The sequence below is a fragment of the Bacillus sp. URHA0034 genome, from assembly GCF_056280405.1.
In genome coordinates, this window is the sequence record NZ_JBWCDK010000002.1 from 4,377,248 (window position 1) to 4,492,590 (window position 115,343).

Annotated in this window: 104 protein-coding genes, 1 tRNA gene, 1 riboswitch and 4 other annotated features (2 of these 110 running past the window's edge); of the genes, 89 read left to right on the forward strand and 16 right to left on the reverse strand. The window is 40.0% G+C overall.

What is annotated here, in order from left to right:
• On the reverse strand, positions 1-116 hold the 5' portion of the coding sequence (locus tag ACZ9EE_RS22995) for a YtpI family protein (RefSeq protein ID WP_476030876.1). Its footprint begins 196 nt before the window's first position; only the first 116 of its 312 coding nucleotides appear in the window; its start codon is at positions 114-116; its stop codon lies beyond the left edge, outside the window.
• 89 nt (positions 117-205) lie between these two features.
• Here ACZ9EE_RS22995 and ACZ9EE_RS23000 point away from each other — a divergent pair, with 89 nt between their 5' ends.
• Positions 206-1,150 (forward strand): DHH family phosphoesterase, encoded by a 945-nt coding sequence (locus ACZ9EE_RS23000; RefSeq protein WP_476030878.1) that lies wholly within the window; start codon positions 206-208, stop codon positions 1,148-1,150.
• Between the two features lie 78 nt (positions 1,151-1,228).
• Here ACZ9EE_RS23000 and ytrI read toward each other — a convergent pair whose 3' ends face one another.
• Together ytrI and ytrH are read right to left on the reverse strand one after the other, a co-directional pair.
• Positions 1,229-1,729: a sporulation membrane protein YtrI gene (gene ytrI / locus ACZ9EE_RS23005; RefSeq protein ID WP_476030880.1), complete on the reverse strand. Its 501-nt coding sequence runs from the start codon at positions 1,727-1,729 to the stop codon at positions 1,229-1,231.
• Entirely contained in the window at positions 1,726-2,064 is a 339-nt protein-coding gene (gene ytrH, locus ACZ9EE_RS23010) for a sporulation membrane protein YtrH (protein WP_098532796.1), read from the reverse strand. Before ytrH ends, ytrI begins: the two co-directional genes overlap by 4 nt.
• Positions 2,065-2,511: 447 nt before the next feature.
• Here ytrH and dnaE point away from each other — a divergent pair, with 447 nt between their 5' ends.
• The 7 genes from dnaE to pyk all read left to right on the forward strand — a co-directional run bounded on the left by dnaE (position 2,512) and on the right by pyk (position 12,985).
• Entirely contained in the window at positions 2,512-5,874 is a 3,363-nt protein-coding gene (gene dnaE / locus ACZ9EE_RS23015) for a DNA polymerase III subunit alpha (protein ID WP_476030882.1), read from the forward strand.
• 125 nt (positions 5,875-5,999) lie between these two features.
• A complete protein-coding gene (gene ystJ, locus ACZ9EE_RS23020; protein ID WP_476030884.1) occupies positions 6,000-7,238 on the forward strand; it encodes an NADP-dependent malic enzyme in 1,239 nt (412 codons plus the stop codon).
• Between the two features lie 7 nt (positions 7,239-7,245).
• Positions 7,246-7,872, forward strand: coding sequence for a FadR/GntR family transcriptional regulator (locus ACZ9EE_RS23025; protein ID WP_476030886.1), 627 nt, complete (start codon positions 7,246-7,248; stop codon positions 7,870-7,872).
• A 196-nt stretch (positions 7,873-8,068) separates the two neighbouring features.
• Positions 8,069-8,947: an acetyl-CoA carboxylase, carboxyltransferase subunit beta gene (gene accD / locus ACZ9EE_RS23030; protein WP_476030888.1), complete on the forward strand. Its 879-nt coding sequence runs from the start codon at positions 8,069-8,071 to the stop codon at positions 8,945-8,947.
• Positions 8,941-9,918 (forward strand): acetyl-CoA carboxylase carboxyl transferase subunit alpha, encoded by a 978-nt coding sequence (gene accA / locus ACZ9EE_RS23035; protein WP_476030890.1) that lies wholly within the window; start codon positions 8,941-8,943, stop codon positions 9,916-9,918. The genes accD and accA overlap by 7 nt, the downstream gene beginning before the upstream one ends.
• A gap of 302 nt (positions 9,919-10,220) precedes the next feature.
• Positions 10,221-11,180 carry a 6-phosphofructokinase gene (gene pfkA / locus ACZ9EE_RS23040; protein ID WP_476030892.1) on the forward strand — a complete coding sequence of 320 codons (960 nt, stop codon included), beginning with the start codon at positions 10,221-10,223 and terminating at the stop codon, positions 11,178-11,180.
• Positions 11,181-11,221: 41 nt separating this feature from the next.
• Positions 11,222-12,985 (forward strand): pyruvate kinase, encoded by a 1,764-nt coding sequence (gene pyk, locus ACZ9EE_RS23045; RefSeq protein WP_476030894.1) that lies wholly within the window; start codon positions 11,222-11,224, stop codon positions 12,983-12,985.
• A 113-nt stretch (positions 12,986-13,098) separates the two neighbouring features.
• On the opposite strand, the gene ytvI is transcribed toward pyk, so the two are convergent.
• Positions 13,099-14,214: a sporulation integral membrane protein YtvI gene (gene ytvI, locus ACZ9EE_RS23050; RefSeq protein ID WP_476030896.1), complete on the reverse strand. Its 1,116-nt coding sequence runs from the start codon at positions 14,212-14,214 to the stop codon at positions 13,099-13,101.
• 210 nt (positions 14,215-14,424) lie between these two features.
• On the opposite strand from ytvI, the gene ACZ9EE_RS23055 reads away from it, so the two are divergent.
• The 5 genes from ACZ9EE_RS23055 (at position 14,425) to ACZ9EE_RS23075 (ending at position 19,494) form a co-directional block, all read left to right on the forward strand.
• Positions 14,425-14,886: a DUF441 domain-containing protein gene (locus tag ACZ9EE_RS23055; protein ID WP_476030898.1), complete on the forward strand. Its 462-nt coding sequence runs from the start codon at positions 14,425-14,427 to the stop codon at positions 14,884-14,886.
• A 437-nt stretch (positions 14,887-15,323) separates the two neighbouring features.
• Positions 15,324-16,442 (forward strand): citrate synthase, encoded by a 1,119-nt coding sequence (gene citZ / locus ACZ9EE_RS23060; RefSeq protein ID WP_476030900.1) that lies wholly within the window; start codon positions 15,324-15,326, stop codon positions 16,440-16,442.
• Between the two features lie 144 nt (positions 16,443-16,586).
• A complete protein-coding gene (gene icd, locus ACZ9EE_RS23065; protein WP_476030902.1) occupies positions 16,587-17,855 on the forward strand; it encodes an NADP-dependent isocitrate dehydrogenase in 1,269 nt (422 codons plus the stop codon).
• A 142-nt stretch (positions 17,856-17,997) separates the two neighbouring features.
• Positions 17,998-18,936 (forward strand): malate dehydrogenase, encoded by a 939-nt coding sequence (gene mdh / locus ACZ9EE_RS23070; RefSeq protein WP_476030904.1) that lies wholly within the window; start codon positions 17,998-18,000, stop codon positions 18,934-18,936.
• An 81-nt stretch (positions 18,937-19,017) separates the two neighbouring features.
• Entirely contained in the window at positions 19,018-19,494 is a 477-nt protein-coding gene (locus ACZ9EE_RS23075) for a MaoC family dehydratase (RefSeq protein ID WP_476030906.1), read from the forward strand.
• A 967-nt stretch (positions 19,495-20,461) separates the two neighbouring features.
• Here the strand turns inward: ACZ9EE_RS23075 and ACZ9EE_RS23080 are convergent.
• Positions 20,462-21,373 (reverse strand): nuclease-related domain-containing protein, encoded by a 912-nt coding sequence (locus ACZ9EE_RS23080; RefSeq protein WP_476030908.1) that lies wholly within the window; start codon positions 21,371-21,373, stop codon positions 20,462-20,464.
• A gap of 196 nt (positions 21,374-21,569) precedes the next feature.
• Here ACZ9EE_RS23080 and ACZ9EE_RS23085 point away from each other — a divergent pair, with 196 nt between their 5' ends.
• From ACZ9EE_RS23085 to ACZ9EE_RS23170, 18 genes are all read left to right on the forward strand, one after another.
• Entirely contained in the window at positions 21,570-22,286 is a 717-nt protein-coding gene (locus ACZ9EE_RS23085) for a response regulator (protein WP_476030910.1), read from the forward strand.
• Positions 22,283-23,719, forward strand: a complete 1,437-nt coding sequence (gene pnpS / locus ACZ9EE_RS23090) for a two-component system histidine kinase PnpS (RefSeq protein ID WP_476030912.1) — start codon at positions 22,283-22,285, stop codon at positions 23,717-23,719. The genes ACZ9EE_RS23085 and pnpS overlap by 4 nt, the downstream gene beginning before the upstream one ends.
• Positions 23,719-26,355 (forward strand): DNA polymerase I, encoded by a 2,637-nt coding sequence (gene polA, locus ACZ9EE_RS23095; RefSeq protein ID WP_476030914.1) that lies wholly within the window; start codon positions 23,719-23,721, stop codon positions 26,353-26,355. The genes pnpS and polA overlap by 1 nt, the downstream gene beginning before the upstream one ends.
• A 15-nt stretch (positions 26,356-26,370) precedes the next feature.
• The gene (gene mutM, locus ACZ9EE_RS23100) at positions 26,371-27,198 is read left to right on the forward strand and encodes a DNA-formamidopyrimidine glycosylase (RefSeq protein WP_476030916.1); all 828 of its coding nucleotides are present in this window, start codon (positions 26,371-26,373) and stop codon (positions 27,196-27,198) included.
• A gap of 102 nt (positions 27,199-27,300) precedes the next feature.
• Positions 27,301-27,936, forward strand: a complete 636-nt coding sequence (gene ytaF, locus ACZ9EE_RS23105; protein WP_476030918.1) for a sporulation membrane protein YtaF — start codon at positions 27,301-27,303, stop codon at positions 27,934-27,936.
• A 19-nt stretch (positions 27,937-27,955) separates the two neighbouring features.
• On the forward strand, positions 27,956-28,561 hold the full coding sequence (gene coaE, locus ACZ9EE_RS23110; RefSeq protein WP_476030920.1) for a dephospho-CoA kinase: 606 nt from the start codon (positions 27,956-27,958) through the stop codon (positions 28,559-28,561).
• Between the two features lie 685 nt (positions 28,562-29,246).
• Positions 29,247-30,572: a group II intron reverse transcriptase/maturase gene (ltrA, locus tag ACZ9EE_RS23115; RefSeq protein ID WP_476030922.1), complete on the forward strand. Its 1,326-nt coding sequence runs from the start codon at positions 29,247-29,249 to the stop codon at positions 30,570-30,572.
• Positions 30,573-31,093: 521 nt separating this feature from the next.
• Positions 31,094-32,125, forward strand: coding sequence for a glyceraldehyde-3-phosphate dehydrogenase (locus ACZ9EE_RS23120; RefSeq protein WP_476030924.1), 1,032 nt, complete (start codon positions 31,094-31,096; stop codon positions 32,123-32,125).
• A gap of 162 nt (positions 32,126-32,287) precedes the next feature.
• A complete protein-coding gene (locus tag ACZ9EE_RS23125; protein WP_476030926.1) occupies positions 32,288-32,677 on the forward strand; it encodes a hypothetical protein in 390 nt (129 codons plus the stop codon).
• Positions 32,678-32,850: 173 nt separating this feature from the next.
• Positions 32,851-33,312: a transcriptional regulator NrdR gene (gene nrdR / locus ACZ9EE_RS23130; protein ID WP_144564449.1), complete on the forward strand. Its 462-nt coding sequence runs from the start codon at positions 32,851-32,853 to the stop codon at positions 33,310-33,312.
• A 58-nt stretch (positions 33,313-33,370) separates the two neighbouring features.
• Positions 33,371-34,768, forward strand: a complete 1,398-nt coding sequence (locus ACZ9EE_RS23135; RefSeq protein WP_476030928.1) for a replication initiation and membrane attachment family protein — start codon at positions 33,371-33,373, stop codon at positions 34,766-34,768.
• A 10-nt stretch (positions 34,769-34,778) separates the two neighbouring features.
• Positions 34,779-35,705, forward strand: a complete 927-nt coding sequence (gene dnaI, locus ACZ9EE_RS23140) for a primosomal protein DnaI (RefSeq protein ID WP_476030931.1) — start codon at positions 34,779-34,781, stop codon at positions 35,703-35,705.
• 140 nt (positions 35,706-35,845) lie between these two features.
• Entirely contained in the window at positions 35,846-36,727 is an 882-nt protein-coding gene (ytxC, locus tag ACZ9EE_RS23145; RefSeq protein ID WP_476030933.1) for a putative sporulation protein YtxC, read from the forward strand.
• 87 nt (positions 36,728-36,814) lie between these two features.
• Positions 36,815-37,060 (forward strand) — a binding site (T-box leader).
• Between the two features lie 93 nt (positions 37,061-37,153).
• On the forward strand, positions 37,154-39,088 hold the full coding sequence (thrS, locus tag ACZ9EE_RS23150; protein WP_476030935.1) for a threonine--tRNA ligase: 1,935 nt from the start codon (positions 37,154-37,156) through the stop codon (positions 39,086-39,088).
• Positions 39,089-39,269: 181 nt separating this feature from the next.
• Positions 39,270-39,403: a sequence feature (ribosomal protein L20 leader region), on the forward strand.
• Between the two features lie 133 nt (positions 39,404-39,536).
• Positions 39,537-40,055: a translation initiation factor IF-3 gene (infC, locus tag ACZ9EE_RS23155; RefSeq protein ID WP_176541431.1), complete on the forward strand. Its 519-nt coding sequence runs from the start codon at positions 39,537-39,539 to the stop codon at positions 40,053-40,055.
• A 17-nt stretch (positions 40,056-40,072) separates the two neighbouring features.
• A complete protein-coding gene (gene rpmI / locus ACZ9EE_RS23160; RefSeq protein ID WP_215044037.1) occupies positions 40,073-40,273 on the forward strand; it encodes a 50S ribosomal protein L35 in 201 nt (66 codons plus the stop codon).
• A 32-nt stretch (positions 40,274-40,305) separates the two neighbouring features.
• Positions 40,306-40,665: a 50S ribosomal protein L20 gene (rplT, locus tag ACZ9EE_RS23165; RefSeq protein ID WP_215044035.1), complete on the forward strand. Its 360-nt coding sequence runs from the start codon at positions 40,306-40,308 to the stop codon at positions 40,663-40,665.
• A gap of 236 nt (positions 40,666-40,901) precedes the next feature.
• Positions 40,902-41,162 carry a DUF1294 domain-containing protein gene (locus ACZ9EE_RS23170; protein ID WP_476030938.1) on the forward strand — a complete coding sequence of 87 codons (261 nt, stop codon included), beginning with the start codon at positions 40,902-40,904 and terminating at the stop codon, positions 41,160-41,162.
• Between the two features lie 8 nt (positions 41,163-41,170).
• Here the strand turns inward: ACZ9EE_RS23170 and ACZ9EE_RS23175 are convergent, their stop codons facing one another.
• On the reverse strand, positions 41,171-41,557 hold the full coding sequence (locus tag ACZ9EE_RS23175) for a sigma-w pathway protein ysdB (RefSeq protein WP_476030940.1): 387 nt from the start codon (positions 41,555-41,557) through the stop codon (positions 41,171-41,173).
• A gap of 136 nt (positions 41,558-41,693) precedes the next feature.
• Here ACZ9EE_RS23175 and dut point away from each other — a divergent pair, with 136 nt between their 5' ends.
• The 3 genes from dut (at position 41,694) to ACZ9EE_RS23190 (ending at position 44,061) form a co-directional block, all read left to right on the forward strand.
• Positions 41,694-42,140, forward strand: a complete 447-nt coding sequence (gene dut / locus ACZ9EE_RS23180; RefSeq protein WP_476030942.1) for a dUTP diphosphatase — start codon at positions 41,694-41,696, stop codon at positions 42,138-42,140.
• A gap of 66 nt (positions 42,141-42,206) precedes the next feature.
• Complete coding sequence (locus ACZ9EE_RS23185) at positions 42,207-42,800, forward strand: YdeI/OmpD-associated family protein (RefSeq protein ID WP_476030944.1); 594 nt, start codon at positions 42,207-42,209, stop codon at positions 42,798-42,800.
• 175 nt (positions 42,801-42,975) lie between these two features.
• Entirely contained in the window at positions 42,976-44,061 is a 1,086-nt protein-coding gene (locus ACZ9EE_RS23190; protein ID WP_476030946.1) for a M42 family metallopeptidase, read from the forward strand.
• Between the two features lie 78 nt (positions 44,062-44,139).
• On the opposite strand, the gene sspI is transcribed toward ACZ9EE_RS23190, so the two are convergent.
• A complete protein-coding gene (gene sspI, locus ACZ9EE_RS23195) occupies positions 44,140-44,346 on the reverse strand; it encodes a small acid-soluble spore protein SspI (RefSeq protein WP_476030948.1) in 207 nt (68 codons plus the stop codon).
• A gap of 121 nt (positions 44,347-44,467) precedes the next feature.
• Between sspI and ACZ9EE_RS23200 the strand changes: the two genes are divergently transcribed.
• From ACZ9EE_RS23200 to ACZ9EE_RS23215, 4 genes are all read left to right on the forward strand, one after another.
• Entirely contained in the window at positions 44,468-45,229 is a 762-nt protein-coding gene (locus ACZ9EE_RS23200) for a TrmH family RNA methyltransferase (RefSeq protein WP_476030950.1), read from the forward strand.
• Positions 45,230-45,289: 60 nt separating this feature from the next.
• Positions 45,290-45,534 (forward strand) — a binding site (T-box leader).
• 170 nt (positions 45,535-45,704) lie between these two features.
• Complete coding sequence (gene pheS / locus ACZ9EE_RS23205) at positions 45,705-46,742, forward strand: phenylalanine--tRNA ligase subunit alpha (protein ID WP_476030952.1); 1,038 nt, start codon at positions 45,705-45,707, stop codon at positions 46,740-46,742.
• 54 nt (positions 46,743-46,796) lie between these two features.
• On the forward strand, positions 46,797-49,211 hold the full coding sequence (pheT, locus tag ACZ9EE_RS23210) for a phenylalanine--tRNA ligase subunit beta (RefSeq protein ID WP_476030954.1): 2,415 nt from the start codon (positions 46,797-46,799) through the stop codon (positions 49,209-49,211).
• Between the two features lie 264 nt (positions 49,212-49,475).
• Positions 49,476-50,450: a nuclease-related domain-containing protein gene (locus tag ACZ9EE_RS23215; RefSeq protein WP_476030956.1), complete on the forward strand. Its 975-nt coding sequence runs from the start codon at positions 49,476-49,478 to the stop codon at positions 50,448-50,450.
• 164 nt (positions 50,451-50,614) lie between these two features.
• Here ACZ9EE_RS23215 and ACZ9EE_RS23220 read toward each other — a convergent pair whose 3' ends face one another.
• Positions 50,615-50,905, reverse strand: a complete 291-nt coding sequence (locus ACZ9EE_RS23220) for a 4a-hydroxytetrahydrobiopterin dehydratase (RefSeq protein ID WP_476030958.1) — start codon at positions 50,903-50,905, stop codon at positions 50,615-50,617.
• Positions 50,906-50,965: 60 nt separating this feature from the next.
• Positions 50,966-51,919 (reverse strand): ribonuclease HIII, encoded by a 954-nt coding sequence (rnhC, locus tag ACZ9EE_RS23225; protein WP_476030960.1) that lies wholly within the window; start codon positions 51,917-51,919, stop codon positions 50,966-50,968.
• Between the two features lie 131 nt (positions 51,920-52,050).
• Between rnhC and zapA the strand changes: the two genes are divergently transcribed.
• From zapA to ACZ9EE_RS23290, 13 genes are all read left to right on the forward strand, one after another.
• A complete protein-coding gene (zapA, locus tag ACZ9EE_RS23230) occupies positions 52,051-52,311 on the forward strand; it encodes a cell division protein ZapA (protein WP_476030962.1) in 261 nt (86 codons plus the stop codon).
• Positions 52,312-52,316: 5 nt separating this feature from the next.
• Positions 52,317-52,859, forward strand: coding sequence for a CvpA family protein (locus ACZ9EE_RS23235; protein WP_476030964.1), 543 nt, complete (start codon positions 52,317-52,319; stop codon positions 52,857-52,859).
• Between the two features lie 82 nt (positions 52,860-52,941).
• Complete coding sequence (gene polX, locus ACZ9EE_RS23240; RefSeq protein ID WP_476030966.1) at positions 52,942-54,657, forward strand: DNA polymerase/3'-5' exonuclease PolX; 1,716 nt, start codon at positions 52,942-52,944, stop codon at positions 54,655-54,657.
• A gap of 86 nt (positions 54,658-54,743) precedes the next feature.
• Positions 54,744-57,101 carry an endonuclease MutS2 gene (locus tag ACZ9EE_RS23245; protein WP_476030968.1) on the forward strand — a complete coding sequence of 786 codons (2,358 nt, stop codon included), beginning with the start codon at positions 54,744-54,746 and terminating at the stop codon, positions 57,099-57,101.
• Between the two features lie 18 nt (positions 57,102-57,119).
• Positions 57,120-57,527: a DUF350 domain-containing protein gene (locus tag ACZ9EE_RS23250; protein WP_476030970.1), complete on the forward strand. Its 408-nt coding sequence runs from the start codon at positions 57,120-57,122 to the stop codon at positions 57,525-57,527.
• Positions 57,528-57,808: 281 nt separating this feature from the next.
• Positions 57,809-59,515 (forward strand): AMP-binding protein, encoded by a 1,707-nt coding sequence (locus ACZ9EE_RS23255; protein WP_476030972.1) that lies wholly within the window; start codon positions 57,809-57,811, stop codon positions 59,513-59,515.
• 313 nt (positions 59,516-59,828) lie between these two features.
• Positions 59,829-60,413, forward strand: a complete 585-nt coding sequence (locus tag ACZ9EE_RS23260) for a TetR/AcrR family transcriptional regulator (protein WP_476030974.1) — start codon at positions 59,829-59,831, stop codon at positions 60,411-60,413.
• A gap of 22 nt (positions 60,414-60,435) precedes the next feature.
• Positions 60,436-61,209 (forward strand): enoyl-CoA hydratase, encoded by a 774-nt coding sequence (locus tag ACZ9EE_RS23265; protein WP_476030976.1) that lies wholly within the window; start codon positions 60,436-60,438, stop codon positions 61,207-61,209.
• A 110-nt stretch (positions 61,210-61,319) separates the two neighbouring features.
• Complete coding sequence (locus tag ACZ9EE_RS23270) at positions 61,320-62,093, forward strand: electron transfer flavoprotein subunit beta/FixA family protein (protein ID WP_476030978.1); 774 nt, start codon at positions 61,320-61,322, stop codon at positions 62,091-62,093.
• Between the two features lie 40 nt (positions 62,094-62,133).
• The gene (locus ACZ9EE_RS23275; protein WP_476030980.1) at positions 62,134-63,111 is read left to right on the forward strand and encodes an electron transfer flavoprotein subunit alpha/FixB family protein; all 978 of its coding nucleotides are present in this window, start codon (positions 62,134-62,136) and stop codon (positions 63,109-63,111) included.
• A gap of 376 nt (positions 63,112-63,487) precedes the next feature.
• Complete coding sequence (gene trxA, locus ACZ9EE_RS23280; protein ID WP_335469679.1) at positions 63,488-63,802, forward strand: thioredoxin; 315 nt, start codon at positions 63,488-63,490, stop codon at positions 63,800-63,802.
• Positions 63,803-63,936: 134 nt separating this feature from the next.
• A complete protein-coding gene (gene uvrC, locus ACZ9EE_RS23285) occupies positions 63,937-65,709 on the forward strand; it encodes an excinuclease ABC subunit UvrC (protein WP_476030982.1) in 1,773 nt (590 codons plus the stop codon).
• A 66-nt stretch (positions 65,710-65,775) separates the two neighbouring features.
• Positions 65,776-65,953: riboswitch (Lysine riboswitch) on the forward strand.
• Between the two features lie 279 nt (positions 65,954-66,232).
• On the forward strand, positions 66,233-67,453 hold the full coding sequence (locus ACZ9EE_RS23290) for an aspartate kinase (RefSeq protein WP_476030984.1): 1,221 nt from the start codon (positions 66,233-66,235) through the stop codon (positions 67,451-67,453).
• Positions 67,454-67,564: 111 nt separating this feature from the next.
• Here ACZ9EE_RS23290 and ACZ9EE_RS23295 read toward each other — a convergent pair whose 3' ends face one another.
• Positions 67,565-67,990, reverse strand: a complete 426-nt coding sequence (locus tag ACZ9EE_RS23295) for a YslB family protein (RefSeq protein WP_476033061.1) — start codon at positions 67,988-67,990, stop codon at positions 67,565-67,567.
• Between the two features lie 457 nt (positions 67,991-68,447).
• Here ACZ9EE_RS23295 and ACZ9EE_RS23300 point away from each other — a divergent pair, with 457 nt between their 5' ends.
• The 6 genes from ACZ9EE_RS23300 to ACZ9EE_RS23325 all read left to right on the forward strand — a co-directional run bounded on the left by ACZ9EE_RS23300 (position 68,448) and on the right by ACZ9EE_RS23325 (position 74,868).
• A complete protein-coding gene (locus ACZ9EE_RS23300) occupies positions 68,448-69,059 on the forward strand; it encodes a succinate dehydrogenase cytochrome b558 subunit (RefSeq protein WP_476030986.1) in 612 nt (203 codons plus the stop codon).
• Between the two features lie 51 nt (positions 69,060-69,110).
• Complete coding sequence (gene sdhA, locus ACZ9EE_RS23305) at positions 69,111-70,862, forward strand: succinate dehydrogenase flavoprotein subunit (RefSeq protein ID WP_476030988.1); 1,752 nt, start codon at positions 69,111-69,113, stop codon at positions 70,860-70,862.
• Positions 70,863-70,883: 21 nt separating this feature from the next.
• Positions 70,884-71,648: a succinate dehydrogenase iron-sulfur subunit gene (gene sdhB, locus ACZ9EE_RS23310; RefSeq protein ID WP_476030990.1), complete on the forward strand. Its 765-nt coding sequence runs from the start codon at positions 70,884-70,886 to the stop codon at positions 71,646-71,648.
• Positions 71,649-71,786: 138 nt separating this feature from the next.
• Positions 71,787-72,374 (forward strand): class D sortase, encoded by a 588-nt coding sequence (locus ACZ9EE_RS23315; RefSeq protein WP_476030992.1) that lies wholly within the window; start codon positions 71,787-71,789, stop codon positions 72,372-72,374.
• Between the two features lie 155 nt (positions 72,375-72,529).
• Complete coding sequence (gene gerE / locus ACZ9EE_RS23320; RefSeq protein WP_007087335.1) at positions 72,530-72,754, forward strand: spore germination transcription factor GerE; 225 nt, start codon at positions 72,530-72,532, stop codon at positions 72,752-72,754.
• A gap of 257 nt (positions 72,755-73,011) precedes the next feature.
• Complete coding sequence (locus ACZ9EE_RS23325) at positions 73,012-74,868, forward strand: PAS domain-containing sensor histidine kinase (RefSeq protein ID WP_476030995.1); 1,857 nt, start codon at positions 73,012-73,014, stop codon at positions 74,866-74,868.
• Positions 74,869-74,919: 51 nt separating this feature from the next.
• On the opposite strand, the gene ACZ9EE_RS23330 is transcribed toward ACZ9EE_RS23325, so the two are convergent.
• On the reverse strand, positions 74,920-75,216 hold the full coding sequence (locus ACZ9EE_RS23330; protein ID WP_476030997.1) for a HesB/YadR/YfhF family protein: 297 nt from the start codon (positions 75,214-75,216) through the stop codon (positions 74,920-74,922).
• 249 nt (positions 75,217-75,465) lie between these two features.
• On the opposite strand from ACZ9EE_RS23330, the gene ACZ9EE_RS23335 reads away from it, so the two are divergent.
• The 13 genes from ACZ9EE_RS23335 (at position 75,466) to yihA (ending at position 89,923) form a co-directional block, all read left to right on the forward strand.
• The gene (locus ACZ9EE_RS23335) at positions 75,466-75,915 is read left to right on the forward strand and encodes a MarR family winged helix-turn-helix transcriptional regulator (protein ID WP_476030999.1); all 450 of its coding nucleotides are present in this window, start codon (positions 75,466-75,468) and stop codon (positions 75,913-75,915) included.
• A 15-nt stretch (positions 75,916-75,930) separates the two neighbouring features.
• Positions 75,931-76,725 (forward strand): glutamate racemase, encoded by a 795-nt coding sequence (racE, locus tag ACZ9EE_RS23340; RefSeq protein WP_476031001.1) that lies wholly within the window; start codon positions 75,931-75,933, stop codon positions 76,723-76,725.
• Between the two features lie 120 nt (positions 76,726-76,845).
• On the forward strand, positions 76,846-77,901 hold the full coding sequence (locus tag ACZ9EE_RS23345; RefSeq protein WP_476031003.1) for a GerMN domain-containing protein: 1,056 nt from the start codon (positions 76,846-76,848) through the stop codon (positions 77,899-77,901).
• A 165-nt stretch (positions 77,902-78,066) separates the two neighbouring features.
• Positions 78,067-78,822 carry a ribonuclease PH gene (rph, locus tag ACZ9EE_RS23350; RefSeq protein ID WP_476031005.1) on the forward strand — a complete coding sequence of 252 codons (756 nt, stop codon included), beginning with the start codon at positions 78,067-78,069 and terminating at the stop codon, positions 78,820-78,822.
• Between the two features lie 323 nt (positions 78,823-79,145).
• Positions 79,146-79,757: an XTP/dITP diphosphatase gene (locus ACZ9EE_RS23355; protein WP_476031007.1), complete on the forward strand. Its 612-nt coding sequence runs from the start codon at positions 79,146-79,148 to the stop codon at positions 79,755-79,757.
• On the forward strand, positions 79,754-80,266 hold the full coding sequence (locus ACZ9EE_RS23360) for a metallophosphoesterase (RefSeq protein WP_476031009.1): 513 nt from the start codon (positions 79,754-79,756) through the stop codon (positions 80,264-80,266). The genes ACZ9EE_RS23355 and ACZ9EE_RS23360 overlap by 4 nt, the downstream gene beginning before the upstream one ends.
• A 104-nt stretch (positions 80,267-80,370) precedes the next feature.
• Positions 80,371-80,447, forward strand: a tRNA-Arg gene (locus tag ACZ9EE_RS23365).
• A gap of 117 nt (positions 80,448-80,564) precedes the next feature.
• The gene (locus ACZ9EE_RS23370; RefSeq protein WP_476031011.1) at positions 80,565-81,590 is read left to right on the forward strand and encodes a tetratricopeptide repeat protein; all 1,026 of its coding nucleotides are present in this window, start codon (positions 80,565-80,567) and stop codon (positions 81,588-81,590) included.
• 175 nt (positions 81,591-81,765) lie between these two features.
• A complete protein-coding gene (tig, locus tag ACZ9EE_RS23375; RefSeq protein WP_476031013.1) occupies positions 81,766-83,043 on the forward strand; it encodes a trigger factor in 1,278 nt (425 codons plus the stop codon).
• A 544-nt stretch (positions 83,044-83,587) separates the two neighbouring features.
• Complete coding sequence (gene clpX / locus ACZ9EE_RS23380) at positions 83,588-84,847, forward strand: ATP-dependent protease ATP-binding subunit ClpX (protein ID WP_235740615.1); 1,260 nt, start codon at positions 83,588-83,590, stop codon at positions 84,845-84,847.
• A gap of 289 nt (positions 84,848-85,136) precedes the next feature.
• Positions 85,137-86,804: an ATP-dependent protease LonB gene (gene lonB, locus ACZ9EE_RS23385; protein ID WP_476031015.1), complete on the forward strand. Its 1,668-nt coding sequence runs from the start codon at positions 85,137-85,139 to the stop codon at positions 86,802-86,804.
• Positions 86,805-87,017: 213 nt separating this feature from the next.
• On the forward strand, positions 87,018-89,345 hold the full coding sequence (gene lon, locus ACZ9EE_RS23390) for an endopeptidase La (protein ID WP_476031017.1): 2,328 nt from the start codon (positions 87,018-87,020) through the stop codon (positions 89,343-89,345).
• Positions 89,342-89,923, forward strand: coding sequence for a ribosome biogenesis GTP-binding protein YihA/YsxC (gene yihA, locus ACZ9EE_RS23395; protein WP_476031019.1), 582 nt, complete (start codon positions 89,342-89,344; stop codon positions 89,921-89,923). The genes lon and yihA overlap by 4 nt, the downstream gene beginning before the upstream one ends.
• A gap of 43 nt (positions 89,924-89,966) precedes the next feature.
• Here the strand turns inward: yihA and ACZ9EE_RS23400 are convergent, their stop codons facing one another.
• Positions 89,967-90,455, reverse strand: coding sequence for a LiaI-LiaF-like domain-containing protein (locus ACZ9EE_RS23400; protein WP_476031021.1), 489 nt, complete (start codon positions 90,453-90,455; stop codon positions 89,967-89,969).
• A 289-nt stretch (positions 90,456-90,744) separates the two neighbouring features.
• Between ACZ9EE_RS23400 and hemA the strand changes: the two genes are divergently transcribed.
• From hemA to ysxE, 8 genes are all read left to right on the forward strand, one after another.
• Positions 90,745-92,088 carry a glutamyl-tRNA reductase gene (gene hemA / locus ACZ9EE_RS23405; protein ID WP_476031023.1) on the forward strand — a complete coding sequence of 448 codons (1,344 nt, stop codon included), beginning with the start codon at positions 90,745-90,747 and terminating at the stop codon, positions 92,086-92,088.
• A gap of 12 nt (positions 92,089-92,100) precedes the next feature.
• Positions 92,101-92,934, forward strand: a complete 834-nt coding sequence (locus ACZ9EE_RS23410) for a cytochrome C assembly family protein (RefSeq protein WP_215043946.1) — start codon at positions 92,101-92,103, stop codon at positions 92,932-92,934.
• Positions 92,935-92,948: 14 nt separating this feature from the next.
• Entirely contained in the window at positions 92,949-93,887 is a 939-nt protein-coding gene (hemC, locus tag ACZ9EE_RS23415; protein WP_476031025.1) for a hydroxymethylbilane synthase, read from the forward strand.
• On the forward strand, positions 93,880-94,656 hold the full coding sequence (locus ACZ9EE_RS23420; protein WP_476031027.1) for a uroporphyrinogen-III synthase: 777 nt from the start codon (positions 93,880-93,882) through the stop codon (positions 94,654-94,656). The genes hemC and ACZ9EE_RS23420 overlap by 8 nt, the downstream gene beginning before the upstream one ends.
• Before the next feature lie 235 nt (positions 94,657-94,891).
• Positions 94,892-95,872, forward strand: coding sequence for a porphobilinogen synthase (gene hemB / locus ACZ9EE_RS23425; RefSeq protein WP_476031029.1), 981 nt, complete (start codon positions 94,892-94,894; stop codon positions 95,870-95,872).
• A 24-nt stretch (positions 95,873-95,896) separates the two neighbouring features.
• The gene (hemL, locus tag ACZ9EE_RS23430; protein ID WP_476031031.1) at positions 95,897-97,183 is read left to right on the forward strand and encodes a glutamate-1-semialdehyde 2,1-aminomutase; all 1,287 of its coding nucleotides are present in this window, start codon (positions 95,897-95,899) and stop codon (positions 97,181-97,183) included.
• A 176-nt stretch (positions 97,184-97,359) separates the two neighbouring features.
• Positions 97,360-98,424 (forward strand): stage VI sporulation protein D, encoded by a 1,065-nt coding sequence (spoVID, locus tag ACZ9EE_RS23435; RefSeq protein ID WP_476033063.1) that lies wholly within the window; start codon positions 97,360-97,362, stop codon positions 98,422-98,424.
• A gap of 101 nt (positions 98,425-98,525) precedes the next feature.
• Positions 98,526-99,566: a spore coat protein YsxE gene (gene ysxE, locus ACZ9EE_RS23440; RefSeq protein ID WP_476031033.1), complete on the forward strand. Its 1,041-nt coding sequence runs from the start codon at positions 98,526-98,528 to the stop codon at positions 99,564-99,566.
• Positions 99,567-99,583: 17 nt separating this feature from the next.
• Here the strand turns inward: ysxE and ACZ9EE_RS23445 are convergent, their stop codons facing one another.
• Positions 99,584-99,778 (reverse strand): hypothetical protein, encoded by a 195-nt coding sequence (locus ACZ9EE_RS23445; RefSeq protein ID WP_476031035.1) that lies wholly within the window; start codon positions 99,776-99,778, stop codon positions 99,584-99,586.
• A gap of 155 nt (positions 99,779-99,933) precedes the next feature.
• Positions 99,934-100,166, forward strand: a binding site (T-box leader).
• A gap of 51 nt (positions 100,167-100,217) precedes the next feature.
• On the opposite strand from ACZ9EE_RS23445, the gene ACZ9EE_RS23450 reads away from it, so the two are divergent.
• Both ACZ9EE_RS23450 and ACZ9EE_RS23455 read left to right on the forward strand, forming a co-directional pair.
• Positions 100,218-102,860, forward strand: a complete 2,643-nt coding sequence (locus ACZ9EE_RS23450) for a valine--tRNA ligase (protein ID WP_476031037.1) — start codon at positions 100,218-100,220, stop codon at positions 102,858-102,860.
• Between the two features lie 63 nt (positions 102,861-102,923).
• Positions 102,924-104,222: a bifunctional folylpolyglutamate synthase/dihydrofolate synthase gene (locus tag ACZ9EE_RS23455; protein WP_476031039.1), complete on the forward strand. Its 1,299-nt coding sequence runs from the start codon at positions 102,924-102,926 to the stop codon at positions 104,220-104,222.
• Between the two features lie 36 nt (positions 104,223-104,258).
• On the opposite strand, the gene ACZ9EE_RS23460 is transcribed toward ACZ9EE_RS23455, so the two are convergent.
• From ACZ9EE_RS23460 to ACZ9EE_RS23470, 3 genes are read right to left on the reverse strand one after another with little or no spacing between them, the layout of a single operon-like run.
• Entirely contained in the window at positions 104,259-105,551 is a 1,293-nt protein-coding gene (locus ACZ9EE_RS23460) for a pilus assembly PilX N-terminal domain-containing protein (RefSeq protein ID WP_476031041.1), read from the reverse strand.
• 16 nt (positions 105,552-105,567) lie between these two features.
• On the reverse strand, positions 105,568-106,038 hold the full coding sequence (locus tag ACZ9EE_RS23465) for a PilW family protein (RefSeq protein WP_476031043.1): 471 nt from the start codon (positions 106,036-106,038) through the stop codon (positions 105,568-105,570).
• Positions 106,039-106,057: 19 nt separating this feature from the next.
• Positions 106,058-106,669, reverse strand: coding sequence for a prepilin-type N-terminal cleavage/methylation domain-containing protein (locus ACZ9EE_RS23470; RefSeq protein ID WP_476031045.1), 612 nt, complete (start codon positions 106,667-106,669; stop codon positions 106,058-106,060).
• Positions 106,670-106,783: 114 nt separating this feature from the next.
• Between ACZ9EE_RS23470 and ACZ9EE_RS23475 the strand changes: the two genes are divergently transcribed.
• The 9 genes from ACZ9EE_RS23475 to ACZ9EE_RS23515 all read left to right on the forward strand — a co-directional run.
• Positions 106,784-107,590 carry a hypothetical protein gene (locus tag ACZ9EE_RS23475; RefSeq protein WP_476031047.1) on the forward strand — a complete coding sequence of 269 codons (807 nt, stop codon included), beginning with the start codon at positions 106,784-106,786 and terminating at the stop codon, positions 107,588-107,590.
• A gap of 23 nt (positions 107,591-107,613) precedes the next feature.
• Positions 107,614-108,954, forward strand: a complete 1,341-nt coding sequence (locus tag ACZ9EE_RS23480) for a G5 domain-containing protein (protein WP_476031049.1) — start codon at positions 107,614-107,616, stop codon at positions 108,952-108,954.
• Positions 108,938-110,629, forward strand: a complete 1,692-nt coding sequence (locus ACZ9EE_RS23485; RefSeq protein ID WP_476031051.1) for a GspE/PulE family protein — start codon at positions 108,938-108,940, stop codon at positions 110,627-110,629. The genes ACZ9EE_RS23480 and ACZ9EE_RS23485 overlap by 17 nt, the downstream gene beginning before the upstream one ends.
• Before the next feature lie 11 nt (positions 110,630-110,640).
• Complete coding sequence (locus ACZ9EE_RS23490) at positions 110,641-111,690, forward strand: type IV pilus twitching motility protein PilT (protein WP_476031053.1); 1,050 nt, start codon at positions 110,641-110,643, stop codon at positions 111,688-111,690.
• Positions 111,683-112,888: a type II secretion system F family protein gene (locus ACZ9EE_RS23495; RefSeq protein ID WP_476031055.1), complete on the forward strand. Its 1,206-nt coding sequence runs from the start codon at positions 111,683-111,685 to the stop codon at positions 112,886-112,888. Before ACZ9EE_RS23490 ends, ACZ9EE_RS23495 begins: the two co-directional genes overlap by 8 nt.
• Positions 112,889-113,041: 153 nt before the next feature.
• On the forward strand, positions 113,042-113,518 hold the full coding sequence (locus ACZ9EE_RS23500) for a type II secretion system protein (protein WP_476031057.1): 477 nt from the start codon (positions 113,042-113,044) through the stop codon (positions 113,516-113,518).
• Positions 113,515-114,261, forward strand: a complete 747-nt coding sequence (locus ACZ9EE_RS23505) for a prepilin peptidase (protein WP_476031059.1) — start codon at positions 113,515-113,517, stop codon at positions 114,259-114,261. The genes ACZ9EE_RS23500 and ACZ9EE_RS23505 overlap by 4 nt, the downstream gene beginning before the upstream one ends.
• Positions 114,262-114,288: 27 nt before the next feature.
• Positions 114,289-115,287, forward strand: coding sequence for a type IV pilus biogenesis protein PilM (pilM, locus tag ACZ9EE_RS23510; RefSeq protein WP_476031061.1), 999 nt, complete (start codon positions 114,289-114,291; stop codon positions 115,285-115,287).
• A protein-coding gene (locus ACZ9EE_RS23515; protein ID WP_476031063.1) for a PilN domain-containing protein crosses the window boundary here: on the forward strand, positions 115,287-115,343 show its 5' end (the start). Its footprint extends 594 nt past the window's final position; the window shows 57 of its 651 coding nt (coding positions 1-57); the start codon lies at positions 115,287-115,289; its stop codon lies beyond the right edge, outside the window. The genes pilM and ACZ9EE_RS23515 overlap by 1 nt, the downstream gene beginning before the upstream one ends.

A 115,343-nucleotide genomic window follows, 5' to 3' on the forward strand; every position in this document is an offset into this window, starting at 1 on the left:
TTTGATTTTGCGGAAAGCCATTTCTTTTCTACTAGACGGTTGCTTCTAAAGTATTTTGTTTTATAAAATAAGTAGAAAGCAAATAAAACGACAATCAATACAACGAGTACAAACATTATTCAATCCCCCAAATTTCTTGAAATCATCTACTATTTTATCGTGGATTGAAAAAAAAAGCCATAATTGGTACATAAGGAGCAGTGTCATGATTGAGCAAATTTTAACAGCGATTAAACAATATGAAACGATTATTGTTCACCGTCATATTCGTCCGGATCCGGATGCATACGGTTCACAAGGTGGATTAACCGCCATATTAAAGGAATCTTTTCCTGAGAAAAAAATCTTTGCCGTAGGTCAAGAGGAACCAACGCTGAATTTCCTGCGCAGGCTTGATGTGATCGAAGATGAGGTTTATAAAGGGGCACTAGTGATTGTTTGTGATACAGCCAATCAGGAAAGAATCGATGATCATCGCTATACATTAGGTGATAAATTGATTAAAATTGACCACCATCCCAACATGGAACCGTATGGGGACTTATTATGGGTCGACACCACTGCAAGTTCCTGCAGTGAAATGATTTATGAATTTTATTTAAAGGGTAAAGAATCGGGCTTGAAAATGAATGATGAAGCGGCAAGACTATTGTTTGCCGGTATTGTTGGCGACACGGGTAGATTTTTGTTCCCTAGTTCAACGGAAAAAACATTTGCTTATGCGGGTGAATTAATTCATTACGATTTTTCACGGACTGAACTTTTTGACAAAATGTACGAGTTAGATCCTAAGATTATTAAATTACAAGGTTATATCCTTCAGAATTTTGTACTTCAGCCAAATGGTGTGGCTTCTGTTATGATTACCAAAGATTTATTAAAAGAGTATGATGCGAGACCAGCTGAAGCATCTTTACTAGTTGGGACACTTGGGGATGTAAAAGGGATAAAAGCGTGGGTCTTTTTCATTGAGGAAGACAACCAAATCCGGGTGAGACTCCGTTCAAAGGGACCTGTTATCAATGTGGTCGCACGGAAATTTAACGGCGGTGGACATCCGCTTGCTTCAGGTGCGACGATCTATTCATGGGATGAAGTGGACGAGGTCGTTAACGAATTGGGGAAGGTCTGCAAAGCGTATTCCAAATAGTCTCAGGAAAGAAGACGGCCCTGTTTTCAGGGCCGTATGTGCAGCTGAAAGCGCCTGTCTAGGCGCTTCAGTATTTTCTTATTCAAAATGAATTTCTAATTGGATGGTCAAGTTTGTATAAATAACCATTTCCTTCACTTTTAACTTGTACCTTTTATCATTAATTTTGACTTGTTTATTTTCAATTATTTTTTTGAGTAAGTCTTTACTTTTATAGACTGTGTCGATATCTTTGGCGAGCATCATACTAATATCATCGTGAACGGAATCTTCTGTTTCTAGGACACTCAACGAGTCTAGCTTATATTTTTCTGCGTTTGTGATTTTAATATTTATCTTCTGGACCGTAAGCTGTTCAATATTGCGCCGATTAATTTCCTTATACTCATCCTGCCAAATCTTTTTCTCATTATTTAAGTCAACAATTTCCTGCTGCTGTTTATGGATTAACTCCGTGTTCTCTTCCTGCCAGACCCCGTTAATATATAAAAAAATACACCAGCTAATCGCTCCGCCAACAGCGGTTCCTGCAAAAAAACGCTGCCAGCCGGGTTTACGATATAATTGCGGTACTCTCATGACGAGATATGCTCCTGGGTTAACCAATTAATAATGAGTGCACCTGTTTGGGCCCCGCCTAAGGCCGACAGAATGAGCAAGAGTTGTTTAAAAAGATCCTTTGTATCCGCGTTAAATAAGCCTCTTTCAAATGTGTAAACTGCATCAAACGTTCCCCCAATCGCAGAAACGATCGCCCAGATCCTAAGTGCGGAGGATAATCGGTAGACGGTCGTAAGCGGTGGTTGTCCAGTTAAGAATGAAGCAATTCCTCCAATTAAGGAACCGCCAAGCACGACTCCTAGCGCGATAAAGTAGCCCTCAATAAAGGCTGGAAAAAAACCAATCTCTTTCATGCGCAAACCGCCCTTACAAATTGTTATATTCATTTATATGGACAAAGGTCCAGGAATATGAGTTAGTTCAATGAAATAAAGCAGTGTCTAGCCCTATCGCCCTTAGGAAAAAATAAACTGATTTTTCCTGATCAAGGCGCTTCCGCTTTTCGTATTGTCTAGCTGCAGCGCCCTAGCGGCTAGTGTCCTTCGCTCTCCGCCCTACGATAAGTCAACATCGAATCGCTAACGCTCTTCGTGTTTCCTTTATATCAGTTGGAGTGCTCCACAAGGAAGGCTTCGGCAGCATAAGCACCGCACGAGGAAAAGCGATAGCTTTTTCGAGGAGGCCATACGCCGCTGACCAGGGCGCTTCCGCTTTTCTATAAATAAGAACATATTTTCCTTTTTTCCTATTAAGCTCTATAATTAAATTAATGAAATTTTTTTAAGGAACGGTGTGACATTATGTCTTTTATTCACCTTCATGTGTATAGTGCCTATAGCTTGTTGACAAGCATGGCATCTGTCCCGGATTTAATTGAAAATGCCAAAAGAAAAGGGTTTAAAGCCCTTGCTCTGACGGACCGAAATGTAATGTACGGAACGATCGAATTTTATAAACTCTGTAAGAAAAATAACCTTAAACCAATCATCGGTTTAACGGTAGATGTTGAAAGTGAACGGACAGAAAATGAAGCCTATCCGCTTGTTTTACTTGCCGAAACAGAAGAAGGATTTAAAAATCTCTTAAAAATATCAAGTGCGGTGCAAACAAAGTCTAAAAATGGCCTTCCATTTAAATGGCTTAAATCATATTCAAGTGGACTAATCGCCATTTCTCCAGGTTTAGAAGGTGAAATTGAACAGTCAATTATAAATGGGGATGAGGAATATGCACGAAGGTTAATCCTTAAACTGGACCAGATCTTCGGGAACGGCAACTTTTTCTTATCTCTGCAGCAGCATCAGCTAGAAGCTGAAAAAAGGATTTACAAACAGTTTCTTGAGATTGCTAAGAGAGAAAACATTCCGCTTGTAGCGACAAACAGAGTCCATTATTTAGAAAAAGAAGATACGTTTGCACACGAATGTTTATTAGCGATTAAAAATGGCGATAAACTTCAGGATGAGCATAGAGAAAAACTGGATAGCGACCAGTTTTATTTAAAAAGTGCCGAAGAAATGGTGGATTGCTATTCAGAATATCCTATAGCCTTAGAAAATTCCTTGAAAATCGCGGCACGTTGCACAGTAAATATCGAACTTAATAAAACCTATTTACCGGCATTCCCAACCGAGCAGGGTGTTCCCGCTGAAGAGTTTCTTGATCATTTATGCGAAAAGGGTTTGTATGAACGGTTCACTAACCCGGATAAGGAATATTTAGACCGTTTGTCCTATGAACTTGCCGTGATTAAGCGAATGAAGTTTAGTAACTACTTTTTAATTGTTTGGGATTTTATGAGATATGCACGCGAGCATGATATTTTAACCGGACCAGGACGAGGCTCAGCGGCAGGTTCGCTTGTTGCTTATGTTCTTTATATCACAGACGTAGATCCGCTTAAGCATGAGCTATTATTTGAGCGGTTTTTAAATCCTGAACGAATCTCAATGCCCGATATTGATATCGACTTCCCTGATCATCGCCGGGACGAAGTAATCGATTATGTTGCGAAAAAATATGGGGAAATGCATGTGGCCCAAATTGTTACGTTTGGAACACTTGCTGCAAAGGCGGCTTTACGAGATGTGGGCAGAGCGTTTGGTTTAAATACAAAAGAATTGGAGTATTTATCCAGATTGGTTCCGTCCCGTTTAGGTATTGATTTGAAAGCGGCATATAATGAATCAGCACCTTTAAGAAAGTTCGTAAAGGATACGCCGCTGAACCAAAGGCTTTTTGACACGGCTCTCAAGCTTGAAGGTCTGCCGCGCCATACTTCCACACATGCTGCCGGCGTGGTCATTAGTGAGAAGCAGCTGGTGGAGTTAGTCCCGATCCAACGAGGGTCCGGGAATGTTTTTTTAACCCAATACTCAATGGAGTATCTCGAGGAGATTGGCTTACTAAAAATGGATTTTCTCGGTCTCCGGAACCTTTCACTAATTGAAACGATTTTATCTTCAATTTATCGGGATACGGGTAAGAGGGTGGACGTAAGGCAGGTACCGCTGCAAGATGTCAACACCTTTGACTTACTGGCCAGGGGTGAAACCACAGGAATATTTCAGCTTGAATCAGAGGGAATGAGGAAGGTTCTGATTCGCTTAAAGCCGTCTCGTTTTGAGGATATTGTCGCAGTAAATGCCTTATATCGTCCAGGTCCAATGGAGAACATTCCACTCTACATCGACCGGAAACATGGCAGGGCGGCGGTAGACTATCCACACCATGATTTAGAGTCCATCTTAGAGAATACATATGGAGTCATTGTTTACCAAGAGCAAATCATGCAGATTGCTTCCAAAATGGCGGGATTTTCACTTGGTGAAGCCGACCTGTTACGGCGCGCGGTAGGGAAAAAACAAAAAGAAGTATTGGACAAAGAGCGCTATCACTTCGTTCAAGGGGCGTTAAAGAAAGGATATACAGAAGGGCTTGCAAATGACATATATGATTTAATTGTCCGATTTGCAAACTATGGGTTTAACAGGAGTCATGCGGTTGCCTATAGTATGATTGCCTATCAACTTGCATTTTTAAAAGCTAATTTTCCGGTTCATTTTATGGCAGGTCTCCTTACTTCTGCAATTGGAAATGATACAAAAGTTGCTCAATATATCATGGAAACGAGGCAAAAGGAGATCAACGTCCTCCCCCCATCGATTAATCGAAGCAAATACTCCTTTCAGGTAGAAAAAAACGGAATCCGCTATAGCCTGGCAGCGATAAAAAATGTTGGCGCGGCAGCCCTTAAAGAAATATTCCAGGTCAGAAAACGGAAGAGGTTTGATGACTTATTTGACTTTTGTATTAGAGTTTCTTCTAAAGCAGTAAACCGAAAAACACTTGAATCTCTTGTTCATTCCGGTGCTTTTGATGAATTTGGCGAAGATCGTGCTGTTCTTTTAGCTAGTTTGGACGTGGCGATTGAACATGCCCAAATCTTTAAACCGGATGACGCTGATCAGTTTGCCTTATTTGAGGATGACATGATACCAAAGCCAAAATACGTCCAAGTAGACTCGATTAGTCTCGAAAATAAATTGGCCTTTGAAAAAGAGGCGCTAGGCTTCTACCTATCTGACCATCCGATCTCCATTTATGAAAAAAGGCTTAAACTTAGCGGTGCCTCTCTGTTATATCAATTAGGTCCGGAAGTAAAGAGGGCTGTTTCGGGTGTTTATATTTCAGCGATGAAATCGATTCGTACAAAAAAAGGAGACTCGATGGCCTTCTTAACCATAAGTGATTCGAGCGGTGAAATGGAGGCCGTGGTATTCCCAAATGTATATAAAAGGTTTCAGGTAATATTGAAACAAGGAAGCCTTGTACTTCTCGAGGGGAAAATGGAGGAAAGAGAAGGACAGCTGCAATTTATTATTCAGCAAGTGTTTGATATAGAAGATTGGCTGCAAAACAATTCCAAGAAGCAAGCTGTTCTATATTTAAAAGTATCCTCTGGTTTGAGGGATGAAACATCCCTAACAAAGATAAATCAATTATTAAAAGAAAATAAAGGGAACGCCCCTGTTATTCTCCACTATGAAGATAGCCGTAAAACGATTAGGTTAGGTGACGAGTACAGAGTGAAACCTGAACAGGATTTACTGCAGAAACTGAGAAACATTCTTGGTTCAAAAAACGTGGTCCTAAAGGAATAATTCTTTACAACTTCCCTAGATATGTTATAGTGGTAAAGAGACAAGTGTGGTCTGACCACTATAGCTGACAATAAGTGAATGGGTATTATTATTTTTATATATAATTTTTTTAGGGGTGACAGTTCTTGACTTTACGTGAAGAAGCATTACATATGCATCGAATTCATAAGGGAAAGTTAGAGTCAAAATCCAAGGTTCCAGTTCGAAATGCACATGATTTAAGTTTAGCCTATTCACCAGGTGTGGCAGAGCCATGTAAAGACATCTATGAAAAACCGGAAACAGTTTATGATTATACCATGAAAGGAAATATGGTTGCCGTTGTTTCCGATGGTACAGCTGTTTTAGGGTTAGGTAACATTGGACCAGAAGCCGCTCTTCCAGTGATGGAGGGCAAAGCTGTTCTTTTTAAAAGCTTTGCCGGAGTGGATGCCTTTCCCATTTGTTTAAACACAACAGATGTTGATAAAATCGTTGAAACGGTTAAGTTGCTCGAGCCAACCTTTGGGGGAGTAAATCTCGAAGATATTGCTGCTCCTAACTGTTTTGTGATTGAGGAAAGATTGAAAAGGGAAGCCAATATTCCTATTTTTCATGATGACCAACATGGAACTGCGATTGTTACTGTAGCAGGACTTGTCAATGCCCTTAAAATTATTGGAAAGAAAATGACTGAAATAAAGGTAGTTGCTAGTGGAGCAGGTGCTGCTGGGATTGCCATTATCAAGTTGTTATATAGCTACGGAGTCAGAGATATCATCATGTGTGATACAAAAGGCGCGATTTATGAAGGCCGGCCGCAGGGGATGAATTCAGTCAAAGCGGAAGTAGCGAAATTTACGAACCGGGATAATCAACAAGGAAGTCTCGCCGATGTGATTAAAGGTGCCGATGTCTTTATCGGAGTATCGGTTGCAGGAGCATTAACCAAGGATATGGTTGCGTCCATGAATCCAGACTCGATCATTTTTGCCATGGCGAATCCTGATCCAGAGATTATGCCGGAAGAAGCAAAAGCTGCAGGGGCAAAAGTCGTTGGAACTGGTCGTTCTGACTTTCCTAACCAAGTTAACAATGTCCTTGCCTTTCCGGGGATTTTCCGCGGAGCCCTTGATGTTCGGGCAACGCATATTAATGAAAAAATGAAAGTGGCAGCAGTGGAGGCCATTGCCGGATTAATTAGCGTGGATGAACTGCATGCTGACTATGTTATCCCAGCACCTTTTGACCCAAGAGTAGCACCAAATGTTGCTGCTGCAGTGGCCAAGGCCGCTATGGAAACAGGTGTAGCCCGTCTAAAAGTTGATCCAGAGGATGTTAAGGAAAGAACACAAAGGCTCGCAATCATTGGTAAAAGTGAGTGATTCGTAAGTGACGAATACCAAAGTTTATTTAGAGATTGTGAAGCAATTAAGAGAAATGATTACAATTGACGGTCTCAAGACCGGCGATAAAATCCCATCTGAACGTGAATTGTCGGAGCGCCTGAATTTCGGGCGCTCTTCGGTTCGCGAAGCACTTAGAGCGTTAGAATTACTTGGTTTAATTGAGACAAGAAGAGGCGAAGGAACCTATATAAGAGATTTTCGCGGTCATCAGCTTGTCCAACTTCTTAGCACTTTTATTTTGCAGGATCAAAAAGCTAAGCATGATGTATTTGAAACCAAAAACTATATCGAAATGGATTGCTTGCATTTAGTACTCCAAAAAGCAGATAATCAGGAAATAAATAAGATTAAGGATTGGTTTGAAATCACGGAACATTTCTCTGATGATGAATTTTTCCAGAGATTTATGGAGCTGTCCGATAACCACTTATTCTTGCGATTATGGTCCATTTTAAAAGAGTATTATCATTCACTTGAAGAAAATCATCTAATCTATAAGCGGGAACACTATCTAAAATTATTAAACGCTATAGCTGAAAAGGATCTTGAAAAAACACTATCTGCGTATAAAAAACTTCGAAATTTGTCAAACTTTACCGACAAATACTAACAGATTTTGAACTATGTTTATTTTATAGTGAAAGTTATACAAGCCTGTTAGGAGGGCTATTTTTTAGTCAATTTCCCGTCTGACCACGTTGGAATGCAATAGGTATGAAGTGGAGGCAGGATAGAAAGACTTCTATATAGCAATAATTGGAGAATCTTGCCATAGGCAGGTCGCGTTACACAAGGGAGGTTTTAATTTGGCGCTTAAAGATCTTTTTACAAAAAATCAACCAAAAAAGAAGAAATATGCAACAATAACAAAAGAAACGGCAAAGAATGACGTGCCGGAAGGAATTATGTCTAAATGTCCTTCATGTAAGAAAATTATGTATACAAAAGAATTAGTGAAAAACGCAAAGGTATGCCTGCATTGCGGCTTTCATTTCCAAATGACGGCAAAAGAACGAATCGATAGTTTTATCGATGAAGGAAGTTTTGTGGAATTAAATGAGGAAATGGTATCGGTTAATCCACTTGATTTTCCCGATTATCTGGAGAAGCTTGAAAAAGACCGGCAAAAAAGCAATCTAAACGAAGCCGTAGTAACCGGCATGGGGACGGTTAACGGTCATAAGATTGTCTTGGCCATTATGGACGCTTCATTCCGAATGGGAAGTATGGGTTCAGTTGTTGGTGAAAAGATAACGAGGGCCATTGAAAAAGCAGATGAATTGTCGCTTCCATTTATTATTTTTACAGCATCAGGCGGGGCAAGAATGCAAGAGGGGGCCCTAAGTTTGATGCAAATGGCCAAGACTAGTGTTGCTTTAAAGAGATTTAGTAATAATGGCGGCCTTATTATCTCAATGATGACCCACCCAACAACAGGCGGAGTCTCTGCAAGCTTTGCTTCCCTGGGTGATTATAACTTTGCTGAACCTGGAGCATTAATTGCCTTTGCCGGCCGCAGAGTTATTGAACAATCGATTCGTGAGGAATTGCCGGAGGATTTCCAAACGGCAGAGTTCCTGTTAAAACATGGCCAGCTTGATGCCATTATTTCCCGCCAAGACTTAGTGGAACAAATTACAAATATATTAGAAATTCATCAACCTGGAGGTGAACTCGAATGGTAGGAGAATTAGAATTCGAACGCCCAATTGTGGAGTTAAGAAAGAAAATTACTGAACTAAAAGAGTTCACTAAGACAGCAGATGTTGATTTAAGTTCAGAAATTAAAAAGTTAGAGGCTCGACTTGAGAAACTAGAGCAAGACATATATGAAAATATTAAGCCGTGGGACAGGGTTCAAATTGCTCGACTTTCCAGCAGGCCGACCACTCTGGATTATATTTCTTATCTTTTCGATGGTTTTTTTGAGTGCCATGGTGATCGCACCTTTGCTGATGATGAAGCCATTGTTGGCGGTGTAGCCAAGTTTAAAGGATTACCGGTTACAGTTATTGGTCATCAACGGGGGAAAGATACGAAAGAAAATATCCGCAGGAACTTTGGAATGCCTCATCCTGAAGGCTACAGAAAAGCTTTGCGATTAATGAAGCAGGCTGATAAATTTAACCGACCTATTATTTGCTTCATTGATACTAAGGGGGCATATCCAGGGAAAGCTGCTGAAGAACGAGGTCAGAGCGAAGCCATTGCTCGAAATTTATTTGAAATGGCTGGCCTGCGGGTCCCAGTTATTTGCGTTGTAATTGGAGAGGGCGGCAGCGGCGGTGCGCTAGCACTCGGTGTTGGTAACCGTATTTATATGCTCGAAAATTCAACTTACTCTGTTATTTCACCTGAAGGAGCAGCCGCAATTTTGTGGAAGGACGCATCTCTAGCAAAAAATGCAGCGGAAACAATGAGAATTACTGCTCCAGACCTAAAAGATTTGGGTATTATTGATGATATTATTCCAGAGATTAAAGGCGGAGCTCAAAAAGATGTTAAAAGACAGGCAGAGGAAATTGAGAAGGTATTAAAAGCATCACTAGTAGACTTATTAAAACGGTCTGAAGAAGAATTAATAGCAGACCGGTATAACCGGTTTAGAACCATTGGCGAATACACAGTTGCGGAAAATTACATTAGTGTAAATTAACGAATCGTGCTCTCAATGGGCACGATTTTTTTTTCAAAGTTCACATTTTATTCACGAAAAATCCCTGAAAATGTTAAAGATAACGATTACATTTTAATATAAAGCGTTACCAATTTACTAATTATTTCGTCTATTACAATTACTAATATGAATCGGTTGTTAACGCGTTTTGTTCATGTTATTTTATAAATATTCGAGGATTTTATGTTAATAATAATAAAGTGCTATGAAGTTTAGGCTTAATTAATTCATTTACTAACGATGTGTACATACGGTTCAAATTGATTATTGGGGTGATAGACATGAAAAAAATAGGCGTTCTTACAAGTGGTGGGGACTCTCCGGGGATGAATCCAGCCATTCGTGCTGTTGTTCGTAAAGCAATTTTTCATAATGTAGAGGTTTATGGTATTTATGGTGGCTATGCAGGATTAGTCAGCGGAAATATAAAAAAACTTGAGCTAGGTTCTGTGGGTGATATCATTCATCGTGGTGGTACTATGCTTCAGTCTGCCCGACTTCCTGAATTTGCAAATCCAGAAGTCCAACAAAAAGGAATTGAGCAGCTGCGTGTACATGGTATTGAAGGACTAGTTGTTATCGGCGGTGACGGTTCCTACCGCGGTGCGAGAGCTTTAACGCAGAAAGGATATCCATGCGTTGGTGTACCTGGGACAATTGATAATGATATTCCTGGAACAGAATTGACAATTGGCTTCGATACGGCCCTTAATACAGTAATCGATGCGATTGATAAAATTCGTGATACGGCAACCTCCCATGAAAGAACCTTTGTTATTGAAGTAATGGGACGTAATGCTGGAGATATTGCATTATGGGCTGGACTAGCAGGCGGTGCGGAAACGATCTTAATCCCAGAAGAAAATTATGATATGAAAGAAGTGGCTGAAAGACTGCGTAGTGGTCATGAGCGCGGTAAAAAGCATAGTATCATTGTTGTCGCTGAAGGGGTATGCAGTGGCTATGAATTTGCCCGCCAGCTTAAAGAAACCACTGAATTTGATACTAGAGTATCGGTATTGGGACATATCCAGCGAGGTGGCTCGCCGACCGTAGCGGATAGGGTGCTAGCAAGCAGACTTGGAGCCCGTGCGGTTGAATTGCTAATTGAAGGAAAAGGCGGACGTGCCGTAGGAATTGAAAATAATAAGCTTGTTGACTACGATATTATTGAAGCCTTAGAGAAAAAACATACGCTCGACCTTGACTTATTCAAATTATCTAAGGAATTATCAATATAGGAATTGGAGTTTGTCTTGTCTAAAAATAGGAGGAAAACAGCATGCTACGAAAAACAAAAATTGTTTGTACGATTGGACCAGCAAGTGAATCTGTTGAAAAATTAACTCAATTAATTAATTCGGGGATGAATGTTGCCCGATTAAATTTTTCTCATGGTGATTTTGAAGAACATGGGGCAAGAATTAAAAATATTCGGGAAGCTTCTGCGCAAACTGGAAAGACTGTAGCTATCCTGCTCGATACGAAGGGCCCTGAAATTCGTACAAATAACATGCAAAACGGGGCAATTGACCTTGAAGCAGGCAAGAATATTATTGTTTCCATGACTGAAGTAGAAGGAACCACAGATAAATTTTCAGTTACATATTCTGGATTAATTGAAGATGTTCATGTAGGCTCTAAAATTCTTTTAGATGATGGATTAATTGGTCTTGAGGTTACTGACATCAATCAATCCGAAAAAGAGATCCATACTAAAATTTTAAACAGCGGTACATTAAAAAATAAAAAAGGTGTAAACGTTCCGGGTGTCTCAGTAAATTTACCAGGGATTACAGAAAAAGATACCCAAGATATTTTATTTGGGATCGAACAAGGCGTTGATTTTATCGCAGCATCGTTTGTCCGCCGTGCGAAGGATGTACTAGAAATTCGTCAGCTTTTGGAAGAAAATAATGGAGCACACATTCAAATTATTCCAAAAATTGAAAATCAAGAGGGCGTCGATAACATCGATGAAATTCTTGAAATTTCTGATGGATTAATGGTTGCTCGTGGAGACCTTGGTGTAGAAATTCCAGCTGAAGAAGTACCACTTGTACAAAAAATGCTGATCAAGAAGTGTAATGCGCAAGGAAAGCCTGTTATCACGGCTACCCAAATGCTTGATTCCATGCAGCGTAACCCTAGACCAACTCGTGCGGAAGCTAGTGACGTTGCTAATGCTATTTTCGATGGTACGGATGCAATTATGCTATCCGGCGAAACAGCTGCAGGACAATACCCTGTAGAAGCTGTACAAACTATGCATAATATTGCTTCAAGAGCAGAGCAAGCTTTGGATCATAAAGAAATCTTATCCAGCCGCAGCAAGGACACAGAGCACAATCTTACAGATGCAATCGGTCAATCTGTAGCACATACCGCTTTAAATCTCGAGGTTAAATCGATTATTACACCAACTGAGAGCGGCCACACAGCTAGAATGATTTCTAAATATCGTCCAAAAGCAGCTATTGTTGCTGTGACAGCTAATGAAACCACAGTTCGTCGTTTGCAGTTAGTTTGGGGTGTTTATCCACAACTTGGCAGAACTTCAACAACCACTGACGAAATGCTCGATGCAGCAGTTGAGGAAAGCTTAAATAGCGGCATTGTTAAACATGGTGATTTAGTTGTCATCACCGCTGGTGTACCAGTTGGGGAAGCAGGCACAACGAACATGATGAAGATTCATGTAGTGGGCGATTTTATTACAAAGGCACAGGGAATCGGACGCCGTTCTGCATTCGGTAAAGTAGTGGTTGCCCATGATGCAAAGGAAGCATTAGAAAAAGTAAAGACAGGTTCCATACTTGTAACAATTGGTACTGACCGTGATATGATGCCAGCTATTGAAAAGTGTGCGGCAATCATTACGCAAGAAGGTGGTTTAACCAGCCATGCAGCGGTAGTTGGTCTTAACTTAAGCATTCCGGTTATTGTTGGTGTTGACCGTGCCCTTGAGCTCTTTAGAGATGGTCAAGAAATCACTGTTGATGCAACCAGAGGAATTGTCTATAACGGTCATGCAAGTGTACTATAATCGTTAAGCCTTCTTAATGAACAGAATGAAAATGAAATAGAAAATATGAAAAAACGTCAGCACCCTTTGGTACTGACGTTTTTTATATCATTTACTTTGATTTCTAGGTCAACTTATGCTTCTCGGCCCTTAATAAACGCCCAGACATCATGGAAAACATTTGCTCTTTTTAGGGTGGTAATAATCACGAGGGTCACTGGACCAACAATTAAGCCAAGAAATCCTATTAATTTAAAGCCTGCGAATAAGGCTATAAGGGTGGCTAACGGATCAAGACCGATACTAGATGAGAGAATCTTCGGCTCCATGATTTGACGCTGGACAAGGACAATTATATATAGAACACCTAATCCAATTGCCAGTCCCATATCACCGCTAATAGAGGCATAAATAATCCATGGCACAAAGACAGCACCTGTACCCAAATAAGGGATAATATCCACAATTCCTGTTGCTAGTGCAATCGTTATTGCATAATCTACTCTAAGAATGAGCAAACCAATGAGAATAATGACAGTGGTAATTGATATTAGGGTCAGCTGTGCTTTGATAAAGCCAAATAATGCCTTCTTTAAGTCTACAAAAACCGTTTTTCCACTAGTTTTCGCTTTTTGCGGCAGTATTCTACCGCCCATTGCAGACAAGTGATACCAATCCTTGCTGATAAAGAAGGTGGCTAATAAAGAGAAAATGAGAACAGTGGCAGCATTGGGAAACCATGAAAGGATATTCGGTATATTACCAAAAAGATTCTTAATAAATGTCCCAACTGTAGAGCCGACCTTAGCCCCTACATTTTGAATATTGCCAATGATTGTGTCCTGTTGACCCGCATCCAGCTTATTAAACACACTTGTTAATTGGTTGTATAAGGGAATAATTTGGGCTGTAAAATAATCCTCTAGGTAATTAATCAGTGTATCAAGATGTTCCGGTACGACTGTAGCCAAATAGGCGGCACCAGAAACAATTTCAGCGACTAACAGCGTAATTAAACCGGCACATAAAGCAAATATCACGATTAAGGCAATGAGAACGGCAAGTACGCGAGGCATTTTTGCCTTTTTCTGAAGGAAATCGACAAAAGGATTAATCAGAAAGGCAATGATTAAACCTATTAAAAACGGATAGGTGACTTTTGACAAAAAGTAAAATAAATACAACGCCAAAAACACACCGCCTGCGACAAGTAAAAATCGTATGGTCCGGTATATATATTTAAGCTCCAAAAGCAGCCCTCCTTTAGACTAAATTTAATATCAGTTTAACATTTTATGATGGAAACTGCATAATTTTCCAGGAAAATTTATTCTCTAAAAATATTACGAACCAATACAAAAAAAGTTTCACTCAGGTAAAAAAAGAAAAAATGAAAAATAATTAAATCTGTCTATAAATAAATAGTATGGTACGATAATTTGGAAAGGATTGGTGAAACCATGTTGAGCGAATCATTATTATTCCTCCTGCTTTTACTCGTAATCGGGTTAATCGCGAAAAATAGTTCTTTAATGATCGCTATTGCTGTCCTGCTTTTATTGAAGGCGGGAGGTTTAGAGGCAAAATCTTTTTCTTTTATACAGTCAAAGGGGATTAACTGGGGGGTAACGCTGATTACCATTGCAGTGCTCGCACCCATTGCCAGCGGAGATATCGGCTTTAAAGATTTAACAGCGTCTTTTAAGTCACCATATGCTTGGGTTGCTCTAATTTCAGGGGTGCTGGTGGCATTACTCGCCAAGGGCGGCGTTAAACTGCTGGCAGATGACCCGCAGATCACAACCGCTTTAGTACTTGGAACCATTCTGTCAGTTTCAATTTTTAAAGGTGTAGCAGTAGGGCCTCTGATTGGCGCTGGTATTGCCTATACAGCCATGAAAGTATTCGGATTTTTTAGCTAGATTTTTTGTGAAATAATATTTTTTTGCTTTTTTCGGTGTCTTTTCATTCACAAAAATCTGATAATTGTTTATAATAGGCTTGTAAGCGTATCCTTATTTACATAATCCATATATAAATGCTGAATTACTTGTAAATTATTTTTTTAATGATTGATAAGAATACACTTTTCTTGGATTGATTCCGAGCAATCGCTCAGTCAAAAGAACGAAGAAGCAGGGCGCCGCTTGACGAAGGCAACCACCATAAATAAGCTTTTAACTCAACTGAAACTGATCAGTCGCTTTCAGTTGTTATAAGATTTTTGCCAGATCAAAGATATAACGGTCTGATCTGGCATAAGTGTAATGATGAGCTGACTAATTTGCAAAAAGTAAATGTCAGCAGACAGTTTTTTTAGAAAGATGGGGAAATTTAGAATGTGAGGAGAGATTTTTCTATGACAGTAACACGCGGTCTTGAAGGGGTAGTGGCAACAACATCTTCCATAAGCTCTATTATTGATGACACACTGACATATGTTGGCTATGACATTGATGACTTAGCAGTAAATGCTAGTTTTGAAGAGGTTATTTATTTATTATGGCATCGAAGATTACCGAATGCAGAAGAGTTAGCGGAGCTAAAAATACAGTTAGCTGAAAACTCAGCCCTGCCCCCGGAAGTCATCCAGCACTTTAAAATGTATCCAATTAAGAAGGTGCATCCAATGGCAGCCCTTCGTTCAGCAGTTTCCTTGTTAGGTTTATATGATGATGAAGCAGACATAATGGACGATGATGCTAACTATCGAAAAGCAGTTCGTCTGCAAGCAAAAATGCCTGCCATTGTAACCACGTTTGCCCGGGTGAGAAAAGGGCTTGAACCAGTGGCACCACGAAAAGATTTAAGCTTTGCAGCTAACTTCTTATATATGTTAACCGGGAAAGATCCGGAACCAATTGCGGTAGAAGCGATGAATAAGGCATTGGTGTTACATGCAGACCATGAGTTGAATGCATCTACCTTTACTGCCCGTGTGTGTGTCGCGACATTATCTGATGTTTATTCAGGTATTACATCTGCCATTGGTGCCTTAAAGGGACCACTTCATGGCGGTGCAAATGAAGCGGTAATGAAAATGTTATCTGAGATTGGCACTCTCGAAAATGTTGAACCATACGTTCGCGGTAAACTCGCAAACAAAGAAAAAATCATGGGATTTGGTCACAGGGTATACCGGAAAGGCGACCCTAGAGCAAAGCATTTAAAAGAAATGTCTAAGAAATTGACTGAGTTGACTGGGGAACCACACTGGTATGATATGTCTGTTCAGATTGAAGCCATTGTGACAGGCGAAAAGAAATTACCGCCAAACGTGGATTTTTATTCAGCTTCTGTGTATCATAGCTTAGGGATTGACCATGATTTAATGACACCAATCTTTGCGGTAAGCCGTGTCTCAGGCTGGTTAGCTCATATTTTAGAACAATATGAAAATAACCGTCTAATCCGTCCACGTGCCGAATATACAGGTCCTGGCATGCAAAAATATGTGCCAGTTGAGCAAAGAGGTTAATATTTTACTTTTTTTCAAAAAATTGATTCAATAGAATTGAATTAATAAAGGTTAGAGGATTAACGCTCTAACCTTTGATTCAGTCTTTTGATAGATCACGAACAAAGTTTAAAGGTTTATACATACCAGGAGGGAGATCAACTAATGCAAGGCGAAAAAATTACAGTAACAAACGGTGTATTAAATGTACCAAACAATCCTATTATTCCATTTATCGAAGGGGACGGAATTGGACCTGATATTTGGGCTGCTTCGGAGAGAGTTTTAAATGCAGCTGTAGAAAAGGCCTATAAAGGCGAGCGTAAGTTAGTATGGAAGGAAGTTCTAGCTGGCGAAAAGGCATTTAACCAAACTGGTGAGTGGCTTCCTAAAGAAACACTTGATGTAATCAATGAATATCTGATTGCAATCAAAGGTCCATTAACTACTCCTGTTGGCGGAGGAATTCGTTCACTAAACGTTGCCCTGCGTCAAGAGTTAGATTTGTTTGTATGCTTACGTCCAGTGAGATGGTTTGAAGGTGTTCCTTCACCAGTTAAGCGTCCAGAAGATACTGATATGGTAATCTTCCGTGAAAATACTGAAGATATTTATGCTGGAATTGAATATGAAAAAGGAACTGATGCAGCAAAGAAGGTTATCGACTTCTTGCAAAATGAAATGGGCGTTAACAAGATTAGATTCCCTGAAACATCTGGAATTGGCATTAAGCCGGTTTCTGAAGAGGGTACAAATCGTCTAGTCCGTGCGGCGATTAATTATGCCATTAAAGAAGGCCGTAAATCTGTTACTTTAGTGCATAAAGGGAATATCATGAAATTCACTGAAGGCGCATTTAAAAACTGGGGCTATGCTCTAGCAGAAAAAGAATTCGGCGATAAAGTGTTCACTTGGGCACAATACGACCGCATTAAAGCAGAACAAGGCTCAGATGCTGCGAACAAAGCACAAGCTGATGCTGAAGCTGCTGGCAAGATCATCGTAAAAGATGCGATTGCTGATATCTTCTTACAACAAATCCTTACTCGTCCACGCGAGTTTGATGTCGTGGCAACATTAAACCTAAACGGTGACTATATCTCTGATGCACTTGCAGCCCAAGTTGGCGGTATCGGTATCGCACCAGGAGCTAACATCAACTATGAAACTGGGCACGCTATCTTTGAAGCAACACACGGTACTGCACCAAAATATGCTGGTCTAGATAAAGTAAATCCATCATCAGTTATTTTATCAGGAGTGTTATTGCTTGAACACTTAGGCTGGAATGAAGCAGCAACTATGGTCATAAAATCAGTTGAAAAGACAATTGCTTCTAAAGTTGTTACTTACGACTTTGCTCGTTTAATGGATGGGGCAACTGAAGTGAAAACATCAGAGTTTGGTGACGAGCTTATCAAGAACATGGAATAATCATACGCTGGTAAGGCGGCATGAACTTATTAAGAAACCTTGTTCTCTAAATGCTTTTATCAGGAACAGGGGCTGTTATTAACAGCCCCTTCCTATATGTAGGCTGTTTTAAAAACTAATACGTTCAAAGGGAGAGCTTAAAATGTCATTAAAACGTAAAAAGATTTCTGTAATCGGCGGCGGTTTTACTGGTGCAACAACAGCATTTTTACTAGCTCAAAAAGAACTTGGAGATGTCGTTTTAGTTGATATAGCTCCAATGGAAAACCCTACAAAAGGTAAAGCATTAGATATGCTTGAAGCGAGTCCGGTTCAAGGTTTTGATGCCAACATTACTGGTACATCTAACTATGAGGATACACGTGATTCTGATATTGTTGTCATTACAGCTGGTATTGCACGTAAACCAGGCATGAGCCGTGACGATTTAGTGCAAACAAACCAAAAGGTTATGAAAAGCGTTACACAAGAGATCGTTAAATTTTCTCCAAATTGTACCATTTTGGTCTTAACTAACCCAGTTGATGCGATGACTTACACGGTATTCAAGGAATCTGGTTTCCCTAAAAATCGTGTAATTGGTCAATCCGGTGTACTTGATACTGCGCGTTTCCGTACATTTGTTGCTCAAGAGTTAAACGTTTCTGTAAAAGATGTTACAGGCTTCGTTCTCGGCGGCCATGGTGACGATATGGTGCCGCTTGTACGTTACTCTTATGCTGGTGGTATCCCACTAGAAACTTTAATTCCGAAAGACCGGTTAGAGGCGATTGTGGAGCGTACTAGAAAAGGCGGCGGAGAAATCGTTAACCTTCTTGGAAATGGAAGTGCTTACTACGCGCCGGCTGCTTCTTTAGTTGAAATGTGTGAAGCAATTCTTAAAGATCAACGCCGTGTATTACCATCTATCGCGTTCCTAGAAGGCGAGTTTGGCTATGAAGGTATTTATCTAGGCGTACCAACGATTCTTGGGGCAAATGGGATCGAAAAGGTGATTGAATTAGATTTAACTGCTGAAGAAAAGGCTGCATTAGATAAATCAGTAGAATCTGTTCGCAATGTAATGCAAGTGTTAATCTAATAAAAGTCGGTTCGGAGATCATAGTCGGTCTCCGAATTTCTCTATGTATTATGTAATCGCTTACAATAAGGGTGTGATGTGATGCTTTTAGGAAAAAAAAGAAGGCTTGGCCGGCAAATTGAAGAGATAAGTGTTGGTGAAAAGTTATCATTAACGGAAAGAATGGAAGACAAGGATCTCCTTTTATATTTAGGACTGACTGATGATGCAAACCCTCTTTATATTCAACATGACTATGCTTCCCAAACTCCATTTGAAAAGCCGATTGTCCCAAGTATTATGCTGATAGGTATTATGACTTCTGCCGTATCTAAATATTTGCCGGGACCTGGTAGTTATATTTTGAAACAGGAGATAGAGTTTCTTAAGCCGGTTTATCATTATGGGACGGTCGAGTTTCTATTCGAGGTGATGGAGGTGAAACGGACCGATCATGTGGTGGTTATTCGTGTCGTCGGGATGAATGAAGCGAATGAGATGGTGATTGAGGGAAAGTTGATGGTGTGCCCGCCACATCGGTTAGAGGATATCCACGGGAAGGTTTTGGATAATTTTTGATTTTAAGATGGACAAATTTCTTGATGGACAATCTTAAAAGAACAGAGGCAATTGCGGTCAATGAAGGTAAGCTTCATTGACCGCCGAGGCGAAAAAGAGGTCTATAGAGTTAAAGAAAGAGGGTTTCATTGCCCGCCGAAGAGAAAAAAGAGGTCTAAGGAGAAAAGAAAAAGAGTTTCATTGCCCGGCGAAGAGAAAAAGAGGTCTAAAGGGGAAAAGAAAAAGGGTTTCATTACCCGGCGAAGAGGAAAAAGAGGTCTAAGGAGAAAAGAAAAAGGTTTCATTGCCCGCCGAAGAGAAAAAAAGGTCTAAGGAGAAAAGAAAAAGAGTTTCATTGCCTGGCGAAGAGAAAAAGAGGTCTAAAGGGGAAAAGAAAAAGGGTTTCATTGCCCGTCGAAGAGAAAAAGAGGTCTAAAGGGGAAAATAAAAAGGGTTTCATTGCCCGTCGAAGAGAAAAAGAGGTCTAAAGGGGAAAAGAAAAAGAGTTTCATTGCCCGCCAAAGAGGAAAAAGAGGTTTATAGGGGAAAAGAAAAAGGTTTCATTGGCCGCTGAAGAGAAAAAGGAGGTCTAAAGGGGAAAAGAAAAAGGGTTTCATTGCCCGGCGAAGAGAAAAAGAGATCTAAAGGGGAAAAGAAAAAGAGTTTCATTGCCCGTCGAAGAGAAAAAGAGGTCTATAGGGTTAAAGAAAGAGGGTTTCATTGCCCGCCGAGGAGAAAGACAGGTCCACAGGGGAAAAGAAAAAGAGTTTCATTGCCCGTCGAAGAGAAAAAGAGGTCTATAAGGGAAAAGAAAGAAGGGTTTATTGACCGAGGGATAGAGAAAGAGGGTGAAAAGGTCAATGAAAAAAATATCATTGACCCACTTTTTATAATATGAGGCTACATGGTAAATAGATGCCTTCTACTTGCTCAACCTGGAAGGTATGACCAACACACAAATAACTTCATTCCTGCTGCTCATTGGTCTTTACTCAAAATAACGTAATTTTCTTTCCCCTATTGATTTAAAGTTCTTTTTAAGTATCCGTCGAATGACCTTTTTTGAATCTATTATTCCACACCACTCAAAAACGCCATTAGTAGTAATCCTCATATTCGGAAATAATAACCGAATCTCCTCTACACACCGTAAAACAGCAGATTCCACACTCTCTACATGCCTGCAATCAACGCATAAAACATTACCATTAGAAACAGAACACGAAAAAGAATGACATACAGAACATGTAATATCTTTGCGTAATTGATTGTATTCATAAGTTGGAATCTTTGAATTGGAATAAGGGGATTGAACCTGATGCAATGAAATGAGCTTATCTGCCATCTTTTTATGCAGGTTCGTTAATTTAGATGGCGTATTATCTAGTTTTCTCATAAGCATTTTTAACTGTGGGGGATAGATAATGGGCTGATCCATTGGAGCTTGATACAAGAAAAAGTCTGGATTTACAAATACAACGTAGGGCTCAATAGATTGGGAAAAACCTAGTTTTTGGAATAATTGAAGTAGTAAGGTGTTGCTCCTCTTTATCTGGTCAAGAGGGTTTTTTATAATCTTTCCCAAATTCGTCTCAAATCGTTTCTCTCGATAGCAATAATCTCCTTCCAAATTTTTAATCTCAAAGAAATAAAAAGTATTTTGAAAAATAATGGAGGTATCAAGCTGAAACGATGTGTTATTAACTTCAAGATACAAATCATTTAAAATCAAGCAATCACTCTGCAGTTGCTCTGTTAATATATCAAACCGGACCTCCCCTTCAAAACCCTTCTCTTTATATAGATAGTACTTATGCTGTTCCGATGTTAAATCTATTCGATTATTTAAGATCCGTAGAACCTTTAAATCTTCTGGTACAGTTCGTGGTTTATAGGCCATATTACACATCCTTTCTTTTACAAATACTATTGTATAAAACAAAAATGACGAAACTAGCGAGAATTGTGAATTTTATGTAAACTTTTTTACAAGAAAGCGTTCTTATATAACAAATATCTTTATCAGCCCCAAAAACTAGATAATCCATATTCCTTATATATATAATGAGGATATCTAGAGGGTGGGGGTTTATTTTATGAAGAATAAAGTACTAGTTGTTGACGATGAACAATCAATTGTGACCTTACTTCAATATAATTTAGAACAGGCAGGCTTTGAGGTTGTTACGGCAATGGATGGGGCTGAGGGAAAACGATTAGCCGAAACCGAGTCCCCTGATATTATAGTTTTAGATTTAATGCTGCCAACATTAGATGGAATGGATGTTTGCAAAAAGCTTCGGCAACAAAATATTATGACGCCAATCCTAATGTTAACGGCCAAAGACGATGAACTTGATAAAATTTTAGGACTCGAACTTGGTGCTGATGATTATATGGTCAAGCCTTTTAGTCCGCGGGAGGTTATCGCCCGGGTCAAAGCGATTTTAAGAAGATCACAATTCCAAACCGAATCAGCAAGTGACAATGATCAAGCAGAGGAGCAAATCCAGATTGGGAAATTAACCATCTACCCGGGAAAATATGAAGCTTTTTTCCAAGAGGATCAACTAGAATTAACTCTAAAGGAATTTGAATTGCTTCTGTTTCTTGGACAAAATAAAGGTCGTGTATTGACTCGGGATCAATTGCTGAGTGCTGTTTGGAATTATGACTTTGCAGGCGATACTAGAATTGTGGATGTTCATATTTCACATCTGCGAGAAAAGATTGAAGCAGATACTAAAAAGCCTGCCTATATCAAAACGATACGCGGCCTGGGCTATAAATTGGAGGAGCCTAAAGGAGAATGATTAAGTTCCGTTCGAGGGCTTTCATTATATTAACTAGTTTAATTATCGTGGTCCTAGTTGGCTTAGGAATAGTTCTGGGGCAGTTTTTTAAATATAATTTTTTGGAGACGCTGAATGACAAGATAAAAGTGGAAATTTGGCTGCTTTTAACTGCCGGCCTAGGAACCGCTGTAATTGTCACGGTCATTCTTGCAATCAGTATTACCACAAGATATACAAAGCCAATTAAAGCGGCCACCGAGGTGGCAATCGAACTTGCACAAGGAAACTACCGTGCCCGAACAAAAGTGAACAGGATAGATGATACCGGGATGTTAGGTTCTTCAATTAACATGTTGGCAGAGAATCTGCAGGAACTCACCAAAGTTCGGGAAATACAGCAGGACCGCTTAAGCGCTTTGATAGAAAATATGGGTGCGGGTTTAATTCTATTTGACAGTAGAGGGTATATTAATTTAGTTAATAAGGGTTATATTGATATTTTTCATATTGATCCAAGTGATTATATAAATAAACAATATTATGAGGTTATCGATTATGAAGAGATTCGCCAGCTCGTTGCTGAGGTATTTCGGACTGAACAAAAGGTAAGCAAACAATTACGTTTACCTTTGCAGATTGAAAGGAAATATTTTATTGTTTATGGTGTACCAATTATTGGCGCTAACAATGTCTGGAAGGGAGTATTGCTCGTATTCCACGATATTTCAGAAATGAAGAAACTGGAACAAATGCGCAAGGATTTTGTCGCCAATGTTTCTCATGAATTAAAAACACCAGTCACCTCTATTAAGGGTTTTACTGAAACCCTCTTGGATGGCGCGATGAATAACAAAGAAACGCTTCAATCGTTTCTCTCGATTATATTAAAAGAAAGCGACCGTCTGCAGACTTTGATTCAAGACCTATTAGAGCTTTCAAAAATTGAGCAGCATGGCTTTAAATTAAATATTCAGTTGATCGATGTATACTCCGTGCTTCAAGATGTCATGAATCTTTTAGACGGTAAAGCAAAGGCGAAAAACATTCAGCTCGAGTTTCACAGTAAACTGAACAAAGTCCTCATAAATGGGGACTTGGATCGCTTAAAGCAAGTGTTTATCAATCTTATCAATAATGCGATTACCTATACACCGGCAGATGGAGCAGTGAGAATTATCCTAATTGACTGTGATGAAAGAGTGCGCATATCTATAAAAGATACCGGAGTTGGCATTAGCAAAGAAGATATACCCCGAATATTTGAACGGTTTTATCGGGTTGACCGGGCGAGAAGTCGAAACTCCGGCGGTACAGGCCTGGGGCTAGCCATTGTGAAACATTTAATGGAGGCCCATCACGGCAGTATAAGTGTAAGGAGTAAACTTGGTGAGGGCAGTGAATTTATCGTTGAACTGCCAAAAGAAATGATTTTGATGGATGGTGAAAGTTAATGGAAAAGAAAAAGCTTGTACTCATTGATGGGAATAGTATTGCCTATCGCGCTTTTTTTGCGCTCCCTTTACTTAATAATGATAAAGGAATACATACCAATGCAGTTTACGGTTTTACAATGATGTTAATGAAAATATTGGAGGATGAAAAGCCAACCCATATGCTGGTGGCATTTGATGCAGGTAAAACCACGTTTCGGCATAAGACCTTTGGCGAGTACAAGGGCGGCCGGCAAAAAACGCCGCCTGAACTGTCAGAGCAGTTCCCTTTCATTCGTGAGCTGCTGGATGCGTACGGGATTTCTAGGTATGAGCTCGAAAATTATGAAGCAGATGATATCATTGGTACCCTTTCGTTAACCGCTGAAAAAGATGGCTTTGAAGTAAAAGTAATCTCTGGAGATAAAGATTTAACTCAACTATCCTCTCCGATTACCACTGTCGGGATTACCAGAAAAGGAATAACAGATATTGAGGTGTACACACCCGAGCATGTTGCCGAAAAATACGGTCTGACTCCAGAGCAAATCATTGATATGAAAGGCCTAATGGGTGATCCATCCGATAATATCCCTGGAGTTCCGGGGGTAGGAGAAAAGACAGCCATTAAGCTGCTTAAAGAATTTTCCACCTTGGAAAACTTATTAGCTTCCATTGACGAAGTTAGTGGGAATAAGCTGAAGGAAAAATTAGCTGAATTTAAGGAACAAGCATTAATGAGCAAGGAACTTGCGACAATTGAACGGCAAGCACCAATCGAGGTTGAGTTAGATGCCATTGCGTATGAAGGCTTTACTAGAGAAAAACTAATCAGCTTATTTAAAGAATTAGGCTTCAACTCCTTATTAGAAAAACTTGGCGATGAACCAATAGAAACGGTGCAACATGTACTTGAAGATATCGACTATAAAATTCCTGATGAAATTACGGAAGATCTCTTTGCAGATAACAATTATTTTTATGTGGAAATGCTTGACGATAATTATCACTATGCCGATATTATTGGCTTTTCAATCGTCAATGAAACAGGCCATTATTACTTGCCGACCGAGCAGGCGTTAAAATCAAATGTGTTTAAAAAGTGGGCGGAGGATGAACGAAAAAAGAAAATTGTTTATGATGCAAAACGCTCTGAGGTTTCTTTACGAAGATATAATATTCATTTAAAGGGAACCGATTTTGATATATTAATGGGTGCATATTTGGTTAACCCATCGGAAAATATCGATGATCTTGCTGCGATAGCGAAAAGATATGATATTTATAATATTCAATCAGATGAATCCTTTTATGGAAAAGGAGCGAAGCGGAAAATTCCTGAAGTTCCAAAGCTTGCCGAGCATCTTGTTCGTAAAAGCCTCGCTATGTCAGAGTTAAGAGAGAAGCTCGAAGATGAATTAAGGGAAAATGAACAATATGAACTTTTTAATGAGTTAGAAATGCCTTTATCCCTTATCTTAGCGGATATGGAATCCTGCGGAATTAAGGTCGAACAAGACCGGCTTCAGCTGATGGGGAAAGAACTAACAGAGAGACTAGTAGAAATTGAAGGAAAAATATGTGAGTTAGCTGGTGAAAAATTTAACATTAACTCGCCTAAACAATTAGGCGTCATTCTTTTTGAAAAATTAGGCCTCTATTCTTACAAGAAAACAAAGACAGGTCACTCGACGTCAGCGGATGTACTAGAGAAATTAGCAGAGGACCATGAAATCATACAGTATATCCTTCTATATCGCCAGCTCGGAAAGCTGCAATCTACTTATATTGAGGGCCTGCTGAAAGTCATCAATCCAAAAACAGGAAAGGTCCATACAAGATATCAGCAAACGTTAACCGCAACAGGTAGATTAAGCTCTATTGATCCGAACCTGCAAAATATCCCTATTCGCCTTGAGGAAGGGCGGAAAATCCGTCAGGCGTTCGTACCATCCGAAGAGGGCTGGGTCATTTTTGCCGCAGATTATTCGCAAATTGAACTGCGTGTACTTGCCGATATAGCGGGTGATGAAAAGCTTATTGATGCCTTTAGGCATGATATGGATATTCATACGAAAACCGCGATGGAGGTATTTCATGTTGATGCAGATGAAGTTACCTCTAATATGCGCCGCCAGGCAAAGGCTGTAAACTTTGGGATTGTCTATGGAATCAGTGATTATGGACTATCACAATCCTTGGGAATCACCAGAAAAGAAGCAGGGCAGTTTATTGACAGATATCTTCATACGTATCCTGGAGTTAAGGAATATATGGATGATATTATTCATTCGGCCCGGCAAAAAGGGTATGTAACCACCTTAATGCAAAGAAGACGGTACCTCCCTGAAATAACCGCTCGTAATTTTAATTTACGAAGCTTTGCAGAAAGAACGGCAATGAATACGCCGATCCAGGGGACCGCTGCTGATATCATCAAAAAAGCGATGATTGATATGGATGAAGCTTTAAAGGATAAAGGGCTCAAAACTAGACTTTTACTCCAGGTGCATGACGAACTTATCTTTGAAGCGCCTGAAGAGGAGATTGAGATTTTAAAGAAATTAGTTCCTGATGTCATGGAAAATGCCCTTGAGTTAAAAGTGCCATTGAAGGTGGACTATGCATATGGTCCAACCTGGTTTGATGCTAAATAAAAAGGGGGATCTAAATTGCCAGAGCTTCCTGAAGTAGAAACGGTTAGAAAAACATTAAAACATCTCGTTCTTCATAAGGAAATTGCCAACATTACTGTCTTTTGGCCGAAAATCATCAAAAATCCTGTAGAGGTGGAACAATTTATCGATGCCTTAAAAGGGGAAATCATTACGGATGTAGGCCGGAGAGGAAAGTTCTTAATTATCTATACCGATCAATTTGCCTTGGTGTCTCATTTACGAATGGAGGGCAAATATGGTCTATTTCCAAAAGAAGAGTTATTTGACAAGCACACACATGTAATTTTTCATTTTACTGATGGGACCGAGCTGCGCTATCGTGATGTCCGCAAATTTGGGACGATGCATCTCTTTAAAAAAGGTGAAGAATTTATTCAGCCTCCGTTATTGGAACTTGGCCCTGAGCCGTTTTCGGAGGAGTTTACAAAAGATTACTTAGCTGAAAAACTAAAGAAGACCAATCGGAAAATTAAAACGGCCTTATTAGATCAAAAGCTGTTTGTCGGTCTTGGTAATATTTATGTCGATGAAGCACTTTTTCGCTCTGGAATCCATCCAGAGCGGCTTGCAAGTACGCTTAGTGCAGAGGAAATATCCGTTCTTCATGCCGAAATCGTTGCTACCTTAGGTGAGGCGGTTAAAAAGGGTGGCAGCACGATTCGTTCTTATGTCAACTCTCAAGGTCAAATTGGCATGTTCCAACTGGATTTATACGCTTATGGACGAACCGGCGAGGAATGTAAAAAGTGCGGGACTCCCCTTGAAAAAATGACCGTAGGGGGAAGGGGCACACACTATTGCCCCAATTGCCAAAGAATTTAGGACACACTTTTTAGTATTTGCGAAAGAGAATAACAAAACACATTGGAAGGGCTCCTGCCATATACTATCGTAGTGATTTTGGAGGAAGGAGCCCTAGACATCATGGTTCAGTTGTTCTCACTTCTTATTTTAGCTTTTGCTCTTAGTCTTGACAGCTTTAGCGTCGGCTTCACCTATGGGTTAAGGCAAATGGTGATGCCGCTTAAATCCGTTTTAATTATAGCTTCCTGCTCGGCTGTCTCATTAATGATAGCCGTGTCAATCGGACATGGACTGGAAAAGATACTTTCACCCAAATTAACGGCAAGCCTCGGAGGGATTATCCTAATCGCCCTTGGTGCTTGGGTATTGTATCAATTTTTCCGTCCTGAGAAAGAAAAAGAATTACTAAAGCATGAAAAGACGATTGTAAACTTTGAGATCCGTTCCTTAGGAATAGCAATAAACATCCTAAAAAAACCGATGTCTGCTGATTTTGATCAATCAGGTACGATTACTGGAATCGAAGCCTTGATGCTTGGATTTGCCTTATCTTTAGATGCTTTTGGAGCAGGGATTGGAGCCGCGATGCTCGGATATTCCCCTTTTTCATTAGCATTTACTGTTGCCATTATGAGTTCCCTATTTGTTTTATTAGGAATCAAATGTGGAACATTTTTTCATAAATTTGAATGGATTCAAAAATTTACATTCTTACCAGGGATCTTACTAATAATTATTGGAGTTATGAAGTTATAACCCTAGAAAGGAATAAAGCATGTCACTCGTTATTGGGTTAACAGGCGGAATTGCCAGTGGAAAAAGTACAGTATCAAACATGTTGAAAGAAATGTCTATCACCGTAATCGATGCAGATGTAGAAGCCCGCTTAGCGGTAATGAAAGGTGAACCTGCTTACAAGAAAATTATTGCTGAATTTGGCGATGACATCCTTTTAGAATCTGGAGAAATTGACCGGCAAAAACTTGGTGCGATAATTTTTCATCAAGCTGACCAACGGCAGCGTTTAAATGAATTAACACATCCAGAGGTAAGACGAAGAATGCTTGAACAAGTGGATACAGCCAAAAGGAACAAGGCAGAGCTAGTGGTTTTAGATATCCCCTTATTATTTGAAAGTAAACTAACCGCTATGGTTGAAAAAACCATATTGGTTTATGTGGATCGTGACATACAATTACAAAGATTGGTGGAAAGAAATAACCTGACCATTGCCGATGCACAAGCAAGAATTAATTCTCAGATGCCATTATCAGAGAAAATCAAGCTTGCAGATGCTGTGATTAACAATAACGGGTCACTGGATGAGACGAAACAGCAGCTTCTTTTGATATTAGCTAAATGGGGAATAAAACAAAAATAATGAAAAAGAGAAGGGACTAACCCCTTCTCTTTTTGTGTGCGCTTGGCAGCGCATCGCTCTAATGGGTGAAAGTCCCTAACATGCCGTTGTGGCGGAAATGTATAGCTAACAGGTAGTGCGAGTATCGTGAGATTTCGTGCGGAGGACTTGAAGGCAAAGCTCGGAACAGGTGGCTGTAACCATTTTGGCTGATAAGATGGGATAACCCTGCGCAAAATGGGGACGTCCAATACCACACTGTATCTTATTAGTTATGAGGACTGGCTTCGAGTGAAAGGCGATGAACGTGACCCAAGGAGATCTCATCATCTCCACCGTAGGTGGTAACTCTTTTTCAAAGCCGCGAAGGACAAGAAATGGACTATGGAAGGTGAGAAGTCAGAGCAGGGGATAGTAGTGATTAAACTTGTTGGAAACGCCACAAAGACAAGTGACTTATCACAATGTTGATAAGGCAGACATTGACCCAAAAGGCAGTGAACTGATGCGAAGCCCGTCTGTCCATGGAAGATAAGCAATACGAACTTATCTACTCGTCATGTACTAAACAGAAGTCGATGAGGCAGAAAGCCGAAGAATCGAGACCGAAAGAAAGTAGGTTGTTTAGGGCGAAGTACTAATATTAAATATCAGCCATTGGTTTTACCTATTCAGTTGATATTGTATTGGGAAAGGAAACGAATGCATGAATGAAGCAATAGGAAAACGAAGCTTACGTGTAGTGGAGAATTCTAAAAAGAAACGCAAGTGGTACAGCTTAATGGACAAATTATGGAACTATCAAAACCTGGAACTAGCCTTTTATGACGTGAAGAAAAATCGCGGTTCACACGGAGTGGATAAAGTAACGATTAAAGAGTATGAAATAGAATTGGAACACAACTTAAGAGTGCTCCAAGAATCTCTGCGTTTAAAAACATATCGTGCAAAACCAGTCAGAAGAGTTTTCATTCCAAAAGCTGATGGTACAAAACGTCCACTAGGAATTCCAACAGTAGAAGACCGTATTCTCCAAGCCGCAACCAAAAGAATACTTGAACCAATCTTTGAACAGAAATTCTTAGACTGTAGTTTTGGATTTCGTCCGAACCGTAGTGCACATATGGCGATAGATAAAATCCGACAGGATTTGATGGATGGGTATAACTTTGTAATTGATGCGGATATAAAGACCTATTTTGATTCAATTCCTCATGATAAGCTTATCGATTTAATCAAAGAAGAAGTTGTGGACAGTAGCGTACTAGCATTAATAATGCAGTTCCTAAAATCGGGAATCCTTGAAAACGGAAGTTTTTATGAAAGTGACACTGGGAGTCCTCAGGGTGGCGTAATCAGTCCATTATTAGCAAACATCTATCTGCATCCACTCGATGAAATGATGATGGAAAGAGGTCACCGTATTACAAGGTATGCGGATGACTTCGTCATCTGTTGCAAATCCCGAAAGGGTGCAGAAAGAGTACTAAGAACCGTAGTGAAGCTCTTAGAGGAAAAATTAGGTTTGAAAGTTCACCCTGACAAAACTAAAATTGTAGATAATTATGAAGAACCGTTTGTCTTCCTAGGTTACGTTTTCAAAAAAGGGTATTTCCATTCTCCATCAGACAAAGCAGTAAAGAAATTCAAGAAAAGTATCAAAGATGTAACGAAAAGAAACCTAACAGTTAATTTGGAAGAATTCGTCAAGAATCGAATAAACCCCATTGTTAGAGGATGGGGAAGATACTTTGGGGTTGGATTTTCAAAGACTTTATTTCAAAAGTTAGACTCATGGATTCGAAGAAGGCTTAGGATGATTCAGCTAAGAAGCTGGAGAAAAATAAGAAAGCTCCACAGGGAGCTTCGAAAAAGGAATTGGAAGGGCGACCTTCCGCGTCTTTCAATGACTAGATGGAGGAATTCTAAAACCGAACAAGTACATTTTGCGATTCCTAATGAAAGGTTTCGAGAAATTAAACTTGTTTTTCTTTTAGACATTTACAATGAACTACATCCTCAAAGGGGATAAAGTGGAGGAGCCGTATGCGATGACCCGCACGTACGGATCTGTGAGAGGCGCATGAAATTTTCATGCGCCTACTCTATTTTTGATTAAGTAAGTATAAAAATGACTTTGAAAATTGTCCAGCTCCAGCGCCCTAGCGGCTAGTGTCCTTCGGGCTCCGCCCTACGATAAGTCAACATCGAATCGCTGCCGCTCTTCGTGTTGTCTAGCTTCAGCGCCTAGGGGCTCGGGGTCACAAGCCAATCCGTCAAGAAGGCTAAAGAGCAGCCTTCTCACCGGCTCGTCTTATGCCTGTCGCCCCTGATCAAGGCGCCTCCGCTTTTCGACTTTCCTTTATCTCAGTTGGAGCACTCTAGGCCATACGCCGCTGACCAGGGCGCTTGCGCTTTTCTTATAGGTTACACAAAATTATTAAATTTTAAAAATTTCCGCCATTGAATTATCACAATTAAATTTAAATGTGTTATACTAATTATAACAATACTGGTTAAAAGTATAACACTAATGCGGAAGGAGCCGTAAAAATGAAAGCAAGAATAGCAATTAATGGATTTGGAAGAATTGGGAGGATGGTTTTTAGAAAAGCAATCTACGAAGGTAATCTTGAGGTTGTGGCAATCAATGCGAGCTATCCAGCAGAAACATTAGCTCATCTAATTAAGTATGATACAAATCATGGGCCATTTCAGGGCGATGTCGTCCCTTTAGATAATGAATTAATCGTAAATGGTAAACGAGTTAAACTATTAAATAATCGTATTCCTGAGGAATTACCATGGAGGGAACTCGGGATCGATATTGTGATTGAGGCAACGGGAAAATTTAATTCCCGTGAACAAGCTGCACTTCATTTGGAAGCAGGTGCCAAAAAGGTTATTTTAACGGCGCCGGGTAAAAATGAGGACGTTACGATTGTAATGGGAGTAAATGAAGACATGCTTGATATTAATCAGCATGATATTATCTCCAATGCTTCTTGTACTACCAACTGTCTCGCACCTGTTGCAAAGGTCTTGGATGAAAAATTCGGTATTGAATGTGGCTTAATGACAACCATTCACGCTTATACAAACGATCAGAAGAATATTGATAATCCACATAAAGACTTACGAAGAGCCCGATCATGTGGACAATCTATTATCCCAACGACAACAGGTGCGGCAAAGGCAATATCATTAGTGCTACCGCAATTGAAAGGAAAGCTGCATGGGATGTCCTTACGAGTACCTACGCCCAATGTTTCATTAGTGGACCTAGTCGTCGATTTAAAATGTGATGTTACACTGGACGATATTAATCAGGCATTTTTAGGAGCTGCTAATGGCTCATTAAAAGGTATTTTGGATGTTACGATGGAGCCGTTAGTATCTGTGGACTTTAATAGTAATGCCCATTCCGCCATTATTGATGGTCTCTCCACATTGGTGATGGGCACAAGGAAAGTCAAGGTGTTAGCTTGGTATGATAATGAATGGGGCTATTCAGCCCGGGTGGTCGATCTCGCCCTTTATGTGGCAGAAGAAATCTCCAAAATGTCAAAGGTGAAAGTCAGCTAATTGATTTTCGTGAGTGGAGCCTTTTTAACGTAAACTCAGCAAAGTTTTTTTATTCTTAATAAAAATACAAAAAGAGGGGTACAAATTCGTACTCCTCTTTTTAATTTTTAACAGAATGTTGTAAAATAGATAAAAAGGAAGAAACTTGGGGGTATGGCGATCATGGTTAATATTTTTACACGGTTTAAAAAACAATTAGAAACGTCTGACCGAAACACGGATGCTTCGTTAAAAACGCACTATTACAAGGGGACCTTTAATCAAATATTTCAGTCTGTTGAGAAATTATTTCACGACGATGCGGACTGTCGAGTCACCACTGTTTCTAAAGATCATGGGGAAATTGCGGTTGAAATTAGTAAACCGATCCCTTGCTTTCTTGTTGTAACGATTGTTTCTGTCAAACCATTGGAAACGGCAGTCGATTTTAATATTTCTTCCGAGAGTTTTTCTATTCTAGGCATGTACCCTCAGCTGAAAAAGAGGGTTGAATCCTATTATGAAAAGATTAATAAACTACATAACCTTCTCGAATTAAGAAAAAACTCGTAATCCAATACTTGTGTTAAAGTCCTCTTTTTTATAAGATAAAGTTAAGGATATTGTTCGGGATTATAGGGCTAATTAAGAAAATGTACAAACATAACGTATAACGCCTTTATCTTCACCCCTTAGGGGAACACCAGTTGGCAAGTTCTTTTATTCAGATTTGGAGTTGATTAACAATGAAGTGCCCTTCATGTCAAAATTACGGTACACGTGTGCTTGATTCCCGGCCTGTTGATGAAGGACGTGCAACACGGAGAAGAAGAGAATGCGAGGAATGCGGCTATCGGTTTACTACTTTTGAAAAGATTGAAGAGATTCCCCTGATTGTGGTGAAGAAGGAAGGAACAAGAGAAGAATTCAGCCGTGATAAAATTCTTAGGGGCCTTATTAAGGCGTGCGAGAAACGCCCAGTCGCTTTAAAGGAATTAGAAGATATAACACATGGTGTTGAAAAAGACCTTCGCAGCCAAGGGATTTCTGAGATTAAAAGTGAGGCGGTTGGCGAAATGGTTATGGACAGGCTGGCACATGTAGATGAGGTTGCCTACGTGCGATTCGCCTCCGTTTACCGCCAATTTAAAGATATTAATGTTTTTATTGATGAACTAAAAGAATTAATAAAAAAGGAAAAATCGTAAAGGAGCTAAAAATTTTGGCTCTTTTTCTTAATTTATACAGGGGAAGGGTTGAATTGATATGGCGCAGCATTGGCAGGAAATTCTTCCTATCGACCGTTATATAGTAGCTGCCGGCGGGCTGCTGCATGAATATGACCGTAAAGTGCTGACGTTTTTATATCAGCCGCTGATTGGGTCAACTTGTTTAAGCTTGTACATGACACTCTGGGCGGAACTTGAGGAAAATCGCCTTTGGTCTGAATCATCCACACACCATCTTTTAATGAATCTTATGGGAATGAATTTAAAGGATATTTACGAAGCTAGGTTAAAGCTAGAGGGAATCGGGTTAATCAAAACCTATGTGAAGACAATAGATGAAGAGCGTTCCTTCATTTATGAACTCCAGCCGCCTTTAAATCCGGAGCAGTTCTTTTTAGATGGAATGTTGAACATCTATTTGTTCCGAAAAATAGGGAAGAACCATTTTTCCCGTTTGAAACGATTTTTTACTGATCAACAAAAACCAAAGGAAAATGAATATCAGAATGTAACTAAGGCATTCCAAGATGTGTTTGCCTCGGCCACACTTGGGAGCATGCAATATATACAAGAGGTTTCTGGGGAATTAAAAGCGGAGGACGATGAACAATTTATAAGCCGCCAGGAACAGCAAGGGATTCAAATTGATGTCGATTCTTTCGATTTTGGTCTGCTAATGGCCGGCTTAAATGAATCACTTGTACCTAAAAAGGCATTAACGAAAAAAGTGAAGGAAGTTATTAGTAATCTGTCATTCCTATATAATATAAATCCGATTGAAATGAAAAATTTAGTTCTAGATGCCATTAATCCAAATAATGAAATTGATCTCGAAGATTTAAGAAAAGCAGCACGGAACTGGTATCAATTTGAAAATAATGAGCAGTATCCGAGCTTGGTGGAACGGACACAGCCGCCAAGATACCGTGTTCAAATGGACGAGCCAAAGACGAAAGAAGAAAGGTTAGTCCGTTCATTGGAAACCACATCACCTATTAAGGTATTTAGAGACGCTTCACACGGAATCGAACCCTCTGATACGGAATTGAAAATTATTGAAGATGTAATGTCCAAGAAGAAACTGCTGCCTGGTGTTGTGAATGTTCTCATTCAATATGTCCTGTTAAAAGCAGACTCAAAATTTACTAAGAATTATGTCGAGCAAATTGCCAGCCATTGGGCGCGGAAGGAAGTTAAAACCGTCAAAGAGGCCATGGAATTAGCGAGAAATGAACATAGTAAGTATCTCTCTTGGGATGAAGAGAAGAAAAACAGAAGAACATCTAATAAAAAACATATTAGGACAGAGCTTTTGCCTGATTGGTTTGATAAAGATCCAAAAAAAGAAACGGCAGAAGGTCCAAAAGAAAAAAATCCTGATTTAGAGGCTAAAAAACGCGAAATTGAAGAAATGTTAAAAGCAATCGATGATTAAGAGGTGACATATGGAAAAGATTAACCGAACGCTAAAACGGATAGCCTCAAGTGAAAATTTTCAAAAACGGTATGAAAAAATGCGCCAAGAAACGCTGTCGCATCCAGCAGTTAAATCATTTATTAGGGAACATGAAAATGAATTGACCAAGGATACTATCGAAAAGGGCTTAAATAAGCTTTACGAGTATATTAATCAAAGCCTAGAATGTCATAAGTGTGAAAGTCTTAATGGCTGTATTAATATGATGAAGGGATACCAGCCCGAGTTGGTCTTAGTAAGGAATTCAATCGATGTAAGATATGAACGATGTCCAAGAAAAATTATGGATGATGAAAAAAGAAAAAATGAAAAGTTAATTAAAAGTTTATATGTTCCCAAAGACATCTTGAATGCCACGTTTGAGGACTTTGAACATGATAATAATCGAATTGATGCCATCCAAAGATCACTTTCGTTTATTTTAAACTATGAACAAGGGAAGCAGGCAAAAGGTTTATATTTATATGGCGAATTTGGTGTTGGGAAATCGTATTTACTTGGCGCAATTGCGAACAAGCTGGCTAAAAAACAAATTTCATCTATGATTGTTTATGTTCCGGAGTTATTACGTGAAATGAAAAGTTCAATTGCCGACTCCACCTTAAACGAAAAAATTGAGGCTTTGAAAAAAGAACCGATTTTAATGCTCGATGATATTGGTGCAGAGGCTGTCTCCAGTTGGACAAGGGATGAGGTTCTTGGACCGATTCTTCAGTTCCGGATGCTCGAAAGTCTTCCCACCTTTTTTACGTCAAACTTTGATTTAAAAGGACTTGAGCATCATTTAACCTATAGCCAGCGCGGCGAGGAAGAGAAAATGAAGGCCCGCAGAATTATGGAAAGAATCCGTACCTTGAGTGAACCTGTTTTAGTAGATGGGCCGAATAGAAGATAATTTTAGCATGAAGGACTGCCTATAAATTTCCGGCGGTCCTTTTTTTATTTAAATAACAATTCTAAGGCGTCCATACTTCTATTTTGGTCAAGTCCCCCATATATATTAAACAGAGATTTTTCTAAAAAGGGGGGATTTGGTTGACGGAAATCATCTTCCAAAGCAAGATAGATGCGAACCGGTTTTATAACCACTTGCTAACGTATTTACCATTCAATTCTGAAGAAAAAATTATTCTTCTAATAGAAGATCGACATATAGTACAAGTGTTAGATGGGAATTTTTCAAATGAACTAGTTAATAAGGTGAAAACAGCCTTTTATGATTTTATTACTACGATGAAGCGTGATGACTGGTTTTTAGATATTATTAAAAATCACTATTTCTTTCATGATGAAGAAGAACAGCAGCAGATTATGGAGATTATTTATTCTATCCTTGAAGGTCAAAGAGAGGACCTTGCCGTTTTTTTAAAGGAAACCAAAAAAGATACGTCTTTTATTGAAGAGGCAATTGATCATATCTTTCAAGAAAATGTTTCTTTCTCGTTTGATTCCTTGCTTAAATTTCGCTTGCGGCCATACCTTCAAATGCTCGAAGAATATGTAGAACTCGCCATTGATGAATACAAGATGGAGCAAGAATATCAAATGTTTATTCAAATGCTCCGGGAATTTTTGTTTAAGCGGGAGCCGAAAATGTCAACGCTGCATGTATTATTTGATGAGGAAATCACTTTTTATAATGAGAATCTGGAAGAAATAAAACGGGCTGAACTAACGAAAATGATTGATCGGAAATTATTAGTTAACCACCCGGTTTATGTTGATTCTGTATCCATCGCACCACTTCTATCGATTGCTCCTACGTCTATTTTTCTATATACAAATGACCCAGATGAGCCGCTAGTGAGAACGATAAAAAATATTTTTGAAGAACGGGTAACAATTAAAAGTTTCACCGCCCTGAGAAGTTTGAAAAAGTGGACCTCTGACCAAGAATCCTCAGAAAATCATGCATAAAATCATAAATAATGTCAATATTTAGTTTTATGTACCTTGCTTTTTCAAAAGTAAATGATTATAATAACGTACATAGCAAATATTGAAGTAAAAGTAATGATAAGGACAACAGTATTTCTTTACGGTTCTTAGAGAGGAAGATCACCGGCTGAAAGTCTTCTAACACGGAATAAATACTTACCACCTTTAAACTTCGACAGTGAATTTTTCTTTTTTAGAAATTAGTAATTGTCGACGGTCTACAGCCGTTACCTGACCAAAGTCATTTTTGATGTATTTATTAAGAATGAAAAATTGGGTGGAACCACGTGTTAATCAAAACTCGTCCCTTTTCCAGGGACGGGTTTTTTTATTTTTTTACAATGGGATGTCCAGCTTCAGCCCTCGGGCAAGGCGCTTCCGCATTTCAATTAAGGAGGAGTTAATATGTCAGATGTTGTTAAGATTTCGTTTCCTGATGGGGCAGTAAAGGAGTTTCCTAAAGGAACAACAACAGAAGATATTGCCGCTTCCATCAGCCCAGGCCTAAAGAAAAAGGCAATCGCGGGCAAATGGAACGGACAAATGGTTGATCTTCGCCGTCCAATATTAGAAGACGGTTCTATAGAAATCGTTGTACCAGAATCGAATGAGGCGTTAGAGGTTTTGCGCCACAGTACAGCCCATCTAATGGCACAAGCGGTGAGAAGACTATATCCTGATGTCAATTTAGGTGTTGGGCCTGTTATAGAAGGCGGCTTCTATTATGACATGGACCTGGATGTATCCTTAACACCAGAGGATTTACCAAAGATTGAAAAGGAAATGGCGAAAATCGTCAATGAAAATCTTGAAATCGTTCGTAAGGAAGTAAGCCGTCCTGAAGCGGTACAGCTTTTTAAAGAAGCGGGAGATCCTTACAAGCTTGAACTAATCGAAGCAATTCCTGACGAAGAAACTGTAACAATCTATGAGCAGGGTGAATTTTTCGACCTTTGCCGTGGGGTACATGTTCCTTCTACTGGAAAAATCAAAGAGTTTAAATTGTTAAGTATTGCGGGTGCCTATTGGCGCGGCAATAGCGATAATAAAATGCTTCAGCGCGTTTATGGTACTGCCTTTTTCAAGAAGGAAGACTTAAAAGAGCATCTTCGTTTATTAGAAGAAGCGAAAGAGCGTGACCACCGTAAAATCGGGAAAGAATTAAGTCTTTTCACAAGCAATCAATTAGTTGGTCAAGGATTGCCGTTATGGCTTCCTAAGGGAGCAACTATTCGCCGTGTAATCGAACGCTACATCGTTGATAAAGAGCAGCGCCTTGGTTACGATCACGTGTACACTCCGATTATGGGAAGTGTTGATTTATATAAAACTTCCGGTCACTGGGATCATTATCAGGAAGACATGTTCCCAATCATGGACATGGATAATGAGCAATTGGTGCTCCGCCCAATGAACTGCCCGCATCATATGATGGTATACAAAAACAGTATGCACAGCTACCGCGAGCTTCCGATTCGGATTGCCGAACTTGGATTGATGCATCGTTATGAAATGTCTGGGGCATTAGCAGGATTACAGCGTGTCCGTGGGATGACTTTAAATGATGCGCACATTTTTGTTCGTCCAGATCAAATTAAAGATGAGTTCAAACGGGTAGTGAACTTAATTCTTGATGTTTATAAAGATTTTAATATTAATGATTATTCATTCCGTCTTTCATATCGCGATCCTCAAGATACAGAAAAATATTTTGATGACGACGCGATGTGGGAAAAAGCGCAAAGCATGTTGAAGGAAGCAATGGATGACCTGGGCCTTGATTATTTTGAAGCTGAAGGAGAAGCAGCCTTCTATGGTCCTAAGCTTGACGTTCAAGTAAGAACTGCATTAGGTAAAGATGAAACATTATCAACTGTTCAGTTAGACTTCTTACTTCCAGAACGATTTGATTTAAATTATGTCGGGGAAGATGGCAAGCAGCATCGTCCTGTCGTTATCCACCGCGGGGTCGTATCGACAATGGAACGCTTTGTTGCCTACTTAATCGAAGAATATAAAGGTGCATTCCCTACATGGCTTGCTCCTGTACAGGTGCAAGTGATTCCGGTTTCACCTGACGCTCATTATGAATATGCGAAACAGGTTCAGGAACAGCTGCAAAATGAAGGATTACGAGTGGAATTAGATGGCCGCGATGAAAAAATCGGTTATAAAATCCGTGAAGCGCAAATGCTGAAAATTCCATATATGCTAGTGGTTGGCGACAAAGAAGTGGAAGACAATGCTGTCAACGTCCGGAAATATGGAGAGCAAAAATCAGAAACTATCGCTTTTGTTGATTTCCTTGCTGCACTTCAAGCAGAAGTAAAACGTGGTTGATTTTCAAAAAGAGAGGGTAATCCTCTCTTTTTTTGGTGAAATCTCCATGTTCTCTAAAAAAAATGTTGAATAATTTCTGGTTTCTTGCTACAATAAATTTCGTTGTCAAAGAAAATAGTTTGTTTGACAAGTAATCTTTGCTATGTTATAGTTACTAAGGTAATTAATTGAATACTTTCTTTGGGAAAAGAAGAAGCACCCGCTTCTCACCTGATTGACGCTAGAAGAGCAGTTGGCAGGTTTTACGTGAACTTTTTGTTTATTTACTTATGTTTCGTAAAGTGTGGGTGTATGCATCCGCACTTTTTTGTTTGTGTACGTGTACTTAAGAAATAGCACTTATAAAAGTATTTCATACCTGTCGATCCAACTAGGGTGTCAAACTATAAGGTGATCTTATTCTTATACCCCAGAAGTTGTATTCTTGATAAAACCTTGGAGGTGGCTAATTATTAGCAAAGACATGTTGTTGAATGAGGGCATCCGTGCACGAGAAGTTCGTTTAATTGACCAGAATGGCGAACAATTGGGAATTAAGACCAAATTTGAAGCATTGGAGATCGCCGGAAGAGTAAACCTTGATTTGGTACTTGTGGCACCAAATGCAAAGCCTCCGGTAGCCCGAATTATGGACTATGGCAAATTCAAATTCGAGAATCAAAAGAAAGAAAAAGAAGCACGTAAGAATCAAAAGATTATTACTACTAAAGAAGTTCGTCTAAGCCCAACGATAGATGAACATGACTTTAATACAAAGCTTCGTAATGCCATTAAATTTTTGGAAAAAGGCGACAAGGTAAAAGCGTCAATCCGTTTTAAGGGCCGGGCAATTACCCATAAAGAAATCGGTCAACGTGTGTTAGACCGTTTTTCCGAAGCGTGCAAGGAAGTTGCGACAATTGAATCACATCCAAAAATGGATGGACGCAGCATGTTCCTAGTTTTAGCACCTAAAAACGATAAGTAATAAGGAGGACTATCACAATGCCAAAAATGAAAACTCACCGCGGCGCTGCAAAGCGTTTCAAGAAAACTGGTTCTGGTCAACTAAAGCGTGACCATGCTTATACAAGCCACTTATTCGCTAACAAATCTACAAAAGCTAAGCGCAAGCTTCGCAAATCAGGTCTTGTTTCAAAAGGCGATTTCAAACGCATTCGTCATCTACTAACTTACGTAAAATAATATAAGTGATTGATTTATAGGAGGGAAATTACATGCCACGTGTAAAAGGCGGTACTGTTACTCGCAAACGTCGTAAAAGAGTTCTTAAATTAGCTAAAGGTTATTACGGTTCAAAACATACATTATATAAAGTTGCTAACCAACAGGTTATGAAATCATTACAATATGCTTTCCGTGACCGTCGTCAGGTTAAGCGTGATTTCCGTAAGCTTTGGATTACTCGTATCAATGCTGCAGCTCGTATCAACGGTCTTTCTTACAGCCGTTTAATGCATGGCTTAAAGCTTGCTGGTATCGAAGTAAACCGCAAAATGCTTTCTGAACTTGCAATTAGCGATGCAAATGCATTTGCTGAATTAGCAAACACAGCTAAACAACAATACAACAAGTAAAGCGAAAGCGACCGTTTAGCGACGTATGGACTGGTGCCGAGCCGACTGAGATAAAGGAAACACGAAGAGCGAAAGCGATTCGATGTTGACTTATCGTAGGGAGGAGAGGTCCAGTACACTAGTCGCTGGGAGCTGGAGCTGGAAAGTAATCAAAGTTCAAAGAACTGATACTTTCTTATTGCGAAAAAGCCATTCTCATCATGAGGATGGCTTTTTCTATAAAAGGGGAAATGGAAATGAAACTATTGATTATCGCTGTAATTGTCATGAACTTAATCGGGCTGTTGATTATGGGAGAAGATAAAAAGCGCGCCAAAAGGCATGAATATCGAATTAGTGAGAGGACACTATGGATCGTGGCCATTTTTGGAGGGGCAATTGGGACCACTGCAGGCATGCAGCTTTACCGTCATAAAACAAAACATACAGCCTTTAAGCTTGGGTTTCCTATTCTTGCCATCCTAGAGATGATCATCTTTTTAAAAATAATCATTTAGAAGCCGCATTATCCGCGGCTAGTCTGTAAAAATTCCTTCACAGGACTTTTCCAGTGAATTTCGGCATTTGGATATTTCTGAAGTATTTTTTCAGTTAGATAAGTGAAGTCTTCTTTTATGAGTCCTGTTAGCGAGGAGGTATTGTCGGGCCAAATGAAGACTGTTAACACATTAAAGCCGTTATCCTCGGCACCTATATATTTTTCGCCAACAAACACAGCACCTTTATACGTTACGAAGAAATTCTTTCTAATATCTTCATCATCCAGAAGAAAAAAACGTTTATGTTTACGAGCCGTTTCAAGTTTTCGGGATGAGTTGAAAAAAGATTTGAATACCAAGTAAACGATAAGGAAAAGTAACAACAACAAGATGAAACGCAGCAACCAAACCATGGTTATGCCCCCTACACTACACTGTATTACTTTTAATACGGTTAAGAAAAACAGAAGTTTCACTAATTTTATGATTTAATATAACTTTAAGAGTAAGATAACCATTTACATAGATTTAAGCGATAGGAGGATAATGATGACATACAGTATTAAAGTTAAATTAATTCATGAAGATGCTCTATTGCCAAATCGGGCCTATGAAGGTGATGCAGGGTATGATTTATTCTCAGTAGAAGAGAAAGTCATAAAAGCAGGAGAATCCGCACTAATACAAACAGGTATTCAGATGGAATTGCCAAAATGGACGGAAGCTCAGATTAGACCAAGAAGTGGTTTGGCATTAAATCATTCAATTACTGTTTTAAATAGTCCAGGCACTATTGATGAAGGCTATCGAGGAGAAATTAAGATTATACTAATTAATCACGGAAAAAAGGATTTTGTAGTAAAAAAGAAAATGAAAATTGCTCAGATGGTAATTGCTCCGATTGCTAAAGTTGATGTTATTGAAGTAGATGAATTAACAAGTTCTGAAAGGGGAATTGGTGGTTTTGGTTCATCAGGGACCAATACCAACCCCTAAGCTAAGAACTTAGTCTATAAAGAAATTTGTTTCGTGGCAGTAAGAATGAAAGGAAGGTGTTCCTTGATGACGGAGAGTAGAATGAATCCTAAGGTTGATGAATTTTTAAGTAAAGCTAAACAGTGGAAGGAAGAATATGAGAAGTTGAGAAATATCGTTCTTGACTGTGAACTGACCGAAGAATTTAAGTGGATGCATCCTTGTTACACGTTTGAGGAAAAAAACATCGTTTTAATACATGGATTTAAAGAATATTGTGCACTTCTGTTTCCCAAAGGTGTATTGTTAAAGGATGCCCGTGGGATTTTAATCCAACAAACGGAGAATGTACAGGCGGCGCGCCAGATTCGGTTCACCAATGTACAAGAAATAGTTGCAATGGAAACCATCTTGAAAGATTATATTTATGAAGCCGTTGAAGTTGAAAAAGCAGGTTTGAAAGTGGATTTAAAAAAGAACTCTGAATACATAATTCCTGAAGAACTTCAAACTAAATTCGATCAAACCCCTGCCTTGAAAACTGCTTTTGAATCATTAACTCCGGGACGACAAAGAGCATACCTTCTTTATTTTGCTCAACCCAAACAATCCAAAACTCGAGTAACGAGGATTGAAAAATATATACAGCAAATTTTCAATGGAAAGGGATTAAATGATTAGAATTTTTATTGAATGTCGATTTAGACCATAAGCCACTTTAATCGCTTGGCATGCTCGGGAGTAAGGCAGTTAGCCCAAAATAGGCCCTGCCGTCCATTTTTTGAACCGAAAATTTGTAGCTTGACGGATTCATTTTGTATAATAAGGTCGTACATACCTATTAGGGGGCTTAAACATGGCGAAACTAGACGAAACATTAACAATGTTGAAGGACTTAACCGATGCCAAAGGTATTCCCGGCAATGAACGTGAAGTCCGTGAAGTAATGAAACAATATATAGCTCCATATGCAGATGAGATCACAACTGATGGACTTGGCAGTTTAATTGCCAAAAAAGTCGGGAAAGAGGGCGGCCCCAAAATTATGGTAGCCGGCCATTTGGATGAAGTAGGCTTTATGATTACACAAATCGACGACAAAGGCTTCCTTCGTTTTCAAACAGTAGGCGGCTGGTGGGGACAGGTTATGCTGGCCCAACGTGTCACAATTGTAACAAGGCAAGGTGAGGTAACAGGTATTATTGGCTCTAAACCTCCACATATCTTATCAGCAGAAGCCCGCAAGAAACCAATTGAAATTAAAGATATGTTCATTGATATTGGGGCATCCAGCCGCGAAGAAGCACAGGAGTGGGGCGTTCGTCCAGGAGACATGGTTGTTCCATATTTTGAATTTACCGTAATGAACAATGAAAAAATGTTATTGGCAAAGGCATGGGATAACCGAATTGGTTGTGCGATTGCGATTGATGTGTTAAGACAGCTGAAAGGCGTTGAGCATCCAAACGTGGTTTATGGCGTTGGGAATGTTCAAGAAGAGGTTGGCTTACGCGGTGCGAAAACAGCTACTTACAAAATTGAACCGGATATCGGTTTTGCCGTGGACGTGGGTATTGCCGGAGATACGCCTGGGATTTCGGAAAGAGAAGCAATGAGCAAAATGGGCAAAGGCCCGCAGGTCGTGGTTTATGATGCTTCTATGGTGGCACATAAAGGTTTGCGTGACTTTGTTACGGATACAGCCGATGAGTTAAATATTCCCTATCAATTTGAATCCATCCCTGGCGGCGGTACAGATGCCGGTTCAATCCATTTGACTCATAAGGGTGTACCTGCGCTTGCGATCACGATTGCGACTCGTTATATTCATTCCCATGCAGCGATGCTTCATCGTGATGATTACGAAAATGCTGTTAAGTTGATTGTTGAGGTTATTAAGCGACTAGACCGTGAAACGGTTGATAAGATTACATTTGAATAAAATGAGAAGACCCTCGGTTAGTCTCTAGCCGAGGTTTTTTAGGAATAAAAAAAAGCCGCCAAGTTGGCAGCCGGTGAATTACTTCACGCCTTTTTCAAGGGTTTCAAGCATTTCTTTCTTCTCTTCTTCAGATGAATTTTGCCAAATCACTTCAAATAATACCCCAAGTCCCGGAAGCATCTTTTCCTCGCCACTTTGAATGGCATCGACGATTGTATCTTGTAATTGATCTTGTGTGTTCCCGGAAACATTGTGAAGAATCGCATTTCTTAGGTTTAAGTTCATGTAAGTACCCTCCTTTTGTTAACCATCATTCAATATTATGTTTTCTAGTTTTTGGTTTTATTATGTAATATTTTTAGGATATAATGAGAAAATCATCTGAGTTAGATAAAGGAGAACTGTTTTGAAATTTATAGAATCTGTCAATAATCCTAAAGTAAAACAATGGAGAAAACTTTTAACAAAAAAAGAGCGGGATAAATCCGAGTCGTTTATAATAGAGGGTTTTCATTTAGTAGAGGAAGCACTCAAGCAAGGTGAGCAGATATTAGAAATTATCGTTTCGGATCAGGTAGGTCTGCCGCCGCGCTGGGATGTAAGTTCTACACCAGTCACTCTCGTTACAGATGAAATATCTAAATTGTTAACTGAAACCGAAGCTCCTCAAGGAATTTACGCTATTTGCCGTGTACCAAGCAAGATAGGTGAAACCTTGGCCCAGGCGGGAAAGACATTCTTATTAATTGATGCTGTCCAGGATCCTGGGAATCTTGGAACAATGATTCGTACTGCGGACGCAGCAGGAATTGACGCAGTTATTGTCGGACACGGCAGTGTCGATATCTATAATTCAAAGGTGTTAAGATCAGCCCAAGGAAGTCATTTTCACTTGCCAATCATTAGAGGTGACCTTCATGAATGGATCGAAAAGCTTCAAGATAAAAACGTACCGGTTTATGGTACAGCACTAGAAGGTGCTTCAGCCTACACCGATATTTCCAGCCAGGATTCGTTTGCCCTTATTGTTGGCAATGAAGGGAATGGTGTAGCAAAGGATCTTCTCTCAAGTACAACCACAAATCTTTATATTCCGATTTTCGGAAAAAGTGAATCGTTAAATGTAGCGGTTGCGACAGGAATTCTGCTCTATTATTTAAAAAAATAGTCGGAATAGGTTTGACCTTTTGCTGAAAAACGTTATATAATAATGAACAATTGAAAAAAGTTAAAAACGATGACGGAGAAAAGTACCTAGTTATTGACCATTTAGGGAGAAAGTGCCGTGACTGCAAGCACTTTTATGGTTCTAGATTAGAGAAGTTCACCTCCTGAGTTGGCACCAGGACCACTATTTAAAGGTGTAAAGGTGTACCGGCACATGCCGTTATTCGAATGAAGCGAACACAATGTGTTTTTTACATAAGGTGTTTACAAGGGTGGTACCGCGAATATTAAAACCTCGTCCCTTTCCAGGGATGGGGTTTTTTTGTTTTTTAATTTGATGGAAATATCTCACATTATGGCGGAATTCCCATCAAAGTTCGCGGAAAAAATCCAAAGGTTGGCGGAGTTACTGTCGCAGCCCACGGAATTGTTACTACCCTAAAAAGACCAATTACCATTGAGGAGGAATAGATGATATGCAAGAACGTTTAAAGGAATTGCAGGAAGAGGCTCTTCAAAAAGTTGAACAGTCATCCAGCTTAAAAGAATTAAATGACATCCGTGTTGCTTACCTGGGTAAAAAGGGACCAATTACAGAAGTATTACGCGGAATGGGAAAGCTTTCAGCTGAAGAGCGTCCAGTAATGGGAGCACTTGTCAATGAAGTGCGTGAAACGATTGCCGCTAAAATCGAGGCCAAACAAAAAGGATTAGAAGAAGCTGCCGTTCTAGAAAAATTAGCTTCTGAAAGCATCGATGTCACCCTGCCAGGCAGCCCAATCAAGGTTGGAAATCATCATCCACTAACAAGAATCATCGAAGAGATTGAAGACCTTTTTATCGGCATGGGCTATCAAGTAGCTGAAGGTCCTGAGGTAGAGCAGGATTATTATAATTTCGAAGCTCTTAATTTACCAAAAGGCCACCCGGCCCGTGATATGCAGGATTCCTTCTATATCACAGAAGAAATCCTTCTTCGCACCCATACCTCACCAGTCCAAGCACGGACAATGGAAAAGCATGAAGGCAAAGGGCCGATTAAAATTATCTGCCCTGGTAAGGTTTACCGCCGCGATAATGATGATGCGACACACTCCCATCAATTCATGCAAATAGAAGGGTTAGTGGTCGGTGAAAACATCCGTATGAGTGACCTTAAGGGAACTTTGGAAGTTTTTGCGAAAAAAATGTTTGGTGAAGATCGCGAAATCCGTCTAAGACCAAGTTTCTTTCCATTCACAGAGCCTTCAGTTGAGATGGATATTTCTTGTAAAATCTGTGGCGGCCATGGCTGTAATGTATGTAAGAAAACAGGCTGGATTGAGATTTTAGGTGCAGGGATGGTTCATCCAAACGTGCTTGAAATGGCTGGATACGATTCTAAGAAATACACTGGATTCGCATTTGGAATGGGACCTGAGCGGATTGCCATGTTGAAATACGGTGTCGATGATATCCGTCATTTCTATACAAACGATGTACGATTCTTAAAGCAGTTTTCAAAACACGAGTAAAACTAAATGCTTCAGCCCCTAGGTGCTGAAGATGGATAATAGGAGGTTGGCGACATGTTCGTATCATATAAATGGCTGCAGGATTATATTGATTTAACCGGTGTAACAGCAGTTGAACTTGCTGAAAAAATTACAAAAAGCGGGATCGAAGTTGAAGGTGTTGAGGTCCTTAACGAAGGAATAAAAGGTGTTGTTATAGGTCATGTCCTCGAACGTGAACAGCACCCAAATGCCGATAAATTAAGCAAATGTCTGGTAGATATCGGTGCAGAACAACCAGTTCAAATTATTTGCGGGGCACCAAATGTGGCACAAGGCCAAAAGGTAGCCGTTGCTACAGTGGGAGCAGTACTTCCAGGCAATTTTAAAATTAAAAAGGCTAAGCTTCGTGGCGAAGAGTCAAACGGAATGATTTGTTCTCTTACTGAGCTTGGCATGGAAGGGAAAATTGTTCCAAAAGAATATTCCGAGGGCATCTTTGTTTTCCCCGCAGAAACGGAAGTTGGCGTTGATGCGTTAGCGCAGCTTGGTCGTGACGATGAAGTGTTAGAGCTAAGCTTAACCCCAAACCGTTCTGACTGCCTTAGTATGTTAGGTGTTGCCTATGAAGTGGCGGCCATTCTCGGCAGAGACGTTAAGCTTCCTGAAACGGCACTTGAACCAATTACGGAAAAGGCATCTGACTACGTAAAGATTACGGTTGAAGCCGAAGAGGATAGTCCCCTGTATGCTGCCAAAATCATTAAGAATGTAAAAATCGGGCCATCACCATTATGGATGCAAACCCGCTTAATGAATGCAGGAATTCGTCCGCACAATAACGTGGTTGATATTACAAACTATATTTTGCTAGAATATGGCCAGCCGTTACATGCGTTTGATTATGATCGTCTCGGCTCAAAGGAAATCCTTGTCCGACGTGCGGTAGATGGCGAAAAGTTTGTGACCCTTGATGATGCGGAACGCACATTAACTGCGGACCACCTTGTTATTACTAATGGAAAAGAACCAGTTGCTCTTGCTGGAGTTATGGGCGGCGCAAATTCGGAGGTAACTTCAGATACAACAACGGTTCTTTTAGAAGCAGCTTATTTCAACGGTCAGACTGTCCGTAAAGCATCAAAAGACCATGGGTTAAGAAGTGAAGCAAGCGCACGTTTCGAAAAAGGCGTCGATCCTAACCGTGTTCGTGCAGCCGGCGAACGTGCTGCTTACTTAATGGCGAAATATGCTGGCGGTGAAGTGCTTGAAGGGACTTCAGAGGTAGATACTCTAACTGTTGAACCTGCAGTTGTATCGATTACCATTGAGAAAATTAATCGTGTCCTTGGCACGGAGCTTCAAATGAATGACGTAAAAGAAATTTTTGATCGTTTGCAATTCCCTGTTAGTATCGAACAGGATACCATTACGGTTACGGCACCAACTCGCCGCGGAGATATTAAAATTGAAGAGGATTTAGTGGAAGAAGTTGCCCGTCTATTTGGCTATGATGATATTCCTAAAACCTTGCCTATTGGTTCGACCACTCCAGGCAAGTTGTCTGCATATCAAAAGAAACGTCGTGTGGTTCGTCAGTACCTAGAGGGTGCAGGATTGTATCAGGCCGTGACGTACTCGTTAACGAGTGTCGAAAAAGCTGCGCAATTTGCCCTTGAAAAACGTGAACCAATTCGTTTGGCAATGCCAATGAGTGAGGAAAGAAGCGTACTTCGTTTAAGCATCATGCCTCAATTATTGGAAGTATTAAAATATAATAGTGCTCGTCAAAACGACAGTCTAGCTGTTTATGAAACTGGCGCTGTCTTCTTATCAAACGGGGAAGAAACGCTGCCAGTTGAGAATGAACATTTAGCAGGTGCAGTAACGGGCTTGTGGCACAGCCATTCATGGCAAGGCGAGAAGAAGGCTGTTGACTTCTTCGTTGTGAAAGGGATTTTAGAAGGGATGTTTGCAAAGCTTGGCCTAGAAAATCGGGTTGAATTCGTTCAGGCGCAAGGAGAGGGCATGCACCCTGGCCGTACAGCTGAAATCCGCTTAGATGGCGCTAAGGTCGGCTTTGTTGGCCAAGTACACCCGACTGTTCAAAAAGAACTTGATCTAAAAGATACCTATGTATTCGAACTTTCTTTACAATCAGTTCTACAAGAAGAAACAGCACCATTACAATACAACAGCATCCCGCGCTTCCCAACCATCACAAGAGACATTGCCCTTGTGGTAAACAGAGAAACGGTGTCAGGCACCTTAAAGGATATTATTCTAACAACAGGTGCGCCACTTCTCAAGGAAGCAGAAGTGTTTGATTTGTATGAGGGCGATAAAATGGAGGAAGGCAAGAAGTCGATTGCATTCTCATTAAAGTATTTGGATCCTGAACGTACTTTGACGGATGAAGAGGTAACAAAGGTTCATGAGCGTGTGCTTGATGCCTTGAGAGAAAAGGCTGGGGCTGTGCTTAGAGGGTAAACTCAAAAAGTTAGCTTGAACGGTTATTTTCTAACCGATTCAAGCTAGCTTTTTTATATTTTCTGGGAGAATTTCATTTTCGCCGATAAACTTCCGAAAACCGCCGATATGGTATTCAAAACCGCCGATAAATCCGCGAAAATAGCCGATAAACTTTCTAAAACCGCCGATATAAAAATGTCTTACAAATTTCGTTAAAATTCTACAGGATTTTCAAGGATTCATTTAGAATTAATAATTTAAAATGAAAGGAGTGAACAATTTTTGCTTATAAAAAAGAGGGAAATTCCACTAAATATTCTAATTTTAGAGGCACTTTGTCGACGTCTACCCAAGAACAATCCTAATTATCATGATATACAAGAGGAACTTGGAAAAAGGCGTGCTGGTTACCAAGGTGAAGTGGCGTTTGACTATTATCTTAGGTACTTACCAAGTGATCAATATATGATCCTACACGATTTAAATCTACCTGATGGGGATTACAACTGTCAAAACGACACCATCCTCATAACACGAGAATATGCCTTAATGATTGAAGTGAAAAATATGGCTGGTAAGTTAATATTTGATACCGAAAATGAGCAGTTTATACAGATTAATAATGAAAAAGAAAAAGGGTACCCCTATCCAATCGCCCAAGCTGAAAGACACCAAAAATATTTAAGAAAACTTTTGGCATCCCATAAATTCCCCCCTATTCCTATTGAATACATTGTAGTAATCAGCAACAAGAACGCTATATATGTCGTCACAGGAAAAAATGCTCACAAAGTAAAGCCTCGTGTATGTAAAGCAGATGTGTTTTTAAATAAAATCCACTTCTTTGAAAATCAATTTACTACCCCTGTTCTCGATGCTAAGGATCTTCGAAAACTATGCCGCCTTCTTATGAAAATGAATACAGTGCCTACAAACTATGTTTTACGAAAATACGGGATAAATAAATCTGATTTATTTACTGGTGTTTTCTGTCCACACTGCAATAATCTCCCACTCGAAAGAAAAAATTCAAAATGGTTCTGTCCAGCCTGTAATAAGTATTCAAAAGACGCTCACATATATGCTCTAATGGACTATTTTTTGTTAATTGATTTAAAAATCACGAATGAACAATTTCGGGATTTTTGCCATATAACATCACCCTATACAGCAAAAAGATTTTTACAATCGGCAAACATTATTTCATCCGGTGTGAATAAGGGGAGGTCATATTCTCCCAAGACCATTCCTTGGTAAATTCAATTTTCGCCGATAAGTCTGCGAAAACCGCCGATAAACTTCCGAAAACCGCCGATATCCTATTCAAAACCGCCGATAAAAATATCTCCTCACTAATTTTTCTAAGAAAATAAAAAAGAGGTTGTTCCAGCGCCAATCATCGCTTGAACAACCCCTTTTTATTAGATTTTCTCATAAATTTCATCATAAACCTTCGCCAATGCCATATCCAAATCCGTCAGTCCCCCGGCATTCCACGAGGTAAGCCGGAGCGTCACTAATTTATAATCAATGGCAATAAAAGGGTGATGATTTTTCTCTTCGGACAACTGGGCAATTTTGTTCACAAACGCAACCCCACTCAAAAACTCCCGAAAACGATATTTTTTAACGATGAATTTACCATCTAACTTCCATCCTGGTAATCCTGCTAAAGCTTGATCGATTTCCGATAAACTTAGTTTATTTGCCACTCAGGACCCCTCCAATTACCATTTACTATTACCCTATTCACCGATACATACCTTAACGACTTAGTTCCGTTTTTTATTTACAATCGCCATCGCCTTGTCGGTGTTGGCAAAGTGAAGTTTGACAAAGGAAGGAAGACTTTCCCGTCCTTTACTCAAAATCAGTTTGGCCGCTGCCACATCCACCTGTGCCCCGGCCCCTTTAGGAATCTTAAAGCCTGCCGCCTCACTAAGCTTATCAATATACTGAATGAACGCATAACGTGCCAGGATACTAGCCGCAGCAACGGCAAGATGAATTCCTTCTGCTTTCGTACTAAAATAGACATCTTTATTAGCGATCGCCTTCTGTCCTTTTAGATACTGAAAATAAGTACTAGGCTGGACAAATTGGTCAATCAAAATGGCCTCCGGTTTCACAGGGGAAATCTTCTCCAACACCTTTAAAATCGCCTGATTATGGAGCAGTGCTTTCATTTTTCCTTGGGACATACCTGAACGCTGTACCTGATTATACTTTTCATTTTTCAAGGTCATTAAGCTAAACGGAACCACATCCTTGATGACTTTGGCAATTGATATTATTTTTTCATCATTCAAATCTTTCGAATCGCGTACGCCTAATTCTTTTAATAACGGTATATCCTCTTTTCTGACATAGGCCGCTACAACCGTAATAGGTCCGAAAAAGTCCCCCGTGCCTACTTCGTCTGAACCGATGGCTGACATCCCTCCAATCCCTGGAGGAAGATCGCCTTTTGCCACTGTCTTCCCAGTTGCAGCAGAAGGCTTTTTACTTGGAACACCAGCAGTACTGCTGCCCCATTTCGCAGCCTCTGATTCACCATTATTTCCTTGAAACAGCACTTTTCCGGATTTATAGGCCGTAATCATACAGGCCGCTGTTTTGGCAGCAAACACACTTCCAGGAATATTTTTATCTAAAAGCTGCTTGGCATAATAGTTTTTCATTTCATTAATCTTCGTCATTTCTAAATTAAGAACCACATTTCCCACTTAGACACCACATTTCTATAAAATTTGTTTTGAATTAAAATCTAGTCCTTCATTTTCGATTTGTTTGACTTTTCGACTTATGTACGTTCGTGTTATAGTATAGAGTAGGATTCTGGAATGGAGGCTTTACGTTGTCAAATATACAAAAACACAAAACAACCGTTGCTATATACGGCCAGCAATACGTCATAATGGGTACGGAAAGTCCAAGTCATGTACGGCTTGTGGCATCGTTAGTTGACGACAAAATGCGCGAAATTAGTTATAAGAATCCAACTCTAGACGTAAATAAACTAGCTGTTCTTACTGCGGTAAATGCAGTCAATGATTATATTAAAATGAAAGAGCAGTTAGAGCGGCTGCAAGCAGAAATACAAAAAGAAAAGGACTAAAAAATATGTTAAGTTTAGCCATTATTATTTTACTTATTATGGGATTCTTTGTTGGACTGAAAAGGGGTTTCATTCTCCAGCTTGTTCATCTACTAGGATTTATTATTGCATATGTCGCCGCCACTTCCTACTATGAAGAACTTTCCACAAAACTCATTTTATGGATTCCCTATCCAAACTTCGGTGATGCTCCGGCTTTAAAGATTTTAACAGGTTCAACCGATATGGAGAGTGCTTTTTACAGGGCCATTGCCTTTGTAATTATCTTTTTTGCTGTAAAAATCCTATTTCAAATTATCGGCTCCATGCTTGATTTTATTGCTCATTTGCCGGTTTTAAAACAGCTGAATATATTAGCTGGCGGCATATTAGGTTTTTGTGAAGTCTATTTAGTTATCTTTATTTTATTATATATTGGAGCGTTAATTCCAATCGCTTTTATTCAGGATGCATTGGATCACTCCGCTTTGGCAAAAGCAATCGTGAATCACACCCCTATCCTTTCACAGCAAATCAAAAGCTTGTGGATTGAATATACAACTGCTTGAACTTCTCTGTAGCAGAGGAGTTTTTCTAATTCTTGCAAAAAATAGGATAAAATGATAATGCTAAGTAGGGCAGGTGTTAATAATGGAAATGACTAAAAAGGAATTAATTCGGTTATTAGAAACCATTGCGATTTATATGGAATTAAAGGGTGAAAACCCATTTAAAGTTTCTGCCTTCCGCAAAGCAGCAAACGCGCTAGAAACAGATGAACGCGTATTAGCAGAAATTGAAGACTTTACCAGTATTTCTGGGATTGGCAAAGGTACTGCGGCAGTCATGGATGAGTACATGACTGCGGGGGAGTCTACAGTTCTAAATGAGCTGAAGGAAGAAGTTCCTGCTGGCTTAATCCCTTTGCTGCAGCTCCCAGGCCTTGGTGGAAAGAAAATAGCCAAGCTCTATAAGGAGCTTGGGATTGTAGATGTTGGCACTTTAAAAGAGGCGTGCCTTGCTGGTCAGGTGCAGGCTCTTGCTGGATTTGGCAAGAAAACGGAAGAGAAAATCTTAAGTGCCATTGCCAATGTAGGAACAAGGCCCGAGCGGCTTCCGCTGGCATACATGCTTCCGATTGCCGAACAAATTGAAGCAAACCTGGCAGAAATGCAGGATATCATTCGTTTTTCTAGAGCGGGAAGCTTGAGAAGAATGCGAGAAACCATTAAAGATCTTGATTTTATTATTGCGACAAACCAACCGGAAGAGGTCCGCGCACAACTGTTGAATCTGCCGCGAATTAAAGAAGTGATTGGTGCAGGGGATACAAAGGTCTCTGTAGTTTTAGAGCTTGATTACGACGTTTCTGTTGACTTCCGCCTCGTGAAACCAGAAGAGTTTATCACCACACTCCATCATTTTACCGGCTCCAAGGACCATAATGTCCGAATGCGGCAGCTGGCAAAAGAACGCGGAGAAAAAATTAGTGAATATGGCGTTGAAAACGTAGAGACAGGAGAAGTTCTTACCTTTTTATCGGAAGAGGAATTTTTCAAGCATTTTGATTTACCGTTTATTCCGCCGGAAATTCGCGAGGATGGAAAAGAGGTAGAGCAATTCTCGGCGTCTGAAGAATTAATTGAGCTGGAAGATATTAAAGGCGATTTGCATATGCATACCACCTGGAGTGACGGGGCTCATACAATAGAGGAAATGGTTGAAGCCTGTCGGGCTAGAGGCTATCAATACTTGGCTATCACCGACCACTCTCAGTATTTAAAGGTGGCAAATGGTCTTACTCGTGAGAGATTGTTACGGCAAAAAGAAGAAATTAAAAAACTAAATCAACAATACGATGATATTCTCATCCTATCGGGTATAGAGATGGATATTTTACCAGATGGTACTCTTGACTATGATGATGAGTTATTAGCGGAAATGGATTTCGTTATTGCCTCAATTCATTCGGCGTTCAGCCAGCCAAGGGAAAAGATTATGGATCGGCTAAAGACTGCACTTGAAAATGCGCATGTTGATTTAATCGCTCATCCAACCGGCAGAAAGATTGGCCGCCGGGAAGGCTATGACGTCGATATTGACTTATTGATCCAACTAGCAAAAGAGACGAATACGGCCTTAGAATTAAATGCGAACCCTAACCGTCTCGATTTAGCTGCAGATTATTTACGAAAGGCCCAAGAAAATGGAGTTAAAATCCTGATTAACACGGATGCTCATCAATTGGATACATTAAAGCATATGGAAATCGGGGTTTCGGCTGCTAAAAAAGGCTGGATTAAAAAATCTACCGTAATTAACGCATTAGATAAATATGATTTACTTGAATTTTTACATCATCGATAAGAACAGCGGAAGCACCTTGACAAGGGCATAGGATCTAAGGTCCCAGGGTGCTTAGCTGGACAATCTTAAAAAAGGGGGGAAACTCCATGCACGAAAGAGCACTAAAGGTGTTAGAATTTACGAAAATAAAGGAACAGCTTTTCGATTATGCCTCTTCCTCACTTGGGAGAGATAAAATAAAGGATTTAGTGCCTTCTACTGACTTTGAAGAGGTGGTTAGACTTCAAGCAGAAACGGATGAGGCGGCAACGGTTATCCGGATAAAAGGAAATGTTCCTTTATCCGGAATTTACGATATCCTTGCCCATATAAAACGTTCGGTTATTGGCGGAGTTTTGAGCTCTCATGAGCTGGTTCATGTTGCAAGTACGATCCATGCCAGCCGTCAAATGAAACGGTTTATTGAGGAGCTTGCTGAAGAAAGAACGGAACTGCCGATCCTTGTTGAACAGGTAGCACAAATTATTCCGCTTACCAATCTGGAACATGAAATTAAGCATGCGATTGATGAAAGCGGCGAGGTGTTAGATAGTGCAAGTGATTTGCTGCGCTCCCTAAGGCATCAACTCAGAGCTAATGAGTCCCGTATTCGCGAACGTTTAGAAAGTATGATCCGCTCCTCAAGCGCAGCAAAAATGTTGTCCGATGCGATCGTGACCATCCGGAATGACCGCTTTGTAATCCCGGTAAAACAAGAGTATCGCGGTCATTATGGCGGGATTATTCATGATCAAAGTTCATCAGGACAAACCCTATTCATTGAGCCGCAGGTCATTGTTCAATTAAATAATCAACTTCAGGATATTCGTGTCAAGGAACAGCTGGAAATTGAACGAATCCTGACAGAGTTGTCAGCTAAAACTGCGGAGTACGAAAGCGAACTAAAAGTAATTGTCGATATTTTAGCCAATCTGGACTTTATTTTTGCAAAGGCGAAATATGGTAAAAAAATAAAGGCATCAATGCCAATCATGAATGATGAAGGTAGAATTGCTTTATATAAAGCCCGTCATCCGCTAATTCCAATTGATGAGGTAGTGGCCAATGATATCATGCTTGGAAATGAGTATACAACAATCGTCATAACTGGTCCCAATACCGGTGGTAAAACTGTTACCTTAAAAACACTTGGACTATGCTCGTTAATGGCACAGGCGGGACTACAGGTACCGGCCCAAGATGGCTCGGAACTGGCGGTGTTTGATGCTGTCTATGCCGATATTGGTGATGAGCAGTCGATTGAACAAAGCTTAAGTACTTTTTCGTCTCATATGGTTAACATAGTGGATATCTTAGATCGGGTTGATTTTAACAGCCTAGTCTTATTTGACGAGCTTGGTGCGGGTACTGACCCGCAGGAAGGTGCAGCTTTAGCAATCTCGATTTTAGACGAGGTGCACAGGCGCGGGGCAAGGGTCATTGCGACGACCCATTATCCGGAATTAAAAGCGTATGGTTATAATCGCGAGGGTGTATTAAATGCAAGTGTAGAGTTTAATGTTGAGACCCTGAGTCCCACTTATAAGTTATTACTGGGAGTACCTGGCCGGAGTAATGCCTTCGAAATTTCGAAACGTTTGGGCTTAAATGAAAGGGTTATTGATGCAGCTCGTTCACATGTAAGTGAAGACACGAATCAAATTGATAAAATGATTGCTTCGCTTGAGGAAAGCAAACGCGCGGCAGAGCGGGAACAAGAAGAGGCACGCGACTTTTTAAAACAAGCGGAAAAGCTGCATCAAGATTTACAAAAACAACTGATTGAGTATTATGATAAAAAAGATTCAATGATGGAAAAAGCAGCTGAAAAAGCTGCTGATATTGTGGATGAAGCCAAACAAGAGGCAGAGAAAGTTATCCGTGATTTACGCAAAATGAGAACGGAGAAGCATGCAGAAATAAAAGAGCATGAGCTTATTGATGCCAAAAAGCGGCTGGAACAAGCGGCACCGGAAATCAAGAAATCCGATAAACTGACCAATAAAAAGACGAAAAAGCATACTTTTACGCCAGGTGATGAGGTAAAGGTTCTGACCTTTGATCAAAAAGGAACCTTGCTGGATCGTGTTTCAGACAATGAATGGCAGGTTCAAATTGGCATTCTGAAGATGAAGGTCAAAGAAAAGGACTTAGAGTACTTGAGTACACCAAAACAGGTAGAAACCAGACCGATGGCGATCGTTAAAGGACGGGATACACTCGTTAAACTGGAATTGGATCTGCGTGGGGAAAGGTATGAGGATGCTCTTCTGAAGGTAGAAAAATATATAGATGATGCTCTTCTGGCAAGTTATCCGCGTGTATCCATTATCCATGGAAAAGGCACGGGGGCGTTAAGGCACGGTGTGCAAGAATATTTAAGAAACCACCGTTCCGTTAAGAAGATCCGCTTTGGGGAAGCCGGAGAAGGTGGTTCAGGGGTAACCATCGTCGAATTTAAATAATACCCGGGGAGATACGTAATGGACCAGTTTTGGGAGAATAGATATATTCAAATTGCTGCATATTACAGTGTTGTGATTTTATGTATGGTTGTCTTTTTAGCTGTTTTTGAAGTGGTAACCAAATATAAAAATTGGGAAGAAATTAAAAAAGGAAACCTGGCAGTAGCAATGGCAACCGGTGGAAAAATAGTAGGGCTGTCCAATATTTTCCGAGCTTCGATAAGTGAGAACAATTCCTTACTTGAGATGATTGGCTGGGGTGTGTACGGATTCGTCCTGCTGCTTGCCAGCTATTTTATCTTTGAATTTCTCACGCCTAAATTTAAGATTGATGAAGAAATTCAAAATGATAACAGGGCTGTTGGTTTGATGTCGCTGATTATCTCAATTGGTTTGTCTTTTGTGATTGGTGCAGGAATTTCGTAAGGAGAGAAGAAGTAATGGAGAAATTAGCCAAAGTATTGCTGGGTTTGTGCGGTTTATTTTTACTTATCGGCATTATCTATATGGTGTTTTTTGCTTAATGAGAATCATCGCTAAAGTAATTTGGCGATGATTTTTTTTGTTGAAAATAGTAAGCTCTTTAGAATATTTTTGCCCCTGCCCTGTACCATAATCGAAAGTCTCATTGTCTATTGTGCAGTGCTGTACTATAATAGAAGAGAGTTTAAAATTTTACCAATTATAGATAAAAAAGGAGGTTGCTTATGTTGGAGTCAAAACCATGGCTGGACCTATATCCTAAGGAAATTCCTGCCACACTTGAATACTCCAGTGAACCAATACAAGAATACTTAATAAATGCAGCCAGAGAATTTCCGGAGAAAATCGCTATTCATTTTATGGGTAAGGAAATAACCTATATACAACTTTATGAAGCAGCGCTAAGTGTTGCCAGTTATCTACAGCAATCCATGGGCATTCAGAAGGATGACAGGGTTGCGATTATGCTTCCTAATTGTCCACAATCCGTTATTAGTTATTTTGGGATATTAATGGCAGGAGGAATCGTTGTTCAAACGAATCCTTTATATACAGAACGAGAACTGGAGTACCAAATGAAAGACTCCGGATCAAAAGCTATTATCACTCTAGACATCCTCTATCCACGAGTCACCAAAGTTATGCCGCAGACTAATTTACAAAATATTATTGTAACCGCTATCAAAGACTACTTGCCATTCCCTAAATATCTAGTTTATCCGTTCATCCAGAAAAAGCAATATGGGATTGTTGTTAAGGTAAAACACGAAGGAAACGCCCACCTGCTCACCGAAATAATCAAAATTAACTCACAAGAATTAAACTATCATGAATTTAATCCAGATGATGATATTGCCTTATTACAATATACCGGGGGAACTACTGGTTTTCCAAAAGGAGTTATGCTGACCCATAAAAATTTAATCGCCAACACTTGTATGAGTGAAGCCTGGTTATATAAATGTAAACCTGGGGAAGAATCTGTTTTGGGTATTTTACCGTTCTTCCACGTCTATGGAATGACGACGGTGATGATTTTATCGATTAAAATGGCCTGTAAAATGATTTTATTACCTAAATTTGATGCCCTAACAACATTGAAAACCATTCACAAACAGCGGCCAACACTTTTTCCAGGTGCACCAACCATTTATATTGGCTTATTGAATCACCCTGATTTGAAAAAATATGATCTTTCTTCGATTGATTCTTGTATCAGCGGGTCCGCACCACTTCCCGTTGAAATACAACAAAAGTTTGAGGAAGTAACCGGTGGAAAGCTGGTTGAAGGCTATGGGTTATCAGAAGCATCTCCTGTCACTCATTCCAACTTTTTATGGGATGTCCCAAGAGTAAAAGGCAGTATCGGTGTTCCCTATCCAGACACAGATTCGATCATTTTGTCCGTTGAAACGGGTGAACCGATGCCAGTTGGCGAAATTGGTGAAATTGTGATTAAAGGACCGCAAATTATGAAAGGCTACTGGAATCGTCCTAATGAAACTGAGGAAGTCCTTAAGGATGGCTGGCTATATACCGGAGATCTTGGTTATATGGATGAAAAGGGATATTTTTATGTGGTGGACCGTAAAAAGGATATGATTATTGCGGGAGGATTTAATATTTACCCTCGAGAAATTGAAGAGGTACTATATGAACATCCAGATGTAGTAGAGGCCGTTGCTGCCGGTGTTCCTGATCCATACCGTGGTGAAACCGTAAAAGCATATCTTGTCTTAAGAGAAGGCTCCACTGTTACAGCTGAAGAGATGAATCAATTTGCAAGGAAATACTTGGCTGCATATAAAGCACCAAGAGTGTATGAATTCAGAAAAGAATTACCGAAAACAGCAATAGGTAAAATATTAAGAAGGACACTTGTGGAAGAAGAAAAACAAAAAATAGAGCAGGAAACCCAAAAACATGCCTAACCATAAAACTATTTTTTTTTGGTCAGGAAGGCTTGTCACACCAATCCATTTTATATTAGGATGAAATGGGTCAGTTTTTCTTGACAGCAGATAATTTAAATTTTATTATAAAATTATGAATGATGATTCATTCATAATTTCTTTTTAAATAGTAAAAATTTTATTAATGTCTAGCTGCAGCGCCTAGGGGCTCTTTGGTCTAAGCCAATCCGGCAAGAAGGTTAAAAAGCAACCTTCTCACCGGCTCGTCTTATGCTTGTCGCCCCTGAACAAGGCGCTACCGCTTTTCGATTTCTTCAAGAGGGTGGATACTGTGAAAAAAAGCAAACCGAAATATATGCAAATTATAGATGCAGCGGTCATTGTGATTGCTGAAAATGGGTACCATCAAGCCCAAGTTTCCAAAATTGCGAAACAGGCAGGGGTGGCTGACGGAACTATTTATCTATATTTTAAAAACAAAGAAGACATCCTTATCTCTCTCTTTGAAGAAAAAATGGGCGAATTCGTTGAAAAAATCGAAGAAAGAATAGCAGGAAAAGTGACAGCGGAAGAGAAGTTATTAATGATGATTGAAACCCATTTCCAACTTCTATTTGAGGATCACCATATGGCGATTGTTACCCAATTGGAGTTACGTCAATCTAATAAAGAATTACGCTTAAGAATCAATGCAGTTCTTAGAGGATATTTACAGGTGATAGACAAAATCATTTTAGAAGGAAAAGAAACAGGGGAGTTTTCAAGTGATCTTGATGTTCGTCTAGCCCGGCAAATGATTTTCGGGACGATTGACGAGACTGTTACATCATGGGTGATGAACGAGGAGAAGTATGATTTATTGTCTCTGGCATCCCCAGTCCATCGACTGTTGATCAATGGCTGTGGGAAAAGGTGAGAAATCAAAAGGGGGAGTTGCATTGGAATACTTAAAATGGTCGTTTCAGGATCGGATTGCCACGATTACCATCAATCGTCCGCCGGCAAATGCTCTTTCATCAGGTCTGTTAAGAGAATTGTCAGCAGTTCTTGATGAAATCGAACCAAACGGTGAGATTGGGGTTATTATCATTCACGGCGAAGGCCGATTTTTCTCAGCAGGAGCCGACATTAAGGAATTTACGACTGTGACTTCAGCAGATGGATTTGCAAATCTTGGCAAGTATGGGCAGGATTTATTCGATCGTATGGAAAAATTTCCAAAGCCAATCATTGCTGCCATCCATGGTGCCGCACTTGGCGGGGGACTCGAGTTGGCGATGGCGTGCCATATCCGCTATGTAAGTGAAAATGCCAAACTTGGTCTGCCAGAGCTTCAGCTTGGGTTAATCCCAGGATTTGCGGGGACACAGCGTTTGCCTAAGTATGTAGGTGTTGCCCGAGCTGCAGAAATGCTGTTTACCTCCGAGCCTATTTCCGGTATTGAGGCGGTGCAATTTGGTTTAGCAACTCGTGCCTACCCAGAGGGTCAACTGTTAGATGAGACCTATAAGATTGCTGGTAAGATTGCCAAGAAAAGCCCTGGTTCTATTCGTGCAGCCATTGAATTATTAAATTATGCAAAAACAGAAGAATTTTACGAAGGAACAAAACGGGAAGCAGAATTATTTGGCGAGGTATTTGTTTCAAAGGATGCAAAAGAAGGGATCCAGGCCTTCCTTGAAAAGCGGGAGCCTAGTTTTAAAGGGGCATAACTTCTGACGGCAGAGACCTGTCTCGGAGTTCTAATAAAAAATTTTTTTGCCAAGAATTTTCTCAATCTTTCGAACTGAGATAATGTTTGAAATTTACTAGGAGGGAAACCATGAACATTTATGTATTAATGAAAAGAACCTTTGATACGGAAGAGAAGATTGCCATTTCTGGCGGCAAAATCAACGAGGATGGTGCAGAATTCATCATCAATCCATATGATGAATATGCAATTGAAGAAGCAATTCAGGTTCGTGATGCCAATGGCGGTGAGGTAACAGTGATTTCCGTTGGCAGTGAGGAATCTGAAAAGCAATTACGTACAGCTCTTGCGATGGGAGCAGACAAGGCCGTTCTCATTAATATTGAAGATGATGTCGAAAATGGGGACCAATTTACGACTGCAAAAATTCTTGCCGAATACTTGAAAGATAAAAATGCGGATTTAATTTTAGGCGGCAATGTCGCGATCGATGGTGGTTCAGGCCAAGTTGGCCCGCGCGTCGCTGAAGTGCTTAACATCCCCTACGTTACAACCATTACAAAGTTAGAAATTGATGGAACCAGCGTAACGGTAACTCGTGATGTAGAGGGAGATTCTGAAGTGATCGAAACCAGCCTACCGTTATTGGTTACTGCGCAGCAAGGTCTTAACGAACCGCGCTACCCTTCTTTGCCAGGGATCATGAAGGCAAAGAAAAAGCCGCTTGAAGAATTAGAGTTAGATGATCTCGATCTCGAAGAAGATGACGTTGAGGCTAAAACAAAAACGATTGAAATATACTTACCGCCAAAGAAAGAAGCAGGAAAGGTTCTAGCAGGGGATTTAAATGACCAAGTAAAGGAACTTGTTCATCTTCTTCATACCGAAGCGAAAGTAATCTAATCCATTCACATAAAAATTGTTTTTTCAGGAGGGTAATCGAATGTCAAGAAAAGTATTGGTACTAGGAGAAGTTCGTGACGGATCATTACGTAATGTTTCTTTCGAAGCAGTTGCTGCAGCGAAAACAGTGGCAGAAGGCGGAGAAGTTGTTGGAGTTATAGTTGGTGAATCTGTAAGCGCTTTAGGCACTGAACTGATCCAATACGGTGCAGACCGCGTGGTGGTCGTAGAGAACGAGAAATTAAAACAATATACCTCTGACGGTTTTGCCCAAGCCTTATTGGCAGTCATTGACCAAGAGAAGCCTGAAGGATTAGTGTTAGGACATACAGCGTTAGGAAAAGATTTGGCACCTCGAATTGCGGGTAAACTTTCATCCGGGCTCATTTCCGATGCTACGGCTGTTGAAGCCGCTGGTGGAAATATTGTTTTTACAAGACCAATCTACTCAGGTAAAGCATTTGAAAAGAAGATTGTCACGGATGGGATGATTTTTGCAACTGTACGTCCAAATAATATTGCACCTGCCGATAAGGATGAAAGCAGAACTGGCGAGGTTTCGTCTCTGGCTGTTGAAATCAAGGATCTGCGCGCGATAATCAAGGAAGTTGTTAGAAAAGCAAGTGAGGGTGTAGATTTAAGTGAAGCAAAAGTCGTTATCTCAGGAGGCCGCGGTGTAAAAAGTGCTGACGGATTTGCGCCGTTAAAGGAATTAGCAAAAGTATTAGGCGGGGCAGTCGGAGCTTCCCGCGGTGCTTGTGATGCAGACTATTGTGACTACTCTTTACAAATTGGCCAGACTGGCAAGGTTGTGACACCAGACTTATATATTGCTTGCGGTATTTCAGGGGCTATTCAGCATTTAGCTGGAATGTCTAATTCCAAGGTTATTGTCGCGATTAACAAGGATCCGGAAGCTAATATTTTCAAAGTGGCGGACTACGGTATTGTCGGTGATTTGTTTGAGGTCGTGCCATTATTAACAGAAGAATTCAAAAAGCTAAAGGTCCACTCTTAATAGACCACCGGGTGAAAAGCGGATTAATTGGGTTTACGAATGGAAAAGCAGGTCAATAATAAAAAGCGGGTAGGTTGCTGCTCGCTTTTTATCATGGTACGTCCAGCTCCAGCGCCCAGCGGCGAGACGACTTCGCCCATCTCCCTATGATAAATCAACATCGATTCGCTAACGCTTATCGTGTTTCCTTTATCTCAGTCGATGGGCTCCAGTCCTGTCGTACGCTAAACGGGCGCTTCCGCTATAGAAGTGTATTGCATAGAATAACTATAGTAAAAATGGGGAAATTATTTGCGAGACATATTATTAGCGTGATATGACAAACAAATGTTATACTTTCCGTAGTATTTCAGTATTTATTAGGAGGTCAATATAAATGGCTATTTCACATGTAACCGATCAAAATTTCACGGCTGAAACAGGTTCAGGTCTTGTGCTTGTAGATTTCTGGGCACCATGGTGCGGACCTTGTAAAATGATTGCCCCAGTTCTCGAAGAACTTGACGCAGAAATGGGCGATAAAGTTAAAATCACTAAGCTTGATGTGGATGACAATCCACAAACCGCTGCTAACTTTGGTGTTATGAGCATTCCAACATTGTTGGTATTCAAAGACGGCGAAGTAGTAGACAAAGTAGTTGGCTTCCAGCCTAAAGATGCTTTAGCAGGTGTCTTAGAAAAGCACGTTTAATACATTGATTATAAAAAACCTTAGCTAATTGGCTGAGGTTTTTTATTTTTGACAGTAGTCTCCTACTTCCTTTTATTGAAGCTTTGCATTAAAATTTTATATGGTATGAAAAAAAGGACGGAGGAGTGGCCGGAATGAATGAAAATATAAAGCAAAAATTAACCCTGCTGCCTGATCAGCCTGGCTGCTACTTAATGAAAGACCGTCAGGGAACGATTATTTATGTGGGAAAAGCGAAAGTTTTAAAGAACCGTGTACGTTCTTATTTTAACGGTTCTCACGATGGAAAGACATTAAGACTAGTTAATGAAATTGAGGACTTTGAGTACATTGTTACCTCTTCCAATATAGAAGCCCTGCTGCTTGAATTAAACCTGATTAAGAAATATGATCCAAAATACAACATCATGCTAAAGGATGACAAAACGTATCCGTTTATTAAACTAACAGCGGAAAGACATCCGAAATTAATTATTACCAGAAAAGTAAAAAAGGATAAAGGAAAGTATTTTGGGCCATATCCAAATGTCGGGGCGGCAAACGAAACCAAAAAGCTGCTCGACCGAATCTATCCGTTACGCAAGTGCTCAACTTTGCCTGACCGTGTCTGCTTGTATTACCATTTAGGACAGTGCCTGGCACCATGTGTCAATGAAGTAAGTGAAAATCAATATAAACAAATGACCGATGAAATTACCCGGTTTCTAAATGGCGGTTATAAGGAAATTAAGAATGAGCTAACAGAAAAAATGACATCGGCGGCCGAAGAACTTGATTTTGAACGTGCTAAGGAGTTTCGCGACAAAATTGTTCACATCGAGACCATTATGGAAAAGCAGAAAATCACAATGACAGATTTTACGGACCGCGATGTGTTCGGATATGCCGTAGACAAAGGCTGGATGTGTGTTCAAGTATTCTTTGTCCGTCAAGGTAAGTTGATCGAGCGGGACGTCTCTATGTTCCCAATCTATAATGAGCCTGAGGAAGAAATCTTGACATTCCTTGGTCAATTTTATACAAAGGCCAATCATTTTAAGCCAAAAGAGATTTTAATCCAAGATGAAGTTGATCTTCATTTGGCTGAACAGCTGCTAGAGGTAAAGGTACTTCAGCCGCAAAGAGGTGCCAAAAAGGACCTCGTTAAAATGGCGATTAAGAATGCCAACATTGCTTTAAAGGAAAAATTCTCTCTTATTGAAAAAGATGAGGAAAGAACGATTAAAGCGGTTGAAAATCTAGGAGAACTTCTAGGGATTTATACCCCTTACCGAATTGAGTCATTTGATAACTCAAATATTCAAGGGACGGACCCCGTATCAGCGATGGTTGTTTTTACAGATGGAAAAGCAAACAAACGGGAATATCGAAAATATAAAATTAAATCGGTAAAAGGCCCTGATGATTATGAATCGATGCGGGAAGTCACAAGAAGACGATATTCGAGAGCCCTGAAAGAAAATCTCCCGCTGCCTGATTTAATTATTATCGATGGTGGGAAAGGACATGTTGAGGCAGTTAGGGATGTTCTAGAAAATGAGCTTGGCTTAGATGTCCCGTTGGCAGGTCTTGTGAAGGATGAGAAGCACCGCACTTCGCAGCTTCTTTATGGAAATCCGCTCCAAATTGTGCCGTTAGCGAGGAATAGCCAGGAGTTTTATTTGCTGCAGCGGATTCAGGATGAAGTCCACCGTTTTGCGATTACCTTTCACCGGCAAATTCGCGGGAAAAGTGCCTTTCAATCATTACTCGACGATATTCCAGGAATTGGTGAAAAACGTAAGAAATTATTGCTAAAACAGTTTGGTTCTGTGAAAAAGATGAAGGAAGCCAGTCTAGAGGAATTTACTGCCCTTGGTATTCCAACCAATGTCGCAGAGGAATTAATCGAAAAACTTCGTCAATAATTATTGTCATATAAAATTTAACATGCTATAATGGTGAAAATTTAATCAGTCACTTTATCGTACTAAAGTGAAGGTAGAGGTGCGAAATTCAATAGTAATGGTTCTGAGAAGGATGAGCTTCGATGAAGGATCATGAAAGGGAAGGTTCGCCGAAGTAGAGAGGGACTCATATCCTTTTTTTGCTGGTTCTGTATTGAAGAAATCCAGAATTGTCAAGACGATGTCTTGGAGAGCTATCTTAACGTTATTTGTACAGGAATTTTTATGTTCGTGTTCAAAAAGCAATGAGATACCCTTCTCATTGCTTTTTTTAATTTATACGAAAGTATAAAAGTTTTTGACTTTGAGAATTGTCTAGCTCCAGCGCCTAGCCCCTCGATGGTCATAAGCCAATCCGTCCAAAAGGTTAAAAAGCAACCTTTCGGCCGGCTCGTCTTATGCTTGTCGGGGCTGACCAAGGCGCTTGCGCTTTTCTAATTTACTAGCATACTAGTTACAGCAAAATGGAAAGTAGGGGAAAAAGATGGGTTTAGTTGTACAAAAATTTGGCGGCACTTCCGTTGGAAGTGTGGAAAGAATTTTAAATGTTGCAGCATGTGTAAAAGAGGAGAAAGAGCGGGGCAATGATGTTGTTGTTGTCGTTTCTGCGATGGGAAAGTCAACTGACCAGCTTGTAAGCTTGGCAAAGGATATAACGAAGGAGCCTAGCAAGCGTGAAATGGATATGCTTTTGTCTACAGGCGAGCAGGTTACGATTGCATTACTTTCCATGGCGTTACAACAACAAGGTCTGGACGCCGTATCCTTTACAGGCTGGCAGGCAGGAATTGTTACTGAACCTGTACATGGAAATGCCCGAATTGCGAAAATCGATACAAAGGCTATTCAAGCTCAGGTTTCATCTGGAAAGGTTGTCATTGTTGCGGGCTTCCAGGGAATAACTGAGGATGGAGAAATTACAACGTTAGGCCGCGGTGGATCAGATACAACCGCAGTCGCTTTAGCAGCAGCACTAAAAGCGGATAAGTGTGATATTTATACAGATGTAACCGGAGTGTTTACGACCGATCCAAGATATATAAAAGATGCGCGAAAACTATTATCAGTTTCATATGATGAAATGCTCGAGTTAGCCAATTTAGGTGCAGGTGTGCTTCATCCGAGAGCAGTAGAATTTGCTAAAAATTATAAAGTACAGCTTGTTGTTAGATCAAGCATGGAGAAAGAAGAAGGAACAGTAATCGAGGAGGAAGCAACAATGGAACAGAATTTAGTGGTACGCGGAGTGGCATTTGAGGACGAAATTACAAGAGTTAGCGTATTGGGTTTAACTAACTCGATTACAAGTCTGTCAACTATTTTCACAACTCTAGCCCAAAATCATCTCAACGTAGATATTATTATTCAAAGCACAACTGAAGGCGGTACAGCTAATCTATCATTCTCAATCCAAACAAATGACCTATTAGAAACACTAAAGGTACTGGAAGATAATAAAACTGAACTTGGTTATGAACAGTTGGATGCAGAAAATAAATTAGCTAAAGTATCCATTGTAGGTTCAGGAATGATTTCCAATCCAGGTGTGGCAGCGAAAATGTTTAAGGTTCTTGCTGAGAACGACATTCAAATCAAAATGGTCAGCACTTCCGAAATTAAAGTTTCTGCGGTAGTAGAAGAAAAAAATATGTTAAAAGCAGTCGACGCCCTGCACACAGCATTCGAGCTAGGCAAACAACAATAAGATAGTAAAAATAGTAAAAGAAGTAATGGAAGTAAAAATGGTGTCAGGCACCGAAAGGGAACCTGACACCGTTGATAACATTGCCATAGTATTTACTTGGTAGGACTGAGATTACTTTAGGGAGTCTTTTATGTCCCATTTGACGGTAAATTGCACTTTGTTTGATTTTTTGACTGGGTGCTCGAAGGCTTCGGCGATAACTCCATTTTGAAGTTCCATTTGCTGGGCGAGGAAGCCTGCTTCAAGCTGGAAGAAATGTTCGGCCTTTGATTTTACTCTTGAGACAATCAAGGGACTAAACAGTTCAATCTCAAGTTCATTTTTGTTTTCTTTTTTAATTTCCAACTGACCCCATGAAGCATGATTGAAAAAATCAATAACTTGATCAAAATCAGCTAATGGATACTTCCGGGCCAGCCGTTTACCTGCCCAATATAATATTTCTGGTGCATCCTTACCAAGAATCTCAGGCAGAAGGATTTCCCTGATTAATTCATATCCGAAGATCGATATGGTACGCGGTTCTGAAGTGGTCATACTTACATCGACGACAGTACTTTCTTTCACTATGTTTCCCCTCTTTCCTATCATTCTATTATATACAATTTAAAACGGATTTCATTATCAGTTTTATTAAGATTAAATTAATTATCGTGCAATATTTAATCCTATTTCTCATCATAATTATTATTTCCTATAGTTGAAAATTTCTACCAGTTAGATGTTGGAAAATGATTGAAAAGATTGGGGTTAATACATATATATAGCTTGGAAACTCTAACAAGAGACATGTCTAGTATAATATCAATATATTTTAAAAATTTTATATTTTTACTAAAGAATCTGTATCCGTTTTCTTGACGCTCTTAAATGATGGGAGTAAAATGAACATGTCACATAATTGTCACAGTGGCGACAATTATACATTTGTAGCAAAATATAAAAAAGGAAACAGTAAAAAACATTTTTTGAAAACTAAAAGGGGGGTAAAATAATGGCGGGTAATCGAGAGTTTGTTAATCGAAGATTGCACTCATTGCTAGGAGTTATTCCGATTGGATTATTTGTAACGCAGCATCTTGTCGTCAACCATTTTGTTACAGGAGGACCTGAATCTTTTAATAAGGCAGCAGGTTTCATGGGGAATCTTCCTTTCAAGATTGTCTTAGAAACAGTCCTAATCTATTTACCATTGTTATATCATGCAATCTATGGACTTTATATTGCTTTTACCGCAAGTAGTAATCTTAATAGATTTGGTACTTTCAGAAACTGGATGTACATGCTGCAGCGTATTACAGGCGTTATAACTTTAATCTTTATTGCATGGCATGTATGGCAAACACGTGTGGCGGCTGCATTTGGGACTGAAATAAACTATGATATGATGCATGATATTCTATCATCACCATTTATGTTTGCTTTCTATTTAATAGGAATTCTCTCAGCTATTTTCCACTTTGCCAATGGTTTATGGTCATTTTTAGTAAGCTGGGGAATTACCGTATCACCACGTTCACAACGTATTACGACATATGTGACGATCGGTGTGTTCGTGATTCTCTCATTTATTAGCATTCAAACTTTAATAGCTTTTATTTCTTAATAAATTGTAGTCGGAAAAAATTGTATTTGGATTAGAAGGAGTGAGTCACAAATGGGTAAAGGTAAAGTGATTGTAGTCGGCGGCGGTCTTGCAGGCCTAATGGCTACGATCAAAGTGGCAGAATCAGGAACACCGGTAGAGCTTTTTTCTCTAGTTCCGGTTAAACGTTCTCACTCTGTTTGTGCCCAAGGTGGTATTAATGGAGCGGTAAATACAAAAGGGGAAGGGGATTCCCCGTGGATTCACTTTGACGATACCATTTATGGTGGAGATTTCTTAGCGAATCAGCCTCCGGTTAAGGCGATGTGTGATGCAGCACCTGGTATTATTAATCTATTTGACCGGATGGGTGTTATGTTTAACCGTACACCTGAAGGTTTACTAGATTTCCGCCGTTTTGGGGGAACTCAGCATCACCGGACAGCGTTTGCTGGAGCAACAACAGGACAGCAGCTTCTCTATGCACTTGATGAGCAGGTTCGCCGCCATGAAGTGGATGGATTAGTAACGAAATATGAAGGCTGGGAATTCCTTGGTGCGGTCCTCGATGATGAACAAGTATGCCGTGGGGTTGTCTGCCAAAACTTAAAAACAATGGAAATTAAATCCTTTGCTGCAGATGCTGTAATCATGGCAACTGGAGGCCCTGGGATTATTTTTGGTAAGTCAACCAACTCCGTTATTAACACAGGTTCAGCTGCATCAATCGTTTATCAGCAAGGCGCCTACTATGCAAACGGTGAAATGATTCAAATCCATCCAACGGCAATTCCTGGTGATGATAAGCTTCGTTTGATGAGTGAATCTGCCCGCGGTGAAGGCGGTCGTATTTGGACCTATAAAGACGGAAAACCATGGTACTTCTTGGAGGAAAAATATCCTGCTTACGGAAACCTTGTACCACGTGATATTGCAACACGCGAAATCTTTGATGTATGTGTTCGTCAAAAGCTTGGTATTAACGGTGAAAACATGGTATTCCTTGATCTTTCTCACAAGGATCCACATGAGTTGGACGTAAAACTTGGAGGCATTATTGAGATTTATGAAAAGTTCATGGGCGATAATCCGCGTAAAGTCCCAATGAAAATTTTCCCTGCTGTTCACTATTCAATGGGCGGACTATGGGTTGATTATGACCAAATGACAAGCATCAAAGGTTTATTTGCTGCCGGTGAGTGTGACTATTCACAGCACGGTGCAAACCGTCTTGGAGCAAACTCCTTGTTATCAGCAGTATACGGCGGAATGGTAGCAGGACCTAATGTGGTTAAATATATCGAAGGACTTGAAAAGAGTTCGGATGCCATATCTTCAACTGTATTTGATCGTCATGTGCAAGAACAGGAAGAAAAATGGAATAATATCATGTCTTTAGATGGTACGGAAAATGCCTATGTTCTTCATAAAGAGCTTGGCGAATGGATGACAGATAACGTAACTGTTGTCCGTTATAATGACAAGCTGTTAAAAACAGATGAAAAGATTCAAGAACTATTGGAGCGTTATCAACACATTAATATCAATGATACTTCGAAATGGAGCAACCAAGGGGCAGCTTTCACAAGACAATTACAGAACATGCTGCAATTGGCCCGTGTTATTACGATCGGTGCTTATAACCGGAATGAGAGCCGTGGGGCACATTATAAACCTGATTTCCCTGAGCGGAATGATGAGGAATTTATGAAAACGACAATGGCTAAATTCGTTGATGCTAAAACTGCTCCAGCTTTCCATTACGAAGAGATCGACGTTTCGTTAATTAAGCCAAGGAAGCGCGATTACACAACAAAACATTAATAGAAGGGGGAGTAGGGAACATTGTCTGAAAATAAAAAGGTAACTTTTATCATTACTCGTCAAGATAGCCCAGATGCTGCTCCTTATGAGGAGACATTCGAAATTCCATACCGTCCGAATATGAACGTTATTTCGGCATTGATGGAAATACGTAAAAATCCAGTAAATGCACAAGGGAAAACGACTACTCCAGTCACTTGGGAAATGAACTGCCTTGAAGAGGTTTGCGGTGCATGTTCAATGGTTATTAACGGGAAGCCTCGTCAATCTTGTTCGGCTTTGGTTGATCAATTAGAGCAGCCGATTCGCCTAGCACCAATGAAAACATTCCCTATTGTTCGTGACCTTTCAGTTGATCGGAGCAGAATGTTTGATTCCTTGAAAAAGGTAAAAGCATGGATTCCAATTGATGGAACGTACGATTTAGGACCTGGACCACGGATGCCGGAAAGAAAACGTCAGTGGGCTTATGAGCTTTCTAAATGTATGACCTGCGGTGTTTGTCTAGAGGCGTGTCCAAATGTGAATAGTAAAACAAACTTCATGGGACCAGCAGTATTTAACCAGGTTCGCTTATTCAACGCCCATCCAACAGGTGAAATGAACGCGGCAGAACGTATAAATGCTTTCATGGAGGATGGCGGTATGCAGGGCTGCGGTAACTCTCAAAACTGTGTACAAGCATGTCCAAAAGGGATTCCAATTACAACTTCCATTGCAGCGGTTAACCGTGCTGCCACAATGCAAGCATTTAGAAACTTTTTTGGAAGCGACAGTGGTAACTAAAAGTTATATATGCATCACAAAACCTTCTTTCTGTGTAGGAAAGAAGGTTTTTCTTTTGAATAGGCAAAAGTTTCATTAGTCCGTTTTTGTCACTTTTTGATATACTGAAACAAATGACCTATTAAAAGGGAGGTATTCATGGTGAAAACAAAATTTCCCTTTTTTCTAATTGTAATGGGGCTTATTCTATCGGGCGTTGGTGTTTGGCAATATACCCATACAAAAGTAAAATCAACTACGGCGCTTCAGCAGGCAAAGGAAATCATTAGCCAGAAACAGCCGCCTGCTGCGGATAAGAAGAAAATAGACACTAGTACACCACCCGCTACAGGAGATACGGTTGGCATTTTAAAGATTCCAAAAATTAAAGCTGAATTGGCCATCGTGGAAGGGACAGACCCTGATGATCTTGAAAAGGGGGTAGGCCACTATAAGGGCTCTTATTTTCCAGGGGATAAGGGGCAAATCGTTTTGTCCGGTCATCGGGATACGGTTTTTCGTAAATTAGGTGAGCTAAAAATAGGTAACCAGCTAACAATCCAGATGCCATATGGGAATTATTCATACGAAATCACCCGTACTAAAATTGTTAAGGCAAACGATACAAGCATTATTACCTTACAAAAACAGCAGGAGGAATTAATCCTGACAACTTGTTATCCGTTTCATTATGTTGGAAATGCACCAAAAAGATATATAATTTATGCAAAACTAAACAAAGAATAAAAAAGTTGGAATAAATTTGTGATTTTTTTAATAAAAACCCACTCCTTTCAGTGAATTATAGTCACTCCATTTGTATCGTTTACATAAGATATCGTGACTAAATATATACCCATCCCACGATACATTACTGGCGAAGGCAAGGAGGGTTACAATACTTGAAGGAGAATGATTATAATCACAAGCCATTACTCACCAAACGGGAAAGAGAAGTATTCGAACTATTAGTACAAGACAAAACAACGAAAGAAATCGCTGGTGAATTATTTATAAGCGAAAAAACAGTTAGGAATCACATTTCAAATGCCATGCAAAAGCTTGGTGTCAAAGGGCGTTCACAAGCTGTTGTAGAGCTCCTTCGTATGGGAGAGCTAGAACTTTAATGATGACCGGCCTCCATTTTCGGGGGCCGTTCATTCTTAGTAAAATGTTTTTTTAGAAAAGTAAAAGCAGATCTTCCTACGCTATTTTCTCCTGCAAACTCATGTCATTTCTTCATTCTTTGACTAGTTTAGAAGGTAACATAAGTTAATGGAAAATAGTAGAAATCTATTGAAAGTTTTATCAGTAAAACTTACAATGAAAATTAGAGTGATCATTATTTGGTACTATTAGGGGAGAAAGGAACGGAAAGAGATAGATGAACAGTCCTGTTGAAGCGATTAAAAGTGAAAAGAGAATGCTTTTATTAAAATTTTTGAAAAACAATCACAGCAGATATGAGACGCTATTTTCATACAACGAGGATAGTATTTTTGTATTGGATATTGAAGGGCATGTTGTTCAATCGAATCCGGCATTCCTACAATTAACAGGTTATTCACATGCGGAAGCGGACGAGTTAAAACTTCAATTTCTATTTCCAATCGACCATATAAATAAAGTGTTCCATCATTTTAGTAATGCGGTATTAGGCCGTTTTCCAAACTTTGATACCAAAATCATTACAAAAATTGGACAAATTCTTGATTTAAATATAACCTTTATCCCAATTTGTGAAGATGACCAAATCGTTGGGGTTAGCGCAGTCGGGAAAGACATAACGGAGTTAAAAAGAAAAAAGGAAGAAATAAGAAAAGTAGAAGAAATGCAGCGTGTTTTAACCGATAATATCGTTGATGTTATTATTAGTACGAATTTACAAGGAGAAGTTGTCTATGTTTCTCCTTCCTGTGAATATATTCTCGGTTATGATCCAAACGAAGTGTTGAACCAAAATATTATGTCTTTTGTCCATCCTGATGATGTCGAAAGTGCCTTTCAAAACCGAAAAAAGGTACTGGAAGGTCAAGAAAATGGGCGAGACAACTACCGTGTCCGAAAAAATAACGGTGACTATATGTGGGTGGAATCGCTTTGTAAACCGATCATCGCCCATGACACTCTGCATGTTTTAGAGATTGTAAGTGTTATTAGAGACATAACAGAACGTAAAAAGGTGGAAGAAGAAGCGAAAAGACGGGAAGAAACCTATCGAGATCTAGTTGAGTATTCACCGGATGCGGTAATTATCGCAAAAGATGACGAGATTCTCTTTATCAATGAAACTGGTGCCAAATTATTTGGGGCATCAGATAAAAAAGATATTCTCAATAAATCAATGGCTGATATCATTCATCCTGACTATCATGAGATTTCCAAGGAGCGTCAACAAATCGAGACGTCGGGTAATGTGACGGAATTCATCGAGTATAAATTCCTGCGCTTAGACGGCTCTCAATTTGTAGCTGAAGTTAAGGGAATTCCAACCATTTATCAGAATAACCGGGCGAGGCATATAATAATCCGGGATATCACCGAACGGAAAAAAACCCATGAACTCCTTTTAAATTCAGAGAAATTGAATGTAGCAGGACAACTGGCCGCGGGAATTGCTCATGAAGTACGAAATCCTCTCACTGCCATTAAAGGTTTTCTGCAGTTAATGGAGTCAGAAGAGGATCGGAATAAGCCTTACTTTGAAATCATCCAGTCTGAAATGGACAGAATTGAGCTGATCCTAAGTGAGCTTCTCGTCCTAGCGAAACCACATGAATTAAAATTTGAAGCCGTTGATCTCATCACTCTGCTGGAAAATGTTAAGACGTTAATTGATACACAGGCTATCATTAATGGGATTCAAATCGAAACCCACTACAATTATCATAACTTAACCATTTATTGTGATCGGAATCAGTTAAAGCAGGTGTTTATCAACATTTTAAAAAATGCAATAGAAGCGATGCCAGAGGGCGGGCTCATTACCATTGAGGTGAAACAGTACGGATTAAATATGGTAAAGGTCTATTTTCAGGACAATGGAAAGGGTATGTCACAAGAAATATTAAAACGTGTGGGAGAACCTTTTTTCACCACCAAAGAAGATGGTACGGGTCTTGGAGTGATGATTTCTAAACAAATCATCGAAAATCATGGCGGGACCTTTAATATTTGGAGCGATGAGCAGGGGACCTTAATAGAAGTGATACTGCCCATTGCAAGTAAAAGGCTTCATTAAAGAATACTTAGAATAAAAAAACCGGCATCGTGTTTACAATGCCGGTTTTTATTATGAGGGGATATACCTAAATTCTAATTCATCAATTTGTTTATTGTAATCGACATGTAAATCATGACCATTAAAGAACCATAGATCAGAGCCTTCAATAAAAAAGGTCAGCCCTTCTTTTTCAGTTTTAACCGCGATGTCGATGGGCTCATTATCCACGGTAAACGCAAGAGAAAACCCTTCCTGAACAGGACTGCTTCCGTAAATTTTCACATAAAATCTAACTTTATCTCCATTTTTTAAATCGACTTCTTCCCTAAACCATTGGATCGCTGTATTACTCAAATCTATTTTCATATTCTTCTCACCTTTGTTTTTAAAATTCAAACATAAACATATTATGAACTAATCTGTTAGAATAAATTTATTATAGCATTTGATTCTGTTAATAGCTTTTCAGGAGTGTTGGCGAAAAGCAAGTTTCTGCTTGAAATTTTAGCAAAAAAAGTAGAAAATAAGTACAAGCTTTAAGACATTTAGCTTTGTCAGCCGGTAATGATCTAATATCGTCTTGAGGAGAAGCAAATTATAGGAGTGTATACAAATATGGAACTCGAAAACCCACAAAAAGTTACAGTGGATATTATCGCTAATATTGAAAAGGACTTACGTTATATTTCTGGTATCATTAAGCAAAAGGGCCGGGAAATGTTGAGTCAATATAAAATTACTCCACCACAATTCGTGGCCTTGCAATGGCTTTTTGAAGACGGAGACATGACCATTGGCGAGCTATCGAATAAAATGTTTTTGGCTTGCAGTACGACAACTGATTTAGTCGACCGGATGGAAAAAAATTTACTTGTTGAGCGAGTAAAAGATCCTAGTGACCGCCGCGTCGTGAGAATTCACTTACTAGAAGAAGGAAAAAGAATCATTGATGAAGTTATCAAGAAGCGTCAGGTGTATTTAGAGGAAATATTAAAAAACTTTACAATGGATCAAATCTTACTTCTTCAATCCAGCTTGAGCGAGATGCATCAAGAAATGCGTTAAAAAGAGGCGAGATTTTTGAAACAACCAATCGGTGTTATTGATTCTGGTGTCGGTGGACTAACCGTTGCCAAAGAGATGATGAGGCAGCTTCCCAATGAGAAAATCATCTATTTGGGAGATACAGCGCGCTGCCCGTATGGCCCAAGGTCAAGACAGGAAGTTAAAAGATTTACTTGGGAATTGACCAAATTTCTATTAGGAAAAAATATTAAGATGCTTGTCATAGCCTGCAATACCGCTACTGCTGCAGCATTGGATGAAATCCGCAAGGAATTACCGATTCCGGTTATTGGGGTGATTAACCCTGGGGCACGAGCTGCAATCAAGCGGACTAAAAATTATCGTGTCGGGATTATTGGTACAATCGGAACGGTCAAAAGCGGGGCCTATGAAATAGCTTTAAAATCGCTCAATAGCAGGCTGTTTGTCACTAGTCATGCATGCCCAAAATTTGTCCCTCTGGTGGAGAGCGGCGAATACGCAGGAGCCATTGCTGAGAGAATCGTAGATGAAGCTTTGAAGCCGTTGCTAGAGCAAAATTTAGATACTTTAATATTGGGATGTACCCATTATCCATTACTCGAACCACTTATTAAAAATGTAATGGGTGAGAAGGTAAAAGTTATTAGTTCAGGGGACGAAACAGCACGAGAGGTAAGTGCTATTCTCCAGTATAATGATTTGCTTGACAACGGTGAAGACGAACCAGAGCACGAATATTACACAACGGGCTCTAAATGGCTTTTTTCAAAAATTGCCTCCCAGTGGCTTGGAGCCCCTGTCCACAATGTAAACAAAATAAAACTTTAAAAGGAGCCGCCGCCAAGGGGCTCCTTTTGAATTTAATTCTATTTTTCTTTATTAAGTCGGTCTATTTTTTCCTAAGGCTCGTATACATGATAGTACAAACTGTCTTAGGGGGGAATTAATGTGTCTAAAAATAAAGTAAAAATCATTGGTATGACTGTGTTAACTTCTACATTTCTACTTTCTGGCTGTGGATTGTTCAACACAGAAGTACAAAAGAAAATTGATCCGCCAAAAACGGTAACGGTCAAAGATGAGACGGTAAGCAAGGTGACGACGGCAAAAGATAAAGAAACCGCCAAGAACACAGTTAAAACGGAACTATATTTGATCGATAAGGATGGCTATGTGGTGCCTCAAACTCTTGCTCTGCCAAAAACGACTTCAGTAGCCAAGCAGGCCCTTGAATATTTGGTAGCCAATGGCCCTGTGACGGACTTACTTCCAAATGATTTTAGAGCCGTTCTTCCTGAAGATACAGAGATTTCGGTCAATATTAATAAAGATAATGGGGTTGCAACCGTAAACTTCTCAAAAGAATTCAAGAATTATCAGCCAGAGGATGAACAGAAAATCCTTCAATCTGTTACTTGGACGTTGACGCAATTCGATAATGTTAAATCGGTCAAGCTTAAAATGAACGGCCATGACCTAAATGAAATGCCTGTCAGCGGTACTCCTATTAGTGAACATCTATCAAGAGCAACCGGAATCAATATTGATACCACAGATGTCGCTGATATTACCAATACAAAACCAGTTACGGTCTATTATATTGGCGGTGAAGAGGGCTCCTATTACTATGTACCGGTAACACGCCGGATTAGCAATACGGAGAAAGACAATTATGCCGCTGTCATCAACCAATTAATTCAAGGGCCGAGTGAGAAATCTACGCTTGTATCGGAATTTATGTCAGATGTGAAGCTGCTAGAAGCACCTAAATATGAAAACGGTACGTTAACATTAAACTTCAACAAGAACATTTATGACAGCTTTAAGGATAAAGAAATCTCTCAATCTTTACTAGATACGCTCGTTCTTTCTCTAACAGAACAGCAAGGTGTCGAAAAGGTTGCAGTTGAGGTTGAAGGAAAGGTAGACATTAAGAATGATAAAGGTAAGAAAGTTTCTGAACCGGTAACTCGTCCAGAAAAAGTCAATACAGGTAGTTTTTAAAAAAACATTTTTGTTATACTATATAGTGACCATGAAAGAGGTTGGCACCTTGGGGCCGCCTCTTCTTTATTTGAAAAAGGCTGTTTTCGTAAACTTTGTTGCTTTTGGAATTTAATTAGGGTAATAACATAAGTTTCTATGCAATTTTCATGAGGAGGAAAAGTTGTGCGTGTTGATGGAAGAGAACCATTACAGCTAAGACCTATACATATTGAAACTAATTATTTAATGCATCCAGAAGGTTCTGTCCTTATTTCAGTTGGAAATACAAAGGTCATTTGTACAGCCAGTATTGAAGACCGGGTCCCTCACTTTATGAGAGGGGAAGGGAAGGGCTGGATTACAGCGGAATACGCTATGCTTCCAAGGGCGACCGAAACAAGAAATATTCGCGAATCCTCGAAAGGAAAGGTCTCCGGCAGAACGATGGAGATTCAGCGTCTGATTGGCCGTGCTCTTCGCGCCATAGTCGATCTGAAGGCAATTGGTGAGCGGACGGTTTGGATTGATTGTGATGTCATCCAGGCGGATGGAGGGACGAGAACAGCCTCGATCACTGGTGCTTTTGTGGCGCTCACTTTGGCTCTAAACTCATTAGCAGAGAAACGGTCGCTGTCAAAATTTCCAATTACCGATTATTTAGCGGCAACCAGTGTTGGAATCCTCTCAGGCCGTGGGATTTTACTTGACTTAAACTATGCGGAAGATTCCAAGGCTGAAGTGGATATGAATGTTGTGATGACAGGAAATGGAGAATTTGTTGAGTTGCAAGGGACTGGGGAAGAATCAACCTTTTCTTATGACCAACTACAAGGGCTGCTCCATGCCGCACAAGAAGGGCTCATGGAGCTATTTGAACAGCAGAAAGCAGCGCTTGGTGAGGAAATTATTAATAAGATCGAGAAAAGAAGGAAGAAATAATTAGGAATCATTTGGTTAGATGAGTTAACTGGCGGATATGTGGAATTAACTGGCGGATAAGCGATGTTTACTGGCGAATAGGTGGAGTTAACTGGCGGATAAGCGGAATTAACTGGCGGATGAATAGGTTTACTGGCGGATATGTGGAATTAACTGGCGGATAAGCGATGTTTACTGGCGGATAGGTGGAGTTAACTGGCGGATAAGCGATGTTTATTGGCGAATAGGTGGAGTTAACTGGCGGATAACAAGATTTTACTGGCGGATAAGCTGATTTTACTGTCAAATAAAAAAAACACTGTTATAAAATAAGAGGCGATATTATGAAAGAAGTCATTATAGCAACGAAAAACCCAGGAAAGGCAAGAGAATTTGAAGAAATATTTTCTTCCAGGGGAATTGCAGTCCGAACCCTGCTAGATTTTCCTGAAATACCAGAGGTGGAGGAAACGGGAACCACTTTTGAAGAAAACGCGATCCTTAAAGCGGAGGCAGTCTCCCAAGCACTCGATAAAATGGTCATAGGCGATGACTCAGGGCTGATGGTTGATGCCCTAGAAGGAAGACCAGGGATATTCTCCGCACGCTATGCTGGAGAGCCGAAAAACGATCAGAACAACACAGATAAAGTTCTATTAGAATTACAAGGCGTTCCTGAGGAAAAAAGAACGGCTAGATTTTATTGTGCGCTGGCCATTGCGGTTCCTGGTCAAGAGACGAAAACGGTGTCAGGCACCTGTGAAGGACGGATACTAGAGGAGCGCCGCGGTACAAATGGGTTTGGTTATGACCCGGTCTTTTATGTACCGGAAAAAGGACTATCCATGGCGGAACTATCCTCGGAAGAAAAAAATCGACTCAGTCACCGGGCGAATGCACTTAAAAAACTTGATGTCTTGTTAGATTCTATTTTAGAAAGAGTGGATCGGTCATGAGCAAGGTATTAATTGTCAGCGACAGCCACGGTTTAACGAAGGAACTGAAAGTCATCAGGGAACGACACTTAAATGAAGTTGACTTAATGATTCACTGTGGTGATTCTGAATTGATGCCAACCGATATAGCAATCTCTGGTTACGTAACAGTTATGGGGAATTGCGATTTTGGCGCAGAATATCCTTTAGAGACAACGAGTGAAGTGGCAGGCAGAAAATTCTTTATCACTCATGGCCATCGCTACTCGGTAAAATCCACTTTAATGACTCTAAAGTATAAAGCGGAGGAATACCATGCCGATATTGTCTGCTTTGGACATTCGCATGTCCTAGGGGCAGAAGTTGTCGGGGGCATACTATTTATTAATCCAGGCAGCATCCGCCTCCCGCGTGAGCGCTTTGAAAAAACTTATGTAATTCTTGATTTACAAACGGATAAGGTTAATCTGTCTGTGTTTGAGCTCTCTGGTCGTGAACTAACACAACTAGCACAAGAGTTCATAATATAATGAGAGAGGGGGGGGTACTCCCCTCATTTATAAAAAAAGTATAAAATGCTGTTGACTTTTAGATAGTAGGATAATATAATAAATCTTGTCTTGAAAGTTAATATGTCCCAGTAGCTCAGCCGGATAGAGCATACGCCTTCTAAGCGTACGGTCGGGAGTTCGAATCTCTCCTGGGACGCCATTTTCTTGGACGCAAGTTAAACTACATATCGAATTATCAACTCACCAGTGTGGTGAGTTTTTTTTGTATCTTAAGTATGCTACACTATTTTTTAATACATACTGAAGGACGGATTTTATGAAAAAACGGGAACAACTCAAACGAAAAGATAATATTATTTTCTTTCCCGGACTAGACAAACGATTAGCAGACAAAGGTCTGGAAAGTCTTGAAAAGAAAAAATTTCATGAAGCGATTCCCTTATTAGAAGAGGCGCGCGAGCTTGACCCTGATAATGAAAACATTTTAATCGGGCTCGTCCTTGCCTATTTTGAAGCGGGTGCTTTTAAAAAAGCAAAAGTACTGGCAAATGAGATGCTGTTAAAAGGCATAGGCGATTATTTTCAGATGGTAGATCTTTATTTGACCGTCCTGATCCAGCTGCATGAATATCGGGAAATTGTAACAACCCTTGAAGCGCTTTTAGATGAAAGAGAAATTCCCCCTGAAAAGCAGGACCATTTTTTAACGATTTTGCAATTTAGCCGCCGGATGGCAGAGGGACATGACCAACAAGACGCAGACCAGGAGGAAGAAGACCCAGAGCCTCCAGTGCTGAATCTGCTCTCAATAGATAATATTAACGAGCAAATGCTGATCATAGCCAATTTGGCGGATAAAAACATCCGTCCATATCTAGATGAAATGACAGACTACCTACAATCCGAAGCGGGTCATCCATTTATAAAAACGATAGTTTTAAATCTATTAAAGGAACAAGAAATAGATCGGGAGCTCAGCGTAGAAAAATTTGCAATCGTAAAACAGTTCAGTCCTTCACAGCTCCCTGACGTTAGGGAACAGCCTAAAATGCTAGAGGTAAAGGCATTGCTTGCAGAACAAGTAGAAAATAAAAATCCCGGTCTATATGAAAATGCGATTAATATGGTAGAGAGAATATTTTTTATTTGTTATCCGTTTGAACTTGAGCCAGATTCTTCAGCGGCGTGGGCTACAGCTTTTGACATGCTCGCACAAGAATATTTGGGAATGAACACGGAAATTAGCAAAATTGCAGGGGATTATGGTGCTGAACCTGCTGAAATAGAGAAAGCTAGAGAGCAAATAGAGACAATTGAGAAAATTTCCTATCCTAATATTTAGGTCTTCCTGTTGAAAGAAGGCGAACCTATGTTATAATGTAGGGGTTGCATTGTGTAAAAAACTATATTTTACATCTAAAAATGAAAAATGGGCTTGTTGGACAAGACATTTTTCGACTCGACTCAAATTCGTTATCGAATGAAATGAGAATAGATTTGTTGGAGGGAAAATAGGTATGACAGCAAAGTGGGAAAAGCTAGAAGGAAACCGCGGTGTCCTTACTGTTGAAGTAAGCGCTGAAGAGGTAAACAAAGGCCTAGACGCGGCGTTTCAAAAAGTGGTTAAGCAAGTAAACGTTCCAGGTTTCCGTAAAGGAAAAATGCCTCGTGGCATGTTTGAAAAACGTTTCGGTGTAGAAGCTCTTTATCAAGATGCATTAGATATCCTTCTTCCAGAAGCATACGGAAATGCGATTGACGAGACAGGAATCGAGCCAATCGACCGTCCAGATATCGACATTGATCAAATGGAAAAAGGCAAAGAACTTATTTTCAAAGCAACTGTACAAGTGAAGCCTGAAGTTAAATTAGGCGAGTACAAAGGCTTAGAAGTAGAAGAAATCGATACTACTGTAACAGATGAAGATGTTGCGAACGAATTAAAAACAATGCAAGAACGTCAAGCTGAACTTGTTGTCAAAGAAGACAGCGCTGCTGTAAATGGTGACACAGTTGTTATCGACTTTGAAGGTTTCGTAGATGGCGAAGCATTCGAAGGCGGAAAAGCTGAAAACCATTCATTAGAACTTGGTTCAGGCTCTTTCATCCCAGGTTTTGAAGAGCAATTAGTAGGCGTAAAAGCTGGCGAATCTAAAGAAGTAGAAGTTACATTCCCAGAAGAATACCATGCTGCAGAGCTTGCTGGCAAACCAGCTGTATTCAAAGTAACTGTTCATGAAATCAAAGGAAAAGAACTTCCTGAATTAGATGACGAGTTTGCTAAAGATGTAGACGAAGAAGTTGAAACTTTAGATGCACTAAAAGAAAAAATCAAAACTCGTTTAGAAGACAGCAAAAAGCATGAAGCAGAACACAACCTTCGTGATACTTTAGTAGAAAAAGCTGCTGAAAATGCAGAAGTTGAAATTCCAGAAGTAATGGTTACGACTGAAGTAAACCGCATGCTTCAAGAGTTCGAACAACGCCTGCAAATGCAAGGTATGAACCTTGAACTTTACTTCCAATTCTCAGGTCAAGACGAGAATGCACTTCGTGAACAAATGAAAGAAGATGCTGGAAAACGTGTTAAAATGAATTTAACACTTGAAGCAATCGCTAAAGCAGAAAACCTTGAAGTAACGGATGAAGATGTGAACGCTGAACTTGAGAAAATGGCTGGCATGTACAATATGCCTGTTGATACCATTAAACAAGCTCTTGGCGGCGTTGATGGCGTCAAAGCTGATCTTCAACTTCAAAAAGCAGTAAACTTTCTTGTTGAAAACAAAAAATAAATAGAAATGCGGAAGCGCCTTGCACAGGGGCGACAAGCATAAGACGAGCCGGTGGGAAGGTTGCTTTTTAACCTTTCCGCCGGTTTGGCTTATGACCTCGAGCCTTTAGGCGCTGTAGCTAGACAGTTATCAAAGTTTATAGCAATATTTAATTATTAAAGGAAGGCGCGATTTTTATCGTGCCTTGTTTTATACATTTTTTCAATTACATATTATAATAAGGACAGGGAAACCTTTTTAAAGATTCCACTTATTATCGGCAGGAAAAAACGCAATCCATAGCGAATAAATATTTCCATAACGTTTTAAGATTTAATTTTAAAAATTATGGTTAAGATTAATGAGTACATATGTTTTTCCGAATTCCACAAACAGACAAGAGAAAAAGAAAACATAATCGATAAAGCGTTTTATTTCCAGTCCAATAGTCAAATGTGTTACAATGCAAAATACATACCATTAAAAGAGAGAAAAAAACTCGGACTTTGTTTGTGTAATTCACGAGCTTCAATAGGGTTTTAACACGTGTTAAGGGGTGAAAGAATTGTTTAAATTTAATGATGAAAAAGGACAGTTAAAGTGTTCCTTCTGTGGTAAAACACAGGATCAAGTTCGTAAATTAGTTGCCGGGCCGGGAGTATATATATGTGATGAATGCATCGAGCTTTGCACGGAGATTGTAGAAGAAGAACTAGGAACAGAAGAGGAAGTAGAATTTAAAGACGTACCAAAACCAAAAGAAATCTGTGAGATTTTGAAAGAGTATGTTATTGGCCAGGATCAGGCGAAAAAATCGCTGTCAGTAGCGGTTTATAACCACTACAAGCGTATCAATTCTAATAGTAAAATCGATGATGTTGAGCTTTCAAAAAGCAACATCTGTATGATTGGACCGACTGGATCGGGTAAGACATTATTGGCGCAAACCTTGGCACGTATCTTAAATGTACCGTTTGCGATTGCTGATGCAACTTCGCTTACTGAGGCAGGTTACGTTGGTGAAGACGTTGAAAACATCTTACTAAAATTAATTCAAGCAGCAGATTACGATGTAGAGAAAGCCGAAAAAGGTATCATTTACATCGATGAAATCGATAAAATTGCCCGTAAATCGGAGAATCCATCCATTACAAGAGATGTTTCCGGTGAAGGCGTTCAACAAGCACTATTAAAAATTCTTGAAGGTACCGTTGCAAGCGTTCCGCCACAAGGTGGAAGAAAGCATCCGCATCAAGAATTTATCCAAATTGACACGACGAACATCTTGTTTATTTGCGGTGGTGCATTCGATGGAATTGAACCAATTATTAAACGCCGTTTAGGGCAGAAGGTAATTGGCTTTGGCTCAGATGTCAAGCAAGTTGATATTGACCAAAAAGAGCTACTATCCAAAGTATTACCTGAAGACTTGCTTCGTTTTGGATTAATTCCAGAATTTATTGGCCGTCTTCCAGTTATTGCAAGTCTTGAGCAATTAGACGAGGCTGCCTTAATTGAAATTTTAACTAAACCAAAAAATGCACTTGTAAAGCAATACCAAAAGATGCTTGAGATCGATGAAGTGGAGCTCGAATTTGAAGAAGGTGCTCTAACTGAAATTGCGAAAAAGGCAATCGAACGGAAAACAGGTGCGCGTGGTTTACGCTCAATTATTGAAGGAATTATGCTGGATGTTATGTTCGATCTTCCTTCACGTGAGGATATCACGAAGTGTATTATTACAAAAGAAACAGTTTCAGAAAATAGCGTACCAAAGTTAGTTCTTGAAGATGGTACAGTGATTGTTGAGGAAAAATCAGCATAAGTATCGAGACCCGGCTTAATAAGCTGGGTCTTTTTTTGGGCATTTCCAATAATTGGCTAAAAAGCTCGTTATCAACAAAAATGAGTCAATAATCATAGAAAATATCCCAAAGTCCCTCAAAAACCAGCCAAATAACCTATAAAATCACCAATAATCAATAATATGAACCAAAGACATCTAAAAACCCCTTTTACCAGCAGCGATTTGTTTTTACATTGTTGGTTTATTCCGCCAGTCTAAAGGAAATACTTCTTACTATAGATGAGTATTAGTTGTAGGAGGGAAAGATATGAGTTGGACGGGGATTGCTTTATTTATACAGCTGTTTTTTGGTATTATAATTGGGCTGTATTTTTGGAATTTGCTAAGGAGTCAGCGTACGCAAAAAGTGTCCATTGACCGGGAATCCCGGAAAGAAATGGAACAACTACGCAAAATGAGATCGATTTCCTTAACAGAACCGTTATCTGAAAAAGTTCGTCCTACAAGTTTTAATGATATTGTAGGTCAAGAAGATGGAATAAAATCATTAAAAGCAGCATTATGCGGTCCAAACCCGCAGCACGTGATTATTTATGGCCCTCCTGGGGTTGGAAAAACAGCAGCTGCCCGCCTCGTCCTTGAGGAAGCAAAAAAGAATGCAAAATCACCATTTAAACGACAATCGGTCTTTATTGAGTTAGATGCGACAACCGCTCGATTTGATGAAAGAGGAATCGCGGATCCGCTGATTGGTTCCGTTCATGACCCGATTTATCAGGGGGCCGGGGCAATGGGACAAGCAGGAATTCCCCAGCCAAAGCAGGGAGCAGTCACCAATGCACATGGAGGGGTATTGTTTATTGACGAAATCGGGGAATTACATCCGATTCAGATGAACAAGCTGTTGAAAGTGTTAGAGGATCGGAAAGTTTTTCTTGAAAGTGCTTACTATCATGAAGAAAATACGCAGATCCCAACCCACATCCATGATATTTTTAAAAACGGCCTTCCGGCAGACTTTCGTTTAATCGGGGCTACGACTAGAACACCAAGTGAAATTCCACCAGCCATACGGTCACGCTGTATGGAAGTTTTCTTCCGGGATTTAAATCAGGAAGAAATTGTAACTGTGGCAAAAAAAGCCGCTGAAAAAGTAGGTATGGAAATTAGCGAAAATGGTGTTAACACGCTATCTACATATGCAAGAAACGGCCGGGAAACGGTCAATTTGATACAAATTGCTGCAGGACTTGCCATTACCGAAGATCGAAGCTATCTTAAGGATGAAGATATCGAGTGGGTCATCCATTCCAGCCAGATGACGCCAAGAATGGAAAGAAAGATTAATGATTTATCACATGTCGGGCTCGTTAATGGCCTAGCGGTTTATGGACCAAATTCAGGAGCCTTACTTGAAATAGAGGTAACGGTCATTCCTGCAAAAGAAAAGGGTTCGATTAATATTACTGGCATTGTCGAAGAAGAAAGTATCGGCGGTCAAGGCAAATCGATCCGCCGTAAGAGTATGGCGCGCGGTTCAATCGAAAACGTTATTACCGTCCTGCGTTCAATGGGAGTACCGGCTAGCGATTATGATATTCATGTCAATTTTCCAGGCGGGGTGCCGATCGATGGTCCTTCAGCAGGGATTGCGATGGCGACAGGAATTTATTCCGCTATTTATAAGATTCCGATTGACAACACGGTGGCCATGACGGGAGAAATTAGTATTCACGGTAATGTAAAGCCGATCGGCGGTGTTTATCCGAAGGTAAAGGCAGCTCTTAAAGCGGGGGCTAAGACCGTTATTATACCAGAAGAAAATATGCAAACGATTTTAAATGAAATAAAAGGAATCAACATTGTTACGGTTACCCACCTTCAACAAGTTTTTGATATTGCATTGCTAAACTCCTATCAACAAAATGAGGCTGTACCTGCTTCGATCGAATTATCAAAAAAAGAGTCTATTTAGAATAAAAGCTTCGGTTTGGCAGTATAATCAAACCGGAGTTTTTTTATGAGAAAGAAAATGTCTTGTTTGGGGAAAATAATTATATTGAAAAAGAAACAGCCTACACTCTCTAAAAATAGACACGAAAAACCAAATGAGATAGAATTGTACAACAAAGACTATTCTGATTAGCACTAGAAAAAATAAGGATTTTGCATGTGGAGGTGCAGTAAGATGGCGAAACAGAATGAATTGATCGTCCCCCTCCTGCCGCTACGAGGCTTGCTCGTCTATCCGACAATGGTTCTTCATTTGGATGTAGGCCGTGAGAGGTCGGTTCAGGCACTCGAAAAAGCAATGGTAGATGACCATTTGATATTTTTAACCACACAAAAGGATGTCTCAATTGATGAACCCGCGGAAGAGGATTTATACAAATTAGGTACATTGACAAAAGTAAAGCAAATGTTAAAGCTTCCTAATGGTACGATTCGCGTATTGGTAGAAGGTTTAAATAGGGCAGAAGTTGTTTCTTTTTATGATGAAGAAGACCATTACTCCGTTAGTATCGTTACTTACGAGGACCCGGATACGAAAGATGTAGAAGATCAAGCCTTGATGAGAACGATGCTGGATTATTTCGAGCAATACATAAAATTATCGAAAAAGATATCCGCGGAAACGTATGCAACTGTGGCTGATATTGAAGAACCAGGGCGAATGGCCGACTTGATTGCCTCACATCTGCCAATCAAGTTAAAAGAAAAACAAGAAATTCTCGAAATGATTGATATTAAAGAGCGTGTGAACCGCGTTATTGATACCATTCATAATGAGAAAGAAGTCCTTAATCTTGAGAAAAAGATTGGCCAGCGTGTGAAACGTTCGATGGAAAGGACACAAAAAGAGTACTACCTTCGTGAGCAAATGAAGGCGATTCAAAAGGAACTAGGCGATAAAGAAGGAAAAACCGGCGAAATCGCCGACCTTACGAAAAAGATTGAAGAGGCAGGCATGCCGGAACATACCAAGAAAGCCGCGCTGAAAGAACTGGACCGTTATGAAAAGGTCCCTGCAAGTTCTGCTGAAAGTGCGGTCATTCGTAACTATATTGATTGGCTGATTGCTCTTCCATGGACAAAAAGGACGGAGGATGATATCGATATCCTTCGTGCAGAAAAGATTTTAAACGAGGATCATTATGGACTGGAAAAGGTGAAGGAACGTGTGCTTGAATACTTAGCGGTGCAAAAACTGACCAATTCCATCAAAGGTCCAATCCTTTGTTTGGCAGGACCTCCTGGTGTGGGTAAAACCAGTTTGGCTCGCTCGATTGCAACCTCGCTGAATCGGAATTTTGTCCGAGTTTCACTTGGCGGTGTTCGCGATGAATCTGAAATCCGTGGTCATCGCAGGACTTATGTCGGAGCAATGCCAGGCCGGATCATCCAAGGAATGAAAAAAGCAGGTACCATCAATCCGGTCTTTTTACTTGATGAAATTGATAAAATGTCGAGTGACTTCCGGGGTGACCCATCAAGTGCCATGCTGGAAGTATTAGATCCTGAACAAAACCATAATTTCAGTGATCATTATATTGAAGAAACCTACGACTTATCGAAGGTTATGTTCATTGCCACAGCTAATAACCTGTCAACCGTACCGGGTCCGCTTCTAGATCGTATGGAGATCATTACGATTGAAGGCTATACGGAAATTGAAAAAGTTCATATTTGCCGTGATCATTTATTGCCAAAGCAAATTAAAGAAAATGGCCTTTCAAAAGGAATTCTGCAAATGCGTGATGATGCGATCCTGAAAGTTGTTCGTTACTATACTCGTGAGGCAGGTGTTCGAAGCCTCGAACGTCAAATGGCGACGATTTGCCGCAAAACAGCCAAAATCATCGTGGCCGGAGAGAAAAAGCGTGTCATCATTACCGAGAAGAATGTGGAAGAATTCTTAGGTAAACCAAGATTCCATTACGGCATGGCAGAATTAGAGGACCAAGTCGGGGTAGCAACAGGTTTAGCCTATACAACGGTTGGCGGTGATACCCTGCAAATTGAGGTTTCTTTATCTCCTGGTAAAGGAAAACTGGTTTTAACGGGTAAGCTTGGTGATGTCATGAAAGAATCGGCTCAAGCGGCCTTTAGTTATATTCGTTCAAAAGCGGCCGAGCTTGGGATAGCTGAAGACTTCCATGAAAAAAATGATATTCATATCCATGTTCCAGAAGGGGCGGTACCTAAAGATGGTCCATCTGCTGGAATTACGATGGCAACCGCACTTGTGTCGGCCTTAACCGGTAAACCAATCCGTCGTGAAGTGGGAATGACCGGTGAAATCACCTTGAGAGGCCGAGTTCTTCCGATTGGCGGCTTGAAGGAAAAATCGCTTAGCGCTCATCGCGCCGGATTAAAAACGATCATTATTCCGAAAGACAATGTCAAAGATATTGATGATATTCCAGAAAGTGTTCGGAACGAATTGGAATTTGTCCCTGTTGCCCATGTGGATGAAGTATTGAAGCGTGCCCTTCTAGAAGGTGGCGCTCGATGAAGGTTGTAAGTTCTGAGATTGTGATTAGTGCGGTAAAGCCGGAACAATATCCGGAAACAGAGCTGCCAGAGTTTGCACTTGCTGGCCGCTCGAATGTGGGAAAGTCCTCATTTATTAATAAGATGCTGAACCGTAAAGGGTTGGCACGGATTTCCTCTAAACCAGGAAAAACGCAGACATTGAATTTTTACTTGATTAATGAAATTTTGCATTTTGTTGATGTACCAGGTTATGGGTATGCGAAAGTCTCGAAGTCCGAGCGGGCAGCGTGGGGAAGAATGATTGAAACCTACTTTACGACGCGGGAACAGCTCAGGGCAGCTGTTTTAATCGTTGATTTGCGCCATCCGCCAACCACTGACGATGTGATGATGTATGATTTCCTAAAACATTACGAAATTCCCTGTGTCATCATTGCGACGAAAGCAGATAAGATCCCTAAGGGGAAATGGCAGAAACATTTAAAAGTAACCCGTGAGACATTAGAATTAGATAAAAACGATCAGATTGTTGTTTTTTCTTCGGAAACAGGCGAAGGCAAGGATGAAGCTTGGTCGATTTTGAAAAGTTATATGTAAGTAAGAAAATAACCGCCTAGGCAGTATAATCTGCACCAGGCGGTTATTTTTTCTTTTTTAGTAAAAAATAGATACCAACAACAATTAAAAGGGCCGGCCAAAATTTCCAAACTAAATTCATTCCGTTTTGCAGCAGGCCAAAATAGCCGGCAATTTTATCATAAAACAGCAGCAAAACCGCTATAATGAGAAAAAGGAATGCTTGAAATAAACCCGAGTTGGTTTTTTGAAAACGAAGGAAGAAGCCTACTGAAATAATTAAAATAAGCATTCCAATCGTATTCGTGGGCCAAAAAGCAAGGTGACCTGAAAGGTGAAAATGCAGGCCAAATCCACTCATGATTACCCCAGGGAGAATCGCATCATATTCCCTTGCCGAATAGCCCTGACCCAAAAAAGCGGCCCCGACAATAATCAGTAACGTCGGCCATGTATAAAATTGTTGAAAAAGAGTAAAGCCTGTTTGCTGCAGTAGAAAATAAGCCCCGAATCCAATTAAGATAATTCCAGGGAATATACGTTGATTTTTCATTAAAACACCGCCACTTCCAGTAAGGTTCACTTGAATCTATTCTATTTTTTTGGTACTGTACATAAGGAAGTATTTTAGAAATCCTATTTAATCATCACGTTAAGAATATGTAAAGGAAACGATGGTAAAGTTACTATATTAATACGCCGCTAACCAGGGCGCCGCACTTTTATTTTATCTTAGCATATTGTTTCATTTTATGTTCACATTTTTCGAGCAAAAGTCGAAATTGCTCGTGATATAATTTTACTAGTTAATACTGTAAACTCTTTGGGGGTGTAATTTACAAATGCATATAGTAGTCATCGGTCTTAACTATAAAACTGCCCCTGTTGAAATCCGTGAGCGGTTAACATTCAATGAAACCGATCTTGTGGATGCGATTAAACAATTAAATGGAAAAAAGAGCATCCTAGAAAATATCATCTTGTCGACATGTAATCGTACAGAAATTTATGCGGTCGTTGATCAGCTTCACACAGGCCGTTATTATATTAAGGAATTTCTGTCCGAATGGTTCGGAATGGAGCAGGCAGAGTTTTCGCCCTTTCTCTTTGTCAATGAGGATGACGGGGCAGTAGATCACTTATTCAATGTAACATGTGGACTAAACTCCATGGTTCTAGGAGAAACACAAATTCTCGGACAGGTACGAACAAGCTTTTTATTAGCACAGGAAGAGGAAACGATCGGTTCCGTGTTTAAACACCTATTTAAACAAGCGATTACCCTGGCAAAACGCGCACATTCTGAAACAGATATTGGCGCTAATGCAGTTTCTGTCAGCTATGCAGCCGTTGAACTAGCGAAGAAGATTTTTGGTTCTCTTGGGAACAAGCATGTCTTAATCTTTGGTGCTGGAAAAATGGGTGAACTGGCTGCCCAGAACTTACACGGCAATGGTGTAAAAAAGGTAACAGTGATTAATCGTACGTTTGAAAAAGCCCAGATGCTTGCAAGCCGTTTTAATGGTAAGGCGCGAAACGTGAGCGAATTAGAGAAATCACTAACAGAGGCGGATATCCTAATTAGTTCAACAGGTGCCAAGGATTTAGTCATATCAAAAGAATTAATGGCAAAAGTGGAGAAAAAACGCAAAGGGAAACCGTTGTTTATGGTTGATATAGCGGTACCTCGTGACTTAGATCCAAAAATTGCGGAACTTGAAAATATCTTTTTATATGATATTGACGACTTAGAAGGTATTGTGGAAGCAAACTTACATGAGCGTCAAAAAGCTGCTGCAAAAATCAGACTCATGATTGAAAAAGAGATCGTCGATTTTAAACAGTGGCTGGGAACACTTGGAGTGGTCCCTGTTATCTCTGCACTACGTGAAAAAGCACTTGCGATTCAAGCGGAAACGATGGTTAGTCTTGAACGGAAACTGCCAAACTTAAGCGATCATGATATTAAGGTCCTAAACAAACATACAAAGAGTATTATTAACCAGCTCTTAAAGGATCCGATTTTACAAGCAAAAGAATTGGCGGCAAGACCGGATGCAGATCAGGCAATGGATTTGTTTATGAAGATCTTTAATATTGAAGGGCTTGTTCAAGAGCAGCATTCGAAAGAAGCCAAAACGATTAAATTGCCGGTTGGAGAAGTTCAGGCTTCTTTTCAGTCATAAGGAGTCGTTGATATGTTTAACACTCTTTTGACAAGGCTTCACGAATTTACAGTTGTTCTATATGCCTTCAGTGTGTTGTTATATTTTTTCGACTTCATTCACCATAACCGGAAGGCAAACCGTATTGCTTTCTGGTTACTTGCAGTTGTATGGATATTGCAAACGGTCTTTCTCTTTTTATATATGACGAAAACAGGCAGATTCCCTGTATTAACGATTTTCGAGGGACTCTATTTTTATGCCTGGGTATTGGTCACATTGTCGATTGTTATCAATCACTTATTACGGGTCGATTTCATTGTCTTTTTCACAAATATACTTGGCTTCACCGTTATGGCCATTCATACATTTGTCCCAATGCAATACCATTCACATACTTTGGCAACAAGGCTTGTATCGGAACTGCTGTTAATTCACATTACAATGGCTATTCTTTCGTACGGGGCATTTTCCTTATCCTTTGTTTTTTCATCTTTATATTTACTTCAATATGATTTGTTGAAACGGAAAAAATGGGGGGCGCGTCTGATCAGGCTGGCAGATTTAGAAAAACTCGAAAAGTTATCTTACATACTCGCTGTCATTGGCGTTCCAATGCTGCTTCTCAGCCTGATTTTAGGCCTCCAGTGGGCATTTTTAAAGGTTCCGGGAATGCCGTGGTACGATATGAAAATTATCGGTTCATTCCTGTTACTTTCAGCCTATAGCATTTATTTATACCTGCGGATCGTAAAAAATCTCTCCGGCAGAAAATTGGCGATTTGGAATACAGCGTCCTTTTTAATCGTTTTAATAAACTTTTTTCTATTTGGGAGATTATCATCATTTCATTTATGGTATGCATAACTTAGGAGGCAATCATGAGAAAAATTATTGTTGGTTCTAGACGAAGCAAACTGGCATTAACACAAACGAATTGGGTTATTGACCAGCTTAAAAAGCTAAACCCCAATTTCGAATTTGAGGTAAAAGAAATTGTGACAAAAGGCGATAAAATCTTAGACGTTACCCTTTCGAAGGTGGGCGGTAAAGGTTTATTTGTAAAAGAAATCGAACAAGCTATGCTTGATAAAGAGATTGATATGGCCGTTCATAGTATGAAAGACATGCCTGCTGTTCTGCCAGAAGGGTTAACAATCGGCTGCATTCCATTCCGTGAGGATCATCGTGACGCCTTGATTTCAAAAGACCATGTGAAATTAAATGACCTAAAGCCAGGAGCTATCATCGGAACAAGCAGTCTTCGCCGCAGTGCCCAGCTTTTAGCCCAGCGTCCGGATTTAGAGATTAAATGGATTCGCGGTAATGTCGATACGAGATTAGAAAAGTTAGAATCTGGTGAATACGATGCAATTATTCTCGCAGCGGCAGGTTTATCCCGCCTAGGCTGGGCTAAGGAAGTCGTAACGGAATTTATTGATGCGGATATTTGTGTACCTGCCGTGGGGCAAGGCGCCTTATCGATTGAATGCCGTGAGGACGATCAAGAACTGCTAGACCTTTTTGAAAAATTCACTTGCATAAAAACAGAAAAAGCGGTTCGGGCTGAACGGGCCTTCCTTCAAAAGATGGAAGGCGGCTGCCAGGTGCCGATTGCAGGCTTTGCTCAAGTAGATGAAAATGATGAAGTAGTCTTAAATGTTTTAGTAGGTTCACCAGAAGGTCAAGTGATTTACAGAGAAGAACTTCGCGGACAAAATCCAGAAGAACTCGGTAATCAGGCTGCTGATTTATTAATTAAAAAAGGAGCCAAGGACCTGATTGAAAAAGTGAAACGAGAGCTTGAAGGCCGTGAGTAAACCTCGGGCTTTGCTTGATAAAACAGTTCTAGTTCCTAGAGGAAAGGATCAAGCAAAATCATTCTCTCAGCTAGTCGAGAGGTATGGAGGGATTCCGGTTGAAATCCCTCTAATTGCTTTTCGGCCGATTGAAAAAAATCAACGTCTTCAAGAATGTGTGGAGACACTTGATACATACGACTGGATTATTTTTACGAGTAATGTCACGGTTGAAACGTTTTTTTCGTTTTGTCACCGGGATGTTGCTGAACTGCCTAAAATAGCGGTAATCGGGAAGAAAACTGCCGAGGTCTTGGTGAAGATGGGGATTCATCCGGCATTTGTTCCTTCGGCCTATGTGGCTGAGGTATTTGTCGAAAAGTTTTTACCACTTGTCGATGGCCATACAAAGGTTTTGCTTCCGAAAGGCAACTTGGCTCGGGAGTATATCGCGTCCTCTTTGACCGAGGCAGGGGCACAGGTCGATGAAGTGGTTATCTATGAGACCTACATGCCGGATGAGAGCCGTTTGAAGCTGGCCCAGATGCTGTCAAAGAATGAATTAGATATTCTCACCTTTACAAGTCCTTCGACTGTTGATCACCTCATGGAGGTCGTGAAGGAGTATGGTTTGGAGGAGCAGCTGAAAAAATGTATAATCGGCTGTATCGGGCCGGTTTCGGAACAAAAACTGCTGGAATACGGCCTTACGGTGCATGCTTCACCGGATGAATATACCGTGAAGGATATGATTATGAGCACGATTGCTTATCTTGAGGGTAAAGGTTGACTGGCGGCCAGTAAACAGAGGCTATGCGCCAGTAAAGTTGATTATCCGCCAGTAAAGTTGAATTATCCGCCAGTAACAGTGGGTTATCCGCCAGTATTCGAGAGTAGCGCCAGTAATTTTAATTATCCGCCAGTAAACGGCGGTGATGCGCCAGAAAGCTGCGTCTATCCGCCACTAACCCGAGGCTAACCGCCAGTAACAAATTTAAATTAAATCTTTTGGAGGTATAAATAGAATGGAACTTCAATTTCAACGTCACCGCCGACTACGTACAAGTGCCAGCATGCGCGCACTTGTAAGAGAGAATCATCTAAGACCAGAAGACTTCATTTATCCGTTGTTTATTTATGAAGGCGAAAATATCCGTAAAGAAGTCTCCTCTATGCCTGGTGTCTTCCAAGTATCAATGGACAATCTTCAGGCTGAAATGGAAGATATCGTGGCACACGGAATCAAATCCGTCTTATTGTTCGGAATTCCAACCACAAAGGATGCGTGCGGAACGCAAGCTTTCCATGACCACGGAATCGTCCAGGTTGCTACCCGTTACATAAAGGAAAACTTCCCAGAAATCATCATCGTAGCAGATACATGCCTGTGTGAATATACCGACCATGGTCACTGCGGAATCGTTGAAGGTGATAAAATCCTTAACGACCAATCACTTGACCTGCTCGTAAAAACAGCGGTAGCCCAAGCTAAAGCGGGTGCCGACATAATCGCCCCTTCTAACATGATGGATGGCTTCGTCGCGGCGATCCGTGCTGGATTAGATGAAGCTGGTTTTACCGAAATTCCGATTATGTCATACGCGGTTAAATATGCGTCAGCATTCTACGGACCATTCCGTGAAGCTGCCGAAGGAGCACCGCAATTCGGTGACAGGAAGACGTATCAAATGGATCCTGCAAACCGCATGGAAGCATTTAGAGAAGCAGAGTCCGATGTGGCAGAAGGCGCAGATTTCTTAATTGTAAAGCCTGGTATGCCATACCTAGATATCGTTCGTGATGTAAAAAACAACTTCAATTTGCCTGTTGTTATTTATAATGTGAGCGGTGAGTATGCGATGATTAAAGCGGCCGCGCAAAACGGCTGGATTGACGAAAGAAATACAGTAATGGAAATGCTAGTAGGCATGAAGCGTGCAGGAGCAGATTTAATTGTTACCTATCATGCAAAAGATGCGTGCCGCTGGTTGAAAGAAGAGAATTAACAATTTCTGAAATGAGGGAATAGAATGCGTTCGTATACAAAATCGATTGAAGCATTTAAAGAAGCCCAAAACTTAATGCCTGGCGGTGTGAACAGCCCGGTTCGTGCCTTTAAATCCGTCAATATGAGCCCGATTTTTATGGAAAGAGGCAAAGGGTCTAAAATATATGATATCGATGGCAATGAATATATTGATTACGTCTTGTCATGGGGACCGCTGATTTTGGGTCACTCAAATGATCGGGTAGTTGAGGCATTGAAAAAAACGGCCGAGCTAGGGACAAGCTTTGGTGCCCCAACTGAGTTAGAAACGAAATTAGCACAAATTGTCATTGAGCGCGTCCCATCGATTGAAGTTGTCAGAATGGTTAACTCGGGAACTGAAGCCACTATGAGTGCACTTCGCTTGGCACGAGGCTATACAGGCCGTAACAAAATCTTAAAATTCGAAGGCTGCTATCATGGCCATGGTGATTCATTGTTGATTAAAGCCGGTTCAGGGGTAGCCACACTAGGGCTGCCTGACAGTCCAGGCGTTCCTGAGGGGATTGCTAAAAATACGATTACGGTTCCTTATAATGACCTTGAAAGTGTTAAATATGCTTTTGAGCAATTTGGCGAGGATATAGCGTGTATTATCGTTGAGCCTGTTGCCGGGAATATGGGACTAGTTCCGCCGCTTCCAGGCTTTTTAGAGGGGCTGCGTGAGCTAACTACAGCAAACGGTTCGTTACTGATTTTTGATGAAGTCATGACCGGCTTCCGTGTAGGCTATAATTGTGCACAGGGCTATTTTAATATAACTCCTGATATTACTTGTCTTGGAAAAGTAATTGGCGGCGGACTTCCTGTTGGTGCGTATGGCGGTAAAGCTGAAATTATGCAGCAAATTGCCCCAAGCGGTCCGATTTATCAAGCAGGGACACTTTCAGGGAATCCGCTTGCGATGACGGCAGGACTTGAAACGTTAAGTCAATTAAAACCAGAGCACTATCAAGAGTTTGTCCGTAAAGGGGATCTGCTTCAAAAAGGCTTTGAGGCAGCGGCTGAAAAGTATGATATTCCGATTAGCTTTAACCGGGCCGGTTCGATGATTGGTTTCTTCTTTACAAATGAAGCGGTAATTAACTATGAAAAAGCAAAGACTTCTAATTTAGACTTCTTTGCGGCCTATTATCGCGAGATGGCGAATCAAGGAGTATTCCTGCCGCCTTCACAATTTGAAGGCCTATTCCTATCCGTAGAGCACTCTGATGAGGATATTGAAAAAACTATTCAAGCAGCTGAGGTTGCTTTCTCTAAGCTTAAATAATATTGATTTCTACACCCACTTCGGAAAAGTGGGTGTTTTTTGTTCTGACAAAAGTATTTTTATCATAATTAAAAAGCATCCCTCATAAAGTGTAAGTGACATAGTGATTTTGCGTGTAGGATACGAAAGGAGGAGTCGCTTTGTCCCAAGAGAATCAATCGTGCCTGCGATTTTCCTTGGAGGAGTCATTGTGGTTTAGAAAAGGACAGGAAGTCGAGGAACTCGTTTCGATTTCCCTAGACCCGGACATCACCATCCAGGAAAACGATCAGTACGTAACCATACGTGGTTCGCTCGAACTATCTGGCGAATATAAAAGTTACGAAGCAAGCGATGTGAGTGAAGAGGAAGCAGTGACGTCTCAAAAATTTGTCGAGAGAGTTGCTGAATTGGAAGAGCAGGGAAGCTGTGAATTTTCACACCGATTCCCAGTTGATATCACGATTCCGAATAACCGGATCCAAAGTATTTATGATATCGATGTCCTTGTAGAATCATTTGATTATTCCATCCCTGAGCGCAGCTGCTTAAAGCTTTCCGCCGAATTGACGATTAGTGGGTTATATGGAAATGAGCCTGTAGAACAACAGCAAGAAGAAGAACAGCAGTATGAGGTCCTTCACCGTTATGAAGAGGAAGAAGAGGAAGTAGAAGTAGAACAACCTGCGGTCCATAGCAGCTTTGAAAACAACTTCTTGTTTGAAGCAGAGGCTAGAAAACCGCAGGAAGAAGAAGAACCAGTGGAAATCTTACCAAAATTCCCGACCTTCAACTACCAGCCGCAGGTCGAGGAAGAAGAGGAAGAAGAAGACTTTTCACCTGCATGGAATCTTCAGGAGGCTAGAAGTGAAGCCAGCCAGCCTGAAGCAGTTGAAACAACAGCAGAGGTTATTGTCGTGGAAGAAACTGCACCGCAACACCATGAAGAAGTGATTATTGCAGAAGTGGAAGTAGAAAGTTCATCTTCCTCATCAGAAGAGCCGCCAAAGGTTCAGAAAAAGAAGAAGGCTGCCAAAAAGAAAAGCATGACGCTGACCGAGTTTTTTGGCCGTAAGGATGAACGAACAGCCCAAACGAAATTAAAGGTTTGTATTGTTCAAAAAGGAGATACGGTTGCCAGTGTAGCAGACCGCTATGATGTGTCAGTGCCAAATCTTCTTCGAGAGAACAATCTTGAACTAAATCAAGATGTATATGAAGGCCAGGTCCTTTATATTCCTGGTACACTTGCAAAAAAATAATGCAAAAATAAAAAGATGAGCGGGTTTTTATAACCTGCTCAGCTTATTTTTAAATTGACTTGACGAACCTTCGCCTTTCTTTGAAAGAGAGCTGACATCTCATGAGCGATATGAATCGGTTAGAATCAGTAGCACCGATTTTAAAAAATTATTTTATCGAGCCTTATTTTGTAGAAGACTACGGGATTGTTCAAAAGGTTTATTCGAATAAAGGCACCTTTGCATTGAAAAAAATCCCACCTACAACCGGTACAGATTTCATTCGTCATGTTCACCTGTTATACCAGAAAGGCTTTAACCGCATTGTCCCAATCTATCCGACAATGGACGGCAGGTATGCCGTTTTACATGAGAATAATCTTTATTATTTAATGCCTTGGATGCCCAATCAACAAAAAGAAAACCGTGACCAGATAAATCTTGAGCTATTCCGAGAGTTAGCTAGACTTCATACCCTGTCTGCTAAGGAAGTGACCGTCAGTAAAGAGGAACGGGCAGAGCATTATGAAACCACGATTCAGCAGCTGGAAAAGCATCAGGAGTTTCTCGATGGTTTTATAGATGAATGTGAAAAGAAGACCTATATGTCACCGTTCCAATTGTTGTATTGTTTATACTATAACGAAATCAGTCAGGCACTTCGATTTTCAAAAGGCAAATTCGAGGAATGGTACGAGAATACGAAGGACACCGAGAAGGCGCGCATGGTGATTACCCATGGGAAATTATCTTCCGAGCATTTTCTCTATGATGACCGGGGCTACGGTTATTTTATCAATTTTGAAAATGCCCGTTACGGGTCTCCGATCCATGATCTTCTCCCTTATTTATCAAGGGCCTTAAATACCAGACCGAAGCGGAGTGATACCGCGATAGATTGGGTGTATCATTACTTTAAATATTTCCCCTATAAAGAGGATGAGAAATTGTTATTTAACAGCTATTTAGCCTTGCCCGTGCCGATTATGCAAGTGGTCGATAGCTATTATAAAAAAGAAGGCCGGAAAAATGAGATGAAATTTGTCCGAAAGCTGCAGGAGCAATATTGGCATTTAAAAAATTCCGAGTATGTTGTGATGCGGATGACGGAAATCGAAAATCAACGAAAACAAGCAAAAGAAGGAGCCCAGCAGCAGTCCTAATCTGCATGATGGGCTCCTTAAATTATGTCAAAATAGATGGAAACGGCAATCACTAGAAAAATCACTAACAGCAATACATCTAGGATGGTTGGTAAAAACAATGTGCGGATAAATTGAAAGATGGAAAAGGGAACAATGAATTGTGCGGCTATTCTGCGCGAAGTAATAAACCAGGGACGGTATTTGTATTTGTGGAAATTGTTACGCTTCACGGACCGAATCCTCCCTCATAATAAATTTTATTTATATATATTCCAAAAGCCTAGATAAGTTCTCTCCTAATTACATAAGGTATAAAATATAAAAAAATTGTTCATCCTGTTGACGTCACTCCCCTTTTTTGGGTAGTATAACAATATAATTTAAAATGAAGGCTACGACAGGGAAGAGTACAATGCACTCCTGCTTTAAGAGAGGGAAATCATTAGCTGGAAGATTTCCTAAGCGGAACGTTGGAAAGTCGCCCATGAGCTTCTTCTGCGAACGGAGCAATCCTATTAGTGGGAGACGGATAAAATCCGTTATCTAAGTTAAGAGCCAATCGTGTTGTTTGATTGGAAAAAAGGTGGTACCGCGAAGCAAACTCCATTCGTCCTTTTATGACGAATGGGGTTTTTTGTATGTTTACCGGAAATTGAAGGAGGATTTTAAATGGAAACAAAAGAATTAACAATGCCGACCAAGTACGATCCACAGGCGATTGAAAAAGGCCGCTATGAATGGTGGCTAAAGGGTAAGTTTTTTGAGGCAAAAGACGATGAAGGCAAACAGCCATACACAATCGTTATTCCGCCGCCAAACGTTACCGGAAAGCTTCACTTAGGTCATGCGTGGGATACAACATTACAAGATATTCTGACAAGAATGAAACGAATGCAGGGATATGATGTTCTCTGGCTTCCTGGTATGGATCATGCGGGAATTGCGACACAAGCAAAAGTGGAAGAAAAACTACGTAACGAGGGCAAAAGCCGCTATGATTTAGGTCGAGAAAAATTCGTCGAAGAAACATGGAAGTGGAAGGAAGAGTATGCTTCCCATATCCGCCAGCAGTGGGCGAAATTAGGCTTAGGTCTTGATTATAGCCGTGAGCGTTTTACGCTTGATGAGGGCTTATCTGATGCTGTTAAAGAAGTATTCGTAACTCTTTATAAGAAAGATTTAATCTATCGTGGTGAGTATATCATTAACTGGGATCCATCCACAAAAACAGCTCTATCTGATATCGAAGTAATTTATAAGGATATCCAAGGTGCCTTCTATCATATGAACTATCCGCTCGCAGATGGTTCCGGCCAGATTGAAGTCGCGACTACCCGTCCGGAAACAATGCTTGGTGATACCGCTGTTGCCGTACACCCAGAAGATGACCGTTACAAGCATTTAATTGGCAAAACCGTTGTCCTTCCTATTGTTGGCCGCGAAATCCCGATTGTTGCGGATGATTATGTCGATATGGAATTTGGTTCTGGGGCTGTAAAAATCACGCCTGCACATGATCCGAATGACTTTGAACTGGGGAATCGCCATAACCTAGAGCGTATTCTTGTTATGAATGAAGATGGCTCGATGAATGAAAAGGCAGGCAAATATCAAGGACTAGACCGTTTCGAATGCCGTAAGCAAATTGTTAAGGACCTGCAAGAACAAGGCGTTCTTTTCAAAATCGAGGAGCATATGCATTCTGTTGGTCACTCTGAACGCAGCGGCGCCGTTGTTGAACCATATCTGTCAACCCAATGGTTTGTTAAAATGCAGCCACTCGCAGACGAAGCAATTGCTCTGCAAGAGAAAGAAAACAAAGTAAATTTTGTTCCAGACCGTTTTGAAAAAACATACCTCCGCTGGATGGAAAATATCCGCGACTGGTGTATCTCCAGACAGCTTTGGTGGGGCCATCGTATCCCTGCTTGGTATCATAAAGAAACTGGTGAAGTTTACGTTGGAACGGAAGCACCTGCTGATGCTGAAAACTGGGAACAGGATAAAGACGTATTAGATACATGGTTCAGCTCCGCATTATGGCCGTTCTCGACAATGGGCTGGCCGAACAAAGAAGCGGCTGATTTTAAGCGTTACTTCCCAACAGATGCATTAGTAACTGGTTACGACATCATCTTCTTCTGGGTTTCACGGATGATTTTCCAAAGCATCGAGTTCACTGGTGACCGTCCATTTAAAGATGTACTCATTCATGGTCTCGTTCGTGACGAGCAAGGACGTAAGATGAGTAAATCACTTGGTAATGGTGTCGACCCAATGGATGTTATTGAAAAATACGGTGCCGATGCATTACGTTACTTCCTATCAACGGGCAGTTCACCTGGTCAGGATTTACGTTTCAGCTTTGAAAAAGTGGAATCGACTTGGAACTTTGCTAATAAAATTTGGAATGCATCGCGTTTTGCGTTAATGAATATGGATGGCTTAACATATGAAGAAATTGATTTCAGCGGAGAAAAATCAGTTGCAGATAAGTGGATTTTAACTCGCTTAAATGAAACAATTGAGCATGTGACAAGACTTTCAGAGCGCTATGAATTTGGTGAAGTGGGTCGTGCACTCTATAACTTTATCTGGGATGACTTCTGTGATTGGTACATCGAAATGGCGAAGCTTCCATTATACGGTGAAGATGAAGCAGCTAAGAAAACAACTCGTTCGATCCTGGCATATGTATTAGACAACACGATGCGTTTGTTACATCCATTCATGCCATTTATCACCGAGGAAATTTGGCAGAACCTTCCGCATGCTGGTGAATCGATTACAACGGCAGCATGGCCAGTTGTAAAACCAGAACTAACAGACGACCAGGCTGCTCAAGAAATGAAGCTGCTTGTCGAAATGATTCGCTCTGTACGTAATATTCGTGCTGAAGTAAATACACCATTAAGCAAGAAGATTAAAATGATTGTAAAAGCAAAAGATGAATCCGTTCTGAAAGCAGTGGAAAGCAACCGCAGCTATATTGAACGCTTCTGTAATCCAGAAGAATTGCAAATCGGCGTAGATATCGAAGTACCTGAAAAAGCAATGACAGCTGTTGTTACAGGCTTAGAAATCATTTTACCTCTTGAAGGACTTATTAATATTGACGAAGAAATCGCTCGTCTGAATAAAGAATTAGACCGCTTAAATAAAGAAGTGGATCGCGTTCAAAAGAAACTAAGCAACGAAGGCTTTATGAAAAAAGCACCTGAGAGTGTTGTCGCCGAGGAACGTGCGAAAGAAAAAGATTATCTAGAAAAAAGAGACACCGTCGAAGCTCGTATCAAAGAGTTAAGAGGATAACAAGTTGTGCGAGACGAATTCCATATGGGTTCGTCTCGCTTACATAAAAGGGGTGTACCAAAATTGTTTACTACTTATCAAGAAGCCCTCGATTGGATTCATGGGAGACTTCGACTAGGAATTAAACCCGGCTTAGCACGGATGGAATGGATGATGGACAGGCTAGGGTCCCCCGAAAAGAAAATTAAGGCTGTTCATGTGGGCGGGACGAATGGAAAAGGATCCACCGTTACTTTCCTACGTTCGATTCTCCAAGCAGGAGGATATACAGTCGGGACCTTTACCTCACCTTATATCGAACAATTTAATGAGCGAATCAGTGTGAATGGAAAACCAATTAGTGATGAGGAAATATTAGAGTTGACCAATGTGATTAAACCTCTCGCAGATGAATTAGAAGGAACGGAGTTAGGTGGTCCAACGGAGTTCGAAGTGATCACGGCGATGGCCTTTTACTATTTCGCGAACACAAGTCAAATCGATATAGTCATTTTTGAAGTCGGATTAGGCGGGCGCTTTGATTCCACCAATATCATTCAACCGTTAGCATCAATTATAACGAACATTGGCTTAGACCATACAGCTATCCTTGGTGACACCTATGAAGAAATTGCCTTTGAAAAAGCTGGGATTATTAAGAAGGATACTCCAATCTTTACGGCTGTTAAACATCCAGGTGCCTTAAAGGTAATTGAGGGAATGGCAGAAAAGAGGTCTGCACCAATTTATCGATTAAATCAAGAATTTCAGATTTCTGGGCATGAATCGATTGCCAAAGGTGAAGTATTTTCAATAAAATCAAAATCACTATCTTATGAGGGACTTGAGATCAGTATGATTGGCCAGCACCAAACGGAAAATGCATCATTAGCTGTTCTAGCGGCTGACTATTTAAAACAAGCAGGCTTTAAAGTAACGGAACAATCTATTCGAAAAGGGTTAACAGAAGCTTACTGGCCAGGAAGGTTCGAAGTTCTGTCAGAAAATCCATTGGTTATTATTGATGGAGCGCATAATCAGGAAGGAATTACGGCTTTAGTCCATGAACTATCAAGCAGATATAAAGATCGAAACATTCATATTGTTTTTGCTGCTTTAAGAGATAAGAAGCTAGATGAGATGATTGGAATGCTAGACAGTATTGCAAATCAAATTACTTTTGTTAGCTTTGATTTTCCTCGCGCCGCTAAAGCGGAAGAATTATTACAAATTAGCAACTTAGGGACCAAGCTGGCAGTGGATGATTGGTCATCGTTTCTCCAAGAAGAAATAAAAGCCTTGAAACAAAATGAGATGTTAGTTGTTACAGGTTCCCTCTATTTTATTTCAGAAGCAAAACCTTCTATAAGCAAAAATTTATAAAAAAATGGTGTCCAATAAATGATGGACACCACTTTTTTAATTATATTTCACAATTGGTGTTACCTTTTCATCCCAGTTTAAAAATTGGTCTGTGACCTCAATCGTGGAATCGCCGTTTGCAATTGTTCCAAGGGAGCATTTTTCATTGAATTTTACACTATCAATGCTATCAGAATAGATTGGATACGATGAAAGGCCAGCCGCTCCTGTTACCGTTCCTTTTATACAGATTTTAGCGGACGTATCAAAGTGCGAAAAATCCATATTTGAAAAGTCTGCATTACCAATAACATAAATCGATGAATGCTCCAAGTCTTTAAACTTGTCCTGTTGTTCCCCAAACTTAACATTACCAAGTACGACAATCGTTGAATTATGAATACCTTGGTTAATGGTTTCGAAAGTTGCATTCCCCTTAACCAATATGTTTGTGTTATTAAGTCCATTAATTTGTTTATTAAATTCAGTGTCACCTGTGATATACAGGGTAGAACCTTCTATACCTTTATTAATGACTTGATCGAAAGTCACACCCTTTTCAAAAACCAGGTTAGAGTTTAGGATCTGTGAAGGCTTTGTTACAGACACTGGGTTATTAAATTGACAATTAAGGCTGGAGTATTTTTCATTTCCATTACCATTTGTATCTGAAATACCTGATGTACAAACAGCTAAGCCAGTTGGTTTGGGAATAAGTGTTTCATAATCAAATCGATATAATGGGATCGGTTTAACCTTTAAACCGGCACGGTCAATTGAAAAAGTGAATACAAATTTGGCTGTTAATTGCTTTTGTGGATTAGTACCAACGTATCCTAAGCTTTTATAAGTAAGTTCCAACTGTTCCTTCGGTTCTAGTAGATTATTATTACAAGTAGTACAAGTTATAACGGAAGTGGATTTATCAATTTTAAAATAACTATTGGTCCCTGTATTAACAGTCTTCTGAATAATAGTTGCGTTCAATGGAGAGAGGATCGATCCATTATAGGCGTCGATTAACTTTTGTGCCAACTGATCCTCGTATTTTTCAATATCTGTATCCAAAATGGTTTTCTTGGTTTGATAATCTGTTTCAATAAGTGACTTAATTTCAGATCTTTTTAATGAAATCTGTTCATGGAAAAAATCACCTAGTTTAGCCTGATAATACTGAACACCCATTTCTGCAACATCGACTGTTTGGACTGTTTTTTCCGATTTATAAACTTGTTTGGCATTGTTAAGGGTAGCCCCCATAACAGCTAATCCTAGGATGGAAAGGACAGTTATGGTCATTAAGACAATCACAAGGGACATTCCTTGCTCATTCTTTTTTAAACAATCCACTTAAAAAATCCCTCTTTCATAATCGATTTATTATGGTCTTAACTTCATAAGTCTCACTTGGATGTTTTTTGTTCTTAATTACTATTTTGATGTAGAGAGGGCGTGTGGTACTGACTAGTGTATTTTTGTTAATGAGTGTATCGCTCCCACTACTATAATCATATAACGAGTATTCAAAATGATCGTTTGAATATTGAAATGATCTCGAAGTACCTGCCTGATCTTTACCCGACATTGTAATGGCAGTAGCAGAAGGGTTTTGGTCCATCATAATAGTATAGTTGTAGCCTGATTCATGTAACTTAGTGATACTTGTAACCATTAGATTGGCTTCCTGCTGCATGGAGATGGTTTTATTTGCTTTATTCGAATAATCAATTCCTCCAAAAAATACACTGGAGACGGTTACGATTACAATGGAGAGTATGGTAACGGCGGCTAAGACCTCAATTAATGTGATCCCGTCCTCCTTAGTAAGTTTCGTCATTTGAGTACCTTTCCTCCTGTTAGAGTTCAAAATACGAGAATGTCTCCGTCAATGGATTCGTTAAAGGCCCAGCTAGTGGATTGGGAAGTACTTTTGATTTCTCTACTATCTGAACTTGAAGCTTATATAAAGGAGATGTTAGGTCGTTAACCGATTTTGTATCAACGAAAACTAAAACCTGGTAATTTGTATTAGTCAAACTCAATTGCAGAACACCTGAGCCGGATAGATAGATGTCCTTATTCAGATTTATTTTAGGAAAAGACGTTTTTGATAAAGTTTGTGGCCCCGTCTTACCTTGCAGCATGATAAGAATATTTTTTAATTCCAAATTCATACTGGGATTTACTTTAAATGATTCTTGGGTTTCTCTTGCTAGATCAGTTGCTTTTAATTTATTTGAGGAAATGGAATTATATTGAAATGAATTAGTAAAAAAGGTAATTGTTGTAATTAAGATAATTGACAAAATTACAATTGAGGCTAAAAGTTCAACTAAAGTCATACCTTTTTGGTTAGTTATATACTTTTTCAATTTATCACCTGCAATTTTATGGGGAAAAAGGAGGATATAATTTTTTATGACAAAAATTTCCCGCCTTCTTTTAAAATACTTAATAGTATTATACAATATTTCATAGGCGATTTTTGTCTAATTTTCGTAAAAAAGCAAGAAAATGTTAGGTATTTTGTCATAAAATATTGTTTCATAGGATAATAGTCCGCAATAGAGAGGAAGTTTGGAATGCTGTCACTTATATGGGCCTTTGGTGCTACGTTAATCTTATTGTTAATTCTTACTTTATTACGAGTTGGATTCTCTTTCAAAGGGAAGCTAATTGTCGCTTTAACTGGGTATGTGCTGGCCCTAGCAGGATTGGCAGCTGTTTCTTCCTTTCCACTGTGGCAAACAGGGTTAATCGTAGTGTTACTAGTTTTGGCTGCAGCCTATGTAATGGACACCCGGTTTGCGGCCTTGATCTATAACCAAGGAATGGATTCCTTCGCATTGCAGACCCAGGAAGAAATGGAAGAGGATATTTTCCATCATAAAAAAGAAAAACAATTGGAATTAGAATTACTGGATTTAAACACAGATGGTGATGAATTAGCTCCGTTAATAACTCTAGAAGGCACGGAAGAGCCTGCCTTTCAAGAGCTGCCTCAAGACAATTTAGAGGCAGAAGCTTTTTTACCAGAACCAGAGTATCTTTCACAAGAGACAGATGATTTTCTAATCGATTCGGACCCTGTTCTAGATGATGGAAAAACAGAAATCATCGAAGAGAAAAAAACGGAAGAAGGTTATTTAGCTGATATCGAAAGCTTACTATTCGAAGAATCGGATGATAACGATCATTCTGAGGATGAAGGATGGCTTGAAGAAATGAACGATTTTGAGATTCTATCTAATGGAGAAGACGTTGTTGAAGAGACAAAAGATGAGAACCTCCTCGAAGAATTGTTCCTTGCAACCGAAGAAGCTGCAGCTGGAACGGAAGAACTCAAAAAAGATCGCAATATGGAGAGGGAAGTCAAATTACAAAAGTAGTTTGATGAATTGGGGGCTAGTAAATGAAGAAAAACACTCAGTTTATAAAATTATTTATTGTACTCATTTTTAGTACAACATTTATCTTTAGTACCTCTCATTTTGGAGCAAAAGCATATGAAAAAATGTCTAATCTGGATGGGAAATACTCCGATGGAACCCAAATTGGTACGATCGATATCACAGGGAAAACAGCTGCAGAAGCAGCTAGTTTACTGGAAAAACAGTACCTTGATTGGCTGAAAAATACGAAATTCACCTTGCAATATAGTGAAAAGAGCGTTGCGTTTGACCTAAACGTTTTTTACCTCGATAAACAAACAACGATCGAATCAATCAAGGATGGACAGTCCAATGCTGTTTTTATTTCACTTGATCTTACACAGCTTGAGGACCAAGTTAGTATGCTATTTCCAGAGATTAATAGTAAAGAAATAGATTTTACAAAACTGAAAGCAAGTTTACAATCGTCAGCATCTATGCTTCAGTCCGGCGACCGAACGTTTAATCTGACAAAGGATTTCATGCTGGTAAACTCAGTTGATGAAAATTTTGTGATTAATGAAGCCGTGCTTACATTAAGGGAGATTCCTAATGGGCTTCCAGCTTTCATTGAGAAAAATCCACAGATAAAAATTGACCAAGGAGCAACCTTCTCAGTTCTTGACCTTGCGAAGAGTCAGAAAATAACCGACTCATCTTTATTAAGTGTGCTTGGAACTGGGATTTATCAAGCAGTACTACCTTCCAACTTTACGATTGTGGACAGAAATATTAGCAATTCACTTCCTGGTTATGCGGGCTTAGGATTTGAAGCGCGCGTCAGTCTGGATAAAAACATGAATTTAATCATAACAAATCCTAATAAAACCAGCTATACACTAGAACTAGCTTTAAAAGATAATAGATTGACTGTGAGTTTAAAGGGAGAAAAGCTCCTTTACAGCTACAGAATCAGCAAAAAAGACGAGCAGAAAATAGAACCGAAGACTATTGTACAATATAGTCCCTTGTTAACAACGGGCAATACAATCGTTAAAGCTGCAGGTGCTGATGGCCTGTTCGTGAAGGTTAATCGTGAGGTTTACCAGGATGACCAGCTTTTAAAAACGGAACCTATTTCTGAGGATTATTATTCGCCATCCTATCGAATTGAGATTCATGCCTTAACCGGCACATCTCAGGGTACAACGACGGCCGGAACAACCGCCGGAATTCAAACAACAACTAGTACGACAACAACTGCCACTCCTTCAACTGTAACTATTCCTGATGGAAGTCAAACTACTTCAACATCTGGGACAACACAACAAGATTCCAATGTTAATGACCTTTGGGGGAAACCGAATGAACAGCCAAAATAAGGTTGATAACAATAGAAAGCAATCAAGGAAACGTCTAGGGGAATTGTTGATTGAACAAGGACTTATTTCAAAGGAACAACTTGCTTCGACCTTAGATGACAAAGGGTCCAGTCAGAAGCTTGGCGAGGCCTTGCTCCAAAAAGGATATATCACGGACCAGCAATTAGCTGAGGTGTTAGAAAATCAGCTGGGGATTCCTCATATCAATCTTGTTCAATACCCTTTTGAAACGAGTCTTTTCTCTTTAATATCTAAGGATATGGCGAAAAGGAATTTGATTGTTCCGCTAAAAAAAGAGGGGAACAAGCTGTTTGTGGCAATGGTCAATCCGATGGACTTCATTGTCATGGATGATTTACGTCTTGCCACTGGATTCCAGATTGAGGCAGGGATCGCAACGAAAGAGGAAATCCTCCGCACCATCAACAAGTATTATGAAGAAGATGATGGATTCGAGGAACTTTTTGATGACCTAGCGGCAAATGAGCGGGCCAGGGATGAAGATGTGACCAACCAAGATTCACCGATTGTTCGGTTGGTTAATCAGCTACTAACGAATGCCGTTATTCAAAAAGCCAGCGATATTCATATCGACCCTCAAGAAACAAAAATCGTGATCCGCTATCGTGTCGATGGTGTGCTTAGAGTAGAACGGACTTTGCCCCGTCACATGCAAAGCGTATTGACAGCGAGAATTAAAATTATGTCCAATCTAGATATTACCGAACACCGGATACCTCAAGATGGCCGGATTAAATTACATCTTGATTTTTATCCGATTGATTTGCGGGTATCTACGTTGCCCACAGTTTATGGCGAAAAAATCGTTATGCGTTTATTAGACATGGGTGCCGCTCTAAATGATTTAAATAAAATTGGCTTTAATGCCCTTAATTTTAAACGGTTTAATTCGTTAATTGAACAGCCAACCGGAATTGTATTGATAACTGGGCCAACTGGTTCTGGGAAATCCTCTACCCTTTATGCGGCGCTCAATCAATTAAACAGCGAAGAGGTCAATATCATTACAATTGAGGATCCAGTTGAATATCAATTGGAAGGGATTAATCAAATCCAGGTTAATCCTAATGTTGGGATGACATTTGCTGCAGGACTGCGATCGATACTCCGGCAGGATCCAAATATTATCATGGTTGGGGAGATTCGTGATAAAGAGACCGCGGAAATTGCCATACGTGCTTCCTTAACGGGGCATTTAGTTTTAAGTACTCTTCATACTAACGATTCTCTCGGAACCATTACCCGTTTGAATGATATGGGAGTGGAGCCGTTTATGATTGCCTCATCTGTCAGTGGCATTGTTGCCCAGCGCCTTGTACGTAGAGTTTGCCGCGATTGTGCACAGGCACAGGAACCTTCTTTAAGAGAAAAGGAAATCTTCGCTAGACGTGGTTTGAAGATTGAAAAAATCATTAGAGGAAAAGGCTGCCCTTCTTGTAATATGACAGGTTACAAAGGAAGGATTGCCCTTCTTGAGGTACTCGTCATTGACGATATCATGCGCAGAATCATCATGAATGATAATTCGTTTCAAAAATTAAAAGAACAAGCGATTAAAAATAAAACTATCTTTCTTATTGACGATGGGTTATTAAAAGTGAAACAAGGTCTGACAACAACAGAAGAAGTACTACGTGTTGCCATTCTAGAGTAGGAGTATAAGACATGACTGAGAGAATTGATAATATTCTTAGGGCCGCAATTGAATTTAAAGCATCTGATATTCACTTAACCGTGGGGGTACCGCCGATTTTCCGTATTAACGGAGATATTAAACGCTACGGGAAAGAGATGCTCTTACCACCTGATACCGAGGCAATAGCCAAACAAATTATTCCGGAAAACCTCTGGAATCAATTTAAAGAAAAAGGGGAGCTTGATTTTTCCTATGGGATCCCAGGTGTATCCCGCTTCCGTGTGAATGCTTATCATCAACGGGAAAGTGTCTCTCTTGCACTAAGGGTAGTAGCATCAAAAACGCCAACGCTTGAAGACTTAGACTTGCCGGAAATCATCCCGAGGCTTGTTGAAAAACCACAAGGACTCATTCTCGTGACCGGACCAACAGGAAGCGGAAAATCAACAACGCTTGCTTCGATGATTGATTATATGAACCGAACGATGCGAAAACATATCATTACCTTGGAAGACCCGATTGAATATCTTCATAAACACGGAAATTCTATAATTGATCAGCGTGAAGTAGGCTTTGATACGCAAAATTATGCTAGTGGTTTAAAAGCGGCCCTTCGTCAAGACCCTGATGTCATCCTTGTAGGGGAGATGCGTGACTTAGAAACGATTGGGATTGCGATTACTGCGGCTGAAACAGGCCACCTTGTTTTCGGCACGCTTCATACTTCGAGTGCACCAGCAACGATTAACCGTATCATAGATGTCTTTCCGCCGGCACAGCAGCCGCAGATTCGTGTCCAGCTCGCTTCGGTATTGGTTGGGGTTATTTCCCAACGCCTTTTCCCTACTGTTGATAAAAAGGGACGTAGAGCAGCCACAGAGATATTAGTCAATAATCCAGCGATAGCCAACTTGATTCGTAATGAGAAAATCCACCAAATTCAGAGTACGATGCAAACTTCTCGAGCCCAAGGGATGCACACACTAGAAATGAGTATTCGAGAGTTGCTTGAACGCAACGTCATTCAGAAAGAAGCAGCAACCAAATATCTACAAGAAAAGATGATGATGGATGCCTAGGTTTAAATATTCCGGACGAGATAAACGTGGGAAGAAGCAAGGGGTTATTACTGCGGCTTCTCGCCGTGAGGCAATGGTAAAGCTAAAGGATGATGGGGTTCGGGTTGTTGAAATGACAGAAGTCCCGGAGACCTTGATGACAATGGAATTGACTTTTGGAAATCCCGTCAAAATGCAGGATTTTGTCATTTATTTACGGCAATTTGCGACCCTGCTAAAGGCAGGAATCACAATTGTAGAAGCCACAGCGGTTCTCGCGGCCCAAACAGAAAGTAAGGGCCTTAAGCGTGCACTCCTAGATGTCGAACAGGAACTCCGCGAAGGAAATCCTTTTTCCGAGGCTGTTTCAAAGCATCCCAAAATCTTTAATTCTATGTTTGTCAATATGGTTAAGGCAGGGGAAGTCAGTGGTAATATGGATGGAACGCTGGAGCGATTGGCTGAGGATTTTGAAAAACAGCACCATACAAGGGAAAAAGTGAAATCAGCTCTTACTTATCCATTAGCTATTGGTATTATTGCTATATTAGCTGTCATCTTTTTACTGGTTGGGGTGGTTCCCAAATTTGTAACAATGTTTTACGATATGGATCTTGAGCTTCCGGCGATTACCAAATTTGTTTTATCCGTAAGTGAATTTATGCAATCCTTTTGGTGGCTGGTTGCGATTCTTTTTGTTGCTATCTATGTATTTTTCATGTTCATGAAAAAAAATAAACAGGCCAAATACTATTTGGATCTTGTAACTTTAAAAATGCCTTTATTTGGGAAAATGATGCAAAAGGCACAGTTAGCAAGAATGATGAGAACACTTAGTACTTTATTCTCGAGTTCAGTGCCGATTCTACAAGCAATGTCGATTGTTGAAAAGGTCGTTGAAAATGAAGTAATTTCAAAGGTTATTCGTGAATCCCGTGATTCGCTTGAAAAAGGAAGATCAATGACAGAGCCAATGATTGCCCACTGGGCTTTTCCTCCATTAGTCACACAAATGATTACGATTGGAGAGGGGACAGGGGCTTTAGATGCGATGTTGTCAAAAATTGCGGAATTTTATGAAAAAGAAGTAGAAGCAGGCACAGACCGACTAAAATCCTTAATAGAGCCGATCATGATTGTCTTTTTGGCTGGGGTGGTTGGGGTAATAGTCTTGTCGATTATGATGCCAATGTTCTCAATGTACGACCAGATGAGCTAATAAATTACATTTTTATTACAATTATCTATTAAATGTTACAAAAAAACCATATTTGTGACAAAAAATGATAAAAAAATCTTTTCCAATGATGTCATTTATTGTATACTCATAGAGAAATAATACTAGGTTCATAGAACCAGAAGGAGTGGGGAAATGGTACAAGCTTTAAAAGCAAAAATGAAAGAACAAAAAGGTTTTACTTTAATTGAATTACTTGCAGTAATCGTTATTTTGGGGATTATTGCAGCAATTGCAATTCCTGCGATTGGAAATGTCATTAATAAGTCAAAGGAAAAAGCTGAGGTGCAGGATGCCCTATTAATAATTAATGCAGCAAAGTTATTTGTCGCAGATAAACAACCAACAGATGATATATTACTAACTATTGATGGAAATACAAAAGTAGATGATGCAACGGTTACTACAGTTGATAGTTTAGATGCGTATATTGATCGTGTAAAGGATGAAGGTTTCCAAGTAAAAGTTACTCAAGATACTGCAGATGATGGTACAATTAAATACTCTTATTCAATTACAAATCATGATGCTGTACCAGTTGTAGATTCCAGTAAAGCAACAAAGGCTGCTGGCTATGTTACAGAGAAAAAGTTATCAGAATATAAAAAATGATAATTTTTATATTATTTATTTACGGTTTACTTTTTGGCTCCTTTTTCAATGTAGTCGGCCTAAGAGTCCCATTAAAGCAATCAATTGTCACACCAAGATCTGCATGTCCAACCTGTGGACATCAGTTAACACCATTTGAACTAATTCCGGTTTTATCATATCTGCTTCAAAAAGGGAAATGCCGCGGCTGTCAGTCGCGGATTTCTCCTGTCTATCCGACTTTTGAACTATTAACCGGAATCCTCTTTGCCTTAACGCCATACGTAATTGGATGGTCTGGAGAACTAATCGTTGCCTTGACGTTCATCTCAATGTTTATGATTATCACTGTGTCCGATATTCATTATATGATCATCCCTGATAAAATTTTGCTTTGGTTTGCAGGGATTTTTTTATTGGAACGGTTTATTTGGCCGTTAACCCCATGGTGGGACAGCCTATTAGGTGCAGTTACCGGATTTCTCCTTCTGCTCATCATTGCTGTTGGCAGTAAGGGTGGAATGGGCTTTGGTGATGTGAAGCTGTATGCCCTAATTGGTTTCGTTGTAGGATTTAAGATGGTATTATTATCTTTCTTCCTGGCAACATTATTTGGCGCAGTGATTGGCGGCTTGGCACTTTTGTTTAGAATCGTAAAAAGACGACAGCCAATACCATTTGGTCCGTTTATTGCGGCTGGGACATTGACAGCTTATTTTTGGGGTACGGATCTTATTAACTTATACTTTAAAATCCTTTATTAAGGATATTTTACTAAGGGGTTTATAAATATGGCATTTTCCCTCTTTTCAACTAAAAACAGAATAATCAATCTGGTGATAAATGACCATTCGATTCGTATTTTGGAATTAAAACAAGAGAATCCGCCGACACCACAAAGATGGTTAGAACGCTTCTTACCGCCTGGAATTATCACTGACGGGAAAATTGTCGATTTCGATTCTCTTTCAAGCATCCTCGAAGAATGTATTGATGATTGGAAGATTCGCAGGCGGACTATTCGTTTTATCGTTCCAGATCCACTTGTGATTATCCGAAAGGTTACGATACCAGCCGATGTTCAAGATGATGAAATCAAGGGTTATCTATATTTAGAGCTCGGCTCCAGTATCCATTTACCATTTGAAGAACCAGTCTTTGACTATTACTCACTAACTGATAATGGAAAGACGAAGGAATTGCTTTTATTTGCAGCACCGGAACAAAATGTAATGGATTATGTAGACCTGCTTAATCGCTTAAAATTGAATCCAGTCGCAGCAGATATTTCCCCGCTTTCCCTATACCGGTTGTATCATAAATTAGACCGAGCAGTTGTGGATGAAGTTTTGTTTACGATTCAGTTCGATTTAACGAGTGTAAATTTATGTATTTTTGATGAAACCGTTCCGTTAGTGATGCGCCATTTCTCGTTGCCGTTTGCTATCGATCAATGGGAAATATCTCGAGATACATTAGGCTTAATGGTTTGTAAGTTTACCGGAGAACCTGAAGAATTGGTCGTTCAATTTGAAGATATTTTTAAAGAAATTAATAAGTTATTAGATTTTTACCGTTATTCACAAAGTAATAATGAAAAACAGGATATTACTAAGTTTCTATTAAATGGGGACCATCCAATGGTGATGGCCATTTTTGATGAGATGAAAGAAAGATATGATATTCCTGTTGATATAATTACGATTGAAAATGAAACGAAGAGCAAACATATGAGCATACCGTCAAATCTTTTCTTACCTTTAGGTCTTGCTTTAAAAGAGGTGCAATAATGCTAGTAGAAATTAATCTGCTCCCTCAAAAAGAACCTAAAAAATTTAATATTATT

Coding starts and splice junctions, on each gene's coding strand:
- rplT (WP_215044035.1), top strand. CDS start 40,306: ATGCCACGTGTAAAAGGCGGTACTGTTACTCGCAAACGTCGTAAAAGA.
- lon (WP_476031017.1), top strand. CDS start 87,018: ATGGCGAAACAGAATGAATTGATCGTCCCCCTCCTGCCGCTACGAGGC.
- ACZ9EE_RS23325 (WP_476030995.1), top strand. CDS start 73,012: ATGAACAGTCCTGTTGAAGCGATTAAAAGTGAAAAGAGAATGCTTTTA.
- ACZ9EE_RS23370 (WP_476031011.1), top strand. CDS start 80,565: ATGAAAAAACGGGAACAACTCAAACGAAAAGATAATATTATTTTCTTT.
- yihA (WP_476031019.1), top strand. CDS start 89,342: ATGAAGGTTGTAAGTTCTGAGATTGTGATTAGTGCGGTAAAGCCGGAA.
- ACZ9EE_RS23270 (WP_476030978.1), top strand. CDS start 61,320: ATGAACATTTATGTATTAATGAAAAGAACCTTTGATACGGAAGAGAAG.
- ACZ9EE_RS23450 (WP_476031037.1), top strand. CDS start 100,218: ATGGAAACAAAAGAATTAACAATGCCGACCAAGTACGATCCACAGGCG.
- ysxE (WP_476031033.1), top strand. CDS start 98,526: ATGAGCGATATGAATCGGTTAGAATCAGTAGCACCGATTTTAAAAAAT.
- ACZ9EE_RS23330 (WP_476030997.1), bottom strand. CDS start 75,216: ATGAAAATAGATTTGAGTAATACAGCGATCCAATGGTTTAGGGAAGAA.
- icd (WP_476030902.1), top strand. CDS start 16,587: ATGCAAGGCGAAAAAATTACAGTAACAAACGGTGTATTAAATGTACCA.
- ACZ9EE_RS23490 (WP_476031053.1), top strand. CDS start 110,641: ATGACTGAGAGAATTGATAATATTCTTAGGGCCGCAATTGAATTTAAA.
- ACZ9EE_RS23500 (WP_476031057.1), top strand. CDS start 113,042: ATGGTACAAGCTTTAAAAGCAAAAATGAAAGAACAAAAAGGTTTTACT.
- mdh (WP_476030904.1), top strand. CDS start 17,998: ATGTCATTAAAACGTAAAAAGATTTCTGTAATCGGCGGCGGTTTTACT.
- pheS (WP_476030952.1), top strand. CDS start 45,705: ATGCAAGAACGTTTAAAGGAATTGCAGGAAGAGGCTCTTCAAAAAGTT.
- lonB (WP_476031015.1), top strand. CDS start 85,137: ATGAGTTGGACGGGGATTGCTTTATTTATACAGCTGTTTTTTGGTATT.
- ACZ9EE_RS23120 (WP_476030924.1), top strand. CDS start 31,094: ATGAAAGCAAGAATAGCAATTAATGGATTTGGAAGAATTGGGAGGATG.
- ACZ9EE_RS23190 (WP_476030946.1), top strand. CDS start 42,976: ATGGCGAAACTAGACGAAACATTAACAATGTTGAAGGACTTAACCGAT.
- sdhA (WP_476030988.1), top strand. CDS start 69,111: ATGGGTAAAGGTAAAGTGATTGTAGTCGGCGGCGGTCTTGCAGGCCTA.
- ACZ9EE_RS23275 (WP_476030980.1), top strand. CDS start 62,134: ATGTCAAGAAAAGTATTGGTACTAGGAGAAGTTCGTGACGGATCATTA.
- ACZ9EE_RS23400 (WP_476031021.1), bottom strand. CDS start 90,455: ATGAAAAATCAACGTATATTCCCTGGAATTATCTTAATTGGATTCGGG.
- pnpS (WP_476030912.1), top strand. CDS start 22,283: ATGATTAAGTTCCGTTCGAGGGCTTTCATTATATTAACTAGTTTAATT.
- ytaF (WP_476030918.1), top strand. CDS start 27,301: ATGGTTCAGTTGTTCTCACTTCTTATTTTAGCTTTTGCTCTTAGTCTT.
- ACZ9EE_RS23175 (WP_476030940.1), bottom strand. CDS start 41,557: ATGGTTTGGTTGCTGCGTTTCATCTTGTTGTTGTTACTTTTCCTTATC.
- coaE (WP_476030920.1), top strand. CDS start 27,956: ATGTCACTCGTTATTGGGTTAACAGGCGGAATTGCCAGTGGAAAAAGT.
- pfkA (WP_476030892.1), top strand. CDS start 10,221: ATGAAAAAAATAGGCGTTCTTACAAGTGGTGGGGACTCTCCGGGGATG.
- ACZ9EE_RS23075 (WP_476030906.1), top strand. CDS start 19,018: ATGCTTTTAGGAAAAAAAAGAAGGCTTGGCCGGCAAATTGAAGAGATA.
- ACZ9EE_RS23475 (WP_476031047.1), top strand. CDS start 106,784: ATGCTGTCACTTATATGGGCCTTTGGTGCTACGTTAATCTTATTGTTA.
- ACZ9EE_RS23055 (WP_476030898.1), top strand. CDS start 14,425: ATGTTGAGCGAATCATTATTATTCCTCCTGCTTTTACTCGTAATCGGG.
- dnaE (WP_476030882.1), top strand. CDS start 2,512: ATGTCTTTTATTCACCTTCATGTGTATAGTGCCTATAGCTTGTTGACA.
- ACZ9EE_RS23410 (WP_215043946.1), top strand. CDS start 92,101: ATGTTTAACACTCTTTTGACAAGGCTTCACGAATTTACAGTTGTTCTA.
- ACZ9EE_RS23000 (WP_476030878.1), top strand. CDS start 206: ATGATTGAGCAAATTTTAACAGCGATTAAACAATATGAAACGATTATT.
- ytrI (WP_476030880.1), bottom strand. CDS start 1,729: ATGAGAGTACCGCAATTATATCGTAAACCCGGCTGGCAGCGTTTTTTT.
- polX (WP_476030966.1), top strand. CDS start 52,942: ATGGAAATGACTAAAAAGGAATTAATTCGGTTATTAGAAACCATTGCG.
- ACZ9EE_RS23170 (WP_476030938.1), top strand. CDS start 40,902: ATGAAACTATTGATTATCGCTGTAATTGTCATGAACTTAATCGGGCTG.
- hemA (WP_476031023.1), top strand. CDS start 90,745: ATGCATATAGTAGTCATCGGTCTTAACTATAAAACTGCCCCTGTTGAA.
- ACZ9EE_RS23245 (WP_476030968.1), top strand. CDS start 54,744: ATGCACGAAAGAGCACTAAAGGTGTTAGAATTTACGAAAATAAAGGAA.
- ACZ9EE_RS23255 (WP_476030972.1), top strand. CDS start 57,809: ATGTTGGAGTCAAAACCATGGCTGGACCTATATCCTAAGGAAATTCCT.
- ACZ9EE_RS23300 (WP_476030986.1), top strand. CDS start 68,448: ATGGCGGGTAATCGAGAGTTTGTTAATCGAAGATTGCACTCATTGCTA.
- accA (WP_476030890.1), top strand. CDS start 8,941: ATGGTAGGAGAATTAGAATTCGAACGCCCAATTGTGGAGTTAAGAAAG.
- rpmI (WP_215044037.1), top strand. CDS start 40,073: ATGCCAAAAATGAAAACTCACCGCGGCGCTGCAAAGCGTTTCAAGAAA.
- hemB (WP_476031029.1), top strand. CDS start 94,892: ATGGAACTTCAATTTCAACGTCACCGCCGACTACGTACAAGTGCCAGC.
- ytrH (WP_098532796.1), bottom strand. CDS start 2,064: ATGAAAGAGATTGGTTTTTTTCCAGCCTTTATTGAGGGCTACTTTATC.
- ACZ9EE_RS23290 (WP_476030984.1), top strand. CDS start 66,233: ATGGGTTTAGTTGTACAAAAATTTGGCGGCACTTCCGTTGGAAGTGTG.
- ACZ9EE_RS23135 (WP_476030928.1), top strand. CDS start 33,371: ATGGCGCAGCATTGGCAGGAAATTCTTCCTATCGACCGTTATATAGTA.
- ACZ9EE_RS23235 (WP_476030964.1), top strand. CDS start 52,317: ATGTTAAGTTTAGCCATTATTATTTTACTTATTATGGGATTCTTTGTT.
- tig (WP_476031013.1), top strand. CDS start 81,766: ATGACAGCAAAGTGGGAAAAGCTAGAAGGAAACCGCGGTGTCCTTACT.
- ACZ9EE_RS23505 (WP_476031059.1), top strand. CDS start 113,515: ATGATAATTTTTATATTATTTATTTACGGTTTACTTTTTGGCTCCTTT.
- ACZ9EE_RS23355 (WP_476031007.1), top strand. CDS start 79,146: ATGAAAGAAGTCATTATAGCAACGAAAAACCCAGGAAAGGCAAGAGAA.
- pilM (WP_476031061.1), top strand. CDS start 114,289: ATGGCATTTTCCCTCTTTTCAACTAAAAACAGAATAATCAATCTGGTG.
- ACZ9EE_RS23360 (WP_476031009.1), top strand. CDS start 79,754: ATGAGCAAGGTATTAATTGTCAGCGACAGCCACGGTTTAACGAAGGAA.
- sspI (WP_476030948.1), bottom strand. CDS start 44,346: ATGAACTTAAACCTAAGAAATGCGATTCTTCACAATGTTTCCGGGAAC.
- hemC (WP_476031025.1), top strand. CDS start 92,949: ATGAGAAAAATTATTGTTGGTTCTAGACGAAGCAAACTGGCATTAACA.
- thrS (WP_476030935.1), top strand. CDS start 37,154: ATGTCAGATGTTGTTAAGATTTCGTTTCCTGATGGGGCAGTAAAGGAG.
- uvrC (WP_476030982.1), top strand. CDS start 63,937: ATGAATGAAAATATAAAGCAAAAATTAACCCTGCTGCCTGATCAGCCT.
- ACZ9EE_RS23465 (WP_476031043.1), bottom strand. CDS start 106,038: ATGACGAAACTTACTAAGGAGGACGGGATCACATTAATTGAGGTCTTA.
- ACZ9EE_RS23085 (WP_476030910.1), top strand. CDS start 21,570: ATGAAGAATAAAGTACTAGTTGTTGACGATGAACAATCAATTGTGACC.
- hemL (WP_476031031.1), top strand. CDS start 95,897: ATGCGTTCGTATACAAAATCGATTGAAGCATTTAAAGAAGCCCAAAAC.
- ACZ9EE_RS23185 (WP_476030944.1), top strand. CDS start 42,207: ATGACGGAGAGTAGAATGAATCCTAAGGTTGATGAATTTTTAAGTAAA.
- citZ (WP_476030900.1), top strand. CDS start 15,324: ATGACAGTAACACGCGGTCTTGAAGGGGTAGTGGCAACAACATCTTCC.
- ACZ9EE_RS23295 (WP_476033061.1), bottom strand. CDS start 67,990: ATGACCACTTCAGAACCGCGTACCATATCGATCTTCGGATATGAATTA.
- ACZ9EE_RS23495 (WP_476031055.1), top strand. CDS start 111,683: ATGCCTAGGTTTAAATATTCCGGACGAGATAAACGTGGGAAGAAGCAA.
- ACZ9EE_RS23335 (WP_476030999.1), top strand. CDS start 75,466: ATGGAACTCGAAAACCCACAAAAAGTTACAGTGGATATTATCGCTAAT.
- ACZ9EE_RS23250 (WP_476030970.1), top strand. CDS start 57,120: ATGGACCAGTTTTGGGAGAATAGATATATTCAAATTGCTGCATATTAC.
- ACZ9EE_RS23315 (WP_476030992.1), top strand. CDS start 71,787: ATGGTGAAAACAAAATTTCCCTTTTTTCTAATTGTAATGGGGCTTATT.
- dut (WP_476030942.1), top strand. CDS start 41,694: ATGACATACAGTATTAAAGTTAAATTAATTCATGAAGATGCTCTATTG.
- nrdR (WP_144564449.1), top strand. CDS start 32,851: ATGAAGTGCCCTTCATGTCAAAATTACGGTACACGTGTGCTTGATTCC.
- ltrA (WP_476030922.1), top strand. CDS start 29,247: ATGAATGAAGCAATAGGAAAACGAAGCTTACGTGTAGTGGAGAATTCT.
- pyk (WP_476030894.1), top strand. CDS start 11,222: ATGCTACGAAAAACAAAAATTGTTTGTACGATTGGACCAGCAAGTGAA.
- ACZ9EE_RS23125 (WP_476030926.1), top strand. CDS start 32,288: ATGGTTAATATTTTTACACGGTTTAAAAAACAATTAGAAACGTCTGAC.
- ACZ9EE_RS23080 (WP_476030908.1), bottom strand. CDS start 21,373: ATGGCCTATAAACCACGAACTGTACCAGAAGATTTAAAGGTTCTACGG.
- trxA (WP_335469679.1), top strand. CDS start 63,488: ATGGCTATTTCACATGTAACCGATCAAAATTTCACGGCTGAAACAGGT.
- polA (WP_476030914.1), top strand. CDS start 23,719: ATGGAAAAGAAAAAGCTTGTACTCATTGATGGGAATAGTATTGCCTAT.
- pheT (WP_476030954.1), top strand. CDS start 46,797: ATGTTCGTATCATATAAATGGCTGCAGGATTATATTGATTTAACCGGT.
- ACZ9EE_RS23485 (WP_476031051.1), top strand. CDS start 108,938: ATGAACAGCCAAAATAAGGTTGATAACAATAGAAAGCAATCAAGGAAA.
- ACZ9EE_RS23480 (WP_476031049.1), top strand. CDS start 107,614: ATGAAGAAAAACACTCAGTTTATAAAATTATTTATTGTACTCATTTTT.
- dnaI (WP_476030931.1), top strand. CDS start 34,779: ATGGAAAAGATTAACCGAACGCTAAAACGGATAGCCTCAAGTGAAAAT.